The sequence below is a fragment of the Polynucleobacter sp. AP-Kaivos-20-H2 genome (genome assembly GCF_018882215.1).
Lineage (GTDB): Bacteria > Pseudomonadota > Gammaproteobacteria > Burkholderiales > Burkholderiaceae > Polynucleobacter.
Map to the genome: position 1 here is coordinate 1 of NZ_JACVOX010000001.1, position 115,343 is coordinate 115,343.

The 115,343-nt window shown below is 45.8% G+C and carries 107 protein-coding genes, 1 tRNA gene, 1 other RNA gene and 1 pseudogene (1 of these 110 running past the window's edge); 80 read left to right on the forward strand and 30 right to left on the reverse strand.

The annotated features are described in order from the left end of the window. On the forward strand, positions 1–96 hold a 96-nt coding region (locus tag ICE89_RS00005; protein WP_216264981.1), incomplete at its 5' end, for an IS3 family transposase. 48 nt (positions 97–144) lie between these two features. Here ICE89_RS00005 and ICE89_RS00010 read toward each other — a convergent pair. Further along, complete coding sequence (locus tag ICE89_RS00010) at positions 145–1,032, reverse strand: fumarylacetoacetate hydrolase family protein (RefSeq protein WP_216264211.1); 888 nt, start codon at positions 1,030–1,032, stop codon at positions 145–147. Positions 1,033–1,145: 113 nt separating this feature from the next. On the opposite strand from ICE89_RS00010, the gene ICE89_RS00015 reads away from it, so the two are divergent. Genes ICE89_RS00015 through ICE89_RS00025 form a run of 3 tightly spaced genes read left to right on the forward strand, consistent with a single transcriptional unit; the run spans position 1,146 to position 3,748 of the window. After that, positions 1,146–2,132, forward strand: a complete 987-nt coding sequence (locus ICE89_RS00015; protein ID WP_216264212.1) for a tripartite tricarboxylate transporter substrate binding protein — start codon at positions 1,146–1,148, stop codon at positions 2,130–2,132. Beyond that, entirely contained in the window at positions 2,132–2,929 is a 798-nt protein-coding gene (locus ICE89_RS00020; RefSeq protein WP_216264213.1) for a class II aldolase/adducin family protein, read from the forward strand. Before ICE89_RS00015 ends, ICE89_RS00020 begins: the two co-directional genes overlap by 1 nt. 21 nt (positions 2,930–2,950) lie before the next feature. Then, positions 2,951–3,748 (forward strand): transporter, encoded by a 798-nt coding sequence (locus tag ICE89_RS00025; protein ID WP_216264214.1) that lies wholly within the window; start codon positions 2,951–2,953, stop codon positions 3,746–3,748. Positions 3,749–3,760: 12 nt separating this feature from the next. On the opposite strand, the gene ICE89_RS00030 is transcribed toward ICE89_RS00025, so the two are convergent. The 5 genes from ICE89_RS00030 to ICE89_RS00050 form a co-directional block, all read right to left on the reverse strand. Beyond that, positions 3,761–4,192: a DUF6152 family protein gene (locus ICE89_RS00030; RefSeq protein WP_215359755.1), complete on the reverse strand. Its 432-nt coding sequence runs from the start codon at positions 4,190–4,192 to the stop codon at positions 3,761–3,763. A 33-nt stretch (positions 4,193–4,225) separates the two neighbouring features. After that, on the reverse strand, positions 4,226–5,053 hold the full coding sequence (locus tag ICE89_RS00035; protein ID WP_216264215.1) for a hypothetical protein: 828 nt from the start codon (positions 5,051–5,053) through the stop codon (positions 4,226–4,228). A gap of 16 nt (positions 5,054–5,069) precedes the next feature. Next, positions 5,070–5,576: a DUF6644 family protein gene (locus tag ICE89_RS00040; protein ID WP_216264216.1), complete on the reverse strand. Its 507-nt coding sequence runs from the start codon at positions 5,574–5,576 to the stop codon at positions 5,070–5,072. A 32-nt stretch (positions 5,577–5,608) separates the two neighbouring features. Continuing rightward, positions 5,609–6,094 (reverse strand): DUF6644 family protein, encoded by a 486-nt coding sequence (locus ICE89_RS00045; protein WP_216264217.1) that lies wholly within the window; start codon positions 6,092–6,094, stop codon positions 5,609–5,611. Between the two features lie 261 nt (positions 6,095–6,355). Further along, positions 6,356–7,357 carry a tripartite tricarboxylate transporter substrate binding protein gene (locus tag ICE89_RS00050; RefSeq protein ID WP_216264218.1) on the reverse strand — a complete coding sequence of 334 codons (1,002 nt, stop codon included), beginning with the start codon at positions 7,355–7,357 and terminating at the stop codon, positions 6,356–6,358. Positions 7,358–7,463: 106 nt separating this feature from the next. Between ICE89_RS00050 and ICE89_RS00055 the strand changes: the two genes are divergently transcribed. From ICE89_RS00055 to ICE89_RS00065, 3 genes are read left to right on the forward strand one after another with little or no spacing between them, the layout of a single operon-like run. Beyond that, a complete protein-coding gene (locus ICE89_RS00055; RefSeq protein WP_216264219.1) occupies positions 7,464–7,745 on the forward strand; it encodes a SemiSWEET transporter in 282 nt (93 codons plus the stop codon). 35 nt (positions 7,746–7,780) lie between these two features. After that, positions 7,781–8,473 carry a fumarylacetoacetate hydrolase family protein gene (locus tag ICE89_RS00060; protein ID WP_216264220.1) on the forward strand — a complete coding sequence of 231 codons (693 nt, stop codon included), beginning with the start codon at positions 7,781–7,783 and terminating at the stop codon, positions 8,471–8,473. 21 nt (positions 8,474–8,494) lie between these two features. Continuing rightward, on the forward strand, positions 8,495–9,544 hold the full coding sequence (locus ICE89_RS00065) for an alpha/beta fold hydrolase (RefSeq protein ID WP_216264221.1): 1,050 nt from the start codon (positions 8,495–8,497) through the stop codon (positions 9,542–9,544). A 20-nt stretch (positions 9,545–9,564) separates the two neighbouring features. Here ICE89_RS00065 and ICE89_RS00070 read toward each other — a convergent pair whose 3' ends face one another. Beyond that, positions 9,565–10,344, reverse strand: coding sequence for an enoyl-CoA hydratase/isomerase family protein (locus ICE89_RS00070; protein WP_216264222.1), 780 nt, complete (start codon positions 10,342–10,344; stop codon positions 9,565–9,567). Positions 10,345–10,431: 87 nt separating this feature from the next. Here ICE89_RS00070 and ICE89_RS00075 point away from each other — a divergent pair, with 87 nt between their 5' ends. The 5 genes from ICE89_RS00075 (at position 10,432) to ICE89_RS00095 (ending at position 13,290) form a co-directional block, all read left to right on the forward strand. Continuing rightward, positions 10,432–10,590, forward strand: a complete 159-nt coding sequence (locus tag ICE89_RS00075) for a DUF5993 family protein (RefSeq protein ID WP_216264223.1) — start codon at positions 10,432–10,434, stop codon at positions 10,588–10,590. 6 nt (positions 10,591–10,596) lie between these two features. Continuing rightward, positions 10,597–11,160, forward strand: a complete 564-nt coding sequence (locus ICE89_RS00080; protein WP_216264224.1) for a disulfide bond formation protein B — start codon at positions 10,597–10,599, stop codon at positions 11,158–11,160. A gap of 36 nt (positions 11,161–11,196) precedes the next feature. Further along, positions 11,197–12,198 (forward strand): tripartite tricarboxylate transporter substrate binding protein, encoded by a 1,002-nt coding sequence (locus ICE89_RS00085; protein ID WP_216264225.1) that lies wholly within the window; start codon positions 11,197–11,199, stop codon positions 12,196–12,198. A 137-nt stretch (positions 12,199–12,335) separates the two neighbouring features. Then, positions 12,336–12,788: a hypothetical protein gene (locus ICE89_RS00090; protein WP_216264226.1), complete on the forward strand. Its 453-nt coding sequence runs from the start codon at positions 12,336–12,338 to the stop codon at positions 12,786–12,788. A 40-nt stretch (positions 12,789–12,828) separates the two neighbouring features. Continuing rightward, entirely contained in the window at positions 12,829–13,290 is a 462-nt protein-coding gene (locus ICE89_RS00095) for a glycine zipper family protein (RefSeq protein ID WP_216264227.1), read from the forward strand. 18 nt (positions 13,291–13,308) lie between these two features. On the opposite strand, the gene ICE89_RS00100 is transcribed toward ICE89_RS00095, so the two are convergent. The 5 genes from ICE89_RS00100 to trxA form a co-directional block, all read right to left on the reverse strand. Continuing rightward, positions 13,309–14,700: an MATE family efflux transporter gene (locus ICE89_RS00100; protein WP_216264228.1), complete on the reverse strand. Its 1,392-nt coding sequence runs from the start codon at positions 14,698–14,700 to the stop codon at positions 13,309–13,311. 3 nt (positions 14,701–14,703) lie between these two features. Continuing rightward, complete coding sequence (locus tag ICE89_RS00105) at positions 14,704–16,422, reverse strand: glycosyltransferase family 39 protein (protein WP_216264229.1); 1,719 nt, start codon at positions 16,420–16,422, stop codon at positions 14,704–14,706. Positions 16,423–16,511: 89 nt separating this feature from the next. Further along, positions 16,512–16,859 (reverse strand): type B 50S ribosomal protein L31, encoded by a 348-nt coding sequence (locus tag ICE89_RS00110; protein ID WP_072582141.1) that lies wholly within the window; start codon positions 16,857–16,859, stop codon positions 16,512–16,514. A 156-nt stretch (positions 16,860–17,015) separates the two neighbouring features. Continuing rightward, positions 17,016–18,278 carry a transcription termination factor Rho gene (gene rho, locus ICE89_RS00115; RefSeq protein ID WP_011903147.1) on the reverse strand — a complete coding sequence of 421 codons (1,263 nt, stop codon included), beginning with the start codon at positions 18,276–18,278 and terminating at the stop codon, positions 17,016–17,018. A gap of 234 nt (positions 18,279–18,512) precedes the next feature. Continuing rightward, positions 18,513–18,839 carry a thioredoxin TrxA gene (gene trxA / locus ICE89_RS00120; protein ID WP_062309025.1) on the reverse strand — a complete coding sequence of 109 codons (327 nt, stop codon included), beginning with the start codon at positions 18,837–18,839 and terminating at the stop codon, positions 18,513–18,515. 110 nt (positions 18,840–18,949) lie between these two features. Here trxA and ICE89_RS00125 point away from each other — a divergent pair, with 110 nt between their 5' ends. Then, complete coding sequence (locus tag ICE89_RS00125) at positions 18,950–21,961, forward strand: PD-(D/E)XK nuclease family protein (protein ID WP_216264068.1); 3,012 nt, start codon at positions 18,950–18,952, stop codon at positions 21,959–21,961. Further along, on the forward strand, positions 21,958–25,476 hold the full coding sequence (locus tag ICE89_RS00130) for a UvrD-helicase domain-containing protein (RefSeq protein WP_370625302.1): 3,519 nt from the start codon (positions 21,958–21,960) through the stop codon (positions 25,474–25,476). Before ICE89_RS00125 ends, ICE89_RS00130 begins: the two co-directional genes overlap by 4 nt. A gap of 22 nt (positions 25,477–25,498) precedes the next feature. On the opposite strand, the gene ICE89_RS00135 is transcribed toward ICE89_RS00130, so the two are convergent. Together ICE89_RS00135 and ICE89_RS00140 are read right to left on the reverse strand one after the other, a co-directional pair. Next, the gene (locus tag ICE89_RS00135) at positions 25,499–25,828 is read right to left on the reverse strand and encodes a BrnA antitoxin family protein (RefSeq protein WP_216264069.1); all 330 of its coding nucleotides are present in this window, start codon (positions 25,826–25,828) and stop codon (positions 25,499–25,501) included. Further along, the gene (locus ICE89_RS00140; protein WP_216264070.1) at positions 25,809–26,081 is read right to left on the reverse strand and encodes a BrnT family toxin; all 273 of its coding nucleotides are present in this window, start codon (positions 26,079–26,081) and stop codon (positions 25,809–25,811) included. Before ICE89_RS00140 ends, ICE89_RS00135 begins: the two co-directional genes overlap by 20 nt. A gap of 216 nt (positions 26,082–26,297) precedes the next feature. Here ICE89_RS00140 and ICE89_RS00145 point away from each other — a divergent pair, with 216 nt between their 5' ends. Together ICE89_RS00145 and ICE89_RS00150 are read left to right on the forward strand one after the other, a co-directional pair. Continuing rightward, positions 26,298–27,119: a tol-pal system YbgF family protein gene (locus ICE89_RS00145; RefSeq protein WP_255537613.1), complete on the forward strand. Its 822-nt coding sequence runs from the start codon at positions 26,298–26,300 to the stop codon at positions 27,117–27,119. A gap of 26 nt (positions 27,120–27,145) precedes the next feature. Then, positions 27,146–27,649 carry a DUF1993 family protein gene (locus ICE89_RS00150; protein WP_216264071.1) on the forward strand — a complete coding sequence of 168 codons (504 nt, stop codon included), beginning with the start codon at positions 27,146–27,148 and terminating at the stop codon, positions 27,647–27,649. 223 nt (positions 27,650–27,872) lie between these two features. Here the strand turns inward: ICE89_RS00150 and ICE89_RS00155 are convergent, their stop codons facing one another. Both ICE89_RS00155 and ICE89_RS00160 read right to left on the reverse strand, forming a co-directional pair. Then, positions 27,873–28,835, reverse strand: a complete 963-nt coding sequence (locus tag ICE89_RS00155) for a tripartite tricarboxylate transporter substrate binding protein (RefSeq protein ID WP_216264072.1) — start codon at positions 28,833–28,835, stop codon at positions 27,873–27,875. After that, on the reverse strand, positions 28,832–29,899 hold the full coding sequence (locus tag ICE89_RS00160) for a tartrate dehydrogenase (protein WP_216264073.1): 1,068 nt from the start codon (positions 29,897–29,899) through the stop codon (positions 28,832–28,834). The genes ICE89_RS00155 and ICE89_RS00160 overlap by 4 nt, the downstream gene beginning before the upstream one ends. 230 nt (positions 29,900–30,129) lie before the next feature. On the opposite strand from ICE89_RS00160, the gene ICE89_RS00165 reads away from it, so the two are divergent. The 3 genes from ICE89_RS00165 to ICE89_RS11675 all read left to right on the forward strand — a co-directional run bounded on the left by ICE89_RS00165 (position 30,130) and on the right by ICE89_RS11675 (position 32,147). Further along, positions 30,130–30,630: a LexA family transcriptional regulator gene (locus tag ICE89_RS00165; protein ID WP_216264074.1), complete on the forward strand. Its 501-nt coding sequence runs from the start codon at positions 30,130–30,132 to the stop codon at positions 30,628–30,630. A gap of 1 nt (position 30,631) precedes the next feature. Next, positions 30,632–31,948, forward strand: coding sequence for a Y-family DNA polymerase (locus ICE89_RS00170; RefSeq protein WP_216264230.1), 1,317 nt, complete (start codon positions 30,632–30,634; stop codon positions 31,946–31,948). A gap of 67 nt (positions 31,949–32,015) precedes the next feature. Next, positions 32,016–32,147 carry a hypothetical protein gene (locus ICE89_RS11675; RefSeq protein ID WP_255558602.1) on the forward strand — a complete coding sequence of 44 codons (132 nt, stop codon included), beginning with the start codon at positions 32,016–32,018 and terminating at the stop codon, positions 32,145–32,147. Positions 32,148–32,211: 64 nt separating this feature from the next. On the opposite strand, the gene ICE89_RS00175 is transcribed toward ICE89_RS11675, so the two are convergent. From ICE89_RS00175 to ICE89_RS00185, 3 genes are all read right to left on the reverse strand, one after another. Beyond that, a complete protein-coding gene (locus ICE89_RS00175; protein ID WP_216264231.1) occupies positions 32,212–32,499 on the reverse strand; it encodes an XRE family transcriptional regulator in 288 nt (95 codons plus the stop codon). Then, a complete protein-coding gene (locus ICE89_RS00180; RefSeq protein ID WP_216264232.1) occupies positions 32,496–32,843 on the reverse strand; it encodes a type II toxin-antitoxin system RelE/ParE family toxin in 348 nt (115 codons plus the stop codon). Before ICE89_RS00180 ends, ICE89_RS00175 begins: the two co-directional genes overlap by 4 nt. 111 nt (positions 32,844–32,954) lie before the next feature. Continuing rightward, positions 32,955–33,614, reverse strand: coding sequence for a putative quorum-sensing-regulated virulence factor (locus tag ICE89_RS00185; RefSeq protein WP_216264233.1), 660 nt, complete (start codon positions 33,612–33,614; stop codon positions 32,955–32,957). Between the two features lie 185 nt (positions 33,615–33,799). On the opposite strand from ICE89_RS00185, the gene ICE89_RS00190 reads away from it, so the two are divergent. Further along, the gene (locus ICE89_RS00190; protein WP_216264234.1) at positions 33,800–34,789 is read left to right on the forward strand and encodes a sulfurtransferase; all 990 of its coding nucleotides are present in this window, start codon (positions 33,800–33,802) and stop codon (positions 34,787–34,789) included. Position 34,790: 1 nt separating this feature from the next. On the opposite strand, the gene ICE89_RS00195 is transcribed toward ICE89_RS00190, so the two are convergent. Further along, positions 34,791–34,967 (reverse strand): hypothetical protein, encoded by a 177-nt coding sequence (locus ICE89_RS00195; protein ID WP_216264235.1) that lies wholly within the window; start codon positions 34,965–34,967, stop codon positions 34,791–34,793. A 275-nt stretch (positions 34,968–35,242) separates the two neighbouring features. Here ICE89_RS00195 and ICE89_RS00200 point away from each other — a divergent pair, with 275 nt between their 5' ends. Beyond that, positions 35,243–35,872: a nucleotidyltransferase domain-containing protein gene (locus ICE89_RS00200; RefSeq protein WP_216264236.1), complete on the forward strand. Its 630-nt coding sequence runs from the start codon at positions 35,243–35,245 to the stop codon at positions 35,870–35,872. 22 nt (positions 35,873–35,894) lie between these two features. Further along, entirely contained in the window at positions 35,895–36,257 is a 363-nt protein-coding gene (locus ICE89_RS00205) for a DNA-binding protein (RefSeq protein WP_216121929.1), read from the forward strand. A gap of 108 nt (positions 36,258–36,365) precedes the next feature. Here ICE89_RS00205 and ffs read toward each other — a convergent pair. Further along, an RNA gene (ffs, locus tag ICE89_RS00210) (signal recognition particle sRNA small type) lies at positions 36,366–36,464 on the reverse strand. Positions 36,465–36,496: 32 nt separating this feature from the next. Between ffs and dnaX the strand changes: the two genes are divergently transcribed. From dnaX to ICE89_RS00275, 13 genes and pseudogenes are all read left to right on the forward strand, one after another. Next, a complete protein-coding gene (gene dnaX / locus ICE89_RS00215; protein ID WP_216264237.1) occupies positions 36,497–38,173 on the forward strand; it encodes a DNA polymerase III subunit gamma/tau in 1,677 nt (558 codons plus the stop codon). A gap of 52 nt (positions 38,174–38,225) precedes the next feature. Further along, entirely contained in the window at positions 38,226–38,549 is a 324-nt protein-coding gene (locus ICE89_RS00220; protein WP_215359808.1) for a YbaB/EbfC family nucleoid-associated protein, read from the forward strand. A 33-nt stretch (positions 38,550–38,582) separates the two neighbouring features. Beyond that, positions 38,583–39,197 (forward strand): recombination mediator RecR, encoded by a 615-nt coding sequence (gene recR / locus ICE89_RS00225; RefSeq protein WP_216264238.1) that lies wholly within the window; start codon positions 38,583–38,585, stop codon positions 39,195–39,197. Positions 39,198–39,444: 247 nt separating this feature from the next. Continuing rightward, positions 39,445–40,860: a carbohydrate porin gene (locus ICE89_RS00230; protein WP_216264239.1), complete on the forward strand. Its 1,416-nt coding sequence runs from the start codon at positions 39,445–39,447 to the stop codon at positions 40,858–40,860. Positions 40,861–41,045: 185 nt separating this feature from the next. Beyond that, positions 41,046–42,563, forward strand: a complete 1,518-nt coding sequence (locus ICE89_RS00235) for a TolC family protein (protein WP_072582159.1) — start codon at positions 41,046–41,048, stop codon at positions 42,561–42,563. A 9-nt stretch (positions 42,564–42,572) separates the two neighbouring features. Further along, positions 42,573–43,832, forward strand: coding sequence for an efflux RND transporter periplasmic adaptor subunit (locus tag ICE89_RS00240; RefSeq protein WP_216264240.1), 1,260 nt, complete (start codon positions 42,573–42,575; stop codon positions 43,830–43,832). After that, on the forward strand, positions 43,833–46,910 hold the full coding sequence (locus tag ICE89_RS00245) for an efflux RND transporter permease subunit (RefSeq protein ID WP_216264241.1): 3,078 nt from the start codon (positions 43,833–43,835) through the stop codon (positions 46,908–46,910). Between the two features lie 2 nt (positions 46,911–46,912). Beyond that, positions 46,913–47,698, forward strand: coding sequence for a 5'/3'-nucleotidase SurE (gene surE / locus ICE89_RS00250; protein WP_216264242.1), 786 nt, complete (start codon positions 46,913–46,915; stop codon positions 47,696–47,698). A 29-nt stretch (positions 47,699–47,727) separates the two neighbouring features. Next, positions 47,728–48,351: pseudogene (locus tag ICE89_RS00255) on the forward strand (protein-L-isoaspartate(D-aspartate) O-methyltransferase); the annotation flags it as partial. Positions 48,352–48,388: 37 nt separating this feature from the next. Continuing rightward, a complete protein-coding gene (locus ICE89_RS00260; protein ID WP_216264243.1) occupies positions 48,389–49,150 on the forward strand; it encodes a peptidoglycan DD-metalloendopeptidase family protein in 762 nt (253 codons plus the stop codon). Between the two features lie 24 nt (positions 49,151–49,174). Beyond that, positions 49,175–49,996: a 3'-5' exonuclease gene (locus ICE89_RS00265; RefSeq protein WP_216264244.1), complete on the forward strand. Its 822-nt coding sequence runs from the start codon at positions 49,175–49,177 to the stop codon at positions 49,994–49,996. Continuing rightward, entirely contained in the window at positions 49,989–51,416 is a 1,428-nt protein-coding gene (gene rlmD / locus ICE89_RS00270; RefSeq protein ID WP_216264982.1) for a 23S rRNA (uracil(1939)-C(5))-methyltransferase RlmD, read from the forward strand. The genes ICE89_RS00265 and rlmD overlap by 8 nt, the downstream gene beginning before the upstream one ends. A 54-nt stretch (positions 51,417–51,470) precedes the next feature. After that, entirely contained in the window at positions 51,471–52,025 is a 555-nt protein-coding gene (locus tag ICE89_RS00275) for an outer membrane protein (RefSeq protein ID WP_216264245.1), read from the forward strand. A 355-nt stretch (positions 52,026–52,380) separates the two neighbouring features. Here the strand turns inward: ICE89_RS00275 and ICE89_RS00280 are convergent, their stop codons facing one another. After that, positions 52,381–53,082 carry a Bax inhibitor-1 family protein gene (locus tag ICE89_RS00280; RefSeq protein WP_216264246.1) on the reverse strand — a complete coding sequence of 234 codons (702 nt, stop codon included), beginning with the start codon at positions 53,080–53,082 and terminating at the stop codon, positions 52,381–52,383. 260 nt (positions 53,083–53,342) lie between these two features. Here ICE89_RS00280 and ndk point away from each other — a divergent pair, with 260 nt between their 5' ends. The 15 genes from ndk (at position 53,343) to ICE89_RS00355 (ending at position 70,455) form a co-directional block, all read left to right on the forward strand. Further along, entirely contained in the window at positions 53,343–53,768 is a 426-nt protein-coding gene (gene ndk, locus ICE89_RS00285) for a nucleoside-diphosphate kinase (RefSeq protein ID WP_071465494.1), read from the forward strand. A gap of 46 nt (positions 53,769–53,814) precedes the next feature. Then, a complete protein-coding gene (rlmN, locus tag ICE89_RS00290) occupies positions 53,815–55,047 on the forward strand; it encodes a 23S rRNA (adenine(2503)-C(2))-methyltransferase RlmN (protein WP_216264094.1) in 1,233 nt (410 codons plus the stop codon). A 27-nt stretch (positions 55,048–55,074) separates the two neighbouring features. After that, positions 55,075–56,343, forward strand: a complete 1,269-nt coding sequence (ispG, locus tag ICE89_RS00295; RefSeq protein WP_216264095.1) for a flavodoxin-dependent (E)-4-hydroxy-3-methylbut-2-enyl-diphosphate synthase — start codon at positions 55,075–55,077, stop codon at positions 56,341–56,343. Between the two features lie 40 nt (positions 56,344–56,383). Then, a complete protein-coding gene (hisS, locus tag ICE89_RS00300) occupies positions 56,384–57,724 on the forward strand; it encodes a histidine--tRNA ligase (RefSeq protein ID WP_216264096.1) in 1,341 nt (446 codons plus the stop codon). A gap of 48 nt (positions 57,725–57,772) precedes the next feature. Continuing rightward, complete coding sequence (locus ICE89_RS00305; protein WP_216264247.1) at positions 57,773–58,432, forward strand: tetratricopeptide repeat protein; 660 nt, start codon at positions 57,773–57,775, stop codon at positions 58,430–58,432. Then, positions 58,432–59,589, forward strand: coding sequence for an outer membrane protein assembly factor BamB (gene bamB, locus ICE89_RS00310; RefSeq protein ID WP_216264248.1), 1,158 nt, complete (start codon positions 58,432–58,434; stop codon positions 59,587–59,589). The genes ICE89_RS00305 and bamB overlap by 1 nt, the downstream gene beginning before the upstream one ends. Continuing rightward, positions 59,586–60,950 (forward strand): ribosome biogenesis GTPase Der, encoded by a 1,365-nt coding sequence (gene der / locus ICE89_RS00315; RefSeq protein WP_216264249.1) that lies wholly within the window; start codon positions 59,586–59,588, stop codon positions 60,948–60,950. Before bamB ends, der begins: the two co-directional genes overlap by 4 nt. A gap of 181 nt (positions 60,951–61,131) precedes the next feature. Continuing rightward, positions 61,132–61,383 (forward strand): RNA chaperone Hfq, encoded by a 252-nt coding sequence (gene hfq / locus ICE89_RS00320; RefSeq protein WP_072582173.1) that lies wholly within the window; start codon positions 61,132–61,134, stop codon positions 61,381–61,383. Further along, positions 61,343–62,617, forward strand: a complete 1,275-nt coding sequence (gene hflX, locus ICE89_RS00325; RefSeq protein ID WP_370625303.1) for a GTPase HflX — start codon at positions 61,343–61,345, stop codon at positions 62,615–62,617. Before hfq ends, hflX begins: the two co-directional genes overlap by 41 nt. Then, the gene (hflK, locus tag ICE89_RS00330; protein ID WP_255558604.1) at positions 62,607–64,124 is read left to right on the forward strand and encodes an FtsH protease activity modulator HflK; all 1,518 of its coding nucleotides are present in this window, start codon (positions 62,607–62,609) and stop codon (positions 64,122–64,124) included. Before hflX ends, hflK begins: the two co-directional genes overlap by 11 nt. Further along, positions 64,124–64,993, forward strand: coding sequence for a protease modulator HflC (hflC, locus tag ICE89_RS00335; RefSeq protein ID WP_215359844.1), 870 nt, complete (start codon positions 64,124–64,126; stop codon positions 64,991–64,993). Before hflK ends, hflC begins: the two co-directional genes overlap by 1 nt. A gap of 20 nt (positions 64,994–65,013) precedes the next feature. After that, entirely contained in the window at positions 65,014–66,177 is a 1,164-nt protein-coding gene (locus tag ICE89_RS00340; RefSeq protein WP_216264250.1) for an ATP phosphoribosyltransferase regulatory subunit, read from the forward strand. Positions 66,178–66,273: 96 nt separating this feature from the next. Continuing rightward, on the forward strand, positions 66,274–67,614 hold the full coding sequence (locus ICE89_RS00345; RefSeq protein ID WP_216264251.1) for an adenylosuccinate synthase: 1,341 nt from the start codon (positions 66,274–66,276) through the stop codon (positions 67,612–67,614). A 65-nt stretch (positions 67,615–67,679) separates the two neighbouring features. After that, on the forward strand, positions 67,680–69,896 hold the full coding sequence (locus ICE89_RS00350) for a malate synthase G (RefSeq protein WP_216264252.1): 2,217 nt from the start codon (positions 67,680–67,682) through the stop codon (positions 69,894–69,896). Positions 69,897–69,966: 70 nt separating this feature from the next. Then, on the forward strand, positions 69,967–70,455 hold the full coding sequence (locus ICE89_RS00355) for a hypothetical protein (RefSeq protein WP_216234495.1): 489 nt from the start codon (positions 69,967–69,969) through the stop codon (positions 70,453–70,455). Here the strand turns inward: ICE89_RS00355 and ICE89_RS00360 are convergent. Then, positions 70,445–70,960 carry a hypothetical protein gene (locus ICE89_RS00360; protein WP_216264253.1) on the reverse strand — a complete coding sequence of 172 codons (516 nt, stop codon included), beginning with the start codon at positions 70,958–70,960 and terminating at the stop codon, positions 70,445–70,447. The genes ICE89_RS00355 and ICE89_RS00360 overlap by 11 nt on opposite strands. 118 nt (positions 70,961–71,078) lie before the next feature. Here ICE89_RS00360 and ICE89_RS00365 point away from each other — a divergent pair, with 118 nt between their 5' ends. Genes ICE89_RS00365 through ICE89_RS00380 form a run of 4 tightly spaced genes read left to right on the forward strand, consistent with a single transcriptional unit; the run spans position 71,079 to position 74,337 of the window. Then, complete coding sequence (locus ICE89_RS00365; protein ID WP_216234493.1) at positions 71,079–72,284, forward strand: MFS transporter; 1,206 nt, start codon at positions 71,079–71,081, stop codon at positions 72,282–72,284. Between the two features lie 33 nt (positions 72,285–72,317). Next, entirely contained in the window at positions 72,318–73,004 is a 687-nt protein-coding gene (locus tag ICE89_RS00370) for a dienelactone hydrolase family protein (protein WP_216234492.1), read from the forward strand. Positions 73,005–73,009: 5 nt separating this feature from the next. Then, entirely contained in the window at positions 73,010–73,819 is an 810-nt protein-coding gene (locus ICE89_RS00375) for a DUF4239 domain-containing protein (protein WP_216264254.1), read from the forward strand. Between the two features lie 17 nt (positions 73,820–73,836). After that, positions 73,837–74,337, forward strand: coding sequence for a hypothetical protein (locus ICE89_RS00380; protein ID WP_216264107.1), 501 nt, complete (start codon positions 73,837–73,839; stop codon positions 74,335–74,337). Here the strand turns inward: ICE89_RS00380 and ICE89_RS00385 are convergent. Beyond that, the gene (locus ICE89_RS00385; RefSeq protein WP_216264255.1) at positions 74,323–75,633 is read right to left on the reverse strand and encodes an APC family permease; all 1,311 of its coding nucleotides are present in this window, start codon (positions 75,631–75,633) and stop codon (positions 74,323–74,325) included. The genes ICE89_RS00380 and ICE89_RS00385 overlap by 15 nt on opposite strands. A 133-nt stretch (positions 75,634–75,766) precedes the next feature. On the opposite strand from ICE89_RS00385, the gene ICE89_RS00390 reads away from it, so the two are divergent. From ICE89_RS00390 to ICE89_RS00410, 5 genes are all read left to right on the forward strand, one after another. Further along, positions 75,767–77,572 (forward strand): amidohydrolase, encoded by a 1,806-nt coding sequence (locus ICE89_RS00390; protein ID WP_216264256.1) that lies wholly within the window; start codon positions 75,767–75,769, stop codon positions 77,570–77,572. 114 nt (positions 77,573–77,686) lie between these two features. Then, entirely contained in the window at positions 77,687–77,872 is a 186-nt protein-coding gene (locus ICE89_RS00395) for a hypothetical protein (RefSeq protein ID WP_216264257.1), read from the forward strand. A 48-nt stretch (positions 77,873–77,920) separates the two neighbouring features. Next, on the forward strand, positions 77,921–78,631 hold the full coding sequence (locus ICE89_RS00400; RefSeq protein ID WP_370625304.1) for a class II aldolase/adducin family protein: 711 nt from the start codon (positions 77,921–77,923) through the stop codon (positions 78,629–78,631). Positions 78,632–78,666: 35 nt separating this feature from the next. Then, complete coding sequence (locus tag ICE89_RS00405; protein ID WP_216234487.1) at positions 78,667–78,849, forward strand: 4-oxalocrotonate tautomerase; 183 nt, start codon at positions 78,667–78,669, stop codon at positions 78,847–78,849. Between the two features lie 150 nt (positions 78,850–78,999). Further along, a complete protein-coding gene (locus ICE89_RS00410; protein ID WP_216264258.1) occupies positions 79,000–80,013 on the forward strand; it encodes a 2-dehydropantoate 2-reductase in 1,014 nt (337 codons plus the stop codon). A 66-nt stretch (positions 80,014–80,079) separates the two neighbouring features. On the opposite strand, the gene ICE89_RS00415 is transcribed toward ICE89_RS00410, so the two are convergent. Beyond that, a complete protein-coding gene (locus ICE89_RS00415; RefSeq protein ID WP_216264110.1) occupies positions 80,080–81,003 on the reverse strand; it encodes a LysR family transcriptional regulator in 924 nt (307 codons plus the stop codon). 133 nt (positions 81,004–81,136) lie between these two features. Between ICE89_RS00415 and gcl the strand changes: the two genes are divergently transcribed. From gcl to glxR, 3 genes are read left to right on the forward strand one after another with little or no spacing between them, the layout of a single operon-like run. Continuing rightward, a complete protein-coding gene (gene gcl, locus ICE89_RS00420; protein ID WP_216264259.1) occupies positions 81,137–82,927 on the forward strand; it encodes a glyoxylate carboligase in 1,791 nt (596 codons plus the stop codon). 31 nt (positions 82,928–82,958) lie between these two features. Then, entirely contained in the window at positions 82,959–83,762 is an 804-nt protein-coding gene (gene hyi / locus ICE89_RS00425; protein WP_216264112.1) for a hydroxypyruvate isomerase, read from the forward strand. Between the two features lie 34 nt (positions 83,763–83,796). Continuing rightward, the gene (gene glxR, locus ICE89_RS00430; RefSeq protein WP_216234482.1) at positions 83,797–84,693 is read left to right on the forward strand and encodes a 2-hydroxy-3-oxopropionate reductase; all 897 of its coding nucleotides are present in this window, start codon (positions 83,797–83,799) and stop codon (positions 84,691–84,693) included. Positions 84,694–84,828: 135 nt separating this feature from the next. Here the strand turns inward: glxR and ICE89_RS00435 are convergent. Beyond that, positions 84,829–84,915: transfer RNA gene (locus ICE89_RS00435), tRNA-Leu, on the reverse strand. Between the two features lie 155 nt (positions 84,916–85,070). Here ICE89_RS00435 and rnr point away from each other — a divergent pair. Genes rnr through ICE89_RS00450 form a run of 3 tightly spaced genes read left to right on the forward strand, consistent with a single transcriptional unit; the run spans position 85,071 to position 88,436 of the window. Next, positions 85,071–87,452, forward strand: coding sequence for a ribonuclease R (rnr, locus tag ICE89_RS00440; RefSeq protein ID WP_216264260.1), 2,382 nt, complete (start codon positions 85,071–85,073; stop codon positions 87,450–87,452). 15 nt (positions 87,453–87,467) lie between these two features. Further along, the gene (rlmB, locus tag ICE89_RS00445; RefSeq protein ID WP_216264261.1) at positions 87,468–88,235 is read left to right on the forward strand and encodes a 23S rRNA (guanosine(2251)-2'-O)-methyltransferase RlmB; all 768 of its coding nucleotides are present in this window, start codon (positions 87,468–87,470) and stop codon (positions 88,233–88,235) included. Between the two features lie 15 nt (positions 88,236–88,250). Beyond that, positions 88,251–88,436 carry a DUF2892 domain-containing protein gene (locus ICE89_RS00450; protein WP_216224441.1) on the forward strand — a complete coding sequence of 62 codons (186 nt, stop codon included), beginning with the start codon at positions 88,251–88,253 and terminating at the stop codon, positions 88,434–88,436. Here ICE89_RS00450 and tal read toward each other — a convergent pair whose 3' ends face one another. Next, positions 88,437–89,414, reverse strand: a complete 978-nt coding sequence (gene tal, locus ICE89_RS00455; RefSeq protein ID WP_216264262.1) for a transaldolase — start codon at positions 89,412–89,414, stop codon at positions 88,437–88,439. A gap of 93 nt (positions 89,415–89,507) precedes the next feature. Between tal and rpiA the strand changes: the two genes are divergently transcribed. Then, complete coding sequence (gene rpiA / locus ICE89_RS00460; RefSeq protein ID WP_216264263.1) at positions 89,508–90,218, forward strand: ribose-5-phosphate isomerase RpiA; 711 nt, start codon at positions 89,508–89,510, stop codon at positions 90,216–90,218. Between the two features lie 259 nt (positions 90,219–90,477). Here rpiA and ICE89_RS00465 read toward each other — a convergent pair whose 3' ends face one another. Together ICE89_RS00465 and argA are read right to left on the reverse strand one after the other, a co-directional pair. After that, positions 90,478–90,750 (reverse strand): oxidative damage protection protein, encoded by a 273-nt coding sequence (locus ICE89_RS00465; protein WP_046330271.1) that lies wholly within the window; start codon positions 90,748–90,750, stop codon positions 90,478–90,480. A 41-nt stretch (positions 90,751–90,791) separates the two neighbouring features. Then, complete coding sequence (gene argA, locus ICE89_RS00470; RefSeq protein WP_216264264.1) at positions 90,792–92,156, reverse strand: amino-acid N-acetyltransferase; 1,365 nt, start codon at positions 92,154–92,156, stop codon at positions 90,792–90,794. A gap of 17 nt (positions 92,157–92,173) precedes the next feature. Between argA and hrpA the strand changes: the two genes are divergently transcribed. The 14 genes from hrpA to ICE89_RS00540 all read left to right on the forward strand — a co-directional run bounded on the left by hrpA (position 92,174) and on the right by ICE89_RS00540 (position 113,487). Beyond that, positions 92,174–96,244: an ATP-dependent RNA helicase HrpA gene (gene hrpA / locus ICE89_RS00475; protein ID WP_370625305.1), complete on the forward strand. Its 4,071-nt coding sequence runs from the start codon at positions 92,174–92,176 to the stop codon at positions 96,242–96,244. 87 nt (positions 96,245–96,331) lie between these two features. Beyond that, positions 96,332–97,351 (forward strand): cytochrome D1 domain-containing protein, encoded by a 1,020-nt coding sequence (locus ICE89_RS00480; protein ID WP_370625324.1) that lies wholly within the window; start codon positions 96,332–96,334, stop codon positions 97,349–97,351. Between the two features lie 8 nt (positions 97,352–97,359). Continuing rightward, positions 97,360–98,148 (forward strand): polysaccharide deacetylase family protein, encoded by a 789-nt coding sequence (locus ICE89_RS00485; protein WP_216264265.1) that lies wholly within the window; start codon positions 97,360–97,362, stop codon positions 98,146–98,148. Between the two features lie 3 nt (positions 98,149–98,151). Beyond that, positions 98,152–99,123: a sterol desaturase family protein gene (locus ICE89_RS00490; protein WP_216264266.1), complete on the forward strand. Its 972-nt coding sequence runs from the start codon at positions 98,152–98,154 to the stop codon at positions 99,121–99,123. Between the two features lie 29 nt (positions 99,124–99,152). Continuing rightward, positions 99,153–100,022, forward strand: coding sequence for an EI24 domain-containing protein (locus ICE89_RS00495; RefSeq protein ID WP_216264267.1), 870 nt, complete (start codon positions 99,153–99,155; stop codon positions 100,020–100,022). Further along, complete coding sequence (locus tag ICE89_RS00500) at positions 100,015–100,875, forward strand: molybdopterin-binding protein (RefSeq protein ID WP_216264268.1); 861 nt, start codon at positions 100,015–100,017, stop codon at positions 100,873–100,875. The genes ICE89_RS00495 and ICE89_RS00500 overlap by 8 nt, the downstream gene beginning before the upstream one ends. A 199-nt stretch (positions 100,876–101,074) precedes the next feature. Then, on the forward strand, positions 101,075–102,490 hold the full coding sequence (gene glnA, locus ICE89_RS00505) for a type I glutamate--ammonia ligase (protein WP_072582200.1): 1,416 nt from the start codon (positions 101,075–101,077) through the stop codon (positions 102,488–102,490). 26 nt (positions 102,491–102,516) lie between these two features. Beyond that, positions 102,517–103,638, forward strand: coding sequence for a nitrogen regulation protein NR(II) (gene glnL / locus ICE89_RS00510; RefSeq protein ID WP_370625325.1), 1,122 nt, complete (start codon positions 102,517–102,519; stop codon positions 103,636–103,638). Continuing rightward, on the forward strand, positions 103,635–105,086 hold the full coding sequence (gene ntrC, locus ICE89_RS00515; protein ID WP_216264270.1) for a nitrogen regulation protein NR(I): 1,452 nt from the start codon (positions 103,635–103,637) through the stop codon (positions 105,084–105,086). The genes glnL and ntrC overlap by 4 nt, the downstream gene beginning before the upstream one ends. Continuing rightward, complete coding sequence (gene xth, locus ICE89_RS00520; protein WP_216264271.1) at positions 105,079–105,927, forward strand: exodeoxyribonuclease III; 849 nt, start codon at positions 105,079–105,081, stop codon at positions 105,925–105,927. The genes ntrC and xth overlap by 8 nt, the downstream gene beginning before the upstream one ends. Before the next feature lie 88 nt (positions 105,928–106,015). Next, positions 106,016–107,692: an efflux transporter outer membrane subunit gene (locus ICE89_RS00525; protein ID WP_216264272.1), complete on the forward strand. Its 1,677-nt coding sequence runs from the start codon at positions 106,016–106,018 to the stop codon at positions 107,690–107,692. Then, entirely contained in the window at positions 107,689–108,942 is a 1,254-nt protein-coding gene (locus tag ICE89_RS00530; RefSeq protein ID WP_216264273.1) for an efflux RND transporter periplasmic adaptor subunit, read from the forward strand. Before ICE89_RS00525 ends, ICE89_RS00530 begins: the two co-directional genes overlap by 4 nt. 2 nt (positions 108,943–108,944) lie before the next feature. Next, positions 108,945–112,079 (forward strand): efflux RND transporter permease subunit, encoded by a 3,135-nt coding sequence (locus ICE89_RS00535; RefSeq protein WP_216264274.1) that lies wholly within the window; start codon positions 108,945–108,947, stop codon positions 112,077–112,079. A gap of 82 nt (positions 112,080–112,161) precedes the next feature. Beyond that, positions 112,162–113,487, forward strand: coding sequence for a lipase family protein (locus tag ICE89_RS00540; protein ID WP_216264275.1), 1,326 nt, complete (start codon positions 112,162–112,164; stop codon positions 113,485–113,487). A 70-nt stretch (positions 113,488–113,557) separates the two neighbouring features. On the opposite strand, the gene ICE89_RS00545 is transcribed toward ICE89_RS00540, so the two are convergent. Continuing rightward, positions 113,558–115,343, reverse strand: the 3' portion of a protein-coding gene (locus tag ICE89_RS00545; protein WP_216264276.1) for a M3 family metallopeptidase. Its footprint extends 347 nt past the window's final position; 1,786 of the gene's 2,133 nt are visible here — the last part of the coding sequence; its start codon lies off the right edge, out of view — the gene reads right to left on this strand; the stop codon is at positions 113,558–113,560.

A 115,343-nucleotide genomic window follows, 5' to 3' on the forward strand; every position in this document is an offset into this window, starting at 1 on the left:
GAATATATCCACTACTACAACCATGACCGAATCAAAGAAAAGCTAAAGGGATTAAGTCCGGTTGATTACCGAACTCAATCCCTCGTGCTAACCTAACTAAACTGTCCAACTACTGGGGGTCAGTTCACTAGGGTGGCTTTTCTTCTATTGAGCAATAAAAGTGTTTTCTAACTTGCCAATGCCACCCATCTCTACAACGACTACATCGCCATTGACTAAATACTTGGGGGGCTTAAAGCCAATACCAACACCAACTGGAGTTCCGGTGGCAATTAAATCTCCTGGGTAGAGGGTTATGCCTGCAGAGACCGTGGCGATCATATTGGGGATATCAAAAATTAGATCTTTGGTATTGGAGTTTTGACGTAGTTCACCATTGACCCAGCACTTGACGGGGATGTTTTCGGCATCGACCTCATCTGCCGTAACAACCCAAGGACCCATAGGACAGAAGGTATCAAAACTTTTTCCTAAAAACCATTGCTTATGTCTTTGCTGCCAGTCGCGCGCAGTCACATCATTGATAGCGGTATAACCCCAGACGTGCTTCATTGCATCTGCTTCGCTAATACCTTTGCCGCCTTTGCCAATCACAATCGTGAGTTCCGCTTCGTAATCGATGCAGGTGGATACAGTAGTGGGGATGATGACGTTAGTATTGGGTCCGGTTACAGACTCGGGTGGCTTCGTGAAAAAGATTGCGTGGCTTGGAATATCTTCACCAGGTTTAGCGCTGCCATCAAAGCCGCTATTGGAAAATTCTTTAGCGTGCTCATGATAATTTTTACCGACGCAGAAAATATTGCGACGTGGTCTAGGTACTGGAGCAAGTAGACGGATGTCGCTAAACGCATGCGTGGAAATAGGTTTTGGGAGCTTGCCCGCGAGGTCAGATTTAAGAATGGCAACAATGCCATCTTCACTAACGTCCACACCTAAATCGAGCTCTTGAACTGTCCTGCCATCAGCAGACACAATTCCAACGCGAGTTTTGGTAGGCTCTTTGGCTAAAACAAATGCGGCATATCTCATGATTACTGTCTCCGGCTGGGGTTTTGTCTACGTTAACCCCTGTTTATTGTGATGAATCTTGTAGTAGGATAAAGAGCATAAATAATAACTAATTTACGTATTTGAGACAAAAAATGAGACAAAAATATTCATTTGCTACTGCCTTAGTCTTTTTATGCGCTTGCTTGGCCTCTCAGGGCGCTTTTGCGCAGGCGTCAGAACCCTGGCCTACAAAGCCCATCACTATGGTTGTGCCATTCCCGCCGGGTGGGGTTGCTGATACTGTCGGTAGACCGGTGGCAGAGGCACTTTCTCGTAGTCTGGGTCAGCCAGTGATTGTGGAAAATAAAGCTGGGGCTGGCGGAGGCATTGGCATGGCAGCAGTAGCCAGAGCAAAGCCTGACGGCTATACGATTTTGATGGCCCTATCGTCCATTTCAATTATTCCTGAAGCAGATAAAGTGGTGGGAAGAGAGCAATCCTTTCAGCTGAATCAACTTAAGCCGATCGCACGCTTTACTGCGGACCCAACAGTGTTGGTAGTGAGGGCGGATAGCCCATGGAAAGATTACAAATCTTTTGTGGCTGCAATGCGAGCTAATCCCGGTAAATACAATTTTGGATCGTCGGGTAATTACGGCACGATGCATGTGCCAATGGAGATGCTCAAGTCTTCAGAGAAGTTCTACATGGTTCATATTCCTTATACAGGTGCAGGGCCAGCGATTGTGGGTTTATTGGGCGGCCAAGTAGATGCTATTGCTACTGGACCTTCTTCAATCGTTCAGCAAATTAAGGCGGGCAAAGTGCGTGCATTAGCTCATTGGGGTGATGGCAGGTTAGCCAGCATGCCTGAAGTGCCTAGTTTTAAAGAAATGGGCGTCAAGGTTGAGTTCTCTCAGTGGGCTGGTTTATTTGTGCCCAGCGCAACCCCTGACTACATCACCAATAAGCTCCGTGAGGCTGCTAAACAAGCGGCGAATGATGAGCGGGTACGTACTGTGATCAATGGAGCTGGAAGTCCAATTCAATATATGGATGCGCCTGAATTTAAGGTCTACTGGGATAAGGAATCCGCTCAGATGGGTGAGGTTGTTAGAAAGATTGGCAAGGTTGAATAATGAAAAAACAATTACTTTCCCCTTTGTTGATACTGCTTTTTGCCCAAGCACATGCCGCAACCGTTCAGGAGCAGATGGATCAAAATCCAGCCGTGAAAACAGCGATTGAAGAGCTGGTTCTTGCGAATCATATTTTGTATGACCAAAATGCGGTAGATGGTTATGGGCATATAAGTGTTCGTAACCCAACCAATCCCAATACCTTCTTTCTGGCAAGAAGTGTTGCGCCATCTGTCGTCAAAGTTGAAGACATCATGGAATTCGATATGAATGGCAAAGCTTTAAATGGCGATACACGAGTGGCTTATGGTGAGCGATTTATTCATAGCGGCATTTTGAAAAATCGCCCAGATATTAATTCAGTTATTCATGGACATGCTGCACCCATTCTGCCTTATGGGTTAACAGGCACCACGCTCAAGCCCGTCTATCACATGAGTGCATTCTTGGGTGAGGGCGCACCTGTTTTCGAAATCCGAAATTTTGCTAAGCCCAATCCCGATACGGATATGTTTGTTAGTAATGGAGAGCTGGGCGATGCTTTATCCAAAACCATGGGTTTGCAATATTTTGTTTTGATGCGCGGTCATGGATATGCTGCAGGAGCAGACTCTATTAAGAAAGCAGTCTTTAGAACGGTGTACGCAATTCAGAATGCGAGCATTCAGTCTGAAGCAATGAAGATGGGTCAAGTGCAATACCTTAGTCCCGGTGAGGCTCTCACTGCACAGGAAACGATTGAGAAAACCATTGGGCGTCCATGGCAACTTTGGAGTGAGAGCGTCAAAAAACCCTAATTCTTGTTAAACTCACGCATCATGCAGATGCAAGCCCACCCCTTCAAGACAGCACTTATCCAGGGGCTGCTATTAACTGTATTAACCCTCTCGCCATCTATCAGTATGGCGGTCCTGCAGGATGAAATTCAGGTTTACGATGATGAAATTAATGCCAAGGGTGAAGCAAGTCTAGAAGTACATTTAAATAGCACTCCACGAGGCATACAAACTCCCTCCTATCCAGGAGAGGTAATGAACAATAATGGTGTACGTGTGACCCCAGAGTTTGCATATGGGCTAGGCCATGATTTAGAAGCTGGCTTATATATCTCTTATGTGAACTACGACAACAAGTTTCAATATGCAGCAACCAAAGTACGTATGAAATGGTTGCCAATACGCGAAGATAAAGGCGATTCTTTCTTTGCGGGCGCCAATCTAGAATTATCTAACGTACAACCGCAGTTTGATGAGTCTAGATATAACAGTGAAATGCGTTTCATTATTGGCAAGCATTTTGATGAGTGGCTTTTCTCATTTAATCCAATTGTAGATATGCCGCTCTCGCAACCTTACGTACATCAGTCACCTTATTTTTCCACTGCAACCCGCTTGTCTAGGGAGTTGACTCCCGAGTTAGCGCTGGGAGTGGAGTACTACTCCAACCTGAATCAACTTGGTCAGCCCATTAACTACCAAAATACCCAGCAATTGGGATTCTTAATGATGTACTACGAAGGCAAACCACTTTCTTTTCAGGCTGGCGTGGGTAAAGGCTTCTCTAACAGCACGGATTCGTTAACGCTTAAAGCGATTTTTTCCATTCCATTAAATTAAATTTAAAACAAACTATTTCTGTTCGCGTTCTTCTAGGTTAGGGCTCTCTTGAGCGCGAATATCAGCAGTGTAGAACTTTCCGGTATCAGTTAGCGTTACTTTCTTAAGATATCCACCCTTATTACCGTTGCGTAATGGCCAAAATTCCACTGATACTTTATCTCCTGCTTTTACAGCGTTTCTAGTCCAGCCGCCTGCACGAGTCAGATTTCCCGGACTTGAAACTTCGAGTATCCAAAGCGCAGGTGCATCGCCATCCTTGAGTGTGCCAGTTACAAAAATGCCAACGTGAGGGTTGGTCCACTGAACTTCTTTGACTACCCCAGTAATAGTAAATACTTTATCTCTATCAAACATGGTGGTGGCATGGTGCGCAAACGCTAGGGCTGACACTGATAATGCAATAGCGAATGAGGCTACTCTTGTAAATGTGGTGAGTTTCAAAATACTATCTCCTTGGGGTGACCTAGATATAAATTATTGGGGTGGAATGCGATTCCCGCCCACATCGTATTGAACGGGAACGTAAATATCATTACCGCGATTATCTTTTCCTGGAGCAAAAGAGCCCTCTAAACACACTCCTTCGATAATATCGAATTTACGAGCGCGTTGACGGAAATAAATACGGGTTGTTTTCCAGGGCTTGGTCAGCACATTGGGGGCAATGATTTCAATATCGTCATGCAATTCATCTTTACCCGCTAAATGAATTCGTTCGATGATGTGCATATCACCATTATTGGGAACGCCGGCAGCTTCGCTGATAGCAATATAGGCCTGAGGCACTACACCTACCGTATCTACAACGAGAGTATCGCCCTCCCACTTGCCAATAGAGTGACCATGAAAGGTCGGGTCTGGATCTTCTGGATGAGGGCGACCATCGGTATAGATACGTCGCAAACGATTACCATCAGACTCTCCAAGTAAAGTCACTCTGCCTGGCGTAAAAAGGATTTCCATTGCGTTATGGGTAACCAACATCCACGCAGGCATGGCTTCAGGCAGGCAATTCACGAAGAGTGGGGGAGGTCTCCCGGCCTTTTCCTCAGCCAGTTGAAATTGAATGAGTTCGTTGGCAGCGGGGGTCCAAGGTGGCATATTGGTTTTGGCCTGTTTATCTTGATCCGAAATTTTGGGATTCCACACGCCACTCCAATCAGGCAGCTTAGCAAGGTTGACCCAGTCCTTAGACGTAGGTGGGGGGTTGATGATAGGCTTGGTTGATTGGGCCGCTGTATTTTGTGCAAGGCCTATTCCTAAACCCGCAGCCATTAATAGGCAGATTAGTTTTCTTTTCATATCCCCTCTTTTTTATTCATGATGTTGCTGATACTAATTCGAGCGTAAAGCCAATCCAACGACCGCAAAAAATAATACTTATCCAAAGCGTTAGTGAAATGGCTCCGGCAATGCGAGCCGCTATTGGCAATTGTTGGTAGTGATTCCAGCTATCGAGATTTTTGCCGATTATAAATTGAAAGCACATCATATTGATGCCTGCCAAGCCAAGTAGAATAATTTTAGAGATGAAGTAAAAATTTTGACTGTAACTTAGCGCATTTGAGGTGAAAAGAATCGCGCCTGTAATAGCGGCAGCTAAAAAAGCCATCCAGGTAATCGGCAGAAGCTCTTTGCTGATATTACTAATTGCTCGATTTAACGCGCGTACCCCAATCAAGCGCAGATCTACCAATGCAATTGAGCCGATGACCAATGTGACTGCTAGAACATGGATGGCTTCAATCCAGGGAAATAATAATTCATTTTCGCGAATCGTTTGCGCTAGGGGATTGCTATAAATGAAAATCAGAATGTCGTTCATATCTTTTGTAATTAATTATTATGAATTTTTGATTAGGCGTAGGCAATCCAGCGGCCAGCAGCAACAATGCCAACCCACAAAGCTAGCGACAAAATTGCCAGCAAACGGTTTGTAGTATTTACTGGAGTGAAAGAGTTATTGCTATGCCATTTTTTCTGAAAAAGTAGGGTGATGAAGATCACCGCAAGCAACATCAGCATTTTTAGTTGAAAGGCTGGGTTGGTTAAAGATCTTGCGGGCTCTCCTACGATCATGATGCAGCCGGTAATCAGTAGTACTGGAAGTGCAAGCCAGATTAAAGACTGATATCGATTAATTACAGCTGCAATTGGTTCGCTTTGCCCGTGAATGCCTAAGATTCTGAGATTGATCAGAAGGACGCCTACGAGAATGGACGCTATAGCTAGAATATGGATGCTCTGCAAAAAGGGCACTACCCAGAAATTATTTTGTATTGCTGCATTGAGAGGAGTGCTCTCCAGGTAATAGCAGAATTGGAGTAATGCAGAATTTTGCATAGTTTTAGTAATAACTGAGTTTGGTGAGAAGAGTTTATATGATTTAAATCATTAAAAAATCGAGCTTAGCAAGTTATGGCGATTCAAGTTCTTTTTGGTGGATGCTTGAGAATTTTTGCTGCAGTTGCAGCATTTTTATAGCCTCCCAAAACGAATTAGATCATCGCAAGAAAAGAGTCTTAAATGATTAAATGAGGTAAGGTCATTAAGAAATAAGGGGTCTCAAAGAAACCCCTTATCGCATTTGAGAGTGTTAAGCGTTCAATCTGCTTTTACGTTTGCATCTTTAATGACTTTGCTCCACATAGTCATTTCCCGTGTAATGCGCTTGCTGGAATCTGCTGGGGAAAGATAGTTCACATACACACCTGCTGCCAGCATGCGTTCTTGCACTTCGGGGCGCTGCAAAATAACCTTGATATCTGCGCTGAGTTTATCGATGATTGGCTTAGGAGTTCCTGCAGGAGCCAAAATACCAAACATACTTACAACATCAAAGTTAGGCAGACCTGTAGCTTCGGTGACGGTAGGTACATCCGGCAACTGACTAATGCGTTTAGCGGTTGTCACGGCTAGAGGTCTTAATTGACCTGCTTGAATAAATTGTAGGGCTGCTGGAACTGTTTCAGACATCGTGAGTACTTGACCGCCCACTAGATCAGTCATTGCAGGGCCGCTGCCTTTGTAAGGCACATGCAATAAATCTAAACCAAGTTGATAGCGAAACATTTCCATTGCAAGGCGTTGTGGTGCACCAGCTCCAGATGAGGCGAAAGTAAGTTTGCCCGGGTTCGCTTTTGCGTAAGCAATGAACTCTTTCATATTCTTTACCGGGACTGAAGGGTTCACTACAAATACCAGAGGCACTACTCCTACCACGTCCACTGGTGTGAAATCTTTCTCAAGGTTGTATCGAATTCTATCTTTATCAAGATTTGCGTTGATAGAGTGCGAGGTCAGGGCGCCCATTAACAGCGTATAGCCGTCAGCAGGAGACTTTGCAACCATATCCGCACCAATATTGCCGCTATCGCCTGCGCGATTATCGGGAACCACTTGCTGGTTTAGTGATTTAGAGAGTTCTTGTGCCATGATGCGTCCAATCACATCAGTAGCACCACCTGGTGGGTATGGAATCACCAGCTTAATAGGCTTGTCAGGGTAATTTTTAATTGCAGAGCTATTAGTTTGGGCTAGCAGTGGGGCGGTGATCAGGCTGCCGCAAACTAGTAGGCCTAAGCCTCGAATTAGATGTTGTCTCATTTTGTATTTTTAATGGTGGGTTGAGTTACGATTTTCTATTATCTACAGATTAAAAATTCATGCGCTGCGTCAATGAACTGCAAATTTCTCTTATTACAATGAAGAAATGAACCTAGAGCCTCACCAAATAGAGATTATTGGATATTGCGCTGCATTCTTGACTACCATTGCCTTTTTGCCTCAGGCGATACAGTCTTGGCGCACTCGAGACCTATCGGGCATCTCCTTAGGCATGTATTCCTTGTTTACTGTGGGGGTGGGTTTGTGGCTGGTTTACGGCCTCATTATTGAAAAGTGGCCCCTCATCTTAGCCAATGCACTCACTTTTGCCTTGGCACTTAGCATCCTATTATTGAAATTGCGTCATACTTCTAAACATCAGAAATAAAGCACCCATTCATCAAAATTCTTCGAAAGGTTTTTATGTCTTCAGTATTTGTGATTGATCCACCTCCAGTGATTTCATTGCCCGTGACTGGCGATACTCGTCGCTTTGCCGTGAATCGCATTTACTGCGTTGGTAGAAATTACGCCGATCATGCGCGTGAGATGGGTCATGATCCTGATCGTGAGCCGCCATTCTTCTTTATGAAGCCCGCCAATTCGATTGTGACTGATGGAAAAGATATGGCATACCCAAGTTTATCGAAGGATGTTCATCACGAAATTGAGATGGTGGTTGCTATTGGTAAAGGCGGTGCCAATATTGCTGCAGATAAAGCCCTAGAGCATGTCTATGGTTACGGGGTTGGTCTGGACATGACTCGGCGCGATCTTCAAGGCGAGGCTAAGAAGATGGGGCGTCCTTGGGATACCGGCAAAGCATTTGATCAATCGGCTCCTTGCGGCGAGATTACGCCAGCTACTCAGTGTGGTCATCCTGCCAAAGGCGCCGTTAAGCTCTTAGTGAATGGTGAAGTGCGTCAAGAGGGCGATCTCAATCAGTTGATTTGGAACGTTCCTGACACGATTGCTTATTTATCTACCTTATTTACCCTGAAGCCAGGCGATTTGATTTTCTCTGGTACGCCAGCAGGCGTTGGTCCAGTTAAAAAAGGGGATGTACTTGAGGGTAGTGTTGCCGGCTTACCAAGCTTAAAAACAAAAATTCTCTAAATGAAAAAGAGAGTCGGTTTGATGGCAAGTTTTCTCAAGAAAATATTGCTGGTTGCTGCAACAATAAGCGCGCCTATTTTTTTGGTTTCATGCGCCAGTACCGAGAAAGCTTCTTCAACTACGTCTCCTGGTCTTTATGCTGATGCGGCACCTTTAGATTTAAGAATCAGTCAATGGCCTTATCCGTATCCTCTGAAAGAATTTAAGACATCTTTGCAAGGGCAGCCTGCGAGCATGATGTATATGGATGTTGCTGCCTTAGGTAAGCAAAAGGGTGTAGTGGTCTTATTTCATGGCAAGAACTTCTCCAGCGATTACTGGGCGCCCACAATTGCTGGGATATCTAAGGCTGGCTATCGTGTGATTGCACCTGATCAGATTGGCTTTGGAAAGTCTTCTAAGCCGGAGGTGGCTTATCACTTTGACGATCTAGCTGCCAATACACAAGCCTTGCTGAAGTCCCTCAATATCAATCAGGTTTCAGTCATTGCCAACTCAATGGGCGGCATGGTAGGTATTCGTTTCTCACGTCTATATCCGCAGACTGTTCAAAAGTTGGTATTAGAAAATCCGCTAGGACTTGAGGACTACAGCAAGGATATACCTCCGCAGCAGAATGATGAATTGCTCAAACTAGAGATGGCTCAAACTGAAGCGAGTTATCGCCGCTTTCTGCAGAGTTATTTTCCGAACTGGCAACCCAATTATGAAGATTTTGTAGAAGTCTATGTTCGCGTGCAAAAAAGTCCGGACTATTTAGCCTATGCAAAGACTTCGGTTCTGACTTACCAAATGATTGCAGAAAAACCAGTAGTCAATGATCTGCCCCAATTGAAGATGCCAGTGTTATTAGTGATTGGTCAAAAAGATCGTACAGTATTTGGTCGACGTTTTGCGCCGCCAGAGGCTGTGAAGTCTTTGGGTAACTTTTCGGAGCTAGGTAAAAAAGCACAAGCAGCTATTCCTAATGCAAAACTAGTGCCTATTGAAAACGTGGGTCATGTGCCTCATGTCGAGGTGCCGGATCAGTTTGTGAAAGCTGTAGTGGGGTTTTTGAACTCCAAGCCTTAAGACTAAGGCTGCAGGGATAGCTACCTGCCAATCCACTGGGGTTGATGCCCTTCTAAGAAGGCGTTCACACCCTCCCTAAAGTCTTGGCTGTTATAGGTTTCCCGCATGAGATTAGTACAGTCAGGAAGATTGCTTTGAAGTAAGTGTGCCAATGTTAGCTTGCTAGCTTTTTGCGTGATGGGAGCAAGGGCCGCTAATTTTTGAGCGAGCACATTAGTAGCTGATTCGATTTCTGTAGACTCTGCCGTTTGATAGAGGTAGCCCGATGCCAATAATTTTGGTGCCTTAATGAGTTCCGCAGTCAGAAGCATCTTCTTCACTGTTGGAGTTCCTAGGTGAGCCGCAAGCCAAGACAAATTACTTGGCGATAAACAATTTCCTAAAGTCTTGGCTACTGGTATACCGAAACGCGCATCCGGCGTCGAGATTCGAAAGTCACAGAAAGTTGCCATTAGTAGACCACTCCCTACGGCTAAACCTTCAATCATGGCAATCGTTGGCATTGGTAGTTGTTGAAGGGAGGCAAAGATATGATCGACAGCCACTTCATAAGCTTCATCTTTTTTGAGGTCAACAAACTGCTGAATATCACTTCCAGAAACAAATGCTTTATCTCCTGCGCCTCGAAATATGGCCACTCGAATTTTAGGATCCTTAGCTAAGGAGTCGCAGATCCTTTTGAGTTCCTCATACATTGGCCAGGTGAGCGCATTACGCGCAGCGGGATTATTAAACGTAACCCGTGCCATATTCCCGTCAACCGTTAAGTCTAGGCAGGGAGGGGAGGGGTTAGTAGTCATGCGCCCATTCTAAACAAAAGACCTTTCCCCGGGCCCAGAATTTATAGAATTACCCCCACCCGAAGTTTCCTGCGATAGAATTCCCTTATGTATATGTTTCTACCTTTTCTGACGGCTTTTATCGGACTTGTTTTAGTCTGGTTTCAGAAGCGTCTTGCAGGTTTGACAGTTTTGGCGATTACCGTTGCCATTCTTTTGGTCTGGTTCCGTTTTCATGCGACTGACCATCTCAACATCAGTCTGTAATTGATTGTGAGCAAATATTCTCTACCTTCCCTAGCTGCACTTGGTAATCAGCTTGCATTGCTGGCTGTAGTTGGCATGCTGTCTTATGCTTTTGTAGATCAACTTTACTTTGGTGAGCTACCTTGTCCTTTGTGCTTAATGCAGCGCGTTGGATTTGTGATTATTGGCTTTGCTTTGGTGCTGAACATTCGTTCTGGTGCTCATTCATCTCACTATGGATGGGGCTTCATTGGTGGCTTGGTTGGAATGATGGTTTCTCTTCGTCAGGTGTTCTTGCATATTCTGCCGGGTGACAAAGGATTTGGAAAAACATTTTTAGAGTTACATTTCTATACCTGGGCTTATGTTGGATATACCGGATTATTAATGGGTCTAGCAATTCTCTTAATGCTTCCCAATCGTGAAGTCCGCTCCCGTTCATGGTTTGCTAATGCACTTGTTATTGCTTTCATTCTCTTGGTTTTGGGTAATCTCGTATCTACACTCTTGGAATGCGGTATTGGCCCCTGCGCTGACGACCCAGTGAAGTATGAGGGCTGGTTATGGCTTCGCTCTCGCTTTGGTTTCTAATTTAGATCACCTGGTCTAGTCCTACTTTTTTTGTGTATGCAATTCTCTAAAGTTCTTAAGAACTTTCTCCTTGCTTCTGCATTTTTGGCCATTGGCTTTGCTGTTCATGCGCAAAGTGCATCCCAGGAAAATGCTACCTGGCCAAAACAAGCAATTCGCATCATCGTTAGCTTTACGCCGGGCGGTGCTCCAGATATGCTGGCGCGCGTTTTAGCAGAAAGTTGGCAGCAAAATCTAGGCGTGCCAGTGTTGGTCGAAAATCGCCCGGGCTACGGCGGCAATATTGGCGCTGATCTAGTGGCCAAGAGCGATCCAGATGGCTATACCTTATTGATTGGTACGGTAGGCATTCATGCGATTAATGGTGCGTTGTATGAAAAGATTTCATACGATCCCGTAAAAGATTTCACGCCTATTAGTTTTTTAGCAAGCACGCCAAATGTATTGATAGTTAATAAGAAGCTTGGCGTTAACAATCTTCATGAATTAATTGAATTGGCAAAAGTAAAGCCAGGCCAACTGACTTTTGGTTCATCGGGGATTGGAACATCACTGCATATGTCCGGGGAATTATTTAAAGAGATGGCCGGTGTTCAAATTCGGCATATTCCTTATAAGGGGCGGGCTCAATCGCTACCCGATTTAGTGAGTGGCCGTATCTCCATGCTATTTGATAACTTATCATCATCTTTGCCTTTGATTAAAGCTGGTGAAGTCCAGGCCTTAGGTGTAACCACCTTAAAACGCTCGCATGCTGCCCCTGAGATTCCGACATTTGCAGAGCAGGGGCTTCCAGGATTTGAGGCAGTTTCTTGGTTCTCTTTAATGGCGCCAGCAAACTTGCCGCCCCCAATTCAAAAGCGCTTAAATCAGTTGACGCACCGTACTTTAAATAGCCCTGAAGTTAAAGCTCGACTCTTGGCTGGAGGCTTAGAGCCCGCGCCCGGAAGCCCCAAAGAACTCTCCAAGCTGATTACGCAAGAGTCTGTAAAGTGGAGTAAGGTGGTGTTGCAGTCGGGTACAAAATTGGAGCAATAAATGGTCCTAATCGATCTGAATAAATAAGTTATTTTCTTGTCAGCCTGGCCGTATTTGAGGCGTTATTGATAGTAATACTAGAAAAAACTAGAATAGAAATAGAAAGCAGTAAAAGACCAAATATATGGGGGTCGATCATGAAACAAATCAATAAATTCAGCATCTTAGGTGTTGCTTCAGTTGTCTTAGCCACTTTGTTGGCTGCCTCGCCAGTGATTGCCCAAGCTGGCAATGTGGGGTGGAATGTTTCTGTGGGCGGTGGCTACGGCGGTGGTTGGCGTCCAGCGGCCTACGGACCTTATGGTGGTGGCTGGGGTTCAGGATGGCGTGGTAACTGGGCATACGGCGGCGGTTATTACGGCCCCTATGCTGGGTACTATGCACCACCGGTAGCATATGCACCTCCAGTTGTTTATATGGCCCCGCCACAACCAATGGTCTTGGCGGCTCAACCTCAACCTGCTGTTTGGTACTACTGCCCAGCTAGCGGCAAGTATTTTCCATACATACAAGATTGCCCAACTGGCTGGCAAACTCAACCTGCAACCCCACCAACGAGTAGTGCTCAGCCCGAGCAGCTACAGCACTAAACATTTTTAGAATTTCAGAATAGCTAAAGGTTTATTTAATATGAAACGATTTGCACGCGCCGCAGTTTTAACTGCATCTGTTCTTGCGTCATTAACTGCATGTGTATCTGCGCCAACTGGTCCGACTGTTGCCGTAATGCCGCGCCAAGGAAAGCCTTTTGAGGTATTTCAACAAGAGGATCAAGTTTGTCGACAATTTGCTACAAATGCAGTTAAGGATACAGGTGATGCCGCTCTTAAGGAGGGTGTGACTAGTGCTGCTGTAGCAGCTGCCCTTGGTGCTGCTGCTGGTGCCGTCATTGGTGGTGGTAGCCATGCGGGCGTTGGAACTGGTGCAGGCGTAGGATTATTGGGCGGTTCTGCAATTGGCGCCATGAATGCATCCGGAAAACAAAATCAAGCGCAAACTCAATACAACATTGCCTACCAACAATGCATGTACTCCAAGGGTAATCAAGTTCCTAGTTACGCAACGCCTGCGCCAGGTCCAGGCTATCGTTAAGCTCTAGAGGTATTGCTTTTAGGTCTCTACCGGGGGATGCGTCTTCTCATAGCGCTCCGCCGTTCTTCTAAAGAGGTAGAGTAGGAAACACGCAGCTAGGCCAAGACTCAAGCTATTGCCTGCCCAGAAACCATTGGCACCTTGTAAAAATGCTGGCGTGTTACCTAATACATTAAAGCCCATCAAGTAGCCACCACCAAGCCCCACGCCCCAGAGTGAGCCCGCATAAATCACCATAGGTAAAAAAGCAATACGATAGGCTCGCAGAATGAATGCAGCAGTAACTTGTAGCGCATCAAATACTTGATAGAAGGCAATAAATAAGAAGAGCGGAATCGAGAACGCCTTCACCTCTGCTGGCGGATCGTATAAATCCAATAGCTGTATTCTGAAAATCCAAACTGCAATACCAATGGTGATGCAAAGCGTAGTGGTAAAAAATACCGATGACCAACCTATTTCTTCAGCGCGCTCAGGCTTGTTGGCGCCAATAGATTGCGACACCAAGGTCATGGTCGCAATTGAGAGGGATAACGGCACCATGTAGATGACGGTTCCCATATTGGCTACGATTTGATGGCCGGCTAAAGCTGTAGTTCCAAGACGGGCAATAAACAGCGACATAAATGTGAATGAGGTCACTTCAATCAAGTAGCTAAAGCCAATGGGCGCACCAAGCTTTAATAATATCCAGATGCGATGCCAGTCAGGCATGCTAAAGCGGGCAAAGATTTTAAATGGCCTGTAAAAACGATCAAACATCACAAAGCCAAGAGTCATTAACAACCAAGACCAGTTGATAATGACGGTAGCTACAGCGCAGCCTGGGCCGCCCATGCCTTCAATGCCGAAGCCACCATAGATAAACAGTAAGTTCAAAGGAAGTTTTAGTGCCAAGCCAATTATCTGAACTATGGTGATAACAGTAGGGCGTGATACAGCATTATGTAAAGCCATGAGAACCCGCATCCCCATGCTAGCTGGCAAGCCGATTGCCAGAATGTTGAGATACAACCTTGCCTTACCTTCAATAAGGCTATTGACTCGAGATATGGATAGCAAGTGATCTGCATTGAGCAAAATGAAGCAACCAAAAATGGTAAGACCTAAAGCAAGCCAAATTGCTTGCCGTACTTCTTCGCCGATTTCTGAAAAACGTTTAGCACCAAATAGTTGTCCGGCAATTGGTGCAAGAGCAGAGATTACTCCCGTTAGGCCAACATAAATGCTAATGAAGATGGCTGAAGCCATTGCCAGCGCTGCCAAATCATCAGCTGAATACCGTGCAGTCATCGCTGTATCGAGTACACCAAACGCAATCACAGCAAGCTGACCAACCAATAGTGGCCCAGCTAGTTTAAGTAAAGATGGGATGTCCTCGCGAAGACGCGATAGCTTAAAGTGGAGCACGATTTATTCCGAGATAACTTCGTAGAGGCGTAGGCGTTCGTCGCGGTCAGCGGCACGACGATCTTCCCAAAGCAGTGTGAGCTTTTTATTATTCAGTTGCGCGTATGATTTTGCTTCAGATTGGCTATGGGTCAGCATCCATTGGCAATTTGGATCATCTCTCAAGTTAAGTTTGGAGAAGTATTCAAAAGAGGCGAGCTGTGCAGCGCCTAAGTTGCTAGTGTCTATGCAGCCGCTATCAGCGGGAATCACTTGTACCAATCGGGCAGACACATGGCGATAGGTTTTAGCGTAGTTAATAGTTGGTAGCCACAAAGACATTAGCAGTACCCACATCAAAGTAGTCCCTGATGCTGAGATGATGAGGCAGCGCCAGATTTCTTTCGGGGCCCGAGAAGTTCTCCAGCGAACTACTGCAAGCCATACACCCGTAGTAGCAAGAGCCACGATAAAGGCTAAGACATTAAATTGACCAGTAAATCCAGGTAGTAGGCGTGCAATATTGGCGGCCGTAGATTCTGGGTAGCCGGTCACTTTTGCGAGCCAAATAATCCAAATAGCCAGGGCGATCAGCGTAAAGCTAAACATCGCAAACCAATCAATAAAGCTAATGACGCTTCGCTTGAGAACAGGCAGGCTAAATGCGGCAATAATCGAAAGGCTTGGAATCAAAATCATTAAGTCATGTTCATTTGCTTCTAGGCGGAACAAAACATAAATTAAGCTGCCGATGAATAAACTCAAAGGAATGCAAAGATGGGGTGCGCGCCATGCGCCCGATTCTTTAATGCGACCCCAGTGCGCAAGGGAGACGATTGCGAGCGGCCAGACGGGCCACGCGTAAGCCCAGAAGTTCACACTCAAGAAACCCAGTGATTCAATTGATGGAGTAGCGCGCATTTCCGGTACATTGCGCCAGCCTTCTTCAGCGATATGACGCCATTGCGCTGGCAGATCGGCTAGATACCAAATCAGAGGCCAAATCGCAAAACCGATTAAACCTAAAACAGTACTAGTCAGCGTCCAACGAAAGCGCAACTTCGCATTGCTAGCAATGACCGCAATGATGGTGGAGGTAACAATGATTAAGCTGAGTGTGAGATTGCTTGATAGGGCGACGATGGCAATACCAAGGCCAGTCCAGAAACCACCTTGCCAAGGTTTATCTAAGCCGCGCACTGTGCCATATAGCACGATGCTAATACCCATGAGCTGCGCCATCATTGGCGTAGTTTCATGAGCGCGTTGCGCTAGACCTACGCACGCCAAGAAAATGAGTAGCGCGCCATCAGCTAGGGTCATGCCGTAGCTCTTTAAATCGGGCTGACCACCAACTGCTAATGCCATCGGCTGCACTTCACGACGACGACCTAATAAATAGGTGGCATACCAAATTGCTAGTGCAGCAGAGAAGAAACAGATGGCGGCGTATAAGCGTGCAGCATTAGCGGCGCCAATGAATGGACCAAACCACTCAATGAGTGTGGCGCCCATCCAATAAGACAAGGGCGCACCAAGAGAGATATCGCGTCCAGCTAAGTGGGGAACCATCCAGTCTAAGGTGTTACCGCGAAAGAGTGTCCACATACCACCAAACCCAATAGCATCCTCATTCTTCCAGGGGTCCCGAAAGAAGAGGCCAGCGAAACCATAAACTAAGGTCAGCGCAAAAATAATAATGCGCGGAATAGATTTAGTGGCGGCGGCAGTAAGTTTGACCATGTGTGAAGTTCAAAATAAAAAAGGCAGCAAACGCTGCCTTAATTATCTCGCAGAGCAGGTATTTAACATACCCCGCGAATAGAAGTGGTTTAAGCCTTCTTCTTAGCTGGCTTTTCAGCAGCTTTAGCTTCTGCAGCAGCAGCTTTTTTCTCAGCTGTTTTAGCAGCGCCATCACCGGTAGCTTTAGCAACAGCTTTAGTACCGAATTTCTGACGGAATTTCTCAACACGACCAGCGGTATCCATAATTTTCTGGGTGCCAGTGTAGAAAGGGTGTGACTCAGATGAAGTCTCGATCTTGGCCAATGGATATTCATTACCATCTTCCCACTTGATTGTCTCTCTAGTAGACATAGTGGAGCGAGTCTTGAAGCTGAAGTTATTGGAAACGTCTACAAAGACGATTTCGCGATATTCGGGGTGAATGCCAGGTTTCATGTTGAGTCCTATGAGCGGGGAGCCGTTTGAGCCAAATTGGCTGAAATACTTTCCCAGGTTTTAAAAGCGGTAAAGGCAAAATTATGCCATGAAATCAACAACAAAGCGCTGTTTGGGTGTCCAAAAAGGGCTGAAACAGCCCTCTAGACCCCTAAATTACCCTCCGCGACGCATTAAGTCGAAGAATTCACCATTATTTTTGGTCGATTTGAGCTTATCCACGATGAAGTTCATCGCCTCGATATCGTCCATATCGGCCAGCAATTTACGCAATACCCAGATCTTCTGGAGATTCTCAGCTTTAACCAAGAGCTCCTCGCGGCGGGTGCCAGACTTATTGAGGTTAATTGATGGGTAAACACGACGCTCAGCTAAACGACGCTCAAGGTGAACTTCCATATTGCCAGTACCTTTGAACTCTTCATAGATGAGGTCATCCATACGGCTACCAGTTTCAATCAGAGCGGTTGCGATGATGGTTAATGAACCACCTTCTTCAATATTACGGGCGGCGCCAAAGAAACGTTTTGGACGTTGTAATGCATTGGCATCCACACCACCAGAGAGTACTTTGCCTGATGAAGGAACAACAGTGTTGTATGCGCGTGCAAGACGAGTAATCGAATCTAACAAGATGATCACATCTTTGCCCATCTCAACCAAGCGCTTGGCTTTTTCAATCACCATCTCAGCAACTTGAACGTGACGTACTGCTGGCTCATCAAAGGTAGAGGCAACAACTTCACCGCGAACGGAGCGTTGCATCTCAGTTACTTCTTCAGGACGCTCGTCAACGAGTAATACGATCAAAATTGCTTCAGGATTATTGGCGGCAATAGCGTGAGCTATGTGCTGCATCATCACGGTCTTACCGGATTTTGGTGAAGCCACGATCAAGCCACGTTGGCCGTAACCAATCGGGGAGATCATATCGATGATGCGGCCAGTGAGGTTCTCTTCGGCCTTGATATCACGCTCTAAGCTGATCACACGGTTAGGGTGGAGCGGCGTTAAGTTCTCGAACATGATGCGGTTCTTGAGGGCTTCAGGAGCCAAACCGTTGATCTTGTCTACCTTTACTAAAGCAAAGTAACGCTCACCATCTTTAGGCGTACGTACTTCACCTTCAACGCTGTCACCAGTGTGCAAGTTAAAGCGACGAATCTGTGCAGGAGAGATATAAATATCGTCAGGAGAAGCCATGTAAGAGGCTTCAGGAGAGCGCAAGAAACCAAAGCCATCAGGCAATACTTCCAAAGTGCCATCGCCGAAAACGGTTTCGCCAGCCTTCGCACGTTTTTTCAGAATGGCAAACATTAATTCTTGTTTGCGCATCCGTTGTGTATTTTCAATCTCCAAGCTAGCTGCCATTTCAAGCAGAGCGGATACGTGGAGGACTTTGAGTTCAGTTAATTGCATGTGGTTCTCGGGTTTTGATGAATTTGTTTTGGGGTATCGCTGCGCTGATTTAGATCACGCAGATGTGGAAAAACAGAATTTTGGAATTTGCTAAAAGAAGGGGGAGGTAAATTGCTGAAAATCGGAGCACTGATTAGTGCGTTTGAGTAATACTACACCAAAAAATGGGTGTGACAAGCATTTAAAGCGGTAAAAACCACAGGCTCAGCTGGTGAACCTGTGGTCTGAGACTATTTACAGATGACTATCAATAAATGCAGTCAACTGAGATTTGGCCAAAGCGCCTACTTTTTGAGCAGCCACGGTGCCATTTTTGAAGAGAATTAGGGTAGGAATGCCGCGAATATTGAACTGGGCAGGTACGCCTTGGTTCTCATCTACGTTCATTTTTGCGATCTGTATCTTGTCGCCATACTCGCCAGCGAGCTCTTCCAGGATCGGACCAATCATTTTGCAAGGACCGCACCACTCAGCCCAGAAGTCGAGCAGTACAGGTTTATCGGACTTGAGGACGTCTTGTTCGAAAGAGGCGTCAGTTACATATTTAATGCCGGCACTCATGAAAATTCCTTATTTAGACTTATTTAGCGAGTTATTTAATTATGTCGTTACAACGCTTATATTAGCAATAAGCGGAACGTTCTGCTCAAAATAGATAAATTACCCAATTAATGTCCCAGCCGTTCCCCATTCTTTCTGATCAAAAGCAAGTGCAACAATGGGCGATTACGCCCAATGCTGGTGCGCTTACTCAATTGGCAAAAGGCATCTGGGATTGTGCAGTGCAAACCAATCAGCGTCCCCTGGTGGTGCTTAGTACTGCCGGGCCACTCATTGGAGTGAGGGAGGCTCTTGAGCAAAACCGACGAGATGACCTTCCAAATAACATCGCATTCTTGCCTCAAGTCATCAGCTTTACAGATTGGTTAGAGGCGGCACCGGGCGCATGGAAATTTCCGAAGAAGCAGAGTGATTTGGAAAGATGGCTATCGGTCTTTGTGAATTTGCGAAAACACAAGACTTTGCAAGCATGGTTTAAGGCGGAGAGTGAGGCTGGCGCATGGGGCTTAGCGCAAGCGGTGATTGAGGCATGCGATGCATTATCTGAATTAGTTGTCCCGCAATTACAGGGTGAGTTAAATGCTCTCTTAGATACACACTCATTAGACACTGAGGCTTGGCTCAAGAAGGTAGAGCTTGTATTAGATCAAGCGATTGCTCAAGCTTATGTCGGCCTTTCTAAAAAAGTAGTTGATGAAGAGTCTGCAGTACTCTTGGCTTTTTGGCGTTATCTCACCAATGTTGGTGACCCAGTCATTCGCAAACATTTAGCAATGGCTGTACATATGCAATTGGCCAAGAGGGTTGCTGAAAAAGATCGCAGCATAGCGCGACCATTCATCTGGGTGCAGACCGCAGATCCAAAGCCAGTTGATCAAGAGTTGATTGATCGCTACCTTAATGAATATGCTCAACATGCTCCAGTAGTGCGTGTAGACCTTGATTGGCAATCCGTTGCCTTATGGTCTGAAGCCCTCTGCGGGGAGGATGCAGAAGGTGGTGTTGCCACTCCGAATGAGTCAGAAGAACAGCAGATTGCAAGCAATATTAGCTCTAGCAATAAAGAGGGCTGGCGCTTGCTTGCGGCTAGGCGTTTTGAAGAATTAGCGTGGGTTGCAACAAAATCGATTGAGTCACATTTAATTTCTAAAAAGAAAAATATTGCATTAGTTGCACAAGATCGCTTAGCAGCAAGAAGAGCGCGAGCATTACTCAGTCGCTTAGGTGATTCCTTGCGTATTCGTGACGAAACTGGTTGGAAGCTATCGACTACTAGAGCAGCAGCGGCTTTTGATAGCTTGCTAGAGTTGATACGTGCGCCTAAAGAAGGACCTAGTGCAAGTACCTTGCTCGAGTTTTTGCAAAATCCTTATTTTGATCTTGCGCACAGTCTTCAAAAAACTCCGGAAGTATGTATTGGCTTAATTGCCCAGCTCGAAGATATTTTGGTTGCTAGTCAGGCAAAGTCTGGTTGGGAAACATTTATCGCTGCAATCGAAAAAGCCAATGGATACGCACGATCGAACGGCGGCGTACCCAATGAACAACTAATTGATCTGATTCGGTTTGTTACAAAGTTGCATTCAGCATGGCAGCCCTCACTCCTTGAGTGCTCAAGCGCATATTCTCAATTACAAAATGATCTCCAGGTTACTGGTATGGCTCAGCGACTTGAGAAGGATGCTGCCGGTAAGCAGCTTTTGGAAGTCCTTAAACGCTTTGATTTGAGCAGCGGCCCATATGAAGATCTCAAGATGCGTTTGCTAGAGTGGCTCAGTCTTCTAAAAACCGTAATAGAAGAGGCTTCTTATGAAGAGGCTGGTAAAGAGGCCGAGGCAACTTTAAGCATCTTGCCACTCAGCTCAACCCGATTGCGTGAATTTGATGCCGTAGTTCTGGTGGGTTGTGATGAGCAGCAGTTGCCTGCATTTTCTGAGCCACCTTTATTCTTTTCAGATGCGCTCAATCGCTATCTCAAGTCCTCGACGATTACTGCACAATACATTCAGCAGGCTCGAGATCTTTCTCAGCTACTCGCTTCATGTAAGAACGTAGATTTAATTTGGCAAAGTAAAAGCAAGAGTGGTGAGCCCTTGCGACCATCAGCTTGGATTCAGCGTTTGCAAGCTGCGCTTAAAAAGAGGATTCCATTAGAAGTGGTGGAGGCAAAACTGAAGCCCTATGAGGGGCGCTCCCAACCTATTCAGAAATCAGTAAGCACTCCCGATCGAGATTTGACAATTCCAAACACAGTTTCCCCCAGCGCCTATAAGGCTTTGCGGGACTGTCCTTATCGATACTATGTCAGCAACTTATTGGGTTTGCGTAAGGCAAAAGAGTTTGAAGAAGGTTTTGATGCCTCCTTAGCAGGCCAAACTCTGCATGCTTTACTGAGAAACTTTTTCCAAGCGCTCAAAACGGAAGAGAAGAAGTCGCATTCATTGATTCATGAGGGTGATATTGCAAGACGTCAATGGATGATTGATCAGCTCATGAAGTTTTCTGATAAAGAATTTGAGAAGCTCATTGCTGGTGATGCAAGGATACTGGGAACTTTGCGGGATTGGCAAAAGCAGATACCCAGTTTTGTGGAATGGCAGCTAAATCGAGAGAAGGAAGGCTGGCGTTACCACGATGCGGAGTTGCCTATCGGTTTTACTTTGAAGATCACAGATCCTGATGGTGTTCAACGGGATATTAGCATTGCAGGGCGCGCAGATCGATTTGATATTCATCAGTCTGATAAATCAGCTGCTGCAGTGATTGACTATAAGAATCAAAAGATTAAGAAAATTACTGAGCGCGCCAAGAATATTCTGGATGACCCGCAGTTATTGATTTATGCAAGAGGCGCAACTGAGAACGCTACTGAGGCCCGCATTCCAGGGCGAGCAGTGGATCAGGCTGAATGGGTCACTTTAAGAGCTGATCTAAAGAATGAAGAAAAGACCATTCGAGCACGCCCAGTTGAGGATATGTCGGAGGTAATGTCAGAGTTTGCTGATCAGGTAGTTAATGACTTAAATGATTTATGGGCGCGTAAACCCATGGCGGCGTTTGCACCTGACAGCGTATGTCAATACTGCGAAGCTAGAGGGATCTGTCGAAAGGGCATGTGGTGAGCGAAAAGTTAGAGACTGCCATAGCTTGTGACCCTACTGAATCAGTCATTGTTTCTGCTTGTGCTGGAAGTGGTAAGACATGGCTATTGGTAGCGCGCATGATTCGGTTGCTGCTAGCTGGTGCTAAACCTCAAGAAATCTTAGCCCTGACGTTTACTTGTAAAGCTGCGCAGGAAATGCGTGATCGTCTTTATAAGTTGCTTGAAGATTTTTCTACTTGCGATGACGCTACTTTGATTAATGAGTTGGTTGAGCGAGGTTTAGACGAGAAAGATGCGATTGCTTTACTTCCACAGGCCAGGACACTCTATCTAAAAGTGTTGGCAAGCCCACAAGCAGTGGTTATAGATACTTTCCATGGCTGGTTTGGTCGCCTATTGGGTGCTGCGCCTGTATCGGCGGAAGTCCAGCCAGGCTTTAGCTTGCGCGAGGATGCTAAGCATTTACAGGAAGAGTGCATGGCAGACTGGTGGGGCGATTTACCAACTGATCTACAAAAGCACTATGACGTTTTGTTGGAGGAGTTTGGTGCAGTAGAAACCCAAAAATTCTTGATGGGTAGCTATAGCCTCTTTAAACAAAGAGGTGCATGGACTTTCTTCCAAGAGGCTTGCAAGCGTCAAGATGTTAAGCCTATCGAGTGTTTGGATAAAATTCTGCCGCTCTTGGGCACACCAAATCCACTGGAAGTTTATTGGCGTCAACCGCAGGCAAAAGCAAATTTAGAGATGCTCTATAAGTGCTTTAGCAATGGTACGCCAACTCAAATTGCAAGCGCTCCCTATATTGAGGAGGTCATTCAGCATCATGCTGCTGGTGGATCGATTATTGATATTGCCGATCGATGGGAGACATACTTCTTTACCCAGAAACGTACGCCATTAGCGGATATTGCAAAGCCCTCTGTTCCAATGGCGAAGTACATCAAGAGTATCGGCAGAGATCCTGATGAGATTACTGCTATTCGTCAGGATTGGGTAGACGCCTACGAGGCCCTATTTGCGTGGCAAGGCGAGCATTTGATGCATGAATTAAACGATGCATGGTTTGCCATGAGCGAGGCAATGCTTGCTCATATGGAGAAAACAAAAGAATCCATGCGCGTTCGCGACTTTGATGATTTGGAAATCGGTGTTAGCCAATTGATGTCGAGTTCAGATAATGCTGCCTATCTACAGGCTCGATTAGATGCAAGATACAAACATATTCTGATTGATGAATTTCAGGATACCAATCCATTGCAGTGGCAGATATTACGTGCCTGGCTAGCTGGATATGGCGATGATGGCTCAATGCCAAGCATCTTTATTGTGGGCGATCCTAAGCAATCGATTTATCGCTTCCGCCGTGCTGATCCAAGATTATTTGAAAGCGCCCATAAATTTTTAGAGAATAAGCTCGAGGCTAAATTTCAGAGTAAAAATAAGACACGCCGTAATGCGACCGCGATTAATGAGGCGGTTAATACAGTATTTTTAGCAGGACCGTTACCTGATACTTACCGATATTCAAAACAGGAAACTGCCTGGAAACCATTATTGGATCGGATATCAGAGCAAGACTACGCTGTAACAGGTGAGGCTTATCTACTGCCTTTGATTGCGCGCACCGATCCCGAGACTACTGAGCGTACTGGTACCGCCTTTGATGGGCCAATTGAAGATGCGGGGAATACTGCAAGCGTTCACCAGCGCTATGAAGAAGGGGAAATCGTTGCTCGATTAATTCATCACATCATGGCTACTCGTCAGGTGATGGATAAAAAGGATGGAAAAGACTACTGGCGGCAAGCTAGGGGTAGTGATTTCATATTGCTAGTTAAGCGACGCCAATTTTTACCTCAATATGAAAAAGCATTGCGTGAAGCAGGTCTTGCTTATGACAGTTCGCGTCTAGGTGGATTATTAAACACCCTTGAGATTGATGATTTGATTGCATTGTTAACGGTATTGGTGTCACCAAGACATGATTTGCCATTAGCCCAGGTTCTGCGCAGTCCAATTTTTGGTTTTACTGAAGCGCAAATGCAAGAGCTCCGTAAGAGCATGATTGATGGCTTCTCATCTTGGTGGGATGCTTTGCAGGCTAGCCAGAATCCATCAATACAAAAGGCTGCACGGTATTTAGAGCATTGGCGTGGCCTGGGCGAGCTATTGCCTGTACATGACCTACTGGATTTGATTTATCACGAGAGTAACTTACGAGTGAGTTACGCCATTTCTGCGCAGAATCTGGCTCGCGCACAAGTACTGGCTAATTTAGATGCCTTCTTAGAGCTTGCCTTAAATCAAGATGGGGGCCGTTACCCTAGTCTAAGTCGTTTCATTGATGAAATGAATGCGATGCGTCGTGGTGATGATGATGAAACGCCCGATGAGGGCGATGTGGAGTCAGAGGCTGAGGCTGATACTAATGATGATATTGGTGAAGTAGATCTCGATATCGAAATGTCAGAAGAGGATCAGCATCGACGTGTGCGCTTAATGACGATACATGGGGCTAAGGGGTTAGAGGCGCCATTTGTTTTTATTCTCGATGCTAATAATACGGAATGGAAGGCGCCGCACCGAGGCGTACTCTTGGATTGGCCACCAGAGGAGGGTAGTCCAACCCATTTATCTTTATATACCGCCAAAACCTTGACGGATGAACGCAGTGTTGTATTCGCGAAGGAGGGTGAGGTAAGTCAGAATGAAAACTGGAACTTGCTCTATGTAGCAATGACAAGGGCTAAGCAGGGCTTATGGATTAGTGGCGTGGCAGCTAAGTCGAAGTCTGGGATTAAAGAGCGCTCTTGGTATGGTAGAGCCTTGGCAGCCGGTATATCGACCTTGGATATTGACGCACTCAACCTTCCCATTATTGCAACAGATGCAAAAGAGATTGAAGTTGAGCGCGGCAGCATGCCATTTAAGATCGACCACTTCCAGCTAGAGTGGGAGCAAGCAACAACAGATTATCAAGATCATCTTGTCAGAATTGAAAGTGGTGCTTTAGCCAAAGCGCTTGCAGAAAAAGCTTTAGAGCAAGCAAAAGAAGATCCCGATCCAGAAATCCTAGAAGAGGGCACAAACTTCCATAAGCTGCTCGAGTTCCTCACCCCAGACTCTAGTAATGAAGCAAAGCCACCTATGCCAAGCGAGCAAGAGCTCATGAATTGGTTAGGCGTAGATCAAGAGCATGCGAAAACATTACTCTCTCGCACCAAAACAGTCTTAGATGCTCCAGAGCTCAAGCGCTACCTGACATCGGGTGAATGGCTACAAGCTTGGAATGAGCTCGAGATCGCTAGTGAAGATGGCAAGAGCTATCGCATGGATCGCTTAGTGGAGCTTGATGATTATTTGGCCATCATCGATTACAAGCTCACCATCCCAGAGGTGGGCAGCGAGAAATATGAAAAGTACCGCAAGCAATTACAGGGTTATCAATCTGAGCTCACGCGGATTAGAAAAGATAAACCAAATAAGGCGTACTTGATTTCATCAAAAGGCGAGATGGTAGAGGTGAAGTAGGGTGTTAAGCAGCTACCTTGAATTAATTGGCGATCAAGGTCCCCTTGTTTAACTTCTTTTCAACCATTAAGATGGATTTAGATTCTCTTTTTACTTCGCCAAGCACTTGGTTGATAAATGTTTGCCAACCTTCACCTTTAGATTTATAAAAATCTAAAACATCCTTATCAATCCTTAGGGTAACTTGTTCTTTAATCCCGCTACCCACAGGTCTTCCCCTGCCGCGAACGACTCTGTGTTTAATCGCATTCCACTCTTCTTCCGTGATAGGTGGGTTATCGGGGTCAGATAAGGCGGCCTTAGTAATTGCGGCATCCTCTTCGGCACTCAGTCTAATTAGCTTCTTCTTCATAGATTTTCATCTCACGGTTATTTGCTTTTCTTAAACTAATAATTCTCATCGCTATTTTTGACTCTACATAAATCATGCAATACAGGCGTTCATTCATTAACACCAAAGCAATCCGTCTTTCTTCGCCGTAATTCTTTCTTTCATCGATCCAACTAAAGGCTGTATCCCAATCAAGTATCTTTGCATCTGAGAGCGGAAGGCCATGTTTTGCGAGGTTTGAGTCATTTTTTACCGAATCATAAGTGAATTTCATCTGAAATATTGTAGTTACGTTAAATCATAACATCAATGAATTAATATAACTACAAAAATTATGGGAATTTCAATCTAAAGAAGATGGTAGCAAGGAGTGTGAAGAGGGTGTTCATGCCCTTGAATTTCCCGTAACAGCCCCCATATGGATGATGAATAGCAAAAATGCCTAAACTGGCGATAATGAAATTCGCAGCAAAACATTTCACGAGGAGTCATGATGAAAATGGGTAATTTACTCAAGTTGTTTGTTGGTGTATTTGCAAGCGCGCTATTACTAACGAGTCATCTTGCTTTTGCAGAAGCCACTTTGCCCGAGGTCTATCAAGCAATTGAATCTGGGCAATTGGCAAAAGCGGATGCCATGATGCAAGAGGTCTTGAAAAATCATCCTAATAGCGGCAAGGCACATTACATGGCTTCTGAGCTTTACCTCAAAGAAGGTAAGTTAGATGCTGCAAGAAGCGCTTTTGTACAAGCAGAAAATCTGGCGCCAGGTTTACCATTTGCTCAACCTGATTCTGTACAAAGGCTCCAAGCGCAATTACGTGCAGGTACAGTACCAGGCAACGTTAATACTAATGCGGGTGCAAGCTCCATCTTTACTAGCCCAGTTTTTTGGATCTTGATTGCTATCTTGGTTGCGGGCGTAATCTTCTTTATGAGGAAGCGCCAACAGCCAGTGGAGGTTTATAACGCGCCGACTGCAAATGGACCATATCCAGGGGCATCGGGAGCGCCTGGCACCTATCCGCCTGGTTACCCAGGCGCACCAGCATCTAGCATGGGCGGTGGTTTAATGGGCAGCTTAGCGACTGGTGCAGCACTCGGTGCTGGTATGGTTGCTGGTGAAGCTTTGGCAAGTCATTTAATGGGCGGTAATCAACGCCCAAATCCAAACCTCAATAACGACTTTAGCCAAGTAGGCGGTCAAGCACCAGATGCTGCCAACTTTGGCGTCAATGATGCAAGCTCTTGGGATGATGGTGGCTCCAGCTCTTGGGATGATGGCGGTGGTGATTTTATGAGTGACGTATAAAAAACTAAGAAGGCAGCGAGAGCACTATGGCAATTTCAATGTATCAAGCATCAATTCCGCAACTCACAAAGATGCTCACCAATCTTTCGAATATCCTCAAAAAGGGTGAGGCATTTGCGAGTGCTAAGGGTCTCGATAGCAAAGCATTGGTGGAAGGCCGCCTTGCCCCAGATATGTTTCCACTATCCAAGCAAGTTCAAATTGCTTGTGATCAAGTGAAAAATGGCATGGCCCGTTTAGCCGGAGTTGAGCCACCTAAATTTGAAGATAACGAAACTACTTTTCCCCAGCTACAAGACCGTATTGCTAAAACCATTGCTTTTGCCAATAGTCTCAAGCCAGAGCAGGTTGATGGCACGGAAGCAAAAGAAATTCAGTTCTCAATTAAAGAATGGAGTTTTGAGTTTGTCGGCGAGCAATATCTGCTGACTTGGATCATTCCTAATTTCTATTTCCATGTGACTACGGCTTATGACATCCTGCGTCATAAGGGGGTGGAGATTGGCAAGTCGGATTACTTGGGCGGCTAAGCAGCCTTTACAATAGGTCTATGGAATATTTTTCACAAATTGTTGATACAGTAAATCCTTGGTTTTTCCGAGCCAGCGTTTACTTATCCAATGCTTTTTTGGATGATCCGGCGATTCTGGCATTTGCTTTTTGCTAAAATAGAAAGCAAGCGCCCAATAAAAAACCACCGCATTAAAAAACCACCGCATGTTCGGTGGTTTTTTATTTAAGAAAGTTCAAGCCTTACTTAATCATCCCTGCATTCTTGGCATCATCCATGGCTTGAGCTGTTTTCTCTTTCATAAATGCAGGCATCTTTGCCAGAGGAACATCCACAATCACAAAGCCAGCATCTTCTAATTTCTTTTTAGTCTCGGGATCGGCATTGAGCTGTGCGAAGTAGTCAGACATCTTTTGCTGGAGTACTAGTGGCGTGCCTTTTGGTAGAGCAACACCACGATATGCACCATCCACCCAGTTCAATCCCAGCTCTTTAAAGGTTGGTACGTCTGGTAGGGCGGGATTACGTTTTTCAGTAGCAATTGCCAGCGTACGCACCTTACCTTTTTGCTGGATCGCCAAAGGTAGGTAACCCATCGCGCCATCAACGTGCATTCCAATCAAGGCGGTAATCAAATCACCCGTGCCTTTAAAGGGAACGTAAGTAATTTTGACGCCAGCCAGTTTATTGAGGCGCTCGACTGCCATGTGGTTAGCTGAGAACTGTGCGGATCCAGCAAGCGTCATCTTGCCAGGATCTTTTTTGGCGGCCGCAATAAATTCTTGATAGGTCTTGTAAGGACTATCCGCGGAAACCATCAAAGCATCTGGCGTGAAGTGATAGTAGTAGATCGCATTAATGTCTTCCGTCTTGTACTGAATCCCCTCCTGTAGCGGCTGCAAGATAGTGTGGGGGATATTCACACCCACTACCGTTGTGCCGTCAGCGGGGTATGTATTCATAGTGCTCCATACCAATGCACCACCAGCACCAGCACGGTTCATCACTACCATCGGCTGCTTGAATTTCTTGGCTGAGATGTCGGCTTGATAGCGCGCCACTAAATCAGACTCGCCGGCAGCAGGGAAGGGGATGATGTACTGAATAGTTCTATCGGGGAAGGGTTGAGCATGCGCGCCGGATAACAAGCCAAGTGAGACCAAACCAATACTCAGCAATCTACTTAGTAATTTAAATAGCTTCATTTGGAGATCTCCTCAATGACTGCATTAGTAACATCACTCATCATGGCTGTGCCGCCTAAATCACGGGTATGTAACTTTGGATTGGCTGTCACTTTTTCAATGGCTGCCATTAACTTTGCACCGAGCGCTTTTTCACCCAGGAAGTCGAGCATCATCACTGCTGACCAGAAGGTGCCAATTGGATTGGCAAGACCTTTACCCATGATGTCAAAAGCAGAGCCATGAATCGGTTCGAACATCGATGGATAGCGACGCTCTGGATCCAGATTGGCAGTTGGTGCAATACCCAGGCTACCAGCCAAGGCAGCTGCTAAATCACTCAAGACATCAGCATGTAAGTTCGTTGCAACGATGGTGTCTAAAGATTCGGGGCGATTGACCATACGCGCAGTAGCGGCATCAACCAATTCTTTATCCCAAGTCACATCCGGAAAATCTTTGGCAACGATATTGGCGATCTCGTCCCACATCACCATGCCATGGCGCTGCGCATTAGATTTAGTGATGACGGTGAGGTGCTTGCGAGGGCGTGACTGCGCTAACTTAAAGGCGAAGCGCTGTACGCGTTCCACTCCAACGCGAGTCATGATGCTCATATCAGAGGCTACTTCAATAGGATGACCTTGATGGGCTCTGCCGCCTACACCAGAGTATTCACCTTCAGAGTTCTCGCGCACGATCACCCAATCCAGCTGATCTGGTTTGCAATTACGTAGTGGCGTTTCAATGCCAGGAAGAATGCGCGTAGGGCGTACGTTTGCGTATTGATCAAAACCTTGGCAGATTTTGAGACGCAAACCCCACAAAGTAATGTGATCCGGAATATTAGGGTCGCCAGCTGAGCCGAACAAAATCGCATCTTTAGAGCGCAAAGGTTCGAGACCATCCTCGGGCATCATGATGCCGTGCTTGCGGTAGTAATCGCCACCCCAATCAAAGTGCTCGAATTGGAAAGCGACTTCAGGATGTTTTTTGCTTAAGGCATTCAATACCTTTTCGCATTCTGGGATGACTTCTTTGCCAATGCCATCACCTGGGATGGATGCGATCTTATACGTCTTCATATGTCTCCTACTGTTCTTTTTATATGAGCTATTTCAGGGATAACTTCCTGAATAACTTCTAGGATCATTATGCAATTCCTAGGTCCCAATACAACCATGGGGTACTCGGGGTTTATGGCTAGGGAGGTCGAGAAAACAGAGGGGGTGGGAGGGACTCATAGCCCCAAAACAACAAAAATAAGGCCATTTTTGTGGTTTTTACATATACTGTATAAACATACAGTATATTAATGACTATGACGCAAGTAATGAACCCCGCAAAAGTAACCCTAAGCCAGGCACCACAAGCCTTGGCAGGCCATTTTGCCGCCTATGAGCTCAAGCTCCTAAGCCATCGGATGTCAGCTGGATTCCCTAGTCCAGCGGCAGATTACGCCGAAGACGGCCTCGATCTGAATCATTACCTTGTCCAGAACAAGCCAGCTACCTTCATGTTTACCGTGAAGGGGGATTCCATGCTGGGCGCGGGGATTTGTGATGGCGACAAGGTCGTCGTTGATAAAGCCCTTAAGCCAAAACATAAAGACATCGTGGTTGCCGTAGTAGATAGCGAGTACACCATCAAGCGCCTTTATCAGTTGCGCGGTCGTATTGAGCTCCAGCCAGAAAACCCAAACTATCAACCCATTACCTTTAATGAAGGCAGCGAGCTGCAAATCTGGGGCGTAGTGGTTGGGGTAGTGCGTAAGTACAGTAATGCTAGTGGCAGATATAGCAAAGAGGGGAAGTGAGATGAACTCCAATTCGCCAACCACATCAACTCCGCTCTTCGCGCTCGTGGACGTAAACAACTTTTACGTTTCTTGTGAGCGTGTATTCCAGCCTAAGTTAGAGGAGGTACCGATGGTGGTGCTATCCAATAACGATGGCTGCACTGTAGCACGTAGTGCTGAAGTCAAAGCGCTTGGCGTGAAGATGGGAACGCCTTGGTTTCAGATGAAGGATCTCGCTAAGAAGCATGGTATTCAGGCGTACTCGTCTAATTACACCTTGTATGGCGACATGAGTAGTCGTGTAGTTCAGGTGCTGAGAGCATTCACGCCAAACCTAGAGGTTTACAGCATCGACGAGAGCTTTTTACAAATCGAGACAGCCTTAAAACAATATCAAGACACGATTGAATTAGGTCAAAAGATCAAACAGGAAGTGAAAGATACCACCGGCTTGCCAGTCTGCGTGGGTATTGGTGCCAGCAAAACCTTAGCTAAGTTAGCCAATCACTTGGCTAAGAAACATAAGCAGTTCGTTGGCGTATGTGATGTCAACGGTATGGCAAAAGAAGAGCTCTACCAGTGGATGAGCGAGACTGAGGTGGGCGAGGTCTGGGGTGTTGGTAAACAAATCGCCAAGAAACTCAAAGCCCAAAATATTCAGAGCGTATTTGATCTTTTGCAAGCCTCACCACAAGTCATGCGTCAACAGTTTGGCGTAGTGATGGAGCGCCTCTGTTATGAACTGCGTGGCACATCTTGTTTGCAACTAGAAGAAGTAGCGCCAGCCAAACAACAAATTATTGCCTCACGCAGTTTTGGTAAGTTGGTGACTAGCCAGGTAGAGCTTGCGGAATCGGTTGCCACTCACGTAGCGCGTGCTGCTGAAAAGCTCAGAACCCAAAATAGCACTACGGGCGCGCTCACCGTATTTATTCAGACCAATCCGTTTAAGCAAAACGAGCCGCAGTATCACCAAAGCGTCACGATTCCATTGGCGGATCCAACGGATAACACGTTGACCTTAACGAATGCAGCGCTAGCAGGCCTCAAGCAAATCTATCAAGCAAACTTCCGTTACAAGAAGGCGGGCGTCATTCTGAATTTAATTAGTGACAAGCCAACAGCTCAGCAATCCTTGTTTGAGGATATCGAGACTAAAGGTAAGTCTGCTCATTTGATGAAAGCGGTAGATGAGATCAACACGCGCTTTGGCAATGCATTCATCAGATCTGCGGCCGCAGGAACCAATGGCACTAAAGAAGAGTGGCAGATGAGATCAAACAATCGGTCGCCGAACTATACGACTAAGTGGGATGAGTTACCGGTAGCTAGATAAAGAATTTAGTAGCAAACAAAGCAATTAATTAGTCAATAACACGTAATAACAAATAAAGGAGAAGCAAATGGACTTACTAAACAACTTAAACGGAATTTCTCTCGTAGCCATCATGGTTTTGTCTTACTGCGCAGTATTGAAAAATACTAAGCGTCATGAAAGCGCAACAAAACAAGTCTTCAATCGTAAATATCAGTAAAGAACAAGCAGTAGGCCTGGAAGGGGAATAAGGAAATCACGGATTCCTTATTCCCTTATTCTTTTTAGGCGGCCTTTAGTTCAAGCTTAATTCTCTTTCCCAGGGCAGTCGCTGCACTGGCTAGTGTAATTAATGTGAGGCTGGTGTTGCTTTCATCAAGCAGGCGATTTAAAGCTGCGCGACTGGTATGCATTTTCTTAGCCATAGAAGTCTTGGTGATTTGTTGTTTCTCCATTTCACGCTCAATTTGCCAGGCTATGACACGTTTTACTGCTACGGCAGTTGAGTGTTCGAGCAGGGATTCTTCTTTTAAGAATTCGTCAAAATTGCTGCCAATATGCTTTTTCTTCATACCGATCTCCTTAACTGCTTTACTCTAGTTTTTGCTAAATCTAAATCTTGCTTGGGTATTTTTTGCTGTTTCTTGATAAATCCATGAATCAATATCATGATGTTGTTCTCTAGTACAAAAAGAACTCTCGCAATACCACCACTGAGTCTGCACCGAATCTCCCAAATTTCGCCATCAATGTGTCTGACAAGAGGCATTCCAAGAGGCCAGCCAAATTGAACGGTTTTAATATCTTCACCTATTCGCTTTTTATCCTTGACAGTCTGCAATTGAAGCCAATTTCTAACGGGCTCGTTATTTGTTTCTGTTTTAAAAAAACGCACTTCTAGTATGGGGGTCTTCATCCATATAGCGTACCAATAATAATACACATATTACATCAGGAATTACTGAATTTGATGTAGGAAGATTTAGCCTGTCAAATGGGCAGGTTGATGGGGCGCTACAAGGCTTGATTAATTGGCTTCTAAAGCTTTGCGCAAATAACCAGAGACGTTGTCTTGGCGTAGTAGCCATTGCTTGTAATCACTGGGCACTTGGCTAATGAGCTCACCCTTATGTTTGCCATAAGGCATGGTCTTTGGAATTCTGGCTTTCTCGGACATCTCCCATAAAGCATCCAAAGAAGCAGGGTGTAACTTATCGATAATCTGAGCAACAATTTTTGAGCAGATCCATACATCGGCTAAGGCACTATGCGCATTGCGCAGTTGATCTCTAGCAGTATCGCGTTCAAAGTAATAGAGCAGAGCGCTTTGCGTGTGACTATCTAAATCAGGCCATAGACTACGCGCAAGCGCCAAAGTGCAAATGCGCTTGACTTCAGGGCTGCCAATTGCAACCCAATCAAAATCAATATTGTGGCCAATGAGATATTTAGTTCTGGCCGGCAATTTAAAAGAGCTGCTTGCGGGACAGTTGATCAATTCCTCATCCATGATGTGATGGGTAGCAAGTGCACCTAGGCTAATAGGCTTACCCGGGTTGTAACGTTGCACCCAAGGATTGCCCACTTCAAATGGATTGAGGGAGGTGACATCTAATGAAGCAGCTTCAATAATGACAGCATCGTTTTTATCGGTCGCTTCTGCATCAAAAATAATGGCTTGGGGCATAGGAGTCTATTGGGATTGAATCATCCTATTGTGCCTCGAATTAAGTTGCTCAATTGATATTGAATAAAAGCCACATACCCAAAACCATATCAATTGCTCGTTTTGTGCGGAGATCGCTGATGGGTAGGCGTTGGTTTATCATCGATTTATCGCTTATTCACTCATATTTAATCCAGGGAAGTATCGTGAAATCACTATTGGCAATCATATTGGCGTTCATTTTTTCTATGGCATTTGCCCAGCAAAAAACGACCATCATCCAAACCGATCAAGTACAGCAGGCAATTGCTCGCGGTTCTATTATTTGGGATGTACGCGATGAAAAAAGTTACTTAGACGGCCACATCCCAGGGGCAATCAATATTGGTGAGATCGGTAATGTACTGCGTGACCCAAATAAAGAAGACTACATCCCTACAGAACAAATTCAGAAGATTTTTAACGCTGCTGGTTTAGATGTGAATAAAGATGTTGTAGTTTATGGTGCACGCGGCAATCCATATACTTATTTTGGTCTTTACACCATTAATTATTTTGGTGGAAAAGATGCGCAGATTTACCATGATGGTATTGATGGCTGGAAACAAGCTGGCCTACCAATTCAAAAAGAGCGCCAAACCTTACCGCCAGTATCAGTAGTACTAGTACCGCAGCCTCAATTGGTTGTTAGTAATGAGGAGATGCTCAAGCTTGCCCAGTCGAAATCGGTGCAAATCATTGATGCCAGGACACCTAATGAGTTCTCAGGTAAGGATGTGCGTACGATTCGGGGTGGCCACATTCCCAATGCCACCAATATCCCCTTCGAAGACAATTGGCAAGACCCAGCAACTGCGATCAAGTTAGGTAAGAAACAAGTTGCTGATAACTCTGGCATGGCGCTAAAAAATCAAACAGATTTAAAAAAACTGTATGCCAATCTCGATCCTGATAAAGAAACCGTGGTCTATTGCCAAAGTGGTGTGCGGGCCTCTGAGACTGCCACAGTACTTAAGTCTTTGGGCTTTAAGAAGGTCAAGGTATATGACTCGTCATGGCTGGGCTGGGGTAACAACCTCAAAGTGCCAGTTGCCGAGGAGACTTTCTTAAACGTTGGCGCGCTTAATGCTAAGATGACTGCAATGCAAAATAAAATCAATCAACTAGAAGAAGCCTTAAAAAATAAAAATAACTAATTTATCGAGTTGCTGATTTAGATGACATTCTGATGTTCTGCATGATAGAAGAAGCCGTCAAGCCAGCATACATGCGCAAGAAAGTAACGCAAGGCCGCAATACGGATTCACAAAAGTAGTCTTGATAGGTTTGGCGTAGGAAGGTGTAATGCTTTCCTACGATCAATTCATCCTTCATCTCTATTCACCACATTCTTAAGTCTCTACGCTGAAATCTTCTATATTTAGGAGATCAGCTTTGCGTGTTTCTATTGAGTGTTCTCACAGGCAGCTACAGCTATTTAAGATCCAGTTAGACGCTAGGGCTGTTTTAGTTTTGGCAATCATTTGGATGATTTGGGGAATATTGAGGATTCTGAAGGTCTTTTAGACCTTTCATTTGATTTTGTCTTAATGTTGCTTTAAAAGCTACTATAGTTGCTAATTAAGCAACATTAGTGCAATATTTAGGGTATGTCGACACTCTCATCCGTACTTTTCACCGAATATCGCAGCCGTGTATTGGGCTTGCTTCTTCTTCATCCAGAGCGCTCCTACTATTTGCGTGAAATTGCTCGACTCACTACAACTGTGCCAGGCACTCTTAAGCGGGAAATGGATAAGTTGTTAGAGGTGGGTTTACTTACAGTTCAGAAAGTAGGCAATCAAAATCATTACCAAGCAAATCAAGAGTGTCAAATTTACGTAGACCTCGCCAATGTTTTGCGTAAGACAAGTGGCTTAAGTGATGTATTAATTACTGCCTTGTTACCTTTGAGTGAAAAAATACAAAGCGCGTTTGTATTTGGATCAGTTGCGAGTGGAAAGGTAAATGCTAAAAGTGACATTGATCTCATGTTCATTGGTGGAGTAAGTTATGCAGAAGTTGTTCTGCTGTTGCATCCCTTGCAAGAGCAATTGGGAAGAGAGATTAACCCTAAGGTCTATGCTGCTAAAGAGTGGAGCAGGTTGGTGAAAGATAATGGAGCCTTCATCCATGATGTATTGAGCAAGCCAAAGCTCTTCATTATTGGGGATGAGCAACAACTCCACACTAATGAGGCCTCAGATCACCCTACAAAATCTAGTCGGAATCAGTCTTGATTCAATAGAAATCGATCGCTTAATGATTCGCAGGCTCATTGAAGCTGCGCAGTCGAGTTTGCAAGATGCTAAATTAAAAACCATTAGCAATGAAAGTCGTTTTGATTTAGCTTATAAAGCTATTATGCAAATGTCCAAAGCAGCATTGCAAGCAAAAGGCTATAGGGTGCTAACTAGTAAGCCAGGACATCATCAGCTCATGTTGCAGGCATTGCCCTTAACTATCGGTCTGGATAAAACTAGACTCATATTGCTCGATCAGTTGCGCAAGCAAAGAAACGCTATCGATTATTCAGGAGATCTAGTTTCAGATGCATTGACGTCAGAAGCAATTACGCAGGCAGAAAGTTTATTAACGCTAGTTAAGGATCGTTTCCGAAGCTGAAGGCAGGGCTGCTTTTGCTAAGAAATTAAAAGAGAATTCAGGGGAGCGGGGGGGCTAAAAAGCTACAGAAGTAAGCCGGCTTGGTCTTAGGGCATTCCATTGGGGAGGGTGGATGAGCCAAACCCCCGGCACTGGCAGAAATTGGGTTTGGCTGCTTCGTTCCCGACCTGACCAGGTTATCCAACCCACCATGCGGGGAGGCCCATCCGATTCCATTTTAGCTTGTTAGAATGTAAGACATGACAGCATTGGCATTAGCCCGTTCGTGGCGCCCCAAAACCTTCTCTGAATTAGTCGGCCAAGACCATGTGGTTAAGGCCTTAACCCATGCTTTGGATCAGGGTCGTCTGCACCACGCATGGCTCTTTACGGGTACCCGTGGAGTAGGTAAGACCACAATTGCCCGGATTATGGCTAAGGCCCTCAATTGCACGGGGTCTGATGGTTCCGGCAAGATGACTTCAGAGCCTTGCGGAAAATGCCCAGCCTGCATGGAAATCGATGCTGGTCGCTTTGTTGACTATATAGAGATGGATGCTGCAAGTAATCGTGGCGTTGACGATATTGCTGCCCTCCTAGAAAAGGCAGCTTACGCACCCAGCAATGCGCGTTATAAGGTCTACATGATTGACGAGGTGCATATGCTCACCAATCATGCCTTCAATGCCATGCTTAAAACCTTGGAAGAGCCGCCAGAGCACGTCAAATTTATTCTAGCTACTACCGATCCACAAAAGATCCCAGTTACCATTCTGTCTCGTTGCTTGCAGTTCAACCTCAAGCAAATGCCAGTACCGCTCATTGTTGAACATTTAGAAAAAGTGCTCGCTGCTGAGAAGGTGGAGTGCGAAGTCAATGCCTTACGTGTTCTCGCCAAGGCGGCTCAAGGTTCAATGCGTGATGCTTTGTCGCTAACCGATCAGGCCATTGCCTATGCGGCTGGCAGAGTTAGCGAAGAATCTGTACGCGGCATGCTTGGCACATTAGATGATGCTTATCTCATCCGTATTTTAGATTGCTTGATTGCTAAAGATGGTGCAAGCCTTCTTGCAGTCGCAAACGAAATGGGTGAGCGCAGCATGTCTTTCTCATTGGCGTTGCAAGATCTCTCTAGTCTGTTGCAAAAAATTGCAGCAGCCCAAGTCGTTCCAGAATCCGTTTTAGAAGATTGGCCAGAAGCAGGCGAGATTTGTCGCTTGGCAGGCCAGCTCACAAAAGAAGAGGCGCAACTCTTCTATCAAATCACGATTACAAGTCGTCCAGATTTATCGCTGGCACCGGATGAGCAAACTGGCTTTGCCATGACCCTATTACGTATGTTGGCGTTCCGTCCCGGAGGCAATAGCGGCGGAGGAAGTAATTCTTCTCCAGCACCGTCATCTCCATCGGCTACACCAGTCAATACTGCTCGTCCAATAGCGGCCGCTCCTAAAGCGTCTGCACCAGCACCTGCTGCTAGAGCAGCTGCGCCTGCCGCTCCAGTGTCTACACCGTCAGCACCAGCTGCACAAATTTCCGTGGCCAGTTCTGCCGAGCGTCCTGATTGGCATGCCTTGATGCGTCAGTTACCCGTTAAAGGGATGGTGCAGCAGTTAGCATTTCAGACAGAGTTGCAAGATTGGAATGATTCAGCTTCTGGGGTGCGTGCAACTATCCTCACGCCGATGCCGCAGTTAGCTTCAGAAGCTTCTGTTGGTCGTTTGGCTGATGCGCTTACAACTCACTTTGGCAAGCCCGTCAAGATCGTAATTGAAAAGGGCGAAGTAGAAGGTAAGACAGTGGCTAAGGTAGATGCTCAGATTCATCAAGAGAAAAGAATGAATGCGGAGCAAATGATTGCTGCCGATCCATTTATTCAGCAATTAGAAAGAGAGTTTGGCGCCAAAGTAGTCGGCGGTTCTGTTAAGCCTCTTTAATTCAATTTCAATATTCATAAATCACAATTAATACCACTAAGGAAATAAAGCGATGATGAAAGGTGGACTTGCGGGCCTCATGAAACAGGCTCAGCAGATGCAAGAGAAGATGAAAACTGCGCAAGCCGAGTTGGCTGCGTTGGAAGTAACTGGCCAAGCTGCCGGTGGCTTAGTAAAAGTAACTGTTTCTGGCAAATACGAACTCAAACGTGTGCAGATAGATCCAGGTGCTATGGATGATCGTGAGATGTTGGAAGATCTCATCGTGACTGCTTACACAGAAGCATTCAAACAAGTGGAAGCGGCAAGTGCCCAGATGATGTCTGGCGCCACTGCTGGTATGCCAATGCCCCCAGGCTTTAAGTTGCCGTTCTAATTCAATCTTTCTAAATACGAACCTGAATCTTTAATGGCGCGCATAGAAGCACCTCAAGATGCACTCGGTCGATTGATCGAGGCATTACGCGTTCTCCCTGGGGTAGGACCCAAGTCAGCGCAGCGCATGGCGTTCTATTTATTACAGCATGACCGTAATGGTGCGGCAGTACTCGCTCAATCATTGGGTGAGGCAGTTGAAACAGTAGGACACTGCGCGCGTTGCAATACCTTTTCAGAGACGCAGGTTTGTAGTACTTGTTCCGATGGCCGCCGTGATCCTTCGTTGCTTTGCATAGTAGAAACTCCTGCCGACCAAGTTATGGTGGAGCAGACGCTCAGTTTCAAAGGTAATTACTTTGTATTGATGGGTCGCCTCTCACCACTCGATGGTATGGGCCCAAATGAAATCGGCTTTGATCGCTTGCTCAAGCGTATTGAAGCTCCCGATACTGGTGTATCGATTCGTGAAGTGGTCTTGGCTACGAATTTCACTAGTGAAGGTGAGGCCACTGCTCATTACATCGGTGAAGTACTCAAAGCTAAAGGCATCAAGGTCACTCGAATCGCAAGGGGCATTCCAGTGGGTGGCGAGCTTGAGTATGTGGATGCTGGCACTTTGGCTCGCGCCTTAATGGATCGCCGCTAATTCTTCTTCGTTCCGGGTGGTGAGTTGTTTTCAGGGCACACCCAAAGACTAATTCGAGCCCAATCTATCAGTGATTGATCCTCGATCTGTCATCTCTAGGACATAAAGACTAGGTAAATTGCCTCTTTTTGGGGATAATTTGGGCTGCACCACCCTTGGGCTTCAATCCCAGGCCGTGAGAGCACAGATTTTTCCTTCAATCTGTTGCCATAACCACTAGGTTTAGCAACCTCATCAGAAATCGTGAATGACCCGCAAGCTTTTGCTCATTCTCTTGTTAAGTTTTGTCACTGCTTCTGTGTATGCACAGCGGGCAGGGTCAGGTGCCGACCAAGTTGCGAGTTTTGCAGAAGCAATTCAGGGATTGCCAACAGAAGGTGAGATCCTAGGGTTGCCTGTAAACGTACACGGTCAAACTACCTATATTAATCAGCGCTACAACGCATTCAATTCCCCTTATCAGGGGCAAAACAGTTTGCTACCCGATAAGTCGATGAGTTATACCTGGTCGGGGACGCTATTTTTTGGTGCACGTGTCGCCTCTGATACTGATATTTATTTCAATCCTGAAGTAGTTTCTGGGGTGCCTTTTTCTGGATTGACAGGTTTAGGTGGTCCTACCAATGGCGAGGCAACTCGCGCACAAGGTGCACAAGCCCACTTTTATTCTGCTCGCGCATTCTTGCGTCAAACGATTAACCAAGAGGGCGGTAAGGTCGAGTTAGAAAATGATGCCAACCAGATTGGTCAAACAGTCAGCAGCAATCGATTTGTGATTACTGCAGGACAGTTTTCTACATTAGATATTTTTGATGACAGTAGGTACGCTAAAGATCCCCGCGTGCAATTTATGAACTGGGGCAATATGACTTACCTATCTTATGACTACGCAGCCGATGCGCGCGGCTATAGCTGGGGCTTGGCGGGTGAGTGGTATCGTGATAATTGGGTCTTTAGAGCCTCACGCATGCTAGCTCCAAAAGACCCAAACGGGCGCGATCTGAACTGGCAAATTTTTAATTCTTACGGTGATCAGATTGAGGTAGAGCGTCAGCATAGTATTGGCAGCTTACCGGGTAAGGTCAGTGTCCTAGGTTACCGTAATCGCATGGTTATGGCACGATTTACTGACGCTACTAATTATTTGTTGGTGAATAATGCTCAGGGCACTCAAGCTATTGTCAATGTTCGCAATAGCGCTCAAGTCAAAACCGGTATTGGTTTAAATGCTGAACAAGCCTTGACCAAGGACATGGGTATATACATGCGGGCATTCACATCCGATGGCCATACAGAAACTATGGCTTTTGCAGAGGCCGACAGCTCTTTATCTGTTGGTATGGGGATTAATGGTGAGCGCTGGGGTAGGGCCAAAGATACGATAGGCCTATCTGCGATGCTCAATGGCATTTCATCTAATCGAAGAGCCTATTTACAAGCAGGAGGAATTTCCAATTTCATTGGTGACACCCCTTATCCTTACGCAGGTCCAAGTCAGTCTATTAGTTATAAGCCTGAACAAATTAGTGAGGTGTACTACAACGCTTTGGTGATTCAAAATGTCCTCTTGGGTCTCAACTATCAGCACATCATGAACCCAGCCTACAATGCTGCTCGCGGTCCTGTAAATGTTGTGTCTTTTAGGATTCATGCCGAGTTCTAAGAATTTTTAGACTCGATCCATAATTATTATCTTTAGAATCAATAACATAGAGAATTTTAATAATTCGACTTTTATCCTTTATCCCCTATAATCCTTAAAACCTCCAGAATCGCGTTTAAATTTGGTCGAAATCTGCATCTGGAGCTATAAAAACAGCATTTTTATTGATTTAGAGGCTGCCGCATTTGTTAATCCTTACACGCAAAATTAGCGCATTCAATGCTGCTCACTGCATCACTTCCTTGGTAGTTGCGACTTTTGCTTGCTCTGTGTTTGCGCAGTCCGCTACCAATGACATCACGCCGGCAAGTGTCAGCGTGCAAACAGGTGATACATCTTTAACTGCGCCTCCCTCAATTAGTGCTCAGCTGAGTGCTAAGGATAAGTCCTCAAAGGCTACGGAACTATTTGCACCAGTTACCAAACAAAATACCCCAAAGATTTATGTCAACAACGCATCAACTGGCTCATCAGAAATGGATTTACGCCAACTTTGGAGTGAGCTCAAACTCAATAATCCCCAGCTTGGCGCATTGCGTGAATCGTATTTATCGGCGAAAGCAACTGTGCCTCAAATTGCAGCACCAGCTAATCCACAGGTTGGTCTAGTGTGGTCCGGTATGCCGGCTAACTCCCCATTTGCATTAGGTGGTGCTAATGCACCATCTCAGCAATACCCCGGTGGAATTAGTAGTAATAACTCAATTTCGATTGCTCAGCCATTTCAGTTTCCAGGTAAAAAGAGTTTAGCTGCTGATATTGCCGATACCAATGCAGAGGCATTGCTGGCTCAATCTGAGGCAGCCTATTTGCAGTTAGGTGCACAGTTATCTACGCTGTATTACAGCGCGCTTGCTGCACAAAAGCAGTTGCAAGTGCTAAAAGAGTCGGTGATTCGTTTGGAGATGATTAAGAATGTTGCGAAGGCTCGCTATGCGAATAATGCTGCTGCTTATGTTGAGTATTTAAATGCTCAAGTTGCTCAAAGTTCTGCAGAAGCAGATCAATTTAATTTAGAGCGCCAGCTACAAGTAGCGTTAAACAACATTAATACTTTAGTGGGGCGCCACTCACGTGAAAAGCTTGTTCTCAAAGGCGATGTCCGCCGTTCGATGAATGCAATGCCAACCTTGATAGAGTTAGAGGATTACGCCGAATCTAGTCACCCAAGTCTAAAAGGATCTGCCCTCCAATTGGAGGCCGCTCGCAAAGGGGTGACCTTGGCGAAGAAGGCCTACTTGCCAGATTTCCAGGTGATTGGTTCTTCCTATACCCCACGCGGACCATTTTCAGCCAATAATGGTGCCTTGTTTTACCAGTTAGAGTTAGACCTCATTATTCCTTTGTACTTTTTTACCAAGGAGAAATACGGGGTGGAACAAGCGATCCGCAATCAAGCTTCTGCTGAGGCAAGCGATATTTCTAATCGTCAACAGATCGTGCTGGCTGTGAACTCAGCTTACGCTTCTTATGAGCAAGCCAGAACTGCGGCAAACTTTCTCAGGGATAGGCAAGTACCTCAGGCTGATGCAGCATACAAGGTCGGATTAACTCAGTATTCCAATAATGGCCAAGGGTTCAATGATTTGTTAACAGCACAAACGCAATTACGCGGCTTGGAAATTCAGCTGGCTCTCGCGGAGAGTAATTTATTGCAAGCGCAAGCTGTTTTATTGGCTACGGCCGGTAAAGAACCTTTTTAAGGAGTTGTTTTGAAGCATAAACTGATTGCCATTTACCAGCGAGCCCTTGCAGAAGCGCATAAGCTAAAGCATCAATTTGTAGCGCGCATTGATGCGAATACAAATAATATCCATCGCTCCTATTGGGCGCTACCACCGGAGACGCGCGCTCGACTGCGTTTAGTGATCATTTGTATTTCAATTTTGATGCTGGGCATTGTGATAGGGCTATTTGTTAATGTGAACCGTCCAGTCAAGCTTGAAAAAAATGATAAGTCATTAAAGGTAGAGTCGTCTGGTGCGATGGAGTTAAAGCTCCCAGGTCTCAATTTAAATCCAGATGTTTATGTATTTACCGAGGCCATTAAATCGGATGTTCCAGTTGAGTTAGCGATGCCTGGTCGTTTGACGTTTAATGCTGAAAAATCGAAAGTGCTCTCGGCTCGAGCTGCTGGACGGGTTGAGCGGATTGACGCCTTTGATGGTGCGCAAGTAAAAGTGGGCTCTCCTGTTTTGGAGATGTATAGCCCAGATTTCATTTCTGCTCAGCAAGAATATCTACTGTCCTCTAAGACTACGAAGATTCTAGAGGGTAATAAAGCGATGGGTGATTTATTGTCGGATTCTCGTATTACACAAGAGGCTGCTGCCAACCGCATTCGTAATTTAGGTGCCGGTGATGGCGACATTCATTTCCTAGAAAAGACTGGTAAAACGCAAACCAACTTAGTGGTGCGATCACCAATTGATGGCGTGGTAGTGAAGCGTGCAGTAGAGCCTGGTGCTTTTGCCAACATTGGCGATGTTTTGGCCACCTTGGCGGATCCGAAGGCCTTATGGTTCTTGGGTAATGTATACGAGCAAGATATTGCCAAGATTCAAAAAGGTCAAACCATTATTTTGCGTACTGAAGCCTATCCAGACAAAGTATTCACTGCTAAAACTAATTTTATTGCGCCCACTATTGATCCGGATACCAGGGCCTTAGTGATTCGTTGTGATGTTGATAATTCCGATGGTTTATTGCGTCCGGATATGTTTGCTTCAGGCAAGCTACAGGTTGGCTCATCGCAGGCTGTCGTTTTGCCACAGACTGCTATTGTGCGGGTTCGCGAGATGCGTTATGTCATTATCAGAACGGCCCCGGATACTTTTAGACGTTTTGTGGTGAAAGGTTTCGATCTTGATGGCAAACAATTTGCGGTGACCGAAGGTGTTGAGCCTGGTATGCAAGTATTAACGGATGGCGCGGTCTTGTTAAATGATCGTTTTGCGAAGCAGGAGGAGTAATTGAGTTTCGCAACGAACTTTCTAAGGAGCGTTTTAGATAAACGTGTTCTCATCCTCTTCGCTTCTTTTGTTTTATTGTGTATGGGCGGATATAGTCTCAAGCAATTGCCTATTCAGCCTTACCCTGGTGTAGCGCCGCTGACGATTCAGGCGATTTCCCAATGGCCAGGGAGAAGTACAACTGAGGTTGAGCAACAAGTCACTATTCCAGTTGAAAATGCCTTAGCTGGCATTCCGGGAGTCAAAGCGTTTCGCTCAGTTTCTCTATTTGGTTTGTCCGTTGTCACGCTCAAATTTAATGACAACGCAGATCCTTTTAAAGTACGCCAAATCTTTATTTCCAACTTGGGAAATGTGACTTTCCCCCCGGGCGTGAGTTCAAGTGTGAGTCCTGATTCGGATGCTACTGGCGAGATCTTGCGTTACCAAGTTAAGTCTGACTATGCGTCTCCAACCCGACTAAAGACTTTGCAGAACTATGAGATCTATAAAGAGCTCAAACAAACACCGGGAATCGCAGACGTTTCTTCCTTTGGGGGGAAGGTACGGCAGTACAACGTGATTGTTCGCCCAGAGAGCCTGCAATCTAAAAATATTACTGTGGCGCAGCTAATTGATGCCTTAACAAAGGCTAATGACAATACTGGCGGCGGTGTTTTGCCAAGTGGTGAACAGCAGTTTGTTGTACGCGGTGTCGGCTTGCTAAAGAATTTAGATGATATTAGGCGCGTGGTGATTGCTGTTAATAATGGCGTGCCCGTTCGTATTGGTGATGTAGCAACGGTAGAAATTGGCAATGCACCACGTTTGGGCTTGTTCCAGTTTGACGAAAATCCTGACTCAGTAGAAGGAATCGTCTATTTGCGTCGCGGCGAGAATGCCTCCGAAGTCTTGGCGCGAGTGCGTGAAAAAATTACCACAATCAATGCCCATGTATTGCCTCCTGGCATTGAAGTCAAGCCATTCTATGATCGTCAGGTGCTATTAGATATTACTGTCGGCACAGTAAAGCATACGATGTTCTTTGGCATCTCTATGGTCTTGATATTGCTGTATATCTTCTTAGGAAATTTTAGGGCCGCCGCAGTAGTTGCAGTTGTCATTCCGCTGGCACTGTGTTTCTCTTTCATCATGATGTACGTGTTTAACGTACCAGCTAATCTAATTTCTTTAGGGGCCATTGACTTTGGCGTGATTGTAGATGCCGCAGTGATCATCACTGAAAACGTTATGCGCCATCTAGAAGATGGCGGAAAACGCTTAAACCAAAGCATTATTTTGGCCACTGCCGAAGTACAAAGGGCCATGGTGTATTCCACCAGCATCATTATTGTTGCTTATTCCCCCTTATTTTTAATGGGTGGAGTTGAGGGAATTATTTTTAAGCCCATGGCCTTCACCATGGGCTTTGCGTTAATTGCCTCGATTATTTTGAGTCTGACATTCTTGCCGGCGGCGATTTCATATTCGTTTGGTGAAAACTTCCACCATGAGCCACCAAAATTTATCACTTGGATACTCAGTCGCTATAAGCCATTACTTAGACGTCTCATGGATCATCCTCGGCATGTAATTACGATATCTATTTTGGTGTTGGGGATTACTTTAATAAGCGCTACCCGTTTGGGTACGGCATTCTTGCCTACTCTTGAGGAAAACAATATTTGGTTGCGGGTTGTCTTGCCCAATACAGTAGATTTGGACTATTCCATTAGCATAGCCAATCAGCTGCGAGAAACCTTTACAAGGCAGCCTGAGATAGACCATGTTGCCGCCCAAATTGGGCGCCCTGATGATGGTACTGACTCTACCGGGGTATTTAATCAAGAGTATGGTTTGTATCTGAAATCCCCAGAAGCGATGCCTAAGGGTACCACAAAAGCCGACCTCTTGAAACGTTTACAGGGTGAGCTCAATCGTATTCCTGGAGTTTCCTTTAGCTTCTCTCAATATATTCAAGACAACGTGAATGAGGCTTTGTCGGGTGTCAAGGGTGAGAACTCGGTCAAGATTTTTGGTACTGATCTAAATATACTGAATACCAAAGCTCATGAAGTTATTGATCAGCTTAAAAAAGTACGCGGTATTGAGGACGAAAGTATTTTGAGGGAGCTTGGTCAGCCAACCTTGAATATTCAAATCGATCGTGAGCGAGCGGCGCGATATGGTGTAAATGTCGGAGATGTTCAGACTGTAGTCGCGAATGCCATTGGTGGGGCACCAGTTAGCAATTTCTTGGAGGATGAAAAAACCTTTGGTATTGCGGTGCGTTTAAATGAGTCAAGCCGAAACGATTTACCCGATATTGCTAATTTACTGATTGATACCCCTTCAGGTGCCAGGGTACCTTTGGGTATGGTTGCCAATGTTGAATTAACTGATGGCCCATTCTTTATTTACCGCGAAGGTGGGAAACGCTATATTGCTGTGATTTTTAGTGTGCGTGATCGTGATCTTGGGAGTGCCGTAGAGGATGCTAAATATTTAGTGGAGAAGAATGTGGCATTACCTGCCAATTACTCTATTGCATGGGATGGCCAATTCAATCAAATGAAGGCTGCACAACAAAAGCTCATGGTCATCATTCCATTGACGCTCGTTGCCATTTTCTTATTGCTTGTGACTGCTTTAGGTAATTTCCGGGATGCGGTGATTGTATTGATCAACGTTCCGTTCGCTGCGATTGGTGGCATCATTGCCTTGCATCTTGGTGGTGAGACCTTGAGCATTTCTGCTTTGTTTGGATTCTTATCGTTATTTGGTATTGCGATTCAGGATGGCGTGATTTTGATTTCTTATATCAATAAAACTGTTGCGCAAGAGCATGGCGCTATGAAAGATGCGATGGTTGATGGGGCTGCCTTGAGAGTGCGCCCTGTTCTGATGACCGCGATGCTAGCTGGCCTTGGTCTCTTGCCGGCAGCGCTGTCACATGCAATTGGTTCGGAAGCGCAGCGTCCATTGGCCCTTGTGATTGTAGGCGGAATGATCACCACAACTATTTTGACTTTACTAGTATTGCCAGTGATCTACGCAGCAATGAGAGCGCGTGGCAAACACAAACCAGGACTCGTTTAATCATGTCTAAGCAACCCCACATCCTGGTCTCTAATGACGATGGCTATTTAGCTCCTGGCTTGCTAGCTTTAGTAGAGGCGGTACGTCCCTTGGGTCGTATTACCGTGATTGCTCCTGAGCAGAACCATAGCGGTGCCTCGAATTCACTCACATTATCTAGACCATTGTCGATTCATCGCGTTGCTGGTGGCGAGCGGGATGGCTTTTTCTTTGTCAATGGCACACCAACCGATTGTGTGCACGTTGCCATGACAGGATTTTTGGATGAGAAACCTGACCTAGTGATCTCTGGCATCAATCAAGGTGAAAACATGGGTGAAGATACGCTTTACTCAGGCACTGTTGCTGCCGCAGTTGAAGGTGTGATGTTTGGTGTGCCAGGCATTGCTTTCTCGCAAATTGATCGCGGCTGGAATCGCATTGAAGATGCCGCTAAAGCGGCGCATGATGTAGTGGCCCAAATGCTGGTTTCTGCCTTGGCTCGTACTGAGGGTACAGCAACACTACTGAACGTCAACATCCCCAATCGCCCTTATGCTGATTTGTATCGCTGGCGTGTAACGCGCCTCGGTAATCGTCATCACTCTCAACCAGTAGTGGTGCAGGATAGTCCGCGTGGTGAGAAGATCTACTGGATCGGCGCTGCGGGCGATGTCAAAGAGGGTTCAGAGGGTACGGACTTTCATGCAATTGCTGAAGGATGTATCTCGATTACGCCAATGCAACTTGATTTAACGCACCATGCTCGTTTAGCGGCAATGCGCGCAAATGGCTGGGACCGCGGTTGAAGGCTCCGACCGAACGCTTTGCTGCTTATCGGCAGGCCCTAGCAGCAAAAGTACATGCTGGCGGAGTAAAGCACGGTAAAACATTAGAGGCGATTGCCACCGTCCCACGTCATGCTTTTATGGATGCTGGATTGCATGCGCAAGCCTACGAAGATACTGCGCTACCAATTGGGCATGAGCAGACTATCTCTAAGCCATCAGTAGTGGCACGCATGATTGAGTTGCTTCACAAGCCTAAACATAAACTGGGCAAAGTATTGGAGATTGGTACCGGTTGCGGTTACCAAGCGGCGGTTCTGAGTTTATTGGCAGATGAGGTTTACTCTATAGAGCGTATTCGTCCGCTGCATGACATGGCAAGAGCTAAGTTGCGCCCATTTCGGATTAATAATCTTCGTTTGATTTACGGTGACGGTATTTTAGGTTTGCCTCAGGCCGCTCCATTTGATGGGATTATTTTGGCAGCAGCTGGCTTGGGTATTCCGGATGCCTTACTTGACCAATTAGCAATTGGAGGGCGCTTAGTTGCCCCAGTCGCCAAAAATGACAAAGAGCAACAACTGGTGATGGTTGAAAGAATGAGTTCCCAGCGCTATCAAAGAACTGTACTGGACGGGGTCTTTTTTGTACCCTTACAATCAGGGGTAGTATGAGATTTATGATGAATTCACCAATTCAGAACCCAATTTGATGCCATCCACTTCATTAAAACTTTTCCTCGTTGCACTCATATCCTCATCTTTGATGTTGATAGTTGGATGTTCTACACCTCGCACTAAGCCTGCTAGTGTGACTGATCGCAGCGGTGGTTCAAGTGAGCCTGCACCCCCTGGTTACTATCGTGTTAAAAAAGGTGACACCTTGGCGCGCATTGCCTTGGATCATGGTCAGGCACCGCGTGATGTAGCGCAGTGGAATTCTGCTGCAAATCCAAGCTTTAACGCTAATGTGATTGAGGTAGGTGATTTGATTTTGATTAAAGCACCAGCGGGATCAAAGCCAGTCAAAGTGGCTGAGAAAAAACCATCGTCCGAAAAATCAGATTCTGTAGTTACCGCTCCAGAGCCGGTGAAAAACGATGTGGTTGCTGAGCCAGGCATTCGTCTATCTTGGCCTGCAAAAGGTAAGGTTACTGGTGAGTTCAGTGAGACTAATAAAGGGATCGATATTGCTGGTAAGGTCGGCGAGCCAGTTCTTGCCGCCTCTGATGGCAAAGTGGTTTACGCAGGCAATAGTTTGCGTGGCTATGGCAACCTGGTGATTGTTAAGCACGACAACACCTATCTCACTGCTTATGCCCACAACAGTAAGCTCTTGGTAAAAGAGGGTGATACCGTTCGTAAGGGTCAGAAGATTGCTGAGATAGGTGATACAGACACTACTGCAGCTAAGCTCCACTTCGAGTTACGCGTTAACGGCAAACCAGTTAATCCAACGCCGTACTTGCAGTAATGTTGTTGGTCTAGGGTAGGCGCCATGGCGACCGTTCTTGTATTCGATATTGAAACCATTCCAGATGTCACTGGATTGCGTCGTCTGGAAGATTTTCCAGACTCCATGAGTGATCCCGAGGTTGCTAGCAAAGTGATGGCCGAGCGTGCAGAAAAGACCGGTAGTGAATTTCTACCCTTGTTTCTGCAAAAGATTGTTGCCATCTCTTGCGTGATTCGCAGAACCACTAAAGAGGGCTTGCCACAAATTAAAGTGGGCACTCTGGGCACTCCGCAGGATGATGAGAAGGTCTTAATACAAGCCTTCTTTGATCTTATCGAAAAATACACCCCTCAATTGGTTTCTTGGAATGGCAGCGGTTTTGATTTACCCGTGTTGCACTATCGCGCTTTAGCGAATCATGTACAAGCCCCTCGTTATTGGGAGATGGGCGAGAGCCAGGATTCTGATAGCCGAGAATTTAAGTGGAATAACTACATCAGTCGATATCACATGCGTCATCTTGACATGATGGATCTATTGGCTAAATTTAATGGTCGTGCAAATGCACCATTAGATGGTTTGGCAAAGCTCTGTGGTTTTCCAGGCAAGATGGGCATGGACGGCAGCCAAGTATGGCCTGCCTATCAGGATGGCAAGATTAATGACATCCGTCGTTACTGTGAAACTGACGTAGTCAATACCTATCTCATGTACTGCCGCTTTCAATTGCTGCGTGGCGGCTTTTCTCATGCTGAATATCAAGAAGAAATTGATTTCGTGAAGGCTTATTTAGAAGGGCAATCTAAAGAGCCCAATGGCAGTCAATGGCAAGAGTATCTGCAAGGTTTTTCTGCAGATGCGTAGAGGGGATAAGCCAGTCAACATAGAGGTGACTGAGCCAATTAAAGTCGAAGCACTGGATTTGGATGCCCAGGGAATTGCACGCCTAGCCCCTAATGAGGATGAGGCTGCCCAAGATCAAAGCGGTAAGGTGATCTTCATTAAAGGCGCGCTGCCAACCGAGTTGGTCACTTACACCATCACCAGTAATAAAGCCCGCTTTAGCAAAGCCAAAGTACGCGACATTCTAAAACCTGCGGTGTTTAGGGCGGAACCTAAATGCAAGGCCTTTGGTGTGTGTGGGGGCTGCACCATGCAGCATCTAGATATTAGGGCGCAAGTAGCGATGAAGCAGCGTGTGCTTGAGGATGACTTGCACCATATTGCCAAGGTAAAGCCGCAAGAAATTCTGCGCCCGATGGGTGGACCTACTTGGGAATATCGTCACAGAGCACGTTTAAGTGCTGTCAATCGTTCTATTAAAAAAGGTACGGTACTGATTGGTTTTCATGAGGGAAAGAGTGGCTATGTAGCTGACATGCTAGCTTGTGAAATTTTGCCCAAGCATGTGTCGGACTTATTGCCAGAGATGCGCAAGTTGGTGATGGGTTTATCCATTGTTGATCGGATGCCCCAGATTGAGATTGCGGTTGGTGAACCAGAAGATGTCTTCTCAGATGACCCTAAGAAAGCAAAACCAGTTACTGCTTTGGTATTTCGGAATCTCAAGCCTTTAACTGTAGAAGATGAGCATCTCCTGCGCGCGTTTGCGGATCAGCATCATGTCTGGATTTGGCTCCAACCTAAAGGGATTGAGACTGTAGCACCGTTTTATCCCGAGACCGGCAAGCTTTGTTATCGCCTGCCTGAGTTTGAAATCGAGATGCCATTTAAGCCTGCGGATTTCACACAGGTAAATCACATGATGAACCGTGCATTGGTGAGCAGGGCGATTCGATTGCTTGAAGTCAAAGAAACAGATCGAGTATTGGATCTCTTTTGCGGTATTGGCAATTTCACATTACCCCTTGCTAGAAAAGCAAAACAAGTTTTAGGGATCGAGGGTTTAGAGAGTTTGACGACTCGAGCTAAAGCCAATGCAGAGCATAACGGACTCGTTGATAAAGCCAGTTTTATGCAAAGCGATTTATTTGAAGTCACAACAGAAACAATTGCATCGTGGGGCAAAGCAGAGCGCTGGTTAATGGATCCACCGCGCGAGGGAGCAATGGAGATTTGTAAAGCGCTTGCAGAGTTGCAGATTGCTCAAAGTGAATTATTACCACAACGCATTGTTTATGTGTCTTGCAATCCCAAAACATTAGCCAGAGATGCTGATATCTTGTGTCACCAAGCAGGTTATAGGCTTAAAGGGGCGGGCATCGTCAATATGTTCCCTCATACCTCCCATGTGGAATCAATGGCGGTTTTTGACAAAACTTAGCTCTTTGATATAGTGCTTGGTAATAAATATAAATAAGAATTGAGGGGTAGTGAGATGAAAAAAATAGCAATGTTGTTTTGGGCTTTCGCTATGCCTATTGCTTATGGTCAATCGCAAAACTTTGAAGGTTTTGGTTTATCTGTGGACTACGCATTAAATTCTATTACTGACGTATCAACACCAGGCGGATCAGAAACCAGTCGAAGCGGAATTCCCAGTATTACTGCTGACGCATATAAGGCCATTAACAATCAATGGCTAGTTGGTGTCTATGGTAGTTATGATTTGGCTACAACAGATACCGCGGGCTCTGATCCTGACGCTAAGAACCCCATCGAAGCAGGCGGAAAAGTGGCTTACGCCTTCACGGAAAATTTATTAGGCTATATCAAGCTCGGATGGTCTTGGTCCAAATACTCATCACCTGGCTACTATCAATGGATTAATGGACCCAGTTACGGAATTGGTGCCGAATACCTGCTCACCAAGCATCTTTTTACTAGAGTAGAGGTGTCGCAACAAAACTATAAAACCATTCAATGGAGCGATGGCTCAACCGACAAGGTGAATATCAATTCCTATGGCGTTTCTTTGGGTTGGCGCTTCTAAACTTTCATTCTCGAGTGTTCCTAGTGCTTAATAATTGCACCAGAAGGGCGCTAATTTAGTGCATTTAGCCTGATGCTGGTGCGGCGCCCTCAAAATCATGTCTTATAGAAGAGTAGATTGAGCTTGTGCAGTGATGTATTGCTGCCCAACTTTTTATCTTCGGGAGAGCGTCATGAAAGCCTCAGATAGTTTTGCTATCTTATTAATTTTGATGGCACTGTCTTACGCTATAAGCATGTTTGTAGCAGTTTAATTATTTAGCTAAACAAACAGACTAAATAGCAGCAGTAAAAAAGGCGCCCGTAGGCGCCTTATGAGAACAACACACTAAAGTTTTAGCGTGTCTTAATCTCCCTTAATCTCGATTACCACCAACAATACCCAATAGTGCGAGTAAGTTAGTAAAGACGTTATATACATCTAAGTAGATAGCTAAAGTAGCCATGATGTAATTTGTCTCGCCACCATTGATGACGCGTTGTACATCAACCAAGATAAAGGCTGAGAAGATGGCGATGGCTAACACCATTACAGTCAACATCAAAGCTGGCAATTGCAGCCAGATATTTGCCAATGTGGCAACGATTAGGAGTAACACGCCAACCATGAGCCATTTGCCCATTCCAGCAAAGTCGCTCTTACTTACAGTGGCAATAGTTGCCATCGTGGCGAAGATGGCGGCGGTGCCACCAAAGGACAGCATAATGAGAGTTGCACCATTGCTATAGCTGTTGAGGGTGAAGCCAATCAAGCGGGACATCATGATGCCCATAAAGAAGGTGAAGCCCAAAAGCAAGAGAACACCAACACCGGAATCTTTATTCTTTTCAATTGCCCAGAAGAAGCCAAAAGCTACCGCCATGAAGACGATGAAGCCAATAAATGGGCTGCCGGCGAACAGATTGAGACCCATGGCCACTCCAAGCCAGGCGCCGATTACAGTTGGAACCATGGAAAGCGCCAAAAGGGCGTAAGTGTTGCGAAGTACGCGATTGCGTACCTGGACGGTGCTAATTGAGCCGGTTTGGCCAAAGCCGTAAGAGTTTAGATCACTCATATTGACTCCTTCTTTTTCATAGTGAATACAAGAGCCCATTAAGGGCTGTTAAGCTTAAGTATAGACAAAACACCCTAATTTCAAGCCCCCACAGAAAAGACCTACAAATTAAAGGCTTATGCCCTGTAAATTCAAGGGCTTAGCCCTACTGACATAGGGGTAAATAAGGTCAGGCAATGTATAATTCGGGGGTCGCTGGAGTGGGGCGGCTTATTGACCTCACCTAGCAAATACCTTTGAAATCACTATTGGAGTCTTGCATGGCAATTGAACGCACCCTTTCTATTATCAAACCTGATGCTGTCGCTAAAAACGTCATCGGCAAAATCTATGACCGTTTTGAATCCGCTGGTTTGAAGATCATTGCTTCCAGAATGGCGCATTTGTCACAAAATGAAGCTGAGCAGTTTTATGGCGTTCATAAAGACCGTCCTTTCTTCAAAGATTTGGTGAGCTTCATGATTTCTGGTCCTGTAATGATTCAAGTATTGCAAGGCGAAGGCGCTATTGCTAAGAATCGTGACTTGATGGGCGCGACTGATCCGAAGAAGGCAGAAAAAGGCACAATCCGTGCTGACTTTGCTGACAGCATTGATGCAAATGCCGTTCACGGTTCTGATGCTCCTGAAACAGCTGCCGTGGAAGTTGCATTCTTCTTCCCTGGCATGAATGTTTTCAATCGTTAATCAACGATTGCTAACGAACAACCTATTTAATTTATAAGTAGGCGCAGTGACCTCCCCGCGCATAAATCTCTTAGATTTTGACGCTGACCAAATGGCAGCGTATGTCGCGGGGTTGAATGAAAAGCCCTTCAGGGCAAAGCAACTCATGCAGTGGATACACCAACGCGGTGTAGCTGACATTAACGACATGAGTGATTTGGCAAAAAGCTTTAGAGCAACTTTGCTAGATAAAGCGGAAGTACTTTCCCTCCCTGTTATCAAAGATGAGCATGCCAATGACGGCACGCGCAAGTGGCTATTGGATGTGGGCGCTGGTAATGCAGTCGAGTCTGTTTTTATTCCTGAGGATGATCGGGGCACCTTGTGTATCTCTTCTCAGGCGGGCTGCGCAGTCAATTGCCGTTTTTGCTCAACTGGGCATCAAGGTTTCTCACGCAATCTGACTTCTGGCGAAATCATTGGCCAACTCTGGTTTGCCGAACATCTTTTGCGCAACGACCCTGAGGCTATTCGTAGAATTGAAAAGTTTCCAACACCAGGCTGGGAACACACAGGGCGTGTGATTTCTAATGTGGTGATGATGGGCATGGGTGAGCCCTTGCTCAACTATGACAATGTGGTTTCTGCATTGCGCTTGATGCTCGATGACAGAGCGTACGGTTTATCACGCCGTCGTGTGACAGTTTCTACATCAGGTGTAGTGCCGATGATTGATCGTCTCGCACAAGATTGCCCAGTAGCATTGGCAGTTTCATTACATGCGCCCAATGACGCATTACGCGATCAATTGGTACCACTCAATCAAAAATATCCTCTACGTGAATTGCTTGATGCGTGCGAACGTTACTTACCATTTGCACCAAGAGATTTCTTGACCTTTGAATATTGCATGCTCGATGGCGTGAATGACTCCGATATCCAGGCAAAAGAATTAGTACGCTTACTCAGAAACATTAAGTGCAAAATTAATCTCATCCCATTTAATCCTTTCCCAGAGTCTGGCCTCAAGCGCTCATCAGCTCAACGCGTCAATGCTTTTGCTGGCATCCTTTTAGATGCGGGCATGGTGGCCACTGTACGGAAGACACGCGGTGACGACATTGCGGCCGCCTGTGGTCAGTTGGCAGGGGATGTTGTGGATCGCACCCGTGTGCGTGAACGCGCTGTTCACAATGCTGAGATCGAGCTCATAGAGGTTGAGTCGGGTGAAGAGTTTGATGAAGATATCAATCTGGGACCTAACGAGCACCCCATTGAGTGGCTCAAAAAGCTGAAGTAAAAATTAAAACCCGACCCATAGATCCTCATGAGCTCTAATCAATCATTACCACCACTTCCGCTAGGCCCATCCCCTAAGCGTGCAACGCGTCAAGCAACCGTTGCCTGGAAAACCAACATCATTACGGTTGGTGGAGATGCACCAGTGCGCGTGCAGTCAATGACCAATACCGATACTGCAGATGCAGTGGGTACTGCAATTCAGGTAAAGGAATTAGCCCGCGCTGGTTCAGAGATGGTGCGTATTACTGTCAATACCCCAGAGGCGGCTGCCGCAGTTCCCTATATTCGTGAGCAGTTAGATAAGATGGATGTTTTGGTGCCGTTGATTGGCGACTTCCATTACAACGGCCATACTTTATTAAATGATTTTCCGGAGTGCGCTAAAGCGCTCTCGAAGTACCGCATCAACCCAGGCAATGTGGGTAAGGGCGCCAAGCGTGATCCACAATTTGCTCAAATGATTGAAGCTGCTTGCAAATACGACAAGCCTATTCGAATTGGTGTGAACTGGGGTAGCTTGGATCAAGAGCTTCTGGCTTCGATCATGGATAGCAATGCAGCTCTGCCAAATCCAAAAACTGCGCAAGAAGTGATGATTGAGGCTTTGATTCAGTCGGCTTTGCAGTCGGCAGAAAAAGCGGTTGAGTTTGGTATGAATCCCGATCAAATTTTGCTTTCTTGCAAAGTCAGTAATGTTCAAGATTTAGTTGCTGTGTATCGTGATCTGTCTCGTCGCTCCGACTATCCACTGCACTTGGGTTTAACTGAAGCAGGCATGGGTAGCAAAGGCATTGTTTCCTCTACTGCAGCTATGGGTATTTTGTTGCAAGAAGGAATTGGCGATACCATTCGCGTTTCATTAACGCCTGATCCAGGCGCACCTCGTGAAAATGAAGTTATCGTTGCCCAAGAAATATTACAAACCATGGGCTTGCGTAATTTCACACCGATGGTAATTGCATGCCCAGGTTGCGGAAGAACTACTAGCACTACCTTCCAAGAGTTAGCGGCGGATATCCAGTCTTATTTGCGTCAACAAATGCCTATTTGGAAGAAAACCCATCCTGGCGTAGAGAATATGAATGTCGCCGTGATGGGCTGTATTGTGAATGGCCCAGGCGAGAGTAAGCATGCCAATATTGGTATTTCATTGCCTGGAACGGGTGAAACCCCTGCGGCCCCAGTGTTTGTCGATGGAGTTAAAGTCAAAACTCTGCGTGGTGAGAAAATTGCCGAAGAGTTTCAGGTGATTGTTGACGAATACGTGAAGCAAAATTACGCAGCCAAGATTTAAATAAGTTTAAGAAAAGCAAAAGCACAACAATAATAAAAAAATGACTGATCAAAACAAAGACTCAAAAGTACAAGCAGCACAAGCCAAGGTTCAGAAGATTAATGGCGTGCGCGGTATGAATGATTTACTGCCAGCAGATGCTGCACAGTGGGCTCATCTTGAGCATGTATTACGTGATTTGACTCGTGCTTACGGCTATGAGTTTTTGCGAACACCGATTGTTGAGGCAACTGCAGTATTTCAGCGTGGTATCGGTGAGGTTACCGATATTGTTGAAAAAGAAATGTATTCCTTTGAGGATCGCTTAAACGGCGAGCAACTCACCTTACGTCCTGAAGGCACTGCTGCTTTAGTTCGCTCTGTAATTGAAAATAACTTGTTATACGAAGGGCCGAAGCGTCTTTGGTATACCGGACCAATGTTTCGTCATGAGCGCCCACAGCGTGGCCGCTATCGTCAGTTCCACCAGTTTGGTATTGAGGCCTTAGGCTTTGCCGGACCTGATATTGATGCTGAAATCATTCTCATGGGTCAGCGCTTATGGGATGAGTTAGGGCTGAAGGGCGTCCGTTTAGAAATAAATTCCCTAGGTCAGGCTCCTGAGCGTGCCGAGCACCGCGCCGCATTGGTAACTTACTTTGAGAAAAATCAATCGCAGCTAGATGAAGATTCACAACGTCGTCTCACTACCAATCCCTTGCGTATATTGGATTCTAAAAATCCAGAGATGCAAGTATTGATTGAAGGCGCACCAAAATTATTGGATTTCTTGGGCGAAGAGTCGCTAAAGCATTTCAATGCAGTGCAGGCATTAATTAAAGCAAATAACATCCCCTGCAAAATTAATCCTCGTTTAGTTCGCGGTCTTGATTACTACAACCTCACTGTATTTGAGTGGGTGACTGATGAATTAGGTGCTCAAGGCACTATTGCTGGCGGTGGACGCTATGACCCATTAATTGAGCGTATGGGTGGCAAAGCCGCGCCAGCTTGTGGTTGGGCTATGGGTATGGAGCGGGTTCTAGAGTTAATGAAGGTTTCTGGATCATTGCCAGAAGCTCAGGCTCAATGTGATATTTTTGTATTGCATCAAGGTGGCGAGACTTTGACTGCTGCCATGATCATCGCTGAGCGCTTGCGGAGCGCTGGAATCGATACCATCCTGTTCTGTCCTCCTGACGGTCAATTAGCCAGCTTTAAGTCCCAAATGAAGAAGGCTGATGCTAGTGGGGCTGCCTTTGCGGTCATTATTGGGCCTGATGAATTAGCCAAGAATGAGGCGCAACTCAAGGACTTGCGTGGTACGGGTGAGCAGAAGTCCGTGCCTCTGGATGATGTTCTGGGGGCAGCAATTGATGCCCTAGTTGGCGCCTCCGAATAGAATTAAGCTAATACACACTAATTACCTATTAAATGAGTTTGGATTGACATGCCTTTAGATTTAGAAGAACAAGAACAATTAGACCAATTCAAAGCGTTTTGGCAAAAGTACCGCAACCTGATTACTGGGGTCGTTACAGTTGCGTTGTTTGCTTATGCTGCATACAGTGGCTATCAATGGTGGCGCAATAGTCAGGCACTCGAAGCGTCTAAGCTTTATGAAACGATGGTAGGTGCCATTGCTAAAGGCGATAAAGACCAGACTCTACGCGCAACAGATGATTTACAAAAAGATTTTGGTCGTACACCTTACGCAGCAATGTCTAGTTTGATCGCTGCACGAATTGCATCAGATGCAGGCGATAGCGCAAAAGCTCTGGAGTATTTGCGTTGGGCGGCAAAAAATTCATCCAATGATGGTTATCTTGGATTAGCGAAATTACGCCTAGTAACTCTATTGATTGAGCAGGGCAGTGAAAAAGATTTTGCAGAGGCTGATCAAATCTTGAATGAGAAACCGATTGCTGGTTTTGAATCCTTATGGCTTGAGCGTCGTGGCGATTGGTATTTGGCGCAAAAGAAAAATGAGCAAGCTAAAGTAAGCTATCAAGATGCCTGGAAAAAATTAGACCAAGCAAAAGAATTTCCTGAAGAAGCGCGTCGCCTTCTCAAGGTTAAATTAGATGCTGTTGGAGGAGTTGCTCAGTGATGACTAAAGAAATAAGGCGTTTATCGATGCGCATAGGTGCCTCCTTGGTATTGGGTGCCGTGGTAATTGCTTTGGCTGCATGCTCTGGTAGCTCCAGAGTAAGAAAACCCGCTGATTTAGTGACTGTTACCAATCAATTTGATTTGCAGTCTGTCTGGTCAACTAGCATTGGTTCATCTGAATCCTTTAATTTTCATCCTGTTGTTGCCGGCGATGCGGTGTACGCCGCTTCTCATGGCGGGAACTTAGCGAAGATTGATTTAGCAACCGGTAATAAGCTCTGGTCTGTATCTGTTCCTGAGCGTTTGTCTATTGGCCCCGGCTCTGATGGTCGCACTACTGTAGCCGTAAGCACTAAAGGCATGGTCTACGCCTATGACGATACTGGCAAGCCGATGTGGAATGTCAGCGTTGGTAGCGAAGTATTAAGTGAGCCAGTAGTAGCTGGTGGTGTTGTCGTAGTGCGTGCACTAGACAATCGCTTCATTGGGCTGGATGCGCTAACGGGCGCTAAAAAATGGACTTATCAGCGTCAACAGGCTGCATTGTCATTGCGTGTTGGCTACGGCATGCTGGCTATTGGCAATGAAGTCATTGTTACTGGTTTCACTGGTGGGCGCTTTGGCATGATTGCTATTGCTAATGGCGGCTTAGTTTGGGAGACACCCGTTTCTTTTCCTAAGGGTTTCTCAGAGATTGAGCGCTTGAATGATGTCACCGCTAAACCAAGTATGGAAGGCGATATCCTCTGTGCAGTCTCTTATCAAGGACGCATTGGTTGCGGGCAGGCTCGCACAGGTAACCTTTTGTGGTTTAAAGACTATTCAAGTTATACCGGTACCTCACAAAGCACCGACATGGTTTTCTCGGCAAACGATAAGTCTTATGTCACCGCCTTTGCAACGAAAGACGGTACTCAAGTTTGGGAAAACACACAGCTGACATTCCGTGATGTTGGTGAATCGCTTGCAGTGGGCAGAGTGCTGCTCATGGGTGATGCTCAAGGTTATATCCATGCATTTTCACAGGCGAATGGCGAGATGGTTGCGCGTATTCGTCACGATAGTAGTCCAATCTCGGCTGCCCCCATTGCGGTAGGCGGTCTCATCTTGGTTCAATCTCAAGGTGGAAAAATAGCGGCGTACAGTCCAAAATGAATCCAGTCATCACTATCGTCGGTCGTCCCAATGTGGGAAAGTCGACTCTCTTTAATCGCTTAACGCGTTCACGTGATGCATTGGTGGCGGACTTTTCTGGCTTAACCAGAGATCGACACTACGGCAAAGGTCGTATTGGTGAGCGTGCTTTTATTTGCGTAGACACCGGTGGTTTTGAGCCAGTAGCTAAGACCGGCATTGTTGCTGAGATGGCAAAGCAGACTAAGCAAGCTGTTGCTGAATCTGACATTGTGATTTTCTTGGTTGACGGTCGTCTCGGTATGGCGCCACAAGATCGCGTCATCGCCGATTTCTTACGTAAGACTGGCCGACCAATCATCCTCGCGGTTAATAAAACAGAAGGCATGCAGGCTGGCGTTGTCACAGCCGACTTCCATGAGCTTGGTTTAGGTGAACCGTTCCCAATTTCTTCAGCGCATGGCGATGGTGTGCGTGGCTTGATCGACGACGCATTAGATTCCCTTGGTATTGCAGAGCCAGATGAAGATGAATTGGCTAACGATCCAAATCGTCCAATGAAGATCGCTGTAGTAGGGCGCCCTAACGTTGGTAAGTCAACGTTGATTAACAAATTAATCGGTGAAGAGCGCGTCATTGCATTTGATATGCCAGGTACCACTCGTGATGCGATCGAAGTTCCGTTTGAGCGCAATGGCAAGCCTTACATCTTGGTTGACACTGCAGGTTTGCGTCGCCGTGGCAAAGTTTTTGAAGCGATTGAAAAGTTCTCTGTTGTTAAAACATTGCAAGCGATTGCTGACTGTAATGTGGTGATCTTGATGTTAGATGCTCAGCAAGATATTTCTGAGCAAGATGCGCACATCGCTGGATTTATTGTGGAAGCTGGTCGCGCTTTAGTGGTTGCAGTGAACAAGTGGGATGGCTTGGATGCGTATGTAAAAGAGCGCGCTCGATTAGAGATTGCACAAAAGCTACGCTTCCTCGATTTTGCAAATGTGCACCCAATCTCCGCTAAAAAGGGTACAGGCCTTAAGGAGCTCTTTAAGGATGTGGATTCTGCCTATGCAGCCGCAATGGCAAAACTACCAACCCCACGCTTGACCCGTATTTTGCAAGAGGCAATTGAACATCAACAGCCTAAACGCGTTGGTATGGGCCGTCCTAAATTGCGTTATGCCCACCAAGGGGGCATGAATCCTCCAATTGTGGTCATTCATGGCACATCCTTGAGTGGGGTGACAGATAGCTACAAGCGATACTTGGAAGGCCGCTTTAGGGATGTCTTTAAATTACGCGGTACGCCTCTGCGCATTCAGATGAATACCGCTAAAAACCCCTACGTAGAAGCGGATAAGGGTAAAAAAGGCAAAAAGCGTTAATTTGAGCTTAGTTTTATCCATCATTCGAAATGGGCTTGATTTTTTCGAAAATCAGCCCAATATAGAGGGCTGAGTAAGTAGTTTGCAATAAATGGTTTTAGTGAAGGTTTGCAGTGAATTGGTATTTAAAAAAGCAAGACTCCCAAAAAAGTAATTAAGCAAAAAATAATTAAGGAGCAGTATGAGTAATAGCAACCCCAACAAAATTCAATTACTTCAGGATCCGTTTCTCAATGCTTTGCGCAAAGAGCATGTTCCTGTTTCGATCTATCTTGTAAACGGTATTAAGTTGCAGGGCAATATTGAATCTTTTGATCAATATGTTGTCCTCTTGCGTAATACCGTGACACAGATGGTTTACAAACATGCAATCTCCACGATCGTTCCCGCTCGTGCGATTGATTTCCGTTTGGAAGAAGCTAGCCCTGTATAAAACTGGAGTAGATGCGGCACGCGCCGTTCTGGTTGGTGTAGATACAGGACGCGAGGATTTTGCGGATAGCATGGCTGAGCTCAGTCTTTTGGCTGACAGCGCCGGCTCTATACCTGCAGCCAGCGTTATTGCACGCAAGGGCAAAACTGACCCCGCGTTGTTTATTGGTTCGGGCAAGGCTAACGAACTCAAGAGGGTGATGGAGGAGCAGGGCGCAGAGCTTGCCATTTTTAATCATCCGCTATCACCAACTCAGCAGCGCAATTTAGAGCGCCACATTGGCTTTCATGTAATGGACCGTACGGGCTTGATTTTGGATATCTTTAGTCAAAGAGCACAAAGTCATATTGGTAAGACTCAAGTTGAGCTTGCACAAGTCCGCTATCGCATGTCACGCTTAGTGAGAGCTTGGAGTCACTTGGAGCGTCAACGCGGCGGTATTGGTGTGCGTGGTGGTCCTGGCGAAACGCAGATGGAATTAGACCGACGGATGCTGGCGACCAAAGCGAAGCGCTTAGAAAATGAGCTTGAAAAACTGCAGCGCCAACAAAGAACTCAAAGAAGAGCCCGTCACCGCAAAGATGTTTTTTCGGTCTCTTTGGTTGGTTATACCAATGCCGGTAAATCCACTCTGTTTAACGCCCTAACCAAAGCGGGGACTTACGCCGCTGACCAGTTGTTTGCCACTCTAGATACCAACTCCAGAAAGGTCCATTTGGAAGGCGTTGGTTCCATTGTGGTCTCTGACACGGTTGGATTTATCCGGGATTTGCCTCACCAGTTAGTAGAGGCTTTTAGAGCCACCTTGGATGAAACCATTGATGCCGACCTGATTTTGCATGTTATTGATGCCTGTAGCCCTGTGGCTAGGGAGCAAAAAGCGGAAGTTGAGGCAGTTTTGGAGGAAATCGGGGCAGATGATATCCCTCGTATCGAGGTTATGAATAAGATTGACCAGATGCCCCAAACCTTCACCCGTGGGGCTGTTTTAGAACGGGATGGGGAGGGTACTCCGAGCCAGGTTTTCCTGTCGGCCAAGACGGGCTTGGGCCTTGATTTACTCCGTTCAGCCTTGGCCGAATGCTCCCAAATGACTGATAGAATAAGGGTCGAGCACAACCGTGCCAAGAAGCAATTGGCCCCGGATGAGTTTTTAGAGCCCTTACCCGAACGACCAGAAACTTCTGAATTTAATCCGATTGCCAAACGAAGCTATTTTTCAAATGATGCGTAAATTTCTCGAACTGTTTTCGGTCAATGATCCAGGTTGGGGCAATAGCCACAATTCCGGTGGATCCAAAGATGCCAAAGATGGGCAGGGAAATGAACAAGCTCCCAAAGCGGATCCAGAAACCAATAAACCAGTAGAAACTCAGCCAACGAATCCGCCAACGAATCAGCCAGTTAAGCCAGACGGCCCGCCAGACTTAGACGAGCTATGGCGCGATTTCAACGACAGAATCGCCGGCATCTTTGGCGGCAAGAAAACCCCAGGCGCAACAGGCGGTCCTGCAAGTAAGCCAACGAATAAACCAAACAGCACTGATATTCCTCCGCCTTCACAACGTGGAAATGGCGGTAAGGGTGGTGGCGGGATCAATACACCTAACTTTAATTTCACCAATCCATTTGGATCGAAAGCAAGCATTCTGGTTGCAGGTGCAATTGTCTTCTTTGTGTGGATTTGCAGTGGCTTCTTCATTATTCAAGAAGGGCAGGCTGGCGTTATTCTGACTTTTGGTAAATACGATTACACCGCTAAGCCTGGTATCAATTGGCACATGCCTTGGCCGATTCAATCTGAGGAGACTGTCAATCTCTCAGGCGTTCGCTCGGTAGAGGTCGGTCGCCCTGTATTGATCAAGGCTACCAATCAAAAAGATTCCTCCATGCTCACAGAAGATGAGAACATCATCGATGTGCGTTTTGCTGTGCAATATCGTCTCAAGGATCCTACGGATTATTTATTTAATAATCGTGATCCTGATACTGCAGTTGTGCAAGCGGCAGAAACTGCAGTGCGTGAGATTGTTGCCCGCAGCAAAATGGATACCGTGTTGTATGAGGGGCGCGAAAAGATTGGTATTGATTTAGCCAACTCAATTCAGAAGATTTTGGATAGCTACAAAACAGGCATATATGTGACCAGTGTGACTGTGCAAAACGTTCAACCGCCCGAACAAGTTCAAGCTGCGTTTGACGATGCAGTCAAAGCAGGTCAAGACCAAGAGCGCTTGAAGAGTGAAGGTCAGGCTTATGCCAATGACATTATTCCGCGCGCCAAAGGTACTGCAGCCCGTCTCATTCAGGAGGCGGAAGGCTATAAGGCTCGTGTAGTTGCTACTGCGGAGGGTGATGCCGCGCGCTTTAAACAAATTTTGGTGGAGTACGCAAAGGCACCACAAGTAACGCGTGATCGTATGTATATCGACAGCATGCGTGAGATGTATAACAACGTGACCAAAATCTTGGTTGATACCACCAAGAGCAATAGCCTTTTATATCTCCCACTCGATAAGATCGTTGCACAGGTGAGTGCTGAAAGTGCTCAAGCGGCAAATACACAGACAAATCAGTCTGGTACCAACACTCCTACTGGTAGCGTGACAGTTGGTGGTGTCACTGGATTAAATACTCCAGCCCCAACTTCCAGTGCCGGTCCTGCAACCCCAGCGTCAGCTGTGAATAACTCTTCCGATAAACGTGATGGTCTCCGTAGTCGTGATCGGGAGTCTAGATAATGAACGCCAATCGTTTAATCGCTGCAGGTATTGGCTTTATTGCGCTGATTTATGTTCTGTCTTCTAGTATTTTTGTCGTCGATCAACGTAAGTTCGCTGTAGTGTTCTCATTTGGACAGATTGTTCGCGTGATTGAGAAGCCGGGCATACAAATGAAGTTTCCAGCGCCATTTGAAAACGTGCGTTTCTTTGATCGCCGTATTTTGACAATCGATAATCCAGAAGCAGAGCGCTTCATTACTGCTGAGAAGAAAAATTTATTAGTAGATTCTTATGTGAAGTGGCGCATTGTTGATCCACGTAAGTTTTTTATTAGCTTCAAAGGCGATGAGCGCTTAGCTCAGGACCGCTTAACCCAATTAGTTCGTTCCGCCCTGAATGAAGAGTTTACGAAACGCACTGTGCGTGAGTTAATTTCTGATCAGCGTGAAGAGGTGATGCAGGGTATTCGTAAAAAAGTCGCTGATGATGCTGCTGATATAGGTGTAGAGATTGTGGATGTGCGCTTAAAGCGTGTTGACCTCTTGGCCGAAATTAGTGATTCTGTTTATCGCCGTATGGAAGCAGAGCGAAAGCGTGTAGCGAATGAGCTCCGCTCCACGGGTGCTGCAGAGTCCGACAAGATCCGTGCAAATGCAGAGCGTCAACGCGATACGATCTTGGCAGAAGCCTATCGCGATGCCCAAAAGATTAAAGGTGCTGGCGATGCTAAAGCAACAGCACTCTATGCAGAAGCATTTGGGCGCGATCCCCAGTTTGCTCAGTTCTATCAAAGCCTAGAAGCCTATAGAAGTTCTTTCAAAGACAAGAAGGACATTATGGTGGTTGAGCCGAATGGCGAGTTCTTCAAGTTCCTGCACAAAAAATAAGAAAGCGAATAGTCCACATCATGAATCGCTGGTTACTTCCTGAAGATATTGCAGACGTTTTGCCTGCGCAGGCTCGTAAAGTTGAGTCATTGCGTCGTGCCATTTTGGATTTGTATCAATCCTATGGCTATGAGTTAGTTGTGCCTCCGATTCTGGAGTTTTTAGACTCTCTGTTGACCGGAACTGGTTCTGATCTTAATCTGCAGACCTTCAAATTAGTGGATCAACTCTCTGGCCGTACTTTAGGTCTGCGTGCTGATATAACGCCGCAAGTAGCCCGCATTGATGCACACCTCCTCAATCGTGATGGCGTTACTCGTCTTTGCTATGCTGGATCTGTTGCGCACGCTCGCACACCAGTTGGGAGCTCAGCGCGCGAAGAGTTGCAGTTGGGCGCCGAGATTTATGGTTGTGCGACTTGGGAAGCCGATCTAGAAGCCATTACCTTATTGCTCAAAACGCTTTCAGTTGCGGGTTTAAAGAAAGTCTATCTCGATTTATCACACGCGGGCATTTTGACAGGCATCTTAGATGGTCAGAACTTAGACAAAGAAACCATTGAGACTTTATATGGATTGTTGCAAAGTAAAGATCGTCCTCGCTTAAGTCAGTGGGCGGCGTGTTTACCTGCAAATGTTGCTAAAGCACTAATGGCCTTGACCGAGTTAAATGGCCCTTGCGCTGAAGTATTGGCAAAGGCTAAGAAGGACTTGCCTAAGCACGTAGCGATTGACCAAGCTGTGGCAGACCTGGAGCGTTTGGTTTTGGCTGCAGCGAAATTATCTGTCAACTTAGAGCTCAGTATTGATTTGGCTGATCTTCGTGGTTACCAATATCACAGTGGTGTGATGTTTGCGGCTTATGTCGATCAATTGCCTCAGCCCATTGCCAGAGGTGGTCGTTACGATCACGTAGGTCAGGCTTTTGGCCGTCCTCGTCCTGCAACTGGGTTCTCATTAGATCTTTTGACTCTAGCAAACTTGTCACCCATGAATGTGCGCAAGACGGCAATTATTGCACCTTGGATAGGGGATGCTGCCTTGAGTCAAGCCATTGCAACATTGCGCGAGTCTGGTGAGGTGGTTATTCAGGCTCCAGCTGGTATGAAATTAGAAGCTGCCGAATATGAATGTGACCGAGAGCTGGTGAAGCAAGGTAACTCTTGGGAAGTAAAGAAGAAGTAGTAAAAAATTGAATTAATGCAGCGAATTAATAAAGTATCGAACAAATAAAGCAGTTAACAATTAACTTATTTTGTAATTATCTTTTTGGATTTCATTATGTCTTCAACGCAGCAAGCAAAAGGTCGTAACGTAGTTGTCATTGGCACTCAGTGGGGTGATGAAGGCAAAGGCAAGGTGGTGGATTGGTTGACTGACCATGCACAAGCTGTAGTGCGCTTTCAAGGTGGACACAATGCGGGCCATACCTTAATCATCGGCGACAAGAAGACCATTTTGCGTTTGATTCCTTCCGGAATCATGCATAAAAACGTGATTTGTTACATCGGCAATGGCGTGGTGCTTTCACCAGAGGCGCTCTTTAAAGAGATCGGCGAGCTGGAAGCCGCTGGTTTAGATGTTCAGTCCCGTCTCAAAATTTCTGAAGCAACCACTTTAATTCTGCCGTATCACGTAGCTATTGATCATGCTCGCGAGAAGAAACGCGGTGAGGCAAAGATTGGCACAACTGGTCGTGGCATAGGACCTGCGTATGAAGATAAGGTAGCTCGCCGTGCTTTGCGTGTACAAGATATGTTCTACCCAGAAAAATTTGCAGAGCAGTTGCTTGAGAACTTGGAATATCACAATTTCATGCTCACCAATTACTATGGCGCTGAGCCAGTGAGTTATGAAAAGACTTTGGCTGAAGCAATGTCTTACGCAGAGCGTCTCAAGCCCATGGTGGTCGATGTGTCTAGTGCTTTGTATGCTGCCGAGCAATCTGGTCAAAACTTGTTATTCGAAGGTGCGCAGGGCACATTACTCGATATCGATCACGGCACCTATCCCTATGTAACCTCCAGTAACTGTGTAGCAGGTAATGCTGCTGCTGGTTCAGGGGTTGGACCAGACTCCTTGCAATACATTTTAGGTATTACGAAGGCTTACTGCACTCGCGTTGGCGCCGGCCCATTCCCAAGTGAGCTATATGACCATGACAATCCTGCAAGACAAGATCCGATTGGTGTGCGTTTGGCTGAAGTGGGTAAAGAGTTTGGTTCCGTTACTGGCCGCCCACGCCGTACCGGTTGGCTGGATGCTGCTGCTTTGAAGCGCTCGATTCAGATCAACGGCCTATCTGGTCTTTGTATTACTAAGCTAGATGTCCTTGATGGCCTTGAAACTATTCGCTTATGCGTTGGGTATAACCTTGATGGCAAGAAGTTAGATGTGTTGCCACGTGGTGCAGAATCAGTTGCTCGTTGCGAGCCAATTTATGAGGATTTCTCGGGCTGGAAGGGTACAACCTTCGGCATTCGCGAGTGGGATAAGTTGCCCGCTGAAGCCCAAAAGTTTCTCCGTCGTATTGAGGAAGTGGCTGGTAAGCCGATTGCAATGGTATCTACAGGCCCAGAGCGTGATGAAACCATTCTCCTCCAGCATCCCTTCCAGGATTAATGGAAAATATTTAATCATTTATTAACCAAACCGATTTATTAACTTTTGCTTAAGAAGACATCAACATGACTGCGCGCACTACCTGCAATAGCCTCCAAGTGGCAACCCCCTTATATCGTTTTATCGAAGACAAAGTGCTTCCGGGCACTGGTATTAAGAGTGCCGATTTTTGGAAAGGCTTTGATGAAATCGTTAAAGACTTAACTCCAAAAAATGAGGCTTTGCTTGCAAAGCGTGATCGTCTGCAATTGGATTTGGACAAATGGCATAAAGCCAATCCAGGTCCAATCAAAGATATGCCTGCATATCGTCAGTATTTACAGGAAATTGGCTACATCGATGATGTACCCGCCAACATTTTGGCAACTACTCAGAATGTGGATGATGAGCTCGCACTTCAAGCTGGCCCTCAGCTTGTTGTTCCGGTGCTCAATGCGCGCTATGCTTTAAATGCTGCTAACGCCCGCTGGGGATCTTTGTATGATGCTCTATATGGGACGGACGTTATTTCAGAAGAAGATGGCGCTGGTAAAGATGGGGCATACAACCCTATTCGTGGAGCAAAAGTAGTTGCCTATGCTCGACAGTTTTTAGATCAAGCAGCCCCTTTGGCCAAGGCCTTATACGGTGATGTTGTTGCGTATATCGTTGTCGACAATAAACTTTCAGTGAAGTTAAAAGATGGCGGCACCACTGGTTTAATTGACGAGAAACAGTTTGTTGGTTACCAAGGCGAAGCTTCTGCGCCATCCTCTATTTTGTTGCGCAATCACGGTATTCATATTGATATCCAAATTGATAAGACTAAGACCATTGGCGCTTCTGATCCAGCGGGCGTGAATGATGTAGTTCTTGAGGCAGCGCTCTCAACGATTTTAGATTTAGAGGATTCGGTAGCAGTCGTTGATGGTGATGACAAAGTAGTGGCCTATGAAAACTGGTTAGGCATTCTCAAGGGTACTTTGGTTGAAGAAGTGAATAAGGGCGGCAAAACATTTACTCGTAAGCTCAATCCCGATCGTCAATATAAAGCTGGCATTGGTGCGACCAACGCAAAAGATGGCATTGTGACGCTGCATGGTCGTTCACTCTTGTTTCTGCGTAACGTTGGCCACTTGATGACTAATCCGGCCATCATTACTGGTGAAGGGAAGGAAATCTTTGAGGGTATCTTAGATGCAGTAGTAACCGTATTGATTGCTTTATACGACATTAATCGCCCAGCGACTCAGACTATTGGCAATACACGTAAAGGCTCTGTGTATATAGTTAAGCCCAAAATGCACAGCGCAGAAGAAGTGGCGTTTGCTAGTGAGCTCTTCGGTCGTGTTGAGAAACTGCTTGGTTTGCCTGAGAACACTGTTAAGTTGGGCATCATGGATGAAGAGCGTCGCATGAGCGTCAACATCAAAGCGGCCATTGCTGCAGCTGGTGCTCGCGTTGCGTTTATTAATACTGGATTCTTGGATCGTACCGGTGATGAAATGCATACCGGCATGCATGGTGGCGCAATGGTTCGCAAAGGCAGGATGAAGATTGCTAAATGGTTTGGAGCGTATGAGCGCCGTAACGTATTGGCAGGTTTAGATTGTGGTCTGCGTGGCCGTGCACAGATTGGTAAGGGCATGTGGCCTGCACCAGATCTCATGAAGGAAATGGTAGAGCAAAAAGGCGCACACCCTTTAGCTGGGGCGAATACCGCTTGGGTGCCATCGCCTACCGCTGCTACTTTGCATGCAATCCATTATCACCAGGTTGATGTTGCTAAGATCCAAGCGGATATGGAAATACTAGATACTCCCGCCGAATATGATGCCTTAACCGATGATCTCTTGACTGTTCCAATTGCACTATATCCTGATTGGACTAAAGAGGAGATTCGCGAATCTCTTAATAATAATTGCCAAGGTATTTTGGGTTATGTGGTGCGCTGGATTGACCAGGGCGTTGGTTGCTCTAAGGTGCCTGATATCTATAACGTAGGTTTGATGGAAGATCGCGCAACATTGCGTATTTCTAGTCAGCATATTGCGAACTGGTTGTTGCACAAATACGTAACTAAAGCAGAAGTAGAAGAGGCTCTACAAAGAATGGCCACAATTGTTGATGCACAAAACTCTGGCGATCCTCTCTACAAGCCGATGATGCCTAACTACCAAGATTCTTATGCTTTTAAAGCAGCTAGCGATTTGATTTTCAAAGGTCTTGAGCAGCCTAACGGCTACACAGAGCCTTTGTTGCACGCATGGCGCTTAGAGGTAAAGAAGGCACACGCTAAGTAATTTAGCCGACGCTTTAAGTAAGAATGGATTTGCCCATAAAGCAAATCCATTTTTTATTGGGCACAGTCAAATGTTTGGATTCCTAAACCCCTTCTCTAAATCGTCCCAGTTTCCATTTCAATTAAATGATGGCGGCAGGGAGGCGGCTGGCTTTAAAGGCGGCGCAGGAGATTGCGTTGTGAGATCAATTGCAATTGCTGCAAGCCTACCTTATATGCAGGTCTACGAAGATTTAAGACTGGCAAATGAGAGTTACGCCCAACTCAAAAATGATCGTCTTGCTAAAAGGCTCAATGCAAAAGGCGCATCACCCAGAAATGGTAATCACCGGAATGTATTTCATGATTACATTTTGGGTTTGGGTTTTGAATGGGTGCCCACCATGAAAGTAGGGGCGGGCTGTCGGGTTCATTTACGCCCCGAGGAACTTCCCAAGGCGGTACTGATTGCTAAAGTTTCCAAGCATCTCACTGCAATTATTGATGGCGTGATTCACGATACACACGACCCATCCAGAGGTGGAAATCGCTGTGTCTATGGTTACTATATTAAGAGCTAGTGGGATCGCCCTGATGGTGTTTTAGATTCCAGGCAGCCTTATATGAGTTAGTCATTCCAATCATGCCCGAAGTGGTCCAGGCAATGTAGAACAATCCCGAGAAGGAAATAAAGAAGGCTAGACTTTTCCAGCCCATTGGTAGGATGTCTGGAACAAATCCTACTGTGGTGTAGCAACTTCCCGCAAACATGAGAGCCTGTATGCCATCGTCAATTAATCCTATCTGCGTAATGTAAACCGCCCAGATAACAATCTCTATCAGATGAATAATGGCAATGAAGAGAAATGATAGGTAGAAATGAAAAAATACCCAGTCATATTGTTTTTTCTTGAGGTTTTGATTGGTAAATTTCTCAAAACGCATGATGACAAAATTAATGCCACTGCCATGAAAAAATAGAATAATGATCAGGCCCGCTATTCCAAATAAAGTATCCCTAACTAGAGGGAGAAGAGGAATCCCCACCAGGGTTGATTGAGTTATAGCGTCAGGGGTGATTAGCATAAATTTATTGAGATATTAATCAAGTTCAGATCAGCAAATATTCTTACCAGGGTTGATAATGGTATATCAAATAACCCAAGTAAAGTATCCCTTGAATAACGCCCTCCACACAGCTGAAATGAAGAAGCAAGAACGCTTCTTTTTATTTTCATTGGCGGGTATTCAGTTCACCCACATCCTGGATTTCATGATCATGATGCCATTGGGCCCTGATTTCATTCGGGAGCTCAATATCAATACGCATCAATTTGGTCTGCTGCTGTCTTCTTACACTTTTGCCGCTGCGATCGCAGGTGTATTTGCCACCTATTACATTGATCGATTTGAGCGGAGGCAGTTGCTTCTGCGTTTGTATGTTTGCTTCATTATTGCAACGATAGCTTGTGGGTTTGCTCCAAACTATCACATGCTATTTATCGCCCGTGCATGCGCAGGTGCCTTTGGAGGCATTCTAGGATCTTTGGTACAGACGATTGTGGCTGATAGCATTCCTTTTGAGCGCAGAGGCAAGGCACTGGGTACCGTCATGGCTGCTTTCTCAGTTTCAACCGTTGCAGGCGTGCCTTTGAGTTTGTTCTTGGCCAACCACATTAGCTTTTTAGGCTGGCGCGCTCCGTTTATGTTTATTGGACTCATCTCCATATTGATTCTATTGATTGGATATCGCTATATCCCTAAAATTTCTGGACATTTGCATCACGTCCAGGAGGGTAGTCGCTTCAAGCAAATCTACGAAGTCTTTGTTGCCCATCGTCATTTACGCGCCTTTCTGTTTGTGGGGCTAATTATGCTGACTGGATTTACTGTCATTCCTTATATTGCCCTCTATCTCACCGCTAACGTTGGGATCGAAAATTCCTACATTTCCCTGATCTATCTTTGTGGTGGTTTGGCGACTTTGATGAGCTCTAGATTTATTGGACACATCGCGGATAAATATGGCAAGGTCAAAGTATTTCGCATACTAGCGATCATTAGTTTGATACCGATCCTAGTAACAACCAATTTAATACCGGTTCCTTTATGGGTGGTACTTGTTAATCAGACCGCCTTCTTTGTCTTGATTTCTGGCCGAATGATTCCGGCCATGGCTATTGTGAGCCAAATGGTAGAGCCCAAAATTCGGGGAACCTTTATGAGCTTAATTGGCTCAGTTCAGATGTTAGCTTCCGGCATAGCATCAGTAGTAGCAGGCCTGGTGGTCACAATTACAACTAATGGCAGGATGGAGCATTACAACCTAGTTGGTTATGGGGCTGCCGTTTGTGGCTTGCTCACTTTTTGGGTTGTGGGATATATTCATTCGGATACGAAAAAAGCGTAAGAACTAAAGAACTAAAGAACATAAGGAGACCTCATGATTGAATTTAAAAGACCCGATGGACAGAAGGTAAAGGGTTACTTGGCTGAGCCAGTGGATAAATCAACTGCTCCTGGCGTGGTCGTTATTCAGGAGTGGTGGGGTCTTGATGATGAGGTGAAGGCGGTTGCTGATCGTCTTGCTAAAGCAGGGTATCGCGCATTAGTTCCGGATTTATATCGTGGCAAGTTGGCGATTGAAGCTAATGAAGCTGAGCATTTAATGGGTGACCTGAACTTTGGTGATGCGGCTGGTCAAGATATTCGAGGCGCAGTTCAGTACTTAAAAGCTACTGGTAGCGCAAAGGTAGCAGTAACCGGATTTTGTATGGGTGGTGCGCTGACCATTTTGGCTGCTTGCAATGTGCCGGAGCTCGATGCCTCTATAGTTTGGTACGGCAATCCTCCTTTGGAATATGTTAATGCGGATGCCATTAGCAAGCCGATGTTAGGCCACTGGGCTATGCATGATGAGTTCTTCCCAATTGCTGGTGTTGACCAGTTAGAGCAAAAGCTAAAACAAGCAGGCGTGGATTATGAATTTCACCGCTACGATACAAAGCATGCCTTTGCAAACCCTAAATCGGATGCACGCGGTTTGGCTCCGCTAAAGTACAACGCTGAAGCAGCGAAGCTGGCCTGGGAGCGTACGCTCAATTTTCTACAAAAAAATATTAATAGCTAGGTCTTATGAATACTCCTTCCAAAGAAAGCCTATTCTTTAATTGGATATACAGAAGAAGTAATATCCAAATTCTGATATTGCTGATTATCTTTTTTGTTACTTTGCTCGATGTGATGCCGCGTGCTTTGCAACACATCCCGATCTTTGCGCCTACACAAGATAGCACTCGATTAGGTTTGGGTCTTTTTGGATCCATCATCACACTTAGTGGTCTCTTGATTGGTTTTTTGCTCAATCAAGCCCAAAGCAATTTTCGTGAAGTGCAAACTCTAGTATCACAAGAGGCTGGACGTATTAATAACTTAGATCGTTTACTCACGCGATTTGGTGATCCATCTATAGCGCCTATTCGTGTTGAGCTATTTGAATATATGAACTCCATTGTGAATGACGAGTGGGCTCTATTGAAAAAGGGTGAAGGTAGCACTAAGACGCACATGTTGTGGCGCGGAATTTCTAGAAAACTCATGTCAATCGAACCCCAAACCAATCGTCAAACGGCAATGTATACCGATATCATCAAAAAATCTGAAGAGGTTGCTGAGAGCAGGGAGGCTCGTATCGAACGTGCCAATATCCGTTTACCGGGCTTATTTTGGATAGTCATTTTGATCTGTATGTTTGCCTTGATGGGCATTAATACTCTCTTTTTGCCTTCAGATTCATTCTTCTTGGGACTGAAGATTTTGCCTATTACCATGGGTGCGCTGATATCTTTGTTGGTGATAACCGATCAGCCGTTTAAGGGTCAGAATTCAGTACAGCCCGACTCTTTCTATAAAATTATCGAATCTATTAAAACTCGTAAAGAGTAATATTTTCCTGAATCACTATGCACTTATTTTCTGAAAATCTCGCCGTAGAAATTTCTTCTTATTACCGTAATTTAGCATTGGGGCATGGAGTTGTTCCAAAGGTGTTTACTTTGGTAAATAGCGAGGGAGATCAATACCTATTCTTTATTGATGATCTTCCCATGAAGAGTGACGATGAGCAGAATCAATTTCTTGCATACATCGTGCAAGCACATGAAGCCGTTTGCTACGCCCGCGGGACCTTGGTCATTGTTGAAAAAAATCAACAGTTTATTGAGTTTGCAGTCATTGATCGGGATGATGCGGAGGCGATTGTCTGCTCAGCCCAGCTCACTAGGGATATAGACGATAAGCCGATATCCTTGGGTGAGTTTGATAAGACCTTGGTGAAGAAGGGTTCCATCATCTTTGGTGGCCTTTTTGAGCCGATTCAGCTATCAGAAGACAAGACCGAAGATTTTGAAAGTCTATGGGTGGAGATGAAATCTAAAATTTTGCACCGCTCAATGGGGCTTTAATTTCTTCCTCAGAAATTGACGAGAAGTTGCTTCAATTACGAAAGATCCGATTAGGGCGATCACTAGAGCAATTGCACTATTGGGCGCAGTCTCGATCACATTGATAAATAGGGTAGTAAACAAACTCAGGTTAATGACGATTGCGGCACAGAGTGGCCATAGTTTTGCGCCAGTTTGTTTGCGTACTCGAATGTGTCCGTAAGTAATGGCGGCATACACCAACAAAAAGGCAAGACTCGCCATTTTGCCCACAACATCTAGCGGAAATGCCAAGACCAAAGCAATCACTAAAAATGCGGATACGGTTAGAGCTCTGAACTCTGTTTTTAAGACCGAGTCCCCTAATGCCTTAGAAACAGAATTTTTGTGTGCCATATCAGCTGCAATATTGGATGCGGCAAAAATAGTGGCGTTAAGTGCAGCAGCGCAGGCCAAAAGGGCAGAGGCACCAATCACAACAAACCCTACTTTCCCGGATACGATTTGAGCTGCATCGGCCAATACGTGACCGTTGTAGATTGCCATTTGAGCGGGCGAAAGTAGCACTATTACTGCGGTACTAACTAGTACATAAGCAGTCGTTACTAAAATCAGTGCCGAGAACATGGCAAGAGGCAGCTCTTTTTGCGGTTCTCGCATGGCATTGGAAGAGTTAGTCACAACCCCAAAGCCTTGGTAGTTGATGTACAAGATACCGGTAGCAATCGCAATGCCATTGAGAGACCAGCCAGAAAAGTGAAACGCACCAATATTGGCCACATGAATGCCTTCAACAGAAAATAGAAGTAGGGCAAGTGTGACAAAGCCAATCGCTAGCATTTCTGCCTTACCAACAATGTTGGTGCCCAATAAGTTAATGCCGGTACAAAGAATGACAATAACGGCGCCAACTATTTTTACTTCTAGTGAAGTTAGATTTCCGCCCAGTAAAGTGTTTGCGTATTCAGAGAACCCAGCAGCGTAAAGAGCGGCTGCAATCAGATAGGCAATGTATTGGAATATATTCAGGCCGCCAGAAATGACCCCAGGTCCAAAGCTCATTACCGTGAATGTGGCAGCGCCCCCACTACTAGGAAAAGTAGCACCTAATTTGGCATAAGAGTAGACCGAAAAAGAGGCGGCTAGAGCGCCCAATAAAAAGGCTAGGGGAATATGAGAACCAGCATGCGCGCTGGCAGTTCCCAAAAGAGAAAAGAGTCCGGCACCCATCATTCCCCCAATACCTAGGGCGGTGGCAGAAAAAAGGCTAATTCCTTTGGTTTTCTTGCTTGGGTTTTTAAGTAGGGTGGGAGTCAATTAGCTGGTCAAGGGATGTTTAGGGCTATTGCTAAGTGTCCTATATTAAAGCTAATTAGGGTTATGGAGGGTGATTTAAATAGCTAATAAATGGCATAATTTTTCGGAACAATAACTACCTGCTGGGACTCTTGTGAAAAAAATCAACCGTACTTTAATTTCTAAATCTATTTCCACACTGGTGATGTGCTCAGCACCACTTTTCGCTTCAGCGGAAGTTGTGGTCTTAAAGGCTGCAAACATTATCACTATGGATGAAAAAAATCCACGCGCCGAAGCAATTGCTTTTGATACGAATACCAAGAAGATCACCGCAGTTGGGTCACTGAAAGACGTTAGTGCATCCGCTCCTAATGCAGCAGTAAAAGATTTAGGCACAACAGTATTGATGCCGGGCTTTATTGACCCACACAACCATCCCTTCCTCTCGGGTATTACAACTCAGGCGCCTGCATTTTGGATCGCGCCGTATGTGGGCTATAAATCTTGGGCAGATGTTCAGGCCAAAATTTTGAAGGAAGACAAAGCAGCCCCTGCTGGAGTGCCATTGATATTTAATGGTGTTGATAAATTGCTACAACAAGCTCCAACACCGACAAAAGATGTACTTGATAAGTTAACTCCAAGTGGCCGCCCAGTGCTTGTGATCGACAATTCTGGGCATGCGGTGTATTTCAACACTGCATCAATTAAAATGTTGGGTTGGAAAGGTGGCAAACCGCCAGCAAATCCTGTAGGCGGAAGTTTTGGTCGTAACAAAGACGGCACCTCTAACGGAACTGCCAATGAGACTGCTGCCATCATGGCCGTAGCAGGTCCTATCCTCCCTAAGGCTATTCCGCATCTATTGCTCTCAGGAGCAGAGTGGTATGCCTACATGGCCTCTCTCGGAATTACGGCTACTTCAGAGCATACATATAGCACAGGCATGTATAAGGGTTACTTGGCGCTTGCTTCTGTACCTAATAGCCCGCTGAGGATGAGTGTCTATCACATGGCTGTTGATGCTGACGCTGGCGTTAAAGCTACTTGGCCCGATTCAAGTATGGTTCGCAAAAACGGTATCAAACTCTGGGCAGATGGAACCCCTTGGCTAGGAAGTGTTGCTCAAAGCTTTGGATATTTGGATAACGAGCGGACTCGTAATGCCGAAATTATTCTCGGGCCGCTTGGTGAGAAAGGTATGAACTATACCCGCTTGGAGCTTGATGAGTTACTTGATAAATATTCCCCGATGGGTTATCAGATGGCGTTTCACTGTAATGGTGACGTAGGCTTTGACGTAGTCCTTGATGCCTATGAGTATGCACTGAATAAATATAACCTGATTGGTACTGATCACCGTTGGCGTGTTGAGCATTTGGGTGCCGCACGTGAAGACCAATTTAAGCGCGCAGAAAGTCTTGGCGTAACAGTTTCACTAGCACCTTTCCAATATATTTATTGGGGTGATTTATTGGATGGCACCATGTTTAAGCCTGAGTATGGCGCACAATGGCAGCGTGCTGGAGATTCGTTCAAGTATAATATTCATACTACATTTCATAACGATGGCTCTGTTTCACCGCCAGATACATTGAGAAATATCCAGCACATGGTGACTCGTACAACTGACGTTGGTACAGTTCACGGCGCCAATCAAGCAGTCACCTTAGATCAGGCACTCAAAGCTTCTACTATTAATGGTGCATATCAGTTAAAGCGTGACACTGAAATTGGATCAATTGAGGTTGGTAAGTATGCGGATTTGGTAGAACTTTCAGCCGATATCACTGCTGTTAATCCGAATGAGATTACGGATAAAGTGAAAGTTCAAGGCACTTGGCTTGGTGGTAAAAAAATCGATACCGCTCAATTCCTGAAAGAAATTAAAGCGATTGATCCAAGCGAGCATCAGGCTCTTGGTGAAGCAAGTCTTAAAGGGGTTCATTCTCATTAATAGATTGGCACTCTCAATGAAAACCGCCTTCGGGCGGTTTTTCTTTTATATCTTGTAATGGAATTAAAGGCGTTGAGCTCTATTAGCCTATTCAAAATCGAATAGAATATTTATATGGTGAAAAATACTCCCAAAAGCACCGATTCTATTGAGCCTGATAAGCCTGCTTCTTCTGAGGAAGGCCCTCATAATGCCGCGTCAGTGAAGGCGGATGAGATCAATGGCGCAAGAAAATCGACACTTTCTAAGCGTGAGATCATGGAGCAGTTATCTCGTGATAGATTTCCTTGGGAAGAGTAAATCTCAGGAAACTTGTAGATACACTATTAATTGCTTATTGGATAAATTGTGACAATTTCTCAGGCTGAAAAGCAGGTGCGCATTGATTTAGCATCTGCCTATCAACTCGCTGCATACAAAGGATGGGATGATGGTGTCTATACCCATATCTCAGCTTGTGTGCCAGGTGAAGCAGGTGCATATTTAATAAATCAATTTGGCTTACGCTTTGATGAGGTCACTCCTGAAAATCTTGTCAAAGTAAATCTTCAAGGCGAGATCCTCTCGGGGGAAGGGCCTGTAAACAAATCGGGTTTTGCGATTCATGGAGCGGTACATATGGCAAGGCCTGATGCATTTTGTGTCATGCATTTACACATAGACTCCGTTATTGCAGTGTCTGCGCAAAAGCAGGGCTTACTCCCAATCTCACAACACGCTTTGCGCTTTTATGGCGATATTACAAGCCATCCTTATCAGGGCTTAGCGTTTTCTGCTAAGGAGCAGGGGCAACTGATTGCTACCTTTGGAGATAAAAAGGCTGTGTTACTACAAAATCATGGCGGTATTGTCTGCGGATCGAGCATTCAGCAGGCATTTTATCTAACGGACGTATTAGATAAGGCTTGCAAGATACAGTTACTAGCCGATTCGATGGAGAATGTCATCATCCCAGCATCTGAAATCTGTCAGTTAACGTATAAGCAGTTATGTTGCGATGGCGATACTGAAGGTCAGTTTGAATGGCCAGCCTATCTAGGTTTATTGAATATAAAGTAAAGCACAAAGCTAAATACAAACCAAGGAGATTACTGATGCCATTAATTCAAATTCAGCTATTTGAAGGTCGTAGTGAAGATGTGAAGCGTGAATACGCTCAAGCAATTACTGAGGCAGCGGTCAAAATTATGGGTTGCTCTGCAGAATCTGTTGACGTTATTTATCAGGATGTTAAGAAATCCGATTGGGCTACGGCAGGTAAGTTGTGGAGCGATTAGACCCCTGAAGTAGTCAAAGATTCCCTAAAAACAATCCTAACAGGGTTATTCCTTGCCGGAATATGAGATATTAAATCTATTCACTTCTCAGATTTATTCTCTTTGTGGATGATCCTGATATCAACATTTTTTGTTCTTATGGGGGTCTATATGAAAATCTGTGTAATAGGTGGTGGCGGAGCAATAGGTGGTTATCTTGCTACAAAGTTGGCTAGAGCTGGTAATCAGGTCACTATTGTCGCTAGAGGAGAAACTCTCGAGGCTATACAAAAAAATGGACTAACCCTTTACATGGAGAGGGAGATACAACCCCTCGTTGCTAGGGTTAAAGCGGTTTCAAAAATTACTGATGTTGAAACGCCAGATGTGGTGATGCTGGCAGTGAAAGCCCATCAAGTAGAGCCCGTTATCGATGACCTGGCTAAAATCATGGGTCCGAATACCGTTCTAATCCCATTACAAAATGGAATTCCATGGTGGTATTTCCAAAAGCTATCTGGTAGATACCAGGATCATCCCGTTGAAACAGTAGATGCGGGTGGCGCGATTATGAAAAAAATTAATCCAAACAACATTCTTGGATGCGTTGTCTATCCAGCTACTTACACTGAGTCACCTGGGGTTATTCGTCATGTAGAGGGCAATCGCTTTCCGCTTGGTGAGATTGATGGCACGGTGTCTGAACGTGTGAAAGTCATCTCGCAAATGATGACTGACGCTGGATTTAAATCACCAATATTGGAAGATATACGGGGTGAGATTTGGTTGAAGTTATGGGGCAATATGACATTCAATCCAATTAGCGCTCTTACTCATGAACATTTAGAAGGAATCTGTCAATATCCATTAACCAATGATTTAGCACGCAATATGATGGCCGAAGCACAAAGATTGGCTGAAAAATTAGGTATAGTCTTCAGGGTAGACATTGATCGTCGTATAGCCGGAGCTGAAAAAGTGGGTAAGCATAAAACGTCTATGCTGCAGGACTTAGAGGCTGGCAATAGTTTGGAAATTGACGCTCTTTTGGGTTCGGTGATTGAACTAGGGCGGATTACTGAAACTCCCACACCTTGCCTCAGTACTGTATTTGCTTTGACTAAATTACTGAATACCAAAGTTCAATCATCTCAAGGGCGTTTGAGTTTACCTATGGCTGCTTGAGCTTTAAATATCGAAGTCATGAAGTACCTATGTAATGATTTACCCCATCCTTTGCGGTGGGGTTTTTTATTCCGCTTTACCAGCCTCAATACCTTTCCACCATTCGCCTTTAAATTGACTCTGTAGCCAATCAATACATTGACTCACTTTAGTCGGCACATGTTTTGGCGATGAAAAAACCGCATGAATTTCTTGAGCGGGGAGAGACCAATCTTGCATCACGGGCTCAAGAACCTCGTCTTTGACTGATTGGTAAGCTACATACCAGGGAACTGCTGCTAAACCCATGCCAACCCTTGCAGCAGCCAAAATGGAAGATAGATTATTCGAGGTGAATGGACCTTTGACTTCAATAATTTCGCTTTGATTGTTTTTGTTGGTAAAGCTCCAGCGATGATCGCCTTGGGTGGTGGTGTAAATCAGTGCTTGATGGTTGCGAACATCTTCAGGTTTCTTTGGGGCGGGATGATCTTTAAGGTATTTAGGATTGGCTACTAAGACCCAGGGATTTAAGCCTAGAAAGCGGGAGCCAAGAGAGGAATCTGGAAGACGCCGCATCCGGATAGCCAGATCCACTCCTTGTTCAATTAGGTTGATGTAGCGGTCATCCATATCCAGGTTGACCTCTAGCTCAGGGTGGTGTGACATAAACTCCAAAATAGAATGCATGAGGACACGTCGTCCAAAGGCCACAGAGGAGCTGATCGTGAGCTTACCTCGCACCTTCGATTGCATCAGCGATGCCAAGTCATCCGCTTCTTCAATTTCTCGGGCAATCCCTTTGCATTTCTCGTAATAAATTTTGCCGATTTCGGTGGGGGTGACCCCTCTTGTGCTGCGGTGCAATAAAAGGGCGCCTAAGCGTTTTTCCATGCTGGCAACAAATTTGGTTGCTGTAGGCTGAGTAATGCCTAAATCCTCTGCGGCCTTGCTAAAAGAGCCTGTTTCAACAACTCGAATAAAGAGCGATATGCCTTGTACGCGATCCATGTTCAATTTTTTAGTGGCTGATAGGCACTTTTTACACTATTCCACTACGGAATACTAGATATAGATTTGCTGAGGTTCTCAAGTCGGTCAAATTTGAAGATCATTCACTCATTGCAAATATAGGAGATAAATCATGGCAAAGATGAAAGCCGCAATGGCAGCAGTTTTGGTAATGGAAAAAGAGGGTGTTACCCAAGCTTTTGGTGTACCAGGCGCTGCTATTAACCCTTTGTACGCTCAGATGAGAGAGCGTCAGTCTATTGCTCATGTATTAGCAAGACACGTTGAAGGTGCATCTCACATGGCTGAGGGCTATACCCGCGCTGCACCAGGCAATATTGGTGTTTGTATTGGCACATCAGGCCCTGGCGGTACCGATATGATTACAGGCTTGTACTCTGCGCAAGCCGACAGTATTCCTATTTTATGCATTACTGGTCAAGCGCCACGTGCGAAATTGCATAAAGAAGATTTTCAAGCGGTTGATATTGCTTCAATTGCTAAGCCATTAACAAAAATGGCAGTCACTGTATTAGAGCCTGCATTGGTTCCACGCGTATTTCAGCAGGCATTTCATTTGATGCGCTCTGGCCGTCCAGGTCCTGTATTGATTGATTTGCCAATAGACGTACAAATGGCTGAAATCGAGTTTGATATTGATACTTATGAATCTTTGCCAGCCTATAAGCCTGCGGCTACTCGTAATCAAATTGAAAAAGCATTAGAAATGCTCAATGCTTCTGAGAAGCCATTGATTGTTGCTGGCGGCGGTGTTATCAATGCAGATGCCTCTGACTTGTTAGTACAGTTTGCTGAAATTACCGGCATTCCAGTGATTCCCACTCTCATGGGTTGGGGCTCCATTCCAGATAGTCATCCATTGATGGCGGGTATGGTTGGATTGCAGACTTCACATCGCTATGGCAATGCCACGATGATTGCAAGTGACTTTGTATTGGGTATTGGTAATCGCTGGGCGAATCGCCATACAGGCTCTACAGAGGTTTATTGCAAGGGACGTAAGTTCGTTCACGTAGATATTGAGCCTACTCAAATTGGCCGTATCTTCACTCCAGACCTTGGCATTGTTTCTGATGCAAAACTGGCCTTAGAGATGTTTGTTGAAGTAGCAAGCGCAATGAAAAAGGCAGGCAAACTCAAAGATAGAAGCAACTGGTCTTCTGAGTGCTTGGATAGAAAAAATTCAATTGACTATCAGCGTAAGACTAACTTTAGCGACTCACCGATGAAGCCGCAGCGTGTTTACCAGGAAATGGTTCAGACATTTGGTGAAGACGTGACATACGTAAGTACTATCGGCTTATCTCAAATTGCAGGAGCACAATTCTTAAAGGTATTTAAACCACGTCATTGGATTAATTGTGGTCAAGCAGGCCCCTTGGGCTGGACAGTTCCTGCTGCTTTGGGTGTGCGTGCTGCTGATCCATCAAGAAAGATTGTTGCCTTATCTGGCGACTATGACTTTCAGTTCATGATTGAGGAATTGGCTGTTGGTGCTCAATTTAAGTTGCCGTTTATTCAGATCTTGGTCAATAACAGCTATTTGGGATTAATCCGCCAAGCCCAACGTGGCTTTGAAATGGACTATTGCGTTCAATTGGCCTTTGACAACGTGAACATCCCAGAAAGTGCTGGAATTTTGAAAGGTTATGGTGTTGATCACGTAAAAGTAGTTGAGGGCTTGGGTTGTAAGGCGATTCGTGTAGAGCGCGAAGAGCAATTGGCTCCGGCAATCGCACAAGCGGAAGCTTGGATTGCTGAATTCAAAGTACCTGTCGTGGTTGAGGTGATTCTTGAGCGTGTGACGAATATCGCTATGGGCACTGAAATCGATAATATCAATGAGTTTGAGCCTTTAGCGCAATCTATTGAAGATGCGCCTACAGCTGTTCTTCAGGCATAAGAATCAATCACTTTTATAACAGGAATTATTTATGCCACGTTTTGCCGCAAATTTAACTATGCTATTTACCGAAGATCCGTTTTTGAATCGATTTGCCCTTGCGCGAATTGGTGGATTTAAGGCTGTAGAGTTTTTGTTTCCATACCCATATTCAAAAGAAGAAATCAAAACGAACCTTGATGCCTATGCACTGAAGTTGGTGTTGCATAATCTGCCTGCAGGAGATTGGGATGCGGGTGAGCGTGGTATTGCTTGTCATCCAGATCGTGTTGAAGAGTTCCGCTCTGGCGTTGCCAAGGCAATAGAATATGCCACCTACCTCAATGTAGGCCAGCTCAATTGTTTGGCTGGTAAAGTGCCAGCGGGAGTCGATAGCAAGCTAGTACATGAAACCTTTGTCAGTAATCTGAGATATGCTGCCGAGCAATTAAAAAAAGCCAATATCAAATTGCTCATTGAGCCAATCAATACTTTTGATATCCCTGGATTTTATTTATCCAAGACCCAGCAAGCAATTGACATCATGGATGAGGTTGGTTCGGATAATTTGTATTTGCAATATGACATCTACCATGCGCAGCGCATGGAAGGTGAAATTGCTAACACGATGCAAAAACACTTATCCCGTATAGCGCATATCCAGTTAGCCGATAATCCAGGACGTAATGAGCCGGGTACTGGCGAGATCAACTATGAGTATTTGTTTGGTTTGTTAGACCAGATTGGTTACAAGGGTTGGATTGGTTGTGAATACAAACCACTAAAAAATACAGCTGCTGGTCTAGGATGGATGCATCGTTATGAGCATTCGTATCAAGAGAGCGCTTACGCTTAAATAACTATAAATAAAAATTAGCAGGAATCAAAAAATGAGCAAACTCAAGTTAGGCTTTGTTGGCCTTGGCATCATGGGTGCCCCAATGGCGGGTCATTTGGTTAATGCTGGTCATGAGGTATTTATTAATACCCGCACTAAAGTGCCAGATAGCTTAGCTTCTACAGCAGCTATTGCCTGTGCTTCTCCCCAAGAAGTCGCTAGCAAAGCGGACATGATCTTTGTTATGGTGCCTGATACCCCGGATGTGGAAAAAGTCCTGTTTGGGGACAAAGGCATTGCTGCTGGACTATCTAAGGGCAAAGTCGTGATTGATATGAGTTCTATATCTCCGATCGCCACTAAAGAATTTGCCCAAAAGATCAATGCCCTAGGCTGTGATTACTTAGATGCCCCAGTATCGGGTGGTGAGTTGGGTGCTAAAAATGCCACCTTGTCCATCATGGTCGGTGGGGATGACAAGGTCTTTGAGAAGGTCAAACCTGTTTTTGAGCTGATGGGTAAAAACATTAATCTAGTCGGTGGCAATGGTGATGGTCAAACCGCTAAAGTAGCCAACCAAATTATTGTGGCCTTAAATATTGAAGCCGTTGCTGAGGCGCTCCTCTTTGCAGCCAAAGCCGGGGCCGATCCCGCTAAGGTACGCCAAGCCTTAATGGGTGGCTTTGCCAGCTCGAAGATCCTAGAAGTGCATGGTGAGCGCATGGTCAAAAGAACCTTTGATCCTGGATTTCGGATTGAACTGCATCAAAAAGACTTAAACCTAGCTTTAAATAGCGCTAGAGCCTTAGGCGTTTCTTTACCGAATACCGCAACAGCGCAAGAGCTCTTTAACTCCTGCTCAGCCCATGGCGGTAAAGCGTGGGACCACTCAGCCATGGTCAGGGCATTAGAGAAGTTGGCGAACTTTGAAATTGGGCAAAAGGCTTAAGGGCTATTGCGTAACAATAAAAAGGCCCAGCAGCTATATTTGTCTGGGGTGGTTTTGTAGACAAAGGCTAGCTAACTCCATAGCAGCCTTATAGTATCGAGCGCAGAGCGTCATCAATCCCTGTTAAATCTTGTTTGGTGCCCAGGAAGGGACTCGAACCCCCACAACCTTACGATCGCCAGCACCTGAAGCTGGTGCGTCTACCAATTTCGCCACCTGGGCATGCCTTTATTATAGAGGGATGGGTATTTCTTGGTCATTTCTGGCCTGATTCGGCTTTTTCCTCTCAGACTTGCTGGTTTGATACAGTAGCCTTATTCATAACAAAAATAGATATCAGCAGATATATACAGGGCATGTATTGCCGAAGGAATTAAATGCGTAAAGCAAAAGACTTGATGCCACGTGAGGCTGACCGTTTAGGAACAGTTCAGGGGCATCGAGATGGATTTGGATTTGTCATTCCCGATGATGGTGGCGAAGATATCTTTCTATCTGAAAGAGAAATGTCACGTGTCATGCATGGCGATAGAGTCAATGTCAGAGTACTAGGAACGGATCGACGCGGTCGCCCAGAAGGGCAGATTGTTGAAGTAGTTCTGCACGCTAATAAAGTAGTGATCGGGCGTCTCTTAAATGAAAACGGTGTCCTAATTGTTGCGCCTGAAGATAAGCGCATTGGCCACGATATTTTGATTCCGCCTAAAGGGCAGGGCACCGCAAAATTAGGGCAGGTTGTTAGTGTCGAGATTATTGATTACCCAGATAGTTATCGTCAGGCAGTTGGACGTGTAGTTGAAGTATTAGGCGAAATTGACGATCCCGGTATGGAAATCGAAATCGCTGTACGTAAGTATGGCGTCCCCCATGAATTTTCTGCTGCCGCCATAAAAGAGGCTGCAGCATTGCCAGATACAGTCCAGCAATCTGATCTAGAAGGCCGCGTTGATTTACGTGATGTACCTTTGGTCACCATTGACGGTGCTGATGCTAGGGACTTCGATGATGCTGTTTACTGTGAGCCGGTCATGTATGGCCAGACTAAAGCCTGGCGCTTGATCGTGGCGATTGCTGACGTATCTCATTACGTCAAGCCAGGTCATCCATTGGATGACGAGGGCTTATTGCGTGCCACTTCAGTCTACTTTCCAAGACGCGTAATCCCGATGCTTCCTGAGAAGATCTCCAATGGCCTTTGCTCACTCAATCCAGATGTCGATCGTCTATGTATGGTGTGTGACTCCGTTGTAGATAACAACGGTATTGTGTTGGCTTACCAGTTTTATCCAGCGGTAATGCACTCAGCGCAACGTTTTACTTACGATATTGTTTGGGAGATTCTTTCTAATAGTAAGGGTCCAGAGGCAACACGCTTTGCGCAGTTCCGTCCATTGCTGGGTAACCTATATTCGCTTTATAAGATTCTGTTAGTTGCTCGTGAGAAGCGGGGCGCTATCGAGTTTGAAACAACTGAAACACAAATTATTAGTAATGAGCTTGGTAAGATTCTCCGTATTGAGCCACGTCTTCGGAATGATGCCCATCGCTTAATTGAGGAGTGCATGTTGACTGCCAACGTTTGCGCTGCCGACTTCATTGATAAAAATAAGCACCTTAGTCTTTATCGTGTGCATGGTGAGCCATCAGAAGAGAAGTTGGTTACTTTGCGCCAAGTTCTGAGAACTTCAGGTCTGTCATTGGGTGGTGGCGATAAACCTAAACCACGCGACTACGCTAAATTGATGCGTGAGATTAAAGAGCGCCCCGATGCCAATATGCTGCAGTCAGTGGTATTGCGCTCCATGCAGCAAGCGATGTACCAGCCTGACAACGAAGGCCACTTTGGCTTGGCTTACCCAGCTTACTCACATTTCACAAGTCCGATCCGCCGTTATCCTGATTTACTAACGCATCGCGTAATCAAGTCGATTCTCCAGAAAAAACCATACGTACCGGTATTGCCGCCAAAGGTTCCACTTAATCTCACCTTGCCACGTAAAGGTAAAGGTCGCGAGAATGCAGTCAATGCCAAGAAATCCCAAAGTGATGCCAAGGCAGGAGTAGCAAAAGGCACGAAACCACCTAAGGGTGCCAATGCCGCATTGCCAATCTGGGGCCAATTGGGCGTTCATTGCTCATCCAATGAGCGTCGTGCTGATGAAGCTTCACGTGATGTAGAAGCTTGGCTCAAATGTTACTACATGCGTGACCATTTAGGTCAAGAATATGCTGGCACTGTCACCGGCGTTGCGAGCTTTGGTTTATTTATTCAACTAGAGAATCTCTTTGTCGAAGGTATGGTGCATGTCACCGAACTTGGCGGAGATTATTTCCAATATGACGAGGCTCGCCAAGAATTGCGTGGAGAGCGAACTGGTATTCGTTATCGTTTAGGCGATCGTTTGCATGTATTGGTCAGTCGCGTTGACTTAGATGCGCGCAAGATTGAATTTAGTCTCGTCAAATCCGTTGGTGCTGAGCCTGGCGGATCTTCCAATCGCCGTCAATTACTTTTAGCAACGGATACAGGCAGACCCAATAAAAAAGCAGCCCCTCAAAGAGGTCGTTCTGACAACAGGACTCCACAAAAACCAAGTGGTATTAATGTGAATGCAGCTAAATCTGCTGGAACTCTGGGAGCCAACCAGTCTAAGAGTAAAGCTGCTCGCAAAAATGGCAAAGCAAAGCCCGGCAGGGCCGTCGGCAAGCCTGCAGGCAGTAAGCCTCCAGTTCGCAGCACTAAAGCACGCCGCAAATAAAGAATAGAAAAGAAAATGAAGCAAATATTAGTTGGATTTCATGCGGTACAAGCGCGCTTACGAATTGATCCAGATAGTTTGAAGTCTGTGTACTTTGACTCCGGTCGTCGTGATAGACGTATGGGAGATTTTTTAAAACAAGCTGAAGAGATTTTAGGTGAGCGTTTACACGCAGCTGATGCCGAGCGTTTGCATAAGCTAACAGGACATGATCGCCATCAAGGTGTTGTGGCCTTGGCAGAAAAAATGACTGTGGCACGCACTGTTACTGAAGTGGTTGAAGATGCTGAGAGTGCTCAGAAAAAGCCATTGTTCCTGGTTTTAGATGGCATTACTGATCCCCATAACTTTGGCGCTTGCCTGCGCGTAGCCGATGGCGCTGGCGTAGATGCTGTTGTAGTCCCTAAAGATCGCTCTGCATCAATTAATGCCACTGTAAGCAAGGTATCTAGTGGGGCATCAGAAGTGATACCCGTTATTACGGTTACCAACCTCGTTCGAAGTATGAAAGAGATGCAGGAAGCGGGTGTTTGGCTAATTGGCACCGATGATGAGGCTACAAAATCGATCTATGACATCGACCTTACAGGCCCCATTGGGATTGTGATGGGGGCTGAAGGCGAGGGTATGCGCCGCCTGACCAAAGAAACTTGCGATGAGCTGGTGCGCATTCCTATGCAAGGTGCAGTCTCAAGTTTGAATGTGTCTGTTGCAAGTGGCGTATGCTTATATGAGGCATTAAGACAGCGCCTAGCTAAAGTATCTGACAAAGCTGCCAAGTAAAACAAGGAGCTTCATATGAAATGCAATATCGGACATACTGATCGCGTTCTACGAATGACTGTTGGCGTCACGCTAATGGGCTTAGCTGGTTTTGGTATCACTGGCCCATGGGCTTGGATTGGCGTCATTCCATTATTAACGGGAATGATTGGCAACTGCCCGGCTTACTCAATACTAGGCATCAATACCGCCAAGAAGTAATTACTTGGCTAGTAGCGCTTCCAACCTCTCAGTATCTACGCAGAAGTTCCGAATCCCTTCAGCCAATTTCTCGGTAGCCATTGCATCATTGTTGAGCTGCAAGCGGAAACTGGATTCATCTAGTTTTAGCGGTGCAATACCTTCCGCCTCTAATGCTACTTTGGCATTAGCAGCATCGAGTTTTGCCTCGACGGAGATATGGCTGCTCTGGAGCTCAGCCAATAGTTCTGGGCTAATAGTCAAAAGGTCACAACCCGCTAGCTCTAGGATCTGGCTGGTATTGCGAAAGCTAGCCCCCATGATTTCAGTAGGGATGCCAAAGTGCTTGTAGTAATGAAAGATTCTCTTTACTGAAGTTACGCCAGGATCATTTGCGCCACCATTAGCACTCTCACTCCAGTTGCTGGCTAACTTAGCTTTATTCCAATCGGTGATACGTCCCACAAATGGAGAAATGAGTTTTGCATTGGCTGCACCACATGCAGCCGCTTGCACGAGTGAGAAGAGTAGGGTCATATTGCAATGAATACCTTGCGCCTCTAATTCTTTGGCGGCGGCAATACCTTCCCATGTTCCTGCTAACTTAATCAAAATCCTTTTACGGTCAATGCCATGAGATTCATATAGGGCAATTAAATGCTTTGCTTTAGTTACAGTCGCCTTGCTATCAAAAGAAAGTCTGGCGTCAACTTCTGTAGAAACGCGACCAGGAACAATCTTCAGAATTTCCAAACCAAACGCAACCAGGATGTAATCCACCAAATCGGTCGGGCTCATACCTGGATGCGCTGCCTTGACCGACTGCACCAAATCTTGGTAATTGCTTTGTTGAGCAGCTTTTAGAATCAGGGAGGGGTTGGTAGTCGCATCTTGCGGCTGAAAAGCCTGCATACGCTCAAAATCGCCTGTATCAGCCACAACGGTGGTGAGTTTCTTCAGTTGCTCTAGTTGATTTAGTGATGAAGGGGTGCTGTTCATGGGCTTGCTCGTTGCTCAAAGGTGATTTTCTGATAGATATCATATGATAGATGGATTAATTACTCAGTTCCAGTAAAGGCATTTGATAGCTATATGAACCAAGATCAACTAAAGCAAATGGTAGGCGAGGCGGCTAGAGATGAAGTCCTTAAGCTGCCTGCCGGACAGATTTTAGGTGTTGGCACAGGCTCGACTGCCAATTGCTTCATTGATGCGCTAGCTCCGCATAAGGATCATTTTGCGGGCACGGTATCGAGCTCTAACGCTACGACTGAACGCTTACTCAAACACGGTTTTAAGGTGCTAGACCCAAATGTTGTGCAAGGTCTGCCAGCTTATGTTGATGGGGCAGATGAAATCAATCCTTTGGGTCATATGATTAAGGGCGGTGGCGGAGCGCTCACCAGAGAAAAAATTATTGCCTCCATGGCAAAGCAATTTATCTGTATTTGCGATTCATCAAAACAAGTACCGGTGCTAGGCAACTTTGCATTACCAGTAGAAATCATTCCTCTTGCGAAAGGCGTTGTGAGTCGTGAGTTGGAGAAATTAGGCGGAAAAGTTACCCTCCGTCTGGCAAAGAGCACTAGGGCTGATCTTAATCAAACTCCTAGCGAGCCTTTTGTCACCGATAACGGTGGTTGGATCCTGGATATAGCTGGCCTGAAGATTGCCGACCCTATTCAGATGGAAGCGCAAATCAATCAAATCGCTGGTGTGATTACCGTCGGCCTGTTTGCTAAAGAAAAAGCCAATATTCTGTTGGTCAGCAACGCTGCTGGCGTTGCAAGAATTGCGCTGTAGAAATTAAAAAACCCGACGGGGTATGCCCATCGGGTTTATCTGCCATGATATGCATGGCGCAGATAATCGGAAGGTAATTAGTTCCGACATCTATGAGTGCACAGATGCGCTCATCTTAAGTGGCTTTCGCCAATGTGAGTGTGACACTAATTCTGTCTCACCACAACTTCATCCTACGCTTATCGTTGGCAGTGTCAACAGCAATTCAGAATATATTTTTCAATCATTTCTTTGCTGCAACACCGCAACCGATATTTGCTTACTCTGCAGGCGGTACGTAACCTTGAGCCATATCAGCACCACCCTCAAAGAAGTACTTTTCTACCTGCTTTAAGAGGTACTGACGTGCACGTGGGTCGGCCATATTGAGGCGGTTTTCATTAATCAGCATTGTTTGGTGCTTTAACCAAGCAGCCCAAGCTTCTTTGGAGACTTGATTCCAAACCTTCTTACCTAGCTCGCCTGGAAGCGGGGCAAAATCCATTCCTTCAGCTTCTTTATTGAGTTTGATGCATTGAACCATGCGTGCCATCTGTAATACCTTTCTAGTATTTCTTCAGTTTCTTAAATTACTTATAGATCTTTAGTTAAAACCATGGACTTGCGGTCCCAGTTATATATTTGTTTTCTTTCCTCAGGCAAATCATCAACTGATGCCCGTTTAAAGCCACGCTTTAAGAACCAGTGCTCAGTTCTAGTGGTGAGAACAAATAATTTTTTAATACCTTCTTGCTTGGCGCGCATTTCAACGCGCTTGAGTAGACGCTCGCCGTCACCCGAACCTTGTACGTCAGGATCTACTGCGAGACAAGCTAACTCACCAACACCATTCGGGAATGGGAAGAGGGCGGCACAACCAAAAAGAACTCGGTCATGCTCTATAACTGAGAATCGCTGAATGTCACGTTCAATCACGTCTTGTCCACGAGCCGCCAAGATGCCTTCATCTTCCAAAGGCATCGTCAACTGCAAAATACCGCCGACATCATCTTGATTGGCTTCACGTAAGTTCTCGATATCAGATGAGGCTAGCATCATGCCAATACCATCATGGGTAAAGAGCTCTTCTAGGAGCGCTCCATCCTGATTGCAGGGCAAAAAGTGAACCCGGCTAACGCCTGCTCGTATTGCTCTACCAGAGATATTGAGCAAACCCTTCATACCAAGATCCATGTCTTTATTCTGGGCAACATACTCTTGCAACTGAGGCATAGACAGTTCGGTAATGAAATCACCTTCATCATCTTTTAGGCCTGGATATGGACTCAAGAAGATTAACTTATCTGCTTTCAGTGCAGCAGCAGTCGATGCTGCCACGTCTTCATACGCCAGATTAAATGCTTGGCCTGTTGGCGAGAAACCTAAAGGTGAAAGCAAAACAATTTTATTGCTGTCCAAGGACTGCCCAATAGAGCTAGAGTCTACCTTACGAACAAGGCCGGTATGAATGTAATCAGTGCCTTCAACAACACCCACAGGCATTGCAGTAATAAAATTTCCTGAGATCACAGAAATACGTGAGCCCGCCATGGGAGTGTTTGGTAAGCCACGGCTAAATGCTGCCTCAATATCGAGGCGCAATTCACCGGCAGCTTCTTTCACGCACTCGAGCGCAGCAGCATCAGTAATCCGATAGCTGTGCAGGGCACTCTTACCAAACTTACTTTTAATTTTCCGGAGCATCAGTTGCTCTTCAATCTGTGGGCGGATACCGTGAACCAGAACAATCCGCATACCCATAGCATGGAGCATGGCGATATCTTCAATCAGATTCTCAAGGCCGATTTCTTGGACAAGTTCACCTGCAAAAGCAATAACGAAGGTCTTCTCGCGGAAGCTATGAATGTAGGGCGCAACATCGCGCAACCACCCTACGAAAGGGAAGTTGGAGGTCGTTTCTTCGGCCATTAAGGCCTGGTTCGGTGCATTTGTTGGCATAGTGAGAAAATTATAGGGTGCAAGAGCCCATAAACCAACAAAAACCCAATGCAATGCCACAGCCTGTGCCTGCTTCCAACACCTCACGGAGACTAGAAATTCGCTTTCCAGAGGAATTGCCGGTCTCTGGTCAGCGTCAGCTGATCAAGGATGCCCTGCAGAGCCACCAGGTGGTGATTGTGTGCGGTGAGACTGGCTCGGGCAAGACCACCCAGCTTCCGAAGATCTGTTTGGACCTGGGGCGAGGCACGATTAATGGCGGCAAGCTCATTGGCCATACTCAACCTCGCCGGATTGCAGCCACCGCTACGGCCAAGCGCATTGCCCAAGAGCTAGGTTCACCCGTTGGCCAAGATGTGGGCTATCAAGTTCGCTTTGCTGATAAGACTAGTCATACCGCTTCTATCAAGTTGATGACCGATGGCATCTTGCTGGCAGAGACTCAGCGCGACCCTCAGTTACGCGCCTATGACACGCTCATTATTGACGAAGCGCATGAACGTAGTCTGAACATTGATTTCTTATTGGGTTATCTGAGACAGCTACTCCCAAAGCGACCAGATCTCAAGCTGATCATTACCTCGGCAACCATCGATGCCCAGCGTTTTGCCGAACACTTTGCCATTAATGGCAAGGTAGCACCCGTTATTGAAGTCAGCGGTAGATTGTTTCCGGTAGAGCAACGTTATGCACCGCTGGAGCCGGATGCCAAGCCAGATGGCAAAAAAGAATCCAAAACTGCCAAGGAAATTCCGGATGCGGTGACGGAAGAGATCGCCAGCTTATGGCGAGAAGGAGCAGCGGGCGCAGGAGACGTATTGGTCTTCTTACCAGGCGAGCGTGAGATACGCGATTGCGCAGAAGCCTTACGTAAAGATCATGTCTTGCAGCAACGCTTTCATCCCGAGATTCTGAGTTTGTTTGCTCGTCAATCCGTCGCTGAGCAAGAGAGGGTCTTTAGCCCAGGCAATGGGCGACGGATTATTCTGACAACCAACGTTGCAGAGACCTCGTTAACAGTACCGAACATTCGGTATGTGATCGATAGTGGTCTGGCGAGGGTCAAACGCTACTCCTATCGCAATAAGGTAGAGCAGCTACAAATTGAGCCCATCTCGCAAGCTGCTGCCAATCAAAGAGCAGGGCGTTGCGGTCGTGTATCCGATGGCATCTGTGTTCGTTTATATAGCGAGCAAGATTATCTGGGGCGGCCTAAATTTACTGATCCAGAGATATTGCGCAGCTCGTTAGCTGCAGTGCTGTTGCGCATGAGCTCCTTACGCTTACCCAAGATCCAGCATTTCCCTTTTATTGATAAACCCTTGGGCAGAGCGATTGCTGATGGTGTGCAACTTCTAGATGAATTAGGCGCAATTGAATTTGATGAATCAGAGCCTGCAGATGGCAAGGATATTAATAACAGCTTCAAGCTCACTGCTATTGGCAAACAATTAGCAGACTTACCCCTTGATCCGCGCATTGGCAGAATGCTCTTAGCTGCTAAAGAGCAGAATGCCCTAAAGGAAGTCACCATCATCGCATCTGCTTTGGCAACTCAAGATCCGCGTGATCGTCCTATGGATCAGGCTGCAGCAGCAGATCAAGCTCATCTACAGTTTGCTGACGAGCGCTCTGAGTTTCTGAGTTTCGTCAAACTCTGGAACTGGTATCAAGATGCCTTAAAGCATAAGAGTAGCAATCGACAGCTTGAGAATTTATGTAAAAGCAAATTTCTATCACCACGTCGCTTACGCGAATGGCGCGATGTTCATGGTCAACTGCACACCATGCTGGGTGAGAAGGGCTGGAAAGAAAATACTTTGGCCGCAACGTATGAGCAGGTACACCTTTCTTTATTAACAGGCCTGCTCGGATATGTAGCCAAAAAAGAAGACGATGAGAAATCTCAAGATCGCAATAGCAAAACTGGTGGTTATGTTGGCGCGCGGGGTATTCGTCCATTCATTTGGCCTGGTTCTACTATTGGCAAAAAGGCAGGCGCCTGGATATTGGCTGGGGAACTTCAAGAAACGAATCGCATGTATGCCAGAACGATTGCGAAGATTGAGCCGCAATGGGTGGAGCGTGTTGCTGCGCATCGTCTAATCAAATCCCTTAGTGATCCTTTCTGGGATAACCGTCAGGGTGAGGTAATGGCTTTTGAGCGGGGCACTTTGTATGGCTTGCCGATTTATCATGGCCGTAGGGTTCGGTATGAGCCACACAATCCTGAGGAGACCAGGGAGTTATTTATTGGCCAGGCCCTGGTGCAGGAAGAAATGTTTGGGCGCATGGATACACCTGCGCTTCAACGGGAAACAGAAACCGATGCCAAGAAAAAATATCCTAATATATTTGGATTCTTTTGGCATAACCGTCGCTTGATTAAAGAAATCGAAGCCTTAGAACACCGCTCGCGTCGACCAGATGTATTAGTAGATGATGATTTGCTTTTTGCTTTTTATGAATCTCGAATACCTAAAGAAGTGCGTAGTCGTGAAAGTCTTAAAGCATGGCTAACGAAAGATAGGAATACCGAAAAAAATCTTGATACTCAACTTCGCCTAGAAAAAGCGGATTTGATGCGTCATGAGGCGGCTGGTATTACCGTAGATCGCTATCCAAAGACGATGTTGGTCGGTGGTGCACAGCTGAGTCTCACCTATCACTTCGAGCCCGGCAGCCCAAAGGATGGCGTAACCCTTGTTGTTCCTTTGACTCAACTGAATCAAGTCGATGGCCGTCGTTGTGAATGGCTAGTACCTGGAATGTGTGAGGAGAAGGTATTGCTCCTTCTTAAATCACTGCCGCAAAAACTCAGGCGACATTGTGTGCCATTGCCCGATTATGCAAAGTCTTTTCTTGAACGCAAGTTAGAGGAGAAGCAGTTTGGCGTTGGTGACTTTCTGGATAGCCTGATTGGCGATATACGCAAAGAGCGCGGCTTAGAAATTAAGCGAACTGACTTTAGGCCAGAGGCATTACCACTACATTCCTCGATGAATTTCCGTCTGATTGACGAACACGGACGCCAACTCGAGGTAGAGCGCAACTTGGCTCGCTTACGTTCAGAGTATGGGCAGACTGCCCGTAATGCCTTCCAAGCGATTGCCCAAGAGACTGCTCAGGTCGAGTTGGGAATGGAGCCACCTCTAGGTGAAAAATCTAAACCCAATGCAAACGGAGGGGCAAACACCGCCGATACCACTCGTAAGGTCGAGCAGGGTGGCTACCGCGCTTGGGAGTTTGGCGAGTTGCCAGAAACTTTAGAGATTCAAAAGGGGAATAAAACTCTGTTTGGTTACCCTGCCCTAGTAGATCGCGTTGGCTTTTGTGATCTTGAGGTATTTGATGATTTAGAGGAGGCCCGCAAACAGCATGCTTTAGGACTACGTCGCTTATTTGCACTGAGCAATAAAGACACGCTCAAAGCCCTACAAAAACAACTGCCCGGTATTCGTGAATTGGGCTTACTATTTATTAACGTGGGATCAGTAGAGGGCTTGATTGATCAGATTCTGAATATTGCCCTTGAGCGTGCTTTTATGACCGAGCAACTTCCGGTGAATGCAGAACAATTTACCGAGCGCCTACAAGCCGGAAAACCGAGATTGGCACTCATTGCCCAAGAGATTGCTCGCCACGCATTAAATGCATTGCAAGCCCATGCAGATTTGCAGAAAAAGCTTGCTAGTGCAAAAGCAGCTTCGCCAAGCACCTACACCGATATACAGTCGCAGATGCAGGGGTTAATCTTCCCTAAGTTCGTGGCTGAGATACCGTATTCGCAATTGGTGCATGTGCCGCGCTATTTAAAAGCAATTGCGATGCGGATTGATAAATTACGATCAAACCCTAGTCGTGATGCCCAATGCCAAAAAGATTGGGAATCGGTTGCTCGTCCGTGGCAAAAACTGATGCAGGGTAACAAGGGGTCTGCCTCTTATGCGATGGCTGAGGATCAAGCTTTAACGGATTTTCGTTGGCAGTTGGAAGAGTTGCGGGTGGCTTTGTATGCTCAAGAGCTCAAAACCCCAACCCCCATGTCCTTAAAGCGGCTCGAAAAGGTTTTAACAAGCTTGCGCTAGGTCAAATCCAAAGCATATCCACTGGATTAGGAGGTCTATTCAGTCTCCCCAATTGCTTACAATGGAGGGATGTACAAATTTATCAAAATTAGAGGTTTTCGCACAATCGCGACCTCTGCATTATTGGCGCTTTTGTTGGCCAATCAAACTGCTTTTGGGCAAACCACTAGCCCCGTAGCCTCATCAACTCCTGCAAATCAACCTAAGTTGGCAGTGATTCTGAATTCTGGTTCTGCATCTGTCAGTTTGATCGATATGAACACGCGTGAGATTGTTAAAACAATCCCAGTTGGTAAGGAACCTCATCACCTCATGATGACCCCAGATCAAAAATCATTATTGATTGCTAATGCTGCAGGTAATGATGTTGTATTGATGAATCCAACTACGGGTGAGTTGACTGGCAAGATTCCGAACATTATTGATCCATACCAAATTGGTTACTCCCCAAACCACAAATGGTTTATAGCCAATGGCAATCGCTTGGATCGAGTGGATATTTATGCTGCCGACAGTGCAAATCTCAAATTAGCTAAGACCGTAAAGCTGGGTAAGACACCTAGTCATATTGCTTTTACATCGGATAGCAAAATTGCATTTATTACTTTGCAAGACTCTAGTGAACTTGCTGCAATAGATCTTGAAACACAAAATGTATTGTGGGTAATGCCCACGGGTAAAGTGCCTGCTGGTTTGTGGATGACGCCTGGCGATCAATACCTCTTAGTGGGTATTACTGGTGATGACTATGTTCAAGTAATCGATTGGAAAAATCGCAAAGAAGTAAAGCGTATCCCTACTGGGAAGGGTGCTCATAACTTCCGTCCTTTAGGGGACAAAAAGCATGTATTTGTCAGCAACCGCATTGCTTCTACGATCAGCTTGATCAACATGCAAACCTTGGAGAAGGTGGGCGATATCACTGGACTGCCAGCTGGTCCAGACGATATGGAAATTACTCCAGATGGTAAAACGATGTGGGTTACTTTCCGCTTTTCTAAAAAGGTTGGGGTAATTGATATCCCAACAATGAAGTTGGTAACGGTGATTCCGGTTGGCAAGTCACCGCATGGTGTATTTTTCACTCCAAGGGCTGGATGGGAATAATTAATATCATGAAGCGCCTAAGTCCTAACGCATTCATCCTTATTGCAGCCGTGCTGATGCTCGGCTGTTTTTCATTGGGCGCCAATGCTCAAGCCGCAGAATGTAGCAAGAAGGTTTACCTCACTTTCGATACCGGCAATATGTCAGTGGCTGAAAAAGTGGCTGAGATTCTCAAGCGGCAAAACGTAAAGGCTACTTTTTTCTTGGCCAATGAAAAAACCTACCGCGGCGACTTTGCTTTAGATGATTCTTGGAAACCCTTTTGGCAGCAATTAGCAAAGGAAGGTAATCATTTTGGTAGCCATACTTACGACCATGATTACTTTGTGAAGGATGGCCCTAAGGGACAGGTTTTTGAGAAGCCGCAATTTGGTCCAAAGGCGGGAGAAACTGTTTTGTATAACGAGGCAGTAATGTGTAAGCAGATACGTCGGGTTGACCAGCGCTTTCATGAAATGACAAATCAGCCGCTGCAGAAAATCTGGCGTGCGCCCGGAGGTAAAACTTCGCCTACCTTGATTCGAATGGGTGATATGTGCGGTTATCAGCATATTGGCTGGGCTCCCGCTGGTTTCTTGGGAGATGAGTTGAACTCCGAGAAGCATCCCAATCACCTTCTGTTGGACAAAGCGAGTAGAGATCTAAAGGATGGCGATATCACCATGGCTCACTTGGGTATTTGGTCTAGAAAAGATCCATGGGCACCTGCGGTTTTGGAGCAGTTGATTGTTAACCTGAAGGGCCGTGGTTTCTGTTTTGGGCTACTGCCCAAAGATTCTGCAAATCAGTCAAAATAAAGCATGGACCTCACTACCGTCACCTCCATGATTGCGAATGCTTATGCCAGCGTTCAGGAGTTTTTGTTTGCTAATGTAGTGGGTCCGATTCTGTACCAATTCGACTTAATGTCTTGGGCTGAGGATGTATTTGATGGGATCGATTGGTTCTTATTTGGTTGTGTTCAGCTCTTCTTAATCATTGTTTTATTAAGAACGTGGGAGCGCCTAGCCCCAGCAGAAAAGCAAGAGCGTTTTTCAAAGTCGAGCAGGGCAGATGTTTTATATACCTTATTTCATCGTCTGGGAATATTTCATGGCTTGATTTTTATATGCCTATCTGGATTCTTTTTTGAGATTGATTCCATCCTGCATGATTTTCGTTTTGATCGCCTGAATGTAGAGTCCTGGTGGCCAGGCGTGACATCAGTTCCTGTTGTTAGCTTCGTAATCTATCTCATCATTCTGGACTTTGTTGATTTTCTTTATCACCGCGCTTCGCATGCGTTTAACTGGTGGTGGCAATTGCATGCCTTGCATCATAGTCAAACAGTAATGACGGCCTGGTCTGATAATCGTAGTCACATTCTGGATGATGTGATGCGAGCAGCAATCATGTCCTTCTTCGCGCTGTTGATTGGTGTATCGCCAGGACAATTCATCATATTGATTGCGCTGAGCCAATTTATTCAAAGTTGGCAACACGCCAATATTAAGGTTCACTTAGGTTCTGCTAAGTACCTATTGGTATCCCCAATGTTTCACCGTATGCATCATGCTGTGGGCTATGGGCATGAGGCTATAGGTAAACCCGGCGTATTGGGCGGTTGTAATTTTGGTGTTTTGTTTCCGTGGTGGGATATGTTATTCGGAACGGCCATCTTCACTAAAGAGGTCTATCCTACGGGAGTCAGAAATTTAACTGTTTCAGAAAATATCCTCACTCAACAATGGCAAAGCTTGGTGCGTGCCATTAAAGAATTCAAGCCTAAGTAGACTGCAAGTCTGCAGGCAATAGGAGTTGTATGGTCGGATTACCGCAAGTATTTAAATCGTTTGGCATGGCATTAGTTGGAACCATGCATCCGCGAATGTTATGGCTGAGCTTCAGGCCATTTTTGATCGTCTCAGTTTTATGGGGTTGCCTTATTTGGCTCACATGGACGCCAGCTTTAGAAACATTAAGCATCTTTCTAACAACTTCTGTCTTTACCAGTTGGATACAAGAGGGTTTAGTTTGGGCGGGCTTTGAAAATGCTAGGGCATGGATTGCGCCATTATTTTTTGTCATGCTAATCATCCCCTTGATTACGATTAGCTTGTTAGTCTTCATCGCGTTTTCAACGGTACCCTCGATTGTGAAAATTGCCTCTAGGCAATCACAATTTCAGGATCTAGAGTGCAAGAAGGGCGGCGGTTTCTTTGGTAATTTGATCTACAGCCTATGGTCAGCCCTCATTTGTCTTGCATTGGTGATGCTCACCCTACCTGTGTGGTGGGTTCCTCCGCTGGTGGCTGTCTTGCCTCCATTGTTATGGGGATGGTTAACGATGCGCCTCATGTCGTATGACGTTCTAGCAAAGCATGCCAGTTCAGAAGAGCGCGACCTTCTGCTTCAAAAATATCGCTGGCCTTTGTTCTGTATGGGTATCGTATCAGGGATGTTGGGCGCAGTGCCAACCTTCTTTTGGGCTACCTCCGCATTGGCTTTGGTGTTATTTCCAATAGTGAGCTTTATAGCCCTTTGGATTTATTCTCTGATTTTTGTGTTTGCTGCTTTATGGTTTAGCTACTTCTTATTAGATGCGCTGAAAGAATTGAGAGAAGAAGAGTTAGATCAAGCGCTCACAGTGCAATCTCGCGTTGTTGATATGGAACTGCCTTACCATGGTTGATGCAATTAAAAAAGTAGAAATAGAAGTGCCAAACAAAGCCCAACGTCGCTTTGGTTTAATCGTGATTGGTGATGAAATTTTGTCTGGTCGTCGTCAAGATAAGCACATGAGTAAGCTTATCGAGCTGCTCAATGAGCGTGGCCTCAGTCTTGCATGGGCTAAATACGTTGCTGATGATTCCGAGCAAATTACTGCAACACTCAAAGATAGTTTTGCAAGTGGTGATGTTGTGTTTAGTACTGGTGGCATTGGCGCGACACCGGATGATCACACTCGTCAATGTGCGGCACTTGCTCTCGGTACAAAAACTGAGTTACATCCAACTGCGCAAGAATTAATTGCTGGTCGTATTCAGTCGATGGCAGAAGGCGATCCAATCAAGTCTGATTTAAGCACTCCAGAAAATCAGCATCGCTTCAAGATGGGGGAGTTTCCGATTGGTAGTGAAATTATTCCAAACCCATACAACCAAATTCCAGGATTTCGGATACAGGAGCATCACTTTGTACCCGGCTTTCCGGTAATGGCTGCGCCGATGATGGCTTGGTGCTTAGATACTTACTACAAGGATCTTTTCCATCAAGAAAATTGGGCAGAGCAAAGCTTCATTGTTCCTAAGGGAGTTGAATCTACCTTGACCCCCCTAATGGAGCGCATAGAGGCTAATTTTCCAGGGGTGAAGGTCTTTAGTCTCCCCTCTGTCGGTGACGCCTCCAAGGGGGGTGTTTATGCCCAGCGTCATATTGAGCTGGGGATAAAGGGCAATGCCAACCTTTTAGAAAGCGCTTGGATTGCTCTGAGAACAGGCACCCAAGAGCTGGGTTACGAAATCCACGACATCAGCCAGTCTTAGTTGCACTAAAAAGGTGCAAATAGGGGTATTTAGGCTTGTATGAGGGGTATTTCAGCACTTAAACAGTGCAATAATGAGAGTTCCCATTTGTTTGCTTCAGTAAATTACATACATCCAGTAGGCATGTTTGGTGCCTGGAATGAACAAGGGTGTATGCCTTAAGTTTTGATTCCTAATTTAGTTAATAGAGGAGATTTGCATGACGAAGACCGTCGCTGATGTGATGAAGTTGGTTAAAGAGAAGGAATGTACTTTCGTTGATTTCCGCTTTGTGGATACAAAGGGTAAAGAACAACACACGACAGTGCCTATCTCTGCTTTTGACGAAGATAAATTTGAGAGCGGTCATGCATTTGACGGTTCCTCTATCGCTGGTTGGAAAGGTATTGAAGCTTCAGATATGTTGCTCAAACCAGATCCAACGGCTGCTTACATTGATCCATTCTATGAAGAGCCAACCTTGGTTCTCACCTGTGACGTTATTGAGCCAGCTGATGGCAAAGGTTACGATCGCGATCCACGTTCTATCGCTAAGCGCGCTGAAGCGTATTTGAAGAGCACCGGCTTAGGTGACGCTGCTTACTTTGGTCCAGAGCCAGAGTTCTTCATTTTTGACGGCGTTCGTTGGGGTGCCGACATGCAGGGTTGCTTCGTGAAGATTGATTCCGAAGAGGCTCCATGGTCATCTGGTGCTGAAATCGAAGGCGGTAATACTGGTCACCGTCCAGGTAAAAAAGGCGGTTACTTCCCAGTTGCTCCTGTAGATACATTCCAAGATATGCGTTCTGAAATGTGCTTGATTCTTGAATCATTGGGCATTCCAGTTGAAGTTCATCACCATGAAGTTGCTGGCCAAGGCCAAAACGAATTGGGTACTAAGTTCAGCACATTGACTCAACGCGCTGACTGGACTATCTGGCAGAAGTACGTTGTTCAAAACGTAGCGCATGCTTATGGCAAGACAGCAACTTTCATGCCTAAACCAGTAGTTGGCGATAACGGTTCTGGTATGCACGTACACCAATCCGTTTGGAAGAACGGTGAGAACTTGTTTGCTGGTAACGGTTATGCAGGTTTGTCAGAGTTTGCATTGTTCTACATTGGCGGCATCATCAAGCACGCTAAAGCATTGAATGCAATTACCAACCCAGGTACAAACTCATACAAGCGTTTGGTTCCAGGCTTTGAGGCTCCAGTGAAATTGGCTTACTCAGCACGTAATCGTTCTGCTTCAATCCGTATTCCACACGTTCCAAATCCTAAGGGTCGTCGTATTGAGACTCGTTTCCCAGATCCATTGGCTAACCCATACCTCTGCTTCTCAGCATTGCTGATGGCTGGTTTGGATGGCGTGCAGAACAAGATTCATCCAGGCGAAGCTGCGGACAAGAACTTGTATGACTTGCCACCAGAAGAAGATGCAAAGATCCCAACCGTTTGCGCAAGCTTGGAAGAGGCATTGGACGCATTGAAGAAAGATCATGAGTTCTTGACTCGTGGTGGAGTATTTACTGAATCTATGATTGATGCATATATCAATTTGAAGATGGAAGATGTCACACGTTTCCGTATGACTACCCATCCAATCGAATTTGATATGTACTACTCCCTGTAAGCGAAGGAGAGAACTTGAGCGCAGGTCTGTTGCGCAATTCGTTCAAGGGAGCAGCTACGGCTGCTCCTTTTTTTCCGACATTGCTTGATCAGATGCCCAATGCCATCGTGGTATTTGAGGCTGAGAACCAACAATTGGTGTACGTGAACCCGGCTGCCGAGTCAGCCTTGGACCTATCGCGTAAATCACTTGAGGGTCAATCTCTGCACAACTTATTTGGGGACAACGTAGCATTAAGTGACATGATTTCTGAGGTCAAACAGGGTCATGTATTAGCCCAACGCCAAGAAATGGTTTTGCATTCATTGCCGGGTAGCATTCATCAAGATTCCATTCCAGCGCATGTAGTGGTTGCAGCTTTGGATGATCCCGCACTGATCATGATGGAGTGGTTTCCGATCGATCAACAGTTGCGTAGTGAGCGCGATGAACGCGTGACACAGCAAGTTGAAGCAAATAAACAGTTAATGCGTAACCTAGCGCATGAGATTAAAAACCCATTGGGTGGCATTCGCGGAGCAGCTCAGCTTCTTGAGTTTGAGTTGCCTGACAAAGGCTTGCGCGAGTACACGCAAGTCATTATTAAAGAGTCAGATCGCCTGCAGACTTTGGTTGATCGTCTTTTAGCGCCGCATCGTAAGGCACATGTGATGGAATCCTTCAATGTGCACGAAGCATTAGAGCGCGTGCGTAGTCTAGTCTTGGCAGAGTTTCCAAAAGGTTTGCGAATTATTCGTAACTACGACACTAGTCTGCCCGATGTACTTGGTGACCGCGAACAATTGATTCAGGCAACCTTAAATATTGTGCATAACGCTGCACAAGCACTTTCCGAAGAGATTAGCAGTGGCATTGCACAAATTGAGTTAAAGACCCGCGTGGCGCGTTCAGTCACGATTGCAAAACATCGCTACAAATTAGCGATGGATCTGCATGTGATTGACAACGGTCCCGGCATTCCAGAAGAAATTATTGAACGCATCTTCTTCCCATTAGTTTCAGGGAGAGATGGTGGCAGTGGGCTTGGTCTTACCTTAGCGCAAACCTTTGTACAGCAGCATCAGGGATCTATTGCTTGTAATAGCCGTCCAGGGCGCACCGATTTTCATATTCAAATTCCATACCGTAGGCAGGAGAAATTATCATGAAACCAATTTGGATCGTTGACGATGATCAATCTATTCGTTGGGTCTTAGAAAAAGCTCTAGCGCGTGAAAATATTCCGCACAAGAGTTTCTCTAATCCAAACGATGTGCTAAATGCCTTGGAAAAAGAATCTCCTCAGGTGCTGATCTCCGATATTCGTATGCCCCGTGGCAACGGCTTGGATTTATTGCAACACGTGAAGGCAAGCCATCCGAATTTACCAGTAATCATTATGACGGCGTATTCTGATTTGGACTCCGCTGTCTCTTCATTTCAAGGTGGTGCCTTTGAATATCTCACCAAACCTTTTGATGTCGAAAAGGCGATTGAATTAATTCGTCGCGCAGTAGAGCAGGGTATCCGTAATGACTCTGGTGCGAAAGAGTTAACTGCGTGGAGGCAAGATGCTACTGAGATTATTGGTCAAGCACCAGCAATGCAGGAAATTTTTCGTGCCATTGGGCGCTTAGCTCAATCTAATGCCACAGTACTAATTACTGGTGAGTCCGGTACTGGTAAAGAGTTGGTTGCTCATGCCTTGCATAAGCACAGTCCTTGCGCCAAAGGGCCATTTGTCTCATTAAGCACTTCCGCTGTGCCAAAGGATTTATTGGAGTCGGAGTTATTTGGTCATGAGCGCGGTGCTTTCCTGGGTGCTCAGACCTTACGTCGAGGCCGTTTTGAACAAGCTGACGGCGGCACCCTATTCTTGGGTGAGGTTGGTGATTTACCTTTTGATCTGCAAACCCGTTTACTCCGCGTTCTAACTGACGGACATTTTTATCGCATCGGTGGACAAGACCCGATTAAGGCAAATGTTCGGATCATTGCTTCAAGGCATCAAAATTTGGATGCGAGAGTCGCCGCTGGTTTCTTCCGTGAAGACTTGTTGCATCGTTTGAATGTAATTCGTTTGCGTATGCCTTCATTACGTGAGCGTAGTGAAGACATTCCAATGTTAGCTAGACATTTCATGTTGAGCTGCGCCAAGTCTTTGGGTGTTGAACCTAAAAAATTGTCTGATGAAGTTTTAAAAGAAATGAGCGCAATGCCATTTCCGGGAAATGTACGTCAATTAGAGAACTTATGCCACTGGTTAACGGTGATGACGTCTGCAAACGTGATTGGCGTAAGCGATCTTCCGGCTGATATTGTTTCCGAAGCGAATGAACAACCCATCGTTATTCACGGCGAGTCTTCGCCAAGTAATCCCGTTGCTGCCAAGGTTGCTGTAGGTGACTGGGAGAGTGGTTTAGGGCGTTTGGCTGTCAAGATGTTGCAAGATGGTGATAAAGAGGTTTTTGATGCCTTGACCGCACGTTTTGAAAAGGCCGTATTGCAGGCAGCTCTAGAAGTTACTCGTGGCAGAAGAGTAGAGGCTGCCCAGCGTCTAGGTATTGGCCGTAATACGATTACTCGTAAGTTACAAGAGCTCGGCATTGATGACTGATTCAGTTCGAATAGCTGCGTGGAATGTGAACTCCTTAAAGGTTCGCCTTCCACAAGTGCTTCGTTGGTTACAAGATCAAGAAAGCAAGAAACAACCGATTGATGCGCTCTGCTTGCAAGAGCTTAAGCTCACGGATGATAAGTACCCCCACAAAGAGCTGGAGGATGCGGGTTACCTCAGTTTGGCTGCTGGTCAAAAGACTTATAACGGCGTTGCGATCATCTTGCGTAAAGCGGCACTCGCACCTATCGCTTCAGATATAGAAACAGCCTTTCTGAAGCCCACTAGAAACATACCCAGCTACGAAGATGAGCAGCAGCGCATCCTCGCGGCGACAGTGTGCTTTGCTGGTACGAAACCGATGAGACTGGTATCAGCCTATTTTCCAAATGGGCAATCGCCCGATAGCGACAAGTTTCAATACAAACTAGGCTGGTTGAAGGCATTGCAAAATTGGTTAACAGAAGAGCTCCACCTGAACGAACGCTTGGCACTCTTGGGTGACTTCAATATTGCTCCGGCAGATGAAGATGTGCATGATCCTAAGGCATGGGAAGGGCAGAACCTCGTTTCGCCACCAGAGCGTGATGCGTTTCAAGACCTGATTAAGCTTGGCCTCCATGATTCATTCAGAATGTTTGAGCAGGCGCCGAAAACCTTTAGTTGGTGGGATTACCGCATGATGGGTTTCAGAAGAAATGCCGGCATGCGCATTGATCACATTTTGTTGAGTGAGTCGCTCAAGGGAAGATGTAGTGCTAGCACGGTAGATAAAGTGCCTAGAGCCTGGGAACAGCCCTCGGACCACGCCCCTGTAATAGCAGTCATTAGCAAGGTTTAGTATTCTAAACTGGGGTTTATATTGGCTTATTATTGATACAAATAGCACCATTTGGTGGGCCCCTTAGCTTTAAAAACTGACCCCTTTAATGCCATTACCTAGAAATACTATTACCCATGCGCTCATAATTTCCGGCACCTTGATGCTTGCCGGTTGCATGATGGTTGGCCCAGATTTTGCAAGACCCCCTGTTAAGGCAGTAGATCAATATAAATCAACAGTACAAACTGAATTTACCGAATCTTTGGGTGAAAACTCAAACAAGATTCTGGATCCAGTAGATTGGTGGAAAGGCTTTAATGATCCGACGCTCAATGCCTTGCTAAAGCAAGCTACTGCACAAAACCTCACTTTGCAACAAACTGCGCTGAGAATATATCAACTGCAGGCGCAACTGGGTGTGAGTGATGCCGCATTATTGCCATCCGCCAATTTAAGTGCTTCGTATTCCAATACCCGCAATAGCGCAATTCAAGAAGCGATTAATGATCCCAATAATTTGGTCTCTAAAAATGCTTTGGTGCAGGTGAGTTGGGAGCTAGATTTTTGGGGAAAAAATCGCCGTGGAATTCAGAGCTCATTAAGCTCCTATTTATCTGGGGTTGTGGCCTTCTACTCGGCAGACGTGTCTTTAACTGCGGATGTTGCGAATACTTACATCAATATCCGCAACTATGAAGAGCTGATCATGGTTGCTAAAACCAATCTAGCTTTGCAAAAAGAAAGTTTACGTATCGCAGGTGCACGCTTTAAATACGGTGCCACATCGATGTTAGATCTGAGTCAGGCGCAAGCCCAGTATGAGCAGACGAAGGCCCAGATTCCGGCATTGATCGCAAATTTAAAGAAAAACCAGCATGCCATGAGTATTTTGCTGGGCGAGCCTCCTGAGTACTATGAAAAGACTTACGGCAACACTAAGGGAAGTCTGAAGCCTCCATCTGAGCTTGGCGTTGGTATGCCAAGGGATTTATTACGTCGCCGCCCAGATGTTCTGCAGGCCGAATTTGATGCCGCCTCTAAGTCCGCCTTGATTGGTGTAAGCAAGGCGCAACTGTTCCCGACATTTACCTTGGGCGGCCTCTTTGGTTATGCCACCTCAAATTACGGAACCTTATCCTCCGCTAATTTATTTAGTTGGGGCAATAACTCTTCTGGGGTAAACGCTGGAATTTCCTTGCCGCTGTTTTATAGAGGCGCAATTGTGGATCAAGTCCGCGTGCAGGATGCTATTTTCCAGCAGAGTCTGTTGGCTTATCAAAATCAAGTCTTGAATGCCCAGAAGGAAGTTGAAGATTCGCTCATTACTATCTCGACCACTAAAAGTTCAAAAGAAGATTTAACTCGCGGTGTGATTGCGGCGCAAAGTGCTGCAGATTTAGCTCTTGAGCGTTATAAGGCGGGGCAGAATGATTACACCACGGTCATCACTGCACAGCAGAATCTATTAAATATCCAAAACTCCCTAGTCCAAACTTCATCAAACGAGCTCATCGGATATGTAGGTGCATTTAAAGCGCTTGGTGGCGGTTGGACTGCTGACATGAGTCCACCTAAGTTGCCAGACCAGATGATTGCCGATATGACTGATCGCACAGATTGGGGTTCTGTTCTTACTAAGGCGGGCGATCCCTTAACGGTTAAGGTCGGAAAATTTTTGGTAGACGCTCCAGACCCATCAAAGCCCACTCAAGCTATGCCGCCAACTAAATTAGATATACCCAATACAACGACTCCGCCGACTCAGGGAAGTGCTGCGCCATGAAAGATCTATTAATAAAAGCCAAACTTTTGCTGATGCCCTTGTGGGGCAAGCTTGTGACTCTATGGGGCTCGCTCTTAGGAAAATGGAATGCATTCCTAGTAAAGCTAAGCACAGTTGAAATTCCCATTCTCAAGAAGAAACTTTCACCACGAACAATCGGGATTTCTTTATTAGTTCTCATTGCTTTGATTGCGTTAATCTGTTTGAAGTCTTGTGGCAAAGAAATTAAGCAGACCCCAATTCCAGTGACAACCGCTCAACCACTGTCTCAAGAGATCCGCAGTTTTGCAACCTTTGACGGTCTGGTTGATCCATACCTCACAGTGAACTTAGATGCACGCGTTAAGGGCTACCTTACTAAGATTGGTTTTGCTGACGGAGCGATGGTGAAGAAGGGCGATCTTCTGTTTGTCATTGAGCAGGACCAATACATACAAGAGGTGAAATTAAAGCAAGCAATTTATACCGAAGCTAAGCTTGAGTATGGACGTCAAAAATCTTTGCTCAAAGAAAATGCAACCTCGCAAGCAGCCGTTGATAAGGCTTTATCGCAATACCAGCAATCGGAGGCTAATTTAACGCTCGCAAAGATTAATTTGGGCTATACCGAAATCAGAGCACCTTTTGATGGACTCATGGGAAGACACTTATTGGATGTCGGCACCTATTTAGATTCCACTACAAAGGGCGTGCAACTCTCTACTATTCAGCAGATCTCACCCATTTATGTGTACTTCTCTATTAATGAGAGGGATTACTTAAAGTTTCAAAAGGGTCAAGATGCAAACGCAGAACGTAAGTCTGAAGTAAATACCTTACCTATCTATGCCGGTCTTCAAGGTGAAGTTGGATATCCTTTTGAGGGCGTCTTGGATTACGCCGCTAATTTGATTTCCACAGAGACTGGGTCCTTGCAATTGCGGGCAATATTCAAAAATGAGAAGTATGAGTTAATCCCTGGTTTATATGCTCGCGTTATGGCCCAGTATGGCGCACCAAGACAGGCTTTGCTCCTACCCAAGACTGCTGTAATGATGGATCAAGTGGGTGAGTATGTTTTTGTTTTAGATAATGCCATGCGTGCACAACGTCAAGACATTAGCTTAGGTCAGCGCTTTGAGAAGTATGTCGAGATCAGCAAAGGCTTGACTCCCGATAGTAAGGTGGTCATTAATGGCTTTATTAATCTGAGCATTAATCAAATTGCTAACCCAACACAGGTCACGCTTGAGGCAATGCCAGCTCGATAATCATGCTCTCTAAATTTTTTATCGAACGGCCGGTACTGGCTAATGTGATTGCTTTGGTCATGCTATTGATTGGGGCAGTGTCCATTAATAGCTTGCCGATCGCTCAGTACCCAAATATCGTTCCACCCACGATTCAGGTAACGGCACGATATCCAGGCGCAAGCGCCACGCTTGTACAGCAATTAGTAGCGAGTAATATTGAAACTCAGGTGAATGGTGTTGATGGCATGCTCTACATGGAGTCTGCATCCACCAATGACGGAAACTATACCCTCACCGTCACTTTTAAAGTGGGTACGAACCCTGATTTAGCTCAGGTCAATGTGCAAAACCGAGTGGCCATTGCGCTTCCCTCTTTACCTCAGGCAGTTCAAAAGCAGGGCGTCACAACTAAGACGCAATCGACTGCCATTCTGCAGTTCGTAACCCTGACTTCATCTAATCCGGAGCATGACGGCTTATTTTTAAGTAACTTGGCAAATCTCAAGTTACAGCAACGCTTAGCGCGATTACCAGGTGTAGCTGCCGCCAACGTCTTTGGTGTGGGCAATTACAGTATGCGAGTTTGGCTTGACCCTGCCCAGCTCAAGATGCGCAATCTGACGCCAAGTGATGTGATAGCCGTCATTAATCGGCAAAACGTATTGCTCACAGCGGGTCAAATTGGGGCGCCACCAACACCACTGGGTCAAGATTTTCAGCTGACGCTCAATGTCACCAGTGCTATGACAACCCCTGAGCAGTTCGGCAGAATTGTTGTCAAGGCTGGCAACAAGGCTGAAATCACGTACTTGCGTGATATCGCCAGAATAGAAATGGGTAGTCAGAACTACAGTCAATTCTTCAAGATTGATGACAAGCCTGCAGGTGGCATAGCCATTTACCAAATGCCAGGTGCTAATGCGATTGCTACTGCACAAGCAGTTCAGGATGAGATGAAGAGTATTGCCAAGACACTTCCAAAAGAAGTGACTTGGGCTATTCCGTTTGATACCACGATGTTTGTGAAGGCCTCTATTCATGAGGTCTATAAAACGCTTTATGAGGCGGGCATCTTAGTGCTTCTCGTAATCATGATTTTCTTGCAGAACTGGCGTGCCACGCTGGTGCCTGCTACAACAGTGCCGGTCACGATTATTGGCGCATTTGCTTGTATGGCCGCCTTGGGCTTCTCTATCAACTTACTCACCTTGTTCGCAATCGTTCTATGTATCGGTATTGTGGTGGACGATGCGATTGTGGTGGTTGAAGCGGTTTCCAAGAAGGTGGAAGAGGGTGAAGATCCTAAGCAAGGTGCAATTGATGCCATGACTGCTTTGATGGGTCCTATTATTGGTATTACCTTAGTCTTGATGGCCGTGTTTATTCCAGCTTCGTTTATTGCTGGTATTACCGGGCAAATGTATCGGCAGTTTGCTTTAGTGATTGCAGCAACTGCTTTGATTAGCGGTATCAATGCGATTACTCTGAAACCAACCCAGTCAGCGCAGTATCTCAAGCCGATTGACCCTAACAAGGTTAAAAATAAGCTCTATCAAAAATTTGATTTGTATTTCAATCGCTTGGCGACTTGGTATGGCCACAAGATTGAAGGCTTGATGAAGAATCGAGCTAAAGCATCGATGGTGGGGATTGCGATTATTGCCGCCTCTCTCATCGGCTTGATGTTTGTACCTTCTGGCTTTATTCCAAACGAAGACCAGGGCTATTTGGTAGTTTCAACTACCTTGCCTGATGCGGCTTCTTTGCAGCGGACCGAGAGTGGGATGAAAAAAGCGGTTGACGTTATTAAGAAGGTTCCTGGTGTTGATACTGTGGTGGTAATCGGCGGCATTAATTTGCTGAACAACAGTAGCTCCCAATCAAATGCAGGCGGCTTATACGTCATCATGAAGAAATGGGAAGAGCGGGGCAAAGGTGAGGGCCTGCGTGATATCTATAACAATATGAATCAAGGCCTGAAGCAAGTTCAAGAGCTTAAGTCTTTTGTGCTCTTGCCACCAGCCATTCCGGGTTTGGGTCTATCGGGCGGTTTTGAGATGAGACTGATGCTGACGGATGGCAGTAATAATTTTGCTAAGTTAGATGCTGCCGCTAAGACCTTTATTTCTGAGGCGCAAAAGCATCCAGAGATCATGATGATCTTTACGCCATTCCAAAACAATGTTCCGCAACTCCAACTCACCTTCAATGTAGGTAGGGCTGAAACTTTTGGTGTCGATATTGGGGATGCTTATGATGTATTGCAATCCTATCTTGGATCCTCTTACGTCAATCAATTCTTCAAATACGGCCAAACCTACCAAGTCTATGTGCAGGCTGACGGTAAGTACCGCAACGCTATAGAGCAGGTAAATCGTCTGTATGTAAAAAACAAGAGCGGCAATATGGTCCCCCTGGGATCCTTCATCGATGTCAAAGACACTACTGGACCAGCGTTTGCTTCACAGTTCCAGCTTTATCCTTCTGCTGCCGTCCTTGGTGCCGCCAATGATGGCTATAGCTCTGGACAGGCAATGAAGGTGCTGGCGCAGGTAGCTGCTAAAACTTTGCCTGATGGTGTTGCTTACCAGTGGGCTGGCATGTCTTATCAAGAGGATCTAGTTGGAAATACCGTGATCTTGATCTTTGCGCTTTCAATTTTGTTGGTGTACTTAGTGCTCGCTGCTCAATATGAAACTTGGATAGCGCCGCTAGCTGTTCTGACTGCAGTGCCACTTTCCTTATCCGGAACTGTATTGGCCTTATTGCTAACAGGCCTGTCAAATAATATTTATGTTCAGATTGGTCTAGTGTTAATGATTGCGCTCTCATGCAAAAACTCGATTTTGATTGTTGAGGTTGCCATTGAGTGCAGGCATAAAGGCATGAGTTTTGTTGATGCTGCCCTTGAAGCCTCAAGAGAGCGCTTTAGACCAATTGTGATGACATCAATTGCCTTTATTTTGGGTGTCATGCCTTTGCTTCTATCTACTGGTGCGGGTGCAGCAGCGCGTATCTCCTTAGGCATTACCGTATTTAGCGGCATGATTGCCTCTACCTGCCTTGCAGTGGCATTGGTACCGGTCTTTTATGTAGAAATCGAAACCTTCTTTGAGCGCCGCGCGAACAAGAAAGCCGCCAAGAATCAGCAATAAATGAAGCAAATAGGATGTATTGCTGCCCACTGGATCTTAGTGTTTAATGATATTTTTGGATCCTAACTTACCCATTTAAGCCATGAAAAAAATGACTCGTATTTCTACTTTAGCTTTAGCACTCTGCTCTGCTCTGAGTATACTTTCTACTACTGTATATGCTGATCCGCCTGTTCCTCCTTTTTATGAGGAGGTTATCAAAATGAGTCCCGATGGTAAGCTCGGACAAATTCTGAAAAAAGAAAAAATCAAGACGTCTGTTCAGGGTGCTCAAGCTTGGAAGATTGCATACATCACATCTGATGTTGGTGGGCGCAAGCATCTTGCCACTGGCTTGGTAGTAGCCCCGATTGGCACACCACCTAAAGAGGGCAGGCCTATCATGGCTTGGGGGCATGGGACAACTGGCGCTGCACAAAATTGTGGCCCTTCACAAGTTCTCAATCCAACAGCCCCCCTCAATGAATACTTTTTAGTTGGCGGAAATTCTTGGATGGATTACGGCATTCCTAGTGTTGAAGAATTTATCAAAGACGGATATGTAGTGGTTGCAACGGATTACCAAGGCTTAGGTGGCGGAGGTGAGCATCAATACGCTTTGGCAGCAACCAATGCCATGGATATGATTGATTCGGCTAGAGCTGCTAGCGCTTTAAAGGAGGCTGGCGCTGGTAAGAAGACGATTATCTATGGTTGGTCGCAGGGTGGTGGCGCTGTAGTTGCTGCAGCAAGCTTGCCAGAATACATCTCTAAAAAGGGAACAATTGCCGATGGCATTGAGCTCGTTGGCGTGATTGCCCTAGCGCCAGATGATATCGCCATCATGATGCCCAATTCAACAGTAGATGAAGTGAGTGCACAAAAATCATTAAGTGGAATCGTTAAGATGTTTACTGGCAATGTTTTTGATTTTTCACATATGGCAATGAGTATGTGGGGTGTGAGGGCTGGTAATCCAAACCTAAAGCTCACCGATATCTTTACGAGTGACGGCGCTAAAGTGCTCGACGAGGTTATCCGAAACAAATGTATGCATGCTGTGGCGGATACACTGAATTTCAACTACAGCAGCCAGTACAAAACATTATTAAAAGATCAATTCACCAATTCTCTTGAGTGGACAAAAGCTATGGTCAAGGGCAGCGTGAATCCTGAAAAACCGATTGCACCGGTAGTGATCTATTGGGGTAATAAGGACACCACGAATCCCCCAATTATGGGCAAGCTCTATCAGGAGCAGATGTGTAAATTAGGGGGCAATGTTAATAGGGTTGAGTTGCCGGGCGATAACACTCATTTCACAACTCCTGGAGCCTCTGCACCCCTATATCAGGCCTGGATTAAAGATCGACTAGCAGGTAAGCCGGCACTAAATAATTGTCAGCTAGCAGCCCAGCTCCCAAGTTAGATCACGAGCTTTCTAATAAAAAACCCATCTATAGCGATGGGTTTTTTATTTAGAGCTATAGGCTTAACTCTTATGCTAACCCGCCATGGCGCAATAAGGCATCAATGCTTGGCTCTCTCCCTCTAAAGGCTTTAAAAGATTCAGCCGCAGGGCGACTGCCACCAACCTCTAAAATCTCTTCACGATAACGAGCACCTGTTTTCTCATCTAAGACGCTGCCAGTGAGTTTTGCTGCTTCCTCAAAAGCTGAGTAGACATCAGCAGATAAGACTTCCGCCCACTTATAGCTGTAATACCCAGCCGCATAACCACCGGCAAAGATATGGCTAAAGGTATTGATCCAACGAGAGATGGCTGGTTGCGGAATAACGTTGAATTCATCCGCAATTGCTCTGGAAAGGTCTAATACTGCGTGACCTTGAGCATTTTTTGCATCAAAACTTGCATGTAAGCGCCAGTCGGTGAGAGACATCACGATCTGACGCAGAGTCATATAACCATTCTGGAAATTCTTGGCAGCGAGGATCTTGTCGAATAATTCGCGTGGAAGAGGCTTGCCAGTTTCGGCATGCGCAGTCATCTTTTCTAACACCTCCCACTCCCAGCAGAAGTTTTCCATAAACTGACTTGGTAACTCTACTGCATCCCATTCAACACCATTGATACCTGAAACCCCTAAAGCGCTAACTTGAGTGAGAAGGTGGTGCAAACCATGGCCACTCTCATGGAAGAGGGTGATGACATCATCATGGGTAATGGTAGGTTGACGCAACACACCATCGACCTTGACTGGCGGCGCAAAGTTGCAAACCAAATAAGCAACGGGCACTTGAATTTCACCATTAGGTAAAACTCTACGACCACGGGCATCATCCATCCAGGCCCCGCCACGCTTGCCAGGACGAGCATAGGGATCCAGGTAGAAGTAGGCCGCGATATCACCCTTGGCATTTTTCACGGCAAAGGATTGCACATCGGCATGCCAAGTTGGCAAATCCGTTGCTTCAATCTTAACTCCAAACAGAGCCTGAATGACTTGGAAGAGACCATCTAACACCTTAGGTAGAGGGAAGTATTGCTTGAGCTCATTCTCCGAAAAGGAATAGCGTTCCTGTTTTAATCTTTCTGATGCAAAAGCAACATCCCACGGCTCTAAGCCATCAGCAATAGATAGCTCGGTCTTGGCAAACTCAGATAGCTCTTGCCAATCTTTTAATGCAAATGGTTTTGCTTTCTGCGCGAAGTTAGTCAGGAAGGAGTCGACTTCATCAACACTGCTTGCCATCTTTGGAGCCAAACTCAGTGCGGCATAGTTTTTGAAGCCGAGCATATGAGCTTCCTCATCGCGCAGTCTTAACTGATCGAGCATGTTCTGAGTATTGTCCCAATCCAGTTTACCTTTGGCGTATTGAGGTGCCAGCTCAGAAGCGCGGGTGACATAAGCTTCATACATCAAGCGACGCAGCGCCCGATTCTCTGAGTACTGCATGACAGGGTAGTAGGAAGGGAAGTGCAACGTGAATGCCCAACCCTGCAAGTTTTTCTGCAGGGCAGTATCCGCGGCAGCAGCAATAGCATCCTCAGGTAGGCCCACTAGGTCAGCTTTATCGCTTACAAGATGAACAAAGCCATCAGTAGCATCTAAGACATGGTCTGAAAAGGCTTTACCTAAGGTTGCCTGCTCATCCTGAATTTGTGAAAAGCGGGGCTTGTCTGCATCACTAAGTTCTGCTCCACCCAGACGAAAGTCTCGTAAGGAGTTTTCAATGACTTTCTTTTGAGCCGCACTTAATTTTGAAAAGTCAGGCCCTTTGCTGAGTTCTTTAAACTTTTTGTAGAGCTCTAAATTTTGACCA

Bases quoted from the DNA above. Each gene is read 5' to 3' on its own strand.
- ICE89_RS00010 (WP_216264211.1), bottom strand. From the start codon at position 1,032: ATGAGATATGCCGCATTTGTTTTAGCCAAAGAGCCTACCAAAACTCGC.
- ICE89_RS00015 (WP_216264212.1), top strand. From the start codon at position 1,146: ATGAGACAAAAATATTCATTTGCTACTGCCTTAGTCTTTTTATGCGCT.
- ICE89_RS00020 (WP_216264213.1), top strand. From the start codon at position 2,132: ATGAAAAAACAATTACTTTCCCCTTTGTTGATACTGCTTTTTGCCCAA.
- ICE89_RS00025 (WP_216264214.1), top strand. From the start codon at position 2,951: ATGCAGATGCAAGCCCACCCCTTCAAGACAGCACTTATCCAGGGGCTG.
- ICE89_RS00035 (WP_216264215.1), bottom strand. From the start codon at position 5,053: ATGAAAAGAAAACTAATCTGCCTATTAATGGCTGCGGGTTTAGGAATA.
- ICE89_RS00040 (WP_216264216.1), bottom strand. From the start codon at position 5,576: ATGAACGACATTCTGATTTTCATTTATAGCAATCCCCTAGCGCAAACG.
- ICE89_RS00045 (WP_216264217.1), bottom strand. From the start codon at position 6,094: ATGCAAAATTCTGCATTACTCCAATTCTGCTATTACCTGGAGAGCACT.
- ICE89_RS00050 (WP_216264218.1), bottom strand. From the start codon at position 7,357: ATGAGACAACATCTAATTCGAGGCTTAGGCCTACTAGTTTGCGGCAGC.
- ICE89_RS00055 (WP_216264219.1), top strand. From the start codon at position 7,464: ATGAACCTAGAGCCTCACCAAATAGAGATTATTGGATATTGCGCTGCA.
- ICE89_RS00060 (WP_216264220.1), top strand. From the start codon at position 7,781: ATGTCTTCAGTATTTGTGATTGATCCACCTCCAGTGATTTCATTGCCC.
- ICE89_RS00065 (WP_216264221.1), top strand. From the start codon at position 8,495: ATGGCAAGTTTTCTCAAGAAAATATTGCTGGTTGCTGCAACAATAAGC.
- ICE89_RS00070 (WP_216264222.1), bottom strand. From the start codon at position 10,344: ATGACTACTAACCCCTCCCCTCCCTGCCTAGACTTAACGGTTGACGGG.
- ICE89_RS00075 (WP_216264223.1), top strand. From the start codon at position 10,432: ATGTATATGTTTCTACCTTTTCTGACGGCTTTTATCGGACTTGTTTTA.
- ICE89_RS00085 (WP_216264225.1), top strand. From the start codon at position 11,197: ATGCAATTCTCTAAAGTTCTTAAGAACTTTCTCCTTGCTTCTGCATTT.
- ICE89_RS00090 (WP_216264226.1), top strand. From the start codon at position 12,336: ATGAAACAAATCAATAAATTCAGCATCTTAGGTGTTGCTTCAGTTGTC.
- ICE89_RS00095 (WP_216264227.1), top strand. From the start codon at position 12,829: ATGAAACGATTTGCACGCGCCGCAGTTTTAACTGCATCTGTTCTTGCG.
- ICE89_RS00105 (WP_216264229.1), bottom strand. From the start codon at position 16,422: ATGGTCAAACTTACTGCCGCCGCCACTAAATCTATTCCGCGCATTATT.
- ICE89_RS00110 (WP_072582141.1), bottom strand. From the start codon at position 16,859: ATGAAACCTGGCATTCACCCCGAATATCGCGAAATCGTCTTTGTAGAC.
- rho (WP_011903147.1), bottom strand. From the start codon at position 18,278: ATGCAATTAACTGAACTCAAAGTCCTCCACGTATCCGCTCTGCTTGAA.
- trxA (WP_062309025.1), bottom strand. From the start codon at position 18,839: ATGAGTGCCGGCATTAAATATGTAACTGACGCCTCTTTCGAACAAGAC.
- ICE89_RS00125 (WP_216264068.1), top strand. From the start codon at position 18,950: ATGTCCCAGCCGTTCCCCATTCTTTCTGATCAAAAGCAAGTGCAACAA.
- ICE89_RS00135 (WP_216264069.1), bottom strand. From the start codon at position 25,828: ATGAAGAAGAAGCTAATTAGACTGAGTGCCGAAGAGGATGCCGCAATT.
- ICE89_RS00140 (WP_216264070.1), bottom strand. From the start codon at position 26,081: ATGAAATTCACTTATGATTCGGTAAAAAATGACTCAAACCTCGCAAAA.
- ICE89_RS00145 (WP_255537613.1), top strand. From the start codon at position 26,298: ATGATGAAAATGGGTAATTTACTCAAGTTGTTTGTTGGTGTATTTGCA.
- ICE89_RS00150 (WP_216264071.1), top strand. From the start codon at position 27,146: ATGGCAATTTCAATGTATCAAGCATCAATTCCGCAACTCACAAAGATG.
- ICE89_RS00155 (WP_216264072.1), bottom strand. From the start codon at position 28,835: ATGAAGCTATTTAAATTACTAAGTAGATTGCTGAGTATTGGTTTGGTC.
- ICE89_RS00160 (WP_216264073.1), bottom strand. From the start codon at position 29,899: ATGAAGACGTATAAGATCGCATCCATCCCAGGTGATGGCATTGGCAAA.
- ICE89_RS00165 (WP_216264074.1), top strand. From the start codon at position 30,130: ATGACTATGACGCAAGTAATGAACCCCGCAAAAGTAACCCTAAGCCAG.
- ICE89_RS00170 (WP_216264230.1), top strand. From the start codon at position 30,632: ATGAACTCCAATTCGCCAACCACATCAACTCCGCTCTTCGCGCTCGTG.
- ICE89_RS11675 (WP_255558602.1), top strand. From the start codon at position 32,016: ATGGACTTACTAAACAACTTAAACGGAATTTCTCTCGTAGCCATCATG.
- ICE89_RS00175 (WP_216264231.1), bottom strand. From the start codon at position 32,499: ATGAAGAAAAAGCATATTGGCAGCAATTTTGACGAATTCTTAAAAGAA.
- ICE89_RS00180 (WP_216264232.1), bottom strand. From the start codon at position 32,843: ATGAAGACCCCCATACTAGAAGTGCGTTTTTTTAAAACAGAAACAAAT.
- ICE89_RS00185 (WP_216264233.1), bottom strand. From the start codon at position 33,614: ATGCCCCAAGCCATTATTTTTGATGCAGAAGCGACCGATAAAAACGAT.
- ICE89_RS00195 (WP_216264235.1), bottom strand. From the start codon at position 34,967: ATGAAGGATGAATTGATCGTAGGAAAGCATTACACCTTCCTACGCCAA.
- ICE89_RS00200 (WP_216264236.1), top strand. From the start codon at position 35,243: ATGTCGACACTCTCATCCGTACTTTTCACCGAATATCGCAGCCGTGTA.
- ICE89_RS00205 (WP_216121929.1), top strand. From the start codon at position 35,895: ATGATTCGCAGGCTCATTGAAGCTGCGCAGTCGAGTTTGCAAGATGCT.
- dnaX (WP_216264237.1), top strand. From the start codon at position 36,497: ATGACAGCATTGGCATTAGCCCGTTCGTGGCGCCCCAAAACCTTCTCT.
- ICE89_RS00220 (WP_215359808.1), top strand. From the start codon at position 38,226: ATGATGAAAGGTGGACTTGCGGGCCTCATGAAACAGGCTCAGCAGATG.
- recR (WP_216264238.1), top strand. From the start codon at position 38,583: ATGGCGCGCATAGAAGCACCTCAAGATGCACTCGGTCGATTGATCGAG.
- ICE89_RS00230 (WP_216264239.1), top strand. From the start codon at position 39,445: ATGACCCGCAAGCTTTTGCTCATTCTCTTGTTAAGTTTTGTCACTGCT.
- surE (WP_216264242.1), top strand. From the start codon at position 46,913: ATGTCTAAGCAACCCCACATCCTGGTCTCTAATGACGATGGCTATTTA.
- ICE89_RS00260 (WP_216264243.1), top strand. From the start codon at position 48,389: ATGCCATCCACTTCATTAAAACTTTTCCTCGTTGCACTCATATCCTCA.
- ICE89_RS00265 (WP_216264244.1), top strand. From the start codon at position 49,175: ATGGCGACCGTTCTTGTATTCGATATTGAAACCATTCCAGATGTCACT.
- rlmD (WP_216264982.1), top strand. From the start codon at position 49,989: ATGCGTAGAGGGGATAAGCCAGTCAACATAGAGGTGACTGAGCCAATT.
- ICE89_RS00275 (WP_216264245.1), top strand. From the start codon at position 51,471: ATGAAAAAAATAGCAATGTTGTTTTGGGCTTTCGCTATGCCTATTGCT.
- ICE89_RS00280 (WP_216264246.1), bottom strand. From the start codon at position 53,082: ATGAGTGATCTAAACTCTTACGGCTTTGGCCAAACCGGCTCAATTAGC.
- ndk (WP_071465494.1), top strand. From the start codon at position 53,343: ATGGCAATTGAACGCACCCTTTCTATTATCAAACCTGATGCTGTCGCT.
- ispG (WP_216264095.1), top strand. From the start codon at position 55,075: ATGAGCTCTAATCAATCATTACCACCACTTCCGCTAGGCCCATCCCCT.
- hisS (WP_216264096.1), top strand. From the start codon at position 56,384: ATGACTGATCAAAACAAAGACTCAAAAGTACAAGCAGCACAAGCCAAG.
- ICE89_RS00305 (WP_216264247.1), top strand. From the start codon at position 57,773: ATGCCTTTAGATTTAGAAGAACAAGAACAATTAGACCAATTCAAAGCG.
- bamB (WP_216264248.1), top strand. From the start codon at position 58,432: ATGACTAAAGAAATAAGGCGTTTATCGATGCGCATAGGTGCCTCCTTG.
- der (WP_216264249.1), top strand. From the start codon at position 59,586: ATGAATCCAGTCATCACTATCGTCGGTCGTCCCAATGTGGGAAAGTCG.
- hfq (WP_072582173.1), top strand. From the start codon at position 61,132: ATGAGTAATAGCAACCCCAACAAAATTCAATTACTTCAGGATCCGTTT.
- hflK (WP_255558604.1), top strand. From the start codon at position 62,607: ATGATGCGTAAATTTCTCGAACTGTTTTCGGTCAATGATCCAGGTTGG.
- hflC (WP_215359844.1), top strand. From the start codon at position 64,124: ATGAACGCCAATCGTTTAATCGCTGCAGGTATTGGCTTTATTGCGCTG.
- ICE89_RS00340 (WP_216264250.1), top strand. From the start codon at position 65,014: ATGAATCGCTGGTTACTTCCTGAAGATATTGCAGACGTTTTGCCTGCG.
- ICE89_RS00345 (WP_216264251.1), top strand. From the start codon at position 66,274: ATGTCTTCAACGCAGCAAGCAAAAGGTCGTAACGTAGTTGTCATTGGC.
- ICE89_RS00350 (WP_216264252.1), top strand. From the start codon at position 67,680: ATGACTGCGCGCACTACCTGCAATAGCCTCCAAGTGGCAACCCCCTTA.
- ICE89_RS00355 (WP_216234495.1), top strand. From the start codon at position 69,967: ATGTTTGGATTCCTAAACCCCTTCTCTAAATCGTCCCAGTTTCCATTT.
- ICE89_RS00360 (WP_216264253.1), bottom strand. From the start codon at position 70,960: ATGCTAATCACCCCTGACGCTATAACTCAATCAACCCTGGTGGGGATT.
- ICE89_RS00365 (WP_216234493.1), top strand. From the start codon at position 71,079: ATGAAGAAGCAAGAACGCTTCTTTTTATTTTCATTGGCGGGTATTCAG.
- ICE89_RS00370 (WP_216234492.1), top strand. From the start codon at position 72,318: ATGATTGAATTTAAAAGACCCGATGGACAGAAGGTAAAGGGTTACTTG.
- ICE89_RS00375 (WP_216264254.1), top strand. From the start codon at position 73,010: ATGAATACTCCTTCCAAAGAAAGCCTATTCTTTAATTGGATATACAGA.
- ICE89_RS00380 (WP_216264107.1), top strand. From the start codon at position 73,837: ATGCACTTATTTTCTGAAAATCTCGCCGTAGAAATTTCTTCTTATTAC.
- ICE89_RS00395 (WP_216264257.1), top strand. From the start codon at position 77,687: ATGGTGAAAAATACTCCCAAAAGCACCGATTCTATTGAGCCTGATAAG.
- ICE89_RS00405 (WP_216234487.1), top strand. From the start codon at position 78,667: ATGCCATTAATTCAAATTCAGCTATTTGAAGGTCGTAGTGAAGATGTG.
- ICE89_RS00410 (WP_216264258.1), top strand. From the start codon at position 79,000: ATGAAAATCTGTGTAATAGGTGGTGGCGGAGCAATAGGTGGTTATCTT.
- ICE89_RS00415 (WP_216264110.1), bottom strand. From the start codon at position 81,003: ATGGATCGCGTACAAGGCATATCGCTCTTTATTCGAGTTGTTGAAACA.
- gcl (WP_216264259.1), top strand. From the start codon at position 81,137: ATGGCAAAGATGAAAGCCGCAATGGCAGCAGTTTTGGTAATGGAAAAA.
- hyi (WP_216264112.1), top strand. From the start codon at position 82,959: ATGCCACGTTTTGCCGCAAATTTAACTATGCTATTTACCGAAGATCCG.
- glxR (WP_216234482.1), top strand. From the start codon at position 83,797: ATGAGCAAACTCAAGTTAGGCTTTGTTGGCCTTGGCATCATGGGTGCC.
- rnr (WP_216264260.1), top strand. From the start codon at position 85,071: ATGCGTAAAGCAAAAGACTTGATGCCACGTGAGGCTGACCGTTTAGGA.
- rlmB (WP_216264261.1), top strand. From the start codon at position 87,468: ATGAAGCAAATATTAGTTGGATTTCATGCGGTACAAGCGCGCTTACGA.
- ICE89_RS00450 (WP_216224441.1), top strand. From the start codon at position 88,251: ATGAAATGCAATATCGGACATACTGATCGCGTTCTACGAATGACTGTT.
- tal (WP_216264262.1), bottom strand. From the start codon at position 89,414: ATGAACAGCACCCCTTCATCACTAAATCAACTAGAGCAACTGAAGAAA.
- rpiA (WP_216264263.1), top strand. From the start codon at position 89,508: ATGAACCAAGATCAACTAAAGCAAATGGTAGGCGAGGCGGCTAGAGAT.
- ICE89_RS00465 (WP_046330271.1), bottom strand. From the start codon at position 90,750: ATGGCACGCATGGTTCAATGCATCAAACTCAATAAAGAAGCTGAAGGA.
- argA (WP_216264264.1), bottom strand. From the start codon at position 92,156: ATGCCAACAAATGCACCGAACCAGGCCTTAATGGCCGAAGAAACGACC.
- ICE89_RS00485 (WP_216264265.1), top strand. From the start codon at position 97,360: ATGAAGCGCCTAAGTCCTAACGCATTCATCCTTATTGCAGCCGTGCTG.
- ICE89_RS00490 (WP_216264266.1), top strand. From the start codon at position 98,152: ATGGACCTCACTACCGTCACCTCCATGATTGCGAATGCTTATGCCAGC.
- ICE89_RS00495 (WP_216264267.1), top strand. From the start codon at position 99,153: ATGGTCGGATTACCGCAAGTATTTAAATCGTTTGGCATGGCATTAGTT.
- ICE89_RS00500 (WP_216264268.1), top strand. From the start codon at position 100,015: ATGGTTGATGCAATTAAAAAAGTAGAAATAGAAGTGCCAAACAAAGCC.
- glnA (WP_072582200.1), top strand. From the start codon at position 101,075: ATGACGAAGACCGTCGCTGATGTGATGAAGTTGGTTAAAGAGAAGGAA.
- ntrC (WP_216264270.1), top strand. From the start codon at position 103,635: ATGAAACCAATTTGGATCGTTGACGATGATCAATCTATTCGTTGGGTC.
- xth (WP_216264271.1), top strand. From the start codon at position 105,079: ATGACTGATTCAGTTCGAATAGCTGCGTGGAATGTGAACTCCTTAAAG.
- ICE89_RS00525 (WP_216264272.1), top strand. From the start codon at position 106,016: ATGCCATTACCTAGAAATACTATTACCCATGCGCTCATAATTTCCGGC.
- ICE89_RS00530 (WP_216264273.1), top strand. From the start codon at position 107,689: ATGAAAGATCTATTAATAAAAGCCAAACTTTTGCTGATGCCCTTGTGG.
- ICE89_RS00535 (WP_216264274.1), top strand. From the start codon at position 108,945: ATGCTCTCTAAATTTTTTATCGAACGGCCGGTACTGGCTAATGTGATT.
- ICE89_RS00540 (WP_216264275.1), top strand. From the start codon at position 112,162: ATGAAAAAAATGACTCGTATTTCTACTTTAGCTTTAGCACTCTGCTCT.